Source organism: Paenibacillus sophorae (assembly GCF_018966525.1).
GTDB classification, from domain to species: domain Bacteria; phylum Bacillota; class Bacilli; order Paenibacillales; family Paenibacillaceae; genus Paenibacillus_AQ; species Paenibacillus_AQ sophorae.
In genome coordinates this window covers 2,700,623-2,815,965 of sequence record NZ_CP076607.1, presented here as the reverse complement: position 1 = coordinate 2,815,965, position 115,343 = coordinate 2,700,623, and the positions used below count along the sequence as shown (strand labels likewise).

Annotated in this window: 98 protein-coding genes and 1 riboswitch (2 of these 99 running past the window's edge); of the genes, 24 read left to right on the top strand and 74 right to left on the bottom strand. The window is 51.1% G+C overall.

Going from position 1 to position 115,343, the window contains the following annotated elements; genetic code table 11:
* The 7 genes from KP014_RS13185 to KP014_RS13155 form a co-directional block, all read right to left on the bottom strand.
* Window positions 1–283 carry the beginning of a glycoside hydrolase family 32 protein gene (locus KP014_RS13185; protein WP_036602988.1) on the bottom strand. The gene continues 1,586 nt to the left of window position 1, outside the view, so the window shows 283 of its 1,869 coding nt (coding positions 1–283); the start codon lies at window positions 281–283; its stop codon lies off the left edge, out of view.
* 11 nt (window positions 284–294) lie between these two features.
* Window positions 295–474: a hypothetical protein gene (locus KP014_RS13180; protein WP_036602990.1), complete on the bottom strand. Its 180-nt coding sequence runs from the start codon at window positions 472–474 to the stop codon at window positions 295–297.
* 64 nt (window positions 475–538) lie between these two features.
* Window positions 539–2,155 (bottom strand): response regulator transcription factor, encoded by a 1,617-nt coding sequence (locus KP014_RS13175; protein WP_036602991.1) that lies wholly within the window; start codon window positions 2,153–2,155, stop codon window positions 539–541.
* A 5-nt stretch (window positions 2,156–2,160) separates the two neighbouring features.
* A complete protein-coding gene (locus KP014_RS13170) occupies window positions 2,161–3,942 on the bottom strand; it encodes a sensor histidine kinase (RefSeq protein ID WP_036602994.1) in 1,782 nt (593 codons plus the stop codon).
* 180 nt (window positions 3,943–4,122) lie between these two features.
* A complete protein-coding gene (locus KP014_RS13165) occupies window positions 4,123–5,451 on the bottom strand; it encodes an ABC transporter substrate-binding protein (RefSeq protein ID WP_036602996.1) in 1,329 nt (442 codons plus the stop codon).
* Window positions 5,452–5,826: 375 nt separating this feature from the next.
* Complete coding sequence (locus tag KP014_RS13160; RefSeq protein ID WP_036602999.1) at window positions 5,827–6,831, bottom strand: bile acid:sodium symporter family protein; 1,005 nt, start codon at window positions 6,829–6,831, stop codon at window positions 5,827–5,829.
* A 232-nt stretch (window positions 6,832–7,063) separates the two neighbouring features.
* Entirely contained in the window at window positions 7,064–8,011 is a 948-nt protein-coding gene (locus KP014_RS13155) for a radical SAM protein (RefSeq protein WP_036603002.1), read from the bottom strand.
* Window positions 8,012–8,301: 290 nt separating this feature from the next.
* On the opposite strand from KP014_RS13155, the gene KP014_RS13150 reads away from it, so the two are divergent.
* From KP014_RS13150 to KP014_RS13125, 6 genes are all read left to right on the top strand, one after another.
* Window positions 8,302–9,537: an FprA family A-type flavoprotein gene (locus KP014_RS13150; protein ID WP_036603005.1), complete on the top strand. Its 1,236-nt coding sequence runs from the start codon at window positions 8,302–8,304 to the stop codon at window positions 9,535–9,537.
* Between the two features lie 15 nt (window positions 9,538–9,552).
* On the top strand, window positions 9,553–10,788 hold the full coding sequence (locus tag KP014_RS13145) for an NAD(P)/FAD-dependent oxidoreductase (RefSeq protein WP_090834582.1): 1,236 nt from the start codon (window positions 9,553–9,555) through the stop codon (window positions 10,786–10,788).
* A gap of 79 nt (window positions 10,789–10,867) precedes the next feature.
* A complete protein-coding gene (rd, locus tag KP014_RS13140) occupies window positions 10,868–11,035 on the top strand; it encodes a rubredoxin (RefSeq protein ID WP_025695543.1) in 168 nt (55 codons plus the stop codon).
* 69 nt (window positions 11,036–11,104) lie between these two features.
* Window positions 11,105–11,812: a Crp/Fnr family transcriptional regulator gene (locus KP014_RS13135; RefSeq protein WP_036597481.1), complete on the top strand. Its 708-nt coding sequence runs from the start codon at window positions 11,105–11,107 to the stop codon at window positions 11,810–11,812.
* Window positions 11,813–11,984: 172 nt separating this feature from the next.
* Entirely contained in the window at window positions 11,985–13,502 is a 1,518-nt protein-coding gene (locus KP014_RS13130) for a DHA2 family efflux MFS transporter permease subunit (RefSeq protein WP_036597483.1), read from the top strand.
* A gap of 103 nt (window positions 13,503–13,605) precedes the next feature.
* Entirely contained in the window at window positions 13,606–14,196 is a 591-nt protein-coding gene (locus tag KP014_RS13125; protein WP_343223121.1) for an acyl-CoA-like ligand-binding transcription factor, read from the top strand.
* 163 nt (window positions 14,197–14,359) lie between these two features.
* Here KP014_RS13125 and KP014_RS13120 read toward each other — a convergent pair whose 3' ends face one another.
* Window positions 14,360–15,607 carry a stalk domain-containing protein gene (locus KP014_RS13120; RefSeq protein ID WP_036597485.1) on the bottom strand — a complete coding sequence of 416 codons (1,248 nt, stop codon included), beginning with the start codon at window positions 15,605–15,607 and terminating at the stop codon, window positions 14,360–14,362.
* A 277-nt stretch (window positions 15,608–15,884) separates the two neighbouring features.
* Entirely contained in the window at window positions 15,885–16,544 is a 660-nt protein-coding gene (locus KP014_RS13115) for a deoxynucleoside kinase (protein ID WP_036597487.1), read from the bottom strand.
* A gap of 169 nt (window positions 16,545–16,713) precedes the next feature.
* Between KP014_RS13115 and KP014_RS13110 the strand changes: the two genes are divergently transcribed.
* Window positions 16,714–18,213: a stalk domain-containing protein gene (locus tag KP014_RS13110; protein ID WP_036597489.1), complete on the top strand. Its 1,500-nt coding sequence runs from the start codon at window positions 16,714–16,716 to the stop codon at window positions 18,211–18,213.
* Between the two features lie 73 nt (window positions 18,214–18,286).
* On the opposite strand, the gene KP014_RS13105 is transcribed toward KP014_RS13110, so the two are convergent.
* From KP014_RS13105 to clpP, 5 genes are all read right to left on the bottom strand, one after another.
* Window positions 18,287–18,646: a RidA family protein gene (locus tag KP014_RS13105; RefSeq protein WP_036597491.1), complete on the bottom strand. Its 360-nt coding sequence runs from the start codon at window positions 18,644–18,646 to the stop codon at window positions 18,287–18,289.
* A 146-nt stretch (window positions 18,647–18,792) separates the two neighbouring features.
* A complete protein-coding gene (gene nspC, locus KP014_RS13100; protein WP_036597492.1) occupies window positions 18,793–19,932 on the bottom strand; it encodes a carboxynorspermidine decarboxylase in 1,140 nt (379 codons plus the stop codon).
* A gap of 9 nt (window positions 19,933–19,941) precedes the next feature.
* Complete coding sequence (locus KP014_RS13095; RefSeq protein ID WP_036597493.1) at window positions 19,942–21,141, bottom strand: saccharopine dehydrogenase family protein; 1,200 nt, start codon at window positions 21,139–21,141, stop codon at window positions 19,942–19,944.
* Between the two features lie 870 nt (window positions 21,142–22,011).
* Window positions 22,012–22,218: a hypothetical protein gene (locus KP014_RS13090; RefSeq protein ID WP_036597494.1), complete on the bottom strand. Its 207-nt coding sequence runs from the start codon at window positions 22,216–22,218 to the stop codon at window positions 22,012–22,014.
* Window positions 22,219–22,238: 20 nt separating this feature from the next.
* Window positions 22,239–22,820 (bottom strand): ATP-dependent Clp endopeptidase proteolytic subunit ClpP, encoded by a 582-nt coding sequence (gene clpP / locus KP014_RS13085; protein ID WP_036597495.1) that lies wholly within the window; start codon window positions 22,818–22,820, stop codon window positions 22,239–22,241.
* A 211-nt stretch (window positions 22,821–23,031) separates the two neighbouring features.
* On the opposite strand from clpP, the gene KP014_RS13080 reads away from it, so the two are divergent.
* The gene (locus KP014_RS13080; protein ID WP_051500249.1) at window positions 23,032–23,754 is read left to right on the top strand and encodes an RNA polymerase sigma factor; all 723 of its coding nucleotides are present in this window, start codon (window positions 23,032–23,034) and stop codon (window positions 23,752–23,754) included.
* 158 nt (window positions 23,755–23,912) lie between these two features.
* Here the strand turns inward: KP014_RS13080 and KP014_RS13075 are convergent, their stop codons facing one another.
* The 6 genes from KP014_RS13075 to KP014_RS13050 form a co-directional block, all read right to left on the bottom strand.
* The gene (locus KP014_RS13075) at window positions 23,913–25,454 is read right to left on the bottom strand and encodes a lipopolysaccharide biosynthesis protein (protein ID WP_036597497.1); all 1,542 of its coding nucleotides are present in this window, start codon (window positions 25,452–25,454) and stop codon (window positions 23,913–23,915) included.
* A 91-nt stretch (window positions 25,455–25,545) separates the two neighbouring features.
* A complete protein-coding gene (locus KP014_RS13070; protein WP_051500250.1) occupies window positions 25,546–26,601 on the bottom strand; it encodes a glycosyltransferase family 2 protein in 1,056 nt (351 codons plus the stop codon).
* A gap of 37 nt (window positions 26,602–26,638) precedes the next feature.
* Window positions 26,639–27,910 carry a glycosyltransferase family 4 protein gene (locus KP014_RS13065; protein WP_036597498.1) on the bottom strand — a complete coding sequence of 424 codons (1,272 nt, stop codon included), beginning with the start codon at window positions 27,908–27,910 and terminating at the stop codon, window positions 26,639–26,641.
* A gap of 55 nt (window positions 27,911–27,965) precedes the next feature.
* Window positions 27,966–28,982 carry a glycosyltransferase family 2 protein gene (locus KP014_RS13060; RefSeq protein ID WP_036597499.1) on the bottom strand — a complete coding sequence of 339 codons (1,017 nt, stop codon included), beginning with the start codon at window positions 28,980–28,982 and terminating at the stop codon, window positions 27,966–27,968.
* Window positions 28,983–29,295: 313 nt separating this feature from the next.
* Window positions 29,296–30,198, bottom strand: coding sequence for a LysR family transcriptional regulator (locus KP014_RS13055; protein WP_036597501.1), 903 nt, complete (start codon window positions 30,196–30,198; stop codon window positions 29,296–29,298).
* Window positions 30,199–30,229: 31 nt separating this feature from the next.
* Window positions 30,230–30,970: an NADPH-dependent oxidoreductase gene (locus KP014_RS13050; RefSeq protein ID WP_246590754.1), complete on the bottom strand. Its 741-nt coding sequence runs from the start codon at window positions 30,968–30,970 to the stop codon at window positions 30,230–30,232.
* A 196-nt stretch (window positions 30,971–31,166) separates the two neighbouring features.
* Here KP014_RS13050 and KP014_RS13045 point away from each other — a divergent pair, with 196 nt between their 5' ends.
* Window positions 31,167–31,628 carry a hypothetical protein gene (locus KP014_RS13045; RefSeq protein WP_246590716.1) on the top strand — a complete coding sequence of 154 codons (462 nt, stop codon included), beginning with the start codon at window positions 31,167–31,169 and terminating at the stop codon, window positions 31,626–31,628.
* A gap of 161 nt (window positions 31,629–31,789) precedes the next feature.
* On the opposite strand, the gene KP014_RS13040 is transcribed toward KP014_RS13045, so the two are convergent.
* The 6 genes from KP014_RS13040 to KP014_RS13015 all read right to left on the bottom strand — a co-directional run bounded on the left by KP014_RS13040 (window position 31,790) and on the right by KP014_RS13015 (window position 41,363).
* The gene (locus KP014_RS13040) at window positions 31,790–32,890 is read right to left on the bottom strand and encodes a response regulator (protein ID WP_036597503.1); all 1,101 of its coding nucleotides are present in this window, start codon (window positions 32,888–32,890) and stop codon (window positions 31,790–31,792) included.
* Complete coding sequence (locus tag KP014_RS13035; RefSeq protein WP_175491944.1) at window positions 32,877–36,416, bottom strand: response regulator; 3,540 nt, start codon at window positions 36,414–36,416, stop codon at window positions 32,877–32,879. Before KP014_RS13035 ends, KP014_RS13040 begins: the two co-directional genes overlap by 14 nt.
* A 215-nt stretch (window positions 36,417–36,631) precedes the next feature.
* The gene (locus tag KP014_RS13030; protein ID WP_036597506.1) at window positions 36,632–38,047 is read right to left on the bottom strand and encodes an ABC transporter substrate-binding protein; all 1,416 of its coding nucleotides are present in this window, start codon (window positions 38,045–38,047) and stop codon (window positions 36,632–36,634) included.
* Window positions 38,048–38,140: 93 nt separating this feature from the next.
* Window positions 38,141–38,965: a carbohydrate ABC transporter permease gene (locus KP014_RS13025; protein WP_036597508.1), complete on the bottom strand. Its 825-nt coding sequence runs from the start codon at window positions 38,963–38,965 to the stop codon at window positions 38,141–38,143.
* Window positions 38,962–39,816, bottom strand: coding sequence for a carbohydrate ABC transporter permease (locus KP014_RS13020; RefSeq protein ID WP_425517283.1), 855 nt, complete (start codon window positions 39,814–39,816; stop codon window positions 38,962–38,964). The genes KP014_RS13025 and KP014_RS13020 overlap by 4 nt, the downstream gene beginning before the upstream one ends.
* A 620-nt stretch (window positions 39,817–40,436) precedes the next feature.
* Complete coding sequence (locus KP014_RS13015; RefSeq protein WP_090834581.1) at window positions 40,437–41,363, bottom strand: 1-phosphofructokinase family hexose kinase; 927 nt, start codon at window positions 41,361–41,363, stop codon at window positions 40,437–40,439.
* A gap of 212 nt (window positions 41,364–41,575) precedes the next feature.
* Here KP014_RS13015 and KP014_RS13010 point away from each other — a divergent pair, with 212 nt between their 5' ends.
* Together KP014_RS13010 and KP014_RS13005 are read left to right on the top strand one after the other, a co-directional pair.
* Window positions 41,576–42,460: a daunorubicin resistance protein DrrA family ABC transporter ATP-binding protein gene (locus KP014_RS13010; protein WP_036596161.1), complete on the top strand. Its 885-nt coding sequence runs from the start codon at window positions 41,576–41,578 to the stop codon at window positions 42,458–42,460.
* A complete protein-coding gene (locus tag KP014_RS13005; protein WP_090834580.1) occupies window positions 42,457–43,245 on the top strand; it encodes an ABC transporter permease in 789 nt (262 codons plus the stop codon). The genes KP014_RS13010 and KP014_RS13005 overlap by 4 nt, the downstream gene beginning before the upstream one ends.
* 115 nt (window positions 43,246–43,360) lie before the next feature.
* Here the strand turns inward: KP014_RS13005 and KP014_RS13000 are convergent, their stop codons facing one another.
* The 8 genes from KP014_RS13000 to KP014_RS28755 form a co-directional block, all read right to left on the bottom strand.
* Complete coding sequence (locus KP014_RS13000) at window positions 43,361–44,140, bottom strand: TetR/AcrR family transcriptional regulator (protein WP_051500645.1); 780 nt, start codon at window positions 44,138–44,140, stop codon at window positions 43,361–43,363.
* Between the two features lie 239 nt (window positions 44,141–44,379).
* Window positions 44,380–45,015, bottom strand: a complete 636-nt coding sequence (locus KP014_RS12995) for a serine/threonine-protein kinase (protein ID WP_036604219.1) — start codon at window positions 45,013–45,015, stop codon at window positions 44,380–44,382.
* Window positions 45,016–45,252: 237 nt separating this feature from the next.
* Window positions 45,253–46,077 (bottom strand): PTS mannose transporter subunit IID, encoded by an 825-nt coding sequence (gene manZ / locus KP014_RS12990; protein ID WP_036604220.1) that lies wholly within the window; start codon window positions 46,075–46,077, stop codon window positions 45,253–45,255.
* Between the two features lie 30 nt (window positions 46,078–46,107).
* Window positions 46,108–46,878: a PTS mannose/fructose/sorbose transporter subunit IIC gene (locus tag KP014_RS12985; protein WP_036604221.1), complete on the bottom strand. Its 771-nt coding sequence runs from the start codon at window positions 46,876–46,878 to the stop codon at window positions 46,108–46,110.
* 27 nt (window positions 46,879–46,905) lie between these two features.
* Window positions 46,906–47,388, bottom strand: coding sequence for a mannose/fructose/sorbose PTS transporter subunit IIB (locus KP014_RS12980; protein ID WP_025692747.1), 483 nt, complete (start codon window positions 47,386–47,388; stop codon window positions 46,906–46,908).
* Window positions 47,389–47,808 (bottom strand): PTS sugar transporter subunit IIA, encoded by a 420-nt coding sequence (locus KP014_RS12975; RefSeq protein ID WP_036604222.1) that lies wholly within the window; start codon window positions 47,806–47,808, stop codon window positions 47,389–47,391. It abuts the gene before it with no gap.
* 194 nt (window positions 47,809–48,002) lie between these two features.
* Window positions 48,003–49,592, bottom strand: a complete 1,590-nt coding sequence (locus KP014_RS28760) for a PRD domain-containing protein (RefSeq protein ID WP_246590753.1) — start codon at window positions 49,590–49,592, stop codon at window positions 48,003–48,005.
* The gene (locus KP014_RS28755; RefSeq protein WP_246590715.1) at window positions 49,547–50,791 is read right to left on the bottom strand and encodes a sigma-54-dependent transcriptional regulator; all 1,245 of its coding nucleotides are present in this window, start codon (window positions 50,789–50,791) and stop codon (window positions 49,547–49,549) included. Before KP014_RS28755 ends, KP014_RS28760 begins: the two co-directional genes overlap by 46 nt.
* A gap of 261 nt (window positions 50,792–51,052) precedes the next feature.
* On the opposite strand from KP014_RS28755, the gene rpoN reads away from it, so the two are divergent.
* The 3 genes from rpoN (at window position 51,053) to KP014_RS12955 (ending at window position 55,159) form a co-directional block, all read left to right on the top strand.
* Window positions 51,053–52,423 (top strand): RNA polymerase factor sigma-54, encoded by a 1,371-nt coding sequence (gene rpoN / locus KP014_RS12965; RefSeq protein WP_090834579.1) that lies wholly within the window; start codon window positions 51,053–51,055, stop codon window positions 52,421–52,423.
* Window positions 52,424–52,815: 392 nt separating this feature from the next.
* On the top strand, window positions 52,816–54,066 hold the full coding sequence (locus KP014_RS12960) for an FprA family A-type flavoprotein (RefSeq protein WP_051500662.1): 1,251 nt from the start codon (window positions 52,816–52,818) through the stop codon (window positions 54,064–54,066).
* A 268-nt stretch (window positions 54,067–54,334) separates the two neighbouring features.
* Complete coding sequence (locus KP014_RS12955; protein WP_036604449.1) at window positions 54,335–55,159, top strand: carbonic anhydrase; 825 nt, start codon at window positions 54,335–54,337, stop codon at window positions 55,157–55,159.
* A 120-nt stretch (window positions 55,160–55,279) separates the two neighbouring features.
* Here the strand turns inward: KP014_RS12955 and KP014_RS12950 are convergent, their stop codons facing one another.
* The 6 genes from KP014_RS12950 to KP014_RS12925 all read right to left on the bottom strand — a co-directional run bounded on the left by KP014_RS12950 (window position 55,280) and on the right by KP014_RS12925 (window position 63,009).
* Window positions 55,280–55,675, bottom strand: a complete 396-nt coding sequence (locus KP014_RS12950; RefSeq protein ID WP_246590714.1) for a GIY-YIG nuclease family protein — start codon at window positions 55,673–55,675, stop codon at window positions 55,280–55,282.
* 38 nt (window positions 55,676–55,713) lie between these two features.
* Window positions 55,714–56,193, bottom strand: coding sequence for a DUF6530 family protein (locus KP014_RS12945; RefSeq protein WP_036604453.1), 480 nt, complete (start codon window positions 56,191–56,193; stop codon window positions 55,714–55,716).
* A 154-nt stretch (window positions 56,194–56,347) separates the two neighbouring features.
* Window positions 56,348–59,581 carry an SMC family protein gene (locus KP014_RS12940; RefSeq protein WP_090834578.1) on the bottom strand — a complete coding sequence of 1,078 codons (3,234 nt, stop codon included), beginning with the start codon at window positions 59,579–59,581 and terminating at the stop codon, window positions 56,348–56,350.
* Entirely contained in the window at window positions 59,578–60,258 is a 681-nt protein-coding gene (locus KP014_RS12935; protein WP_036593380.1) for a hypothetical protein, read from the bottom strand. Before KP014_RS12935 ends, KP014_RS12940 begins: the two co-directional genes overlap by 4 nt.
* Window positions 60,173–61,624, bottom strand: coding sequence for a hypothetical protein (locus tag KP014_RS12930; RefSeq protein ID WP_063619466.1), 1,452 nt, complete (start codon window positions 61,622–61,624; stop codon window positions 60,173–60,175). The genes KP014_RS12935 and KP014_RS12930 overlap by 86 nt, the downstream gene beginning before the upstream one ends.
* Window positions 61,609–63,009, bottom strand: coding sequence for a hypothetical protein (locus KP014_RS12925; protein WP_090834577.1), 1,401 nt, complete (start codon window positions 63,007–63,009; stop codon window positions 61,609–61,611). Before KP014_RS12925 ends, KP014_RS12930 begins: the two co-directional genes overlap by 16 nt.
* Window positions 63,010–63,146: 137 nt before the next feature.
* Here KP014_RS12925 and KP014_RS12920 point away from each other — a divergent pair, with 137 nt between their 5' ends.
* Window positions 63,147–64,568 (top strand): alpha/beta hydrolase family protein, encoded by a 1,422-nt coding sequence (locus tag KP014_RS12920; RefSeq protein WP_036591888.1) that lies wholly within the window; start codon window positions 63,147–63,149, stop codon window positions 64,566–64,568.
* A gap of 116 nt (window positions 64,569–64,684) precedes the next feature.
* Complete coding sequence (locus KP014_RS12915; RefSeq protein ID WP_036591891.1) at window positions 64,685–65,479, top strand: GNAT family N-acetyltransferase; 795 nt, start codon at window positions 64,685–64,687, stop codon at window positions 65,477–65,479.
* A 29-nt stretch (window positions 65,480–65,508) separates the two neighbouring features.
* Here the strand turns inward: KP014_RS12915 and KP014_RS12910 are convergent, their stop codons facing one another.
* From KP014_RS12910 to KP014_RS12875, 8 genes are all read right to left on the bottom strand, one after another.
* Window positions 65,509–65,988 carry a VOC family protein gene (locus KP014_RS12910; RefSeq protein ID WP_036591895.1) on the bottom strand — a complete coding sequence of 160 codons (480 nt, stop codon included), beginning with the start codon at window positions 65,986–65,988 and terminating at the stop codon, window positions 65,509–65,511.
* 195 nt (window positions 65,989–66,183) lie between these two features.
* Window positions 66,184–67,875 (bottom strand): methyl-accepting chemotaxis protein, encoded by a 1,692-nt coding sequence (locus KP014_RS12905; protein WP_175491942.1) that lies wholly within the window; start codon window positions 67,873–67,875, stop codon window positions 66,184–66,186.
* 17 nt (window positions 67,876–67,892) lie between these two features.
* The gene (locus tag KP014_RS12900; RefSeq protein WP_051500346.1) at window positions 67,893–68,984 is read right to left on the bottom strand and encodes a sugar ABC transporter substrate-binding protein; all 1,092 of its coding nucleotides are present in this window, start codon (window positions 68,982–68,984) and stop codon (window positions 67,893–67,895) included.
* Between the two features lie 229 nt (window positions 68,985–69,213).
* On the bottom strand, window positions 69,214–70,011 hold the full coding sequence (locus KP014_RS12895) for a TIGR00266 family protein (RefSeq protein WP_036598814.1): 798 nt from the start codon (window positions 70,009–70,011) through the stop codon (window positions 69,214–69,216).
* A 105-nt stretch (window positions 70,012–70,116) separates the two neighbouring features.
* Window positions 70,117–70,956: a DUF2785 domain-containing protein gene (locus tag KP014_RS12890; protein WP_036598828.1), complete on the bottom strand. Its 840-nt coding sequence runs from the start codon at window positions 70,954–70,956 to the stop codon at window positions 70,117–70,119.
* Window positions 70,957–71,103: 147 nt separating this feature from the next.
* Window positions 71,104–71,295, bottom strand: coding sequence for a hypothetical protein (locus KP014_RS28750; protein WP_036598817.1), 192 nt, complete (start codon window positions 71,293–71,295; stop codon window positions 71,104–71,106).
* 153 nt (window positions 71,296–71,448) lie between these two features.
* On the bottom strand, window positions 71,449–72,894 hold the full coding sequence (locus KP014_RS12880) for an FAD/NAD(P)-binding protein (protein WP_036598820.1): 1,446 nt from the start codon (window positions 72,892–72,894) through the stop codon (window positions 71,449–71,451).
* 608 nt (window positions 72,895–73,502) lie between these two features.
* Window positions 73,503–74,237 carry an SDR family NAD(P)-dependent oxidoreductase gene (locus KP014_RS12875; RefSeq protein WP_036598824.1) on the bottom strand — a complete coding sequence of 245 codons (735 nt, stop codon included), beginning with the start codon at window positions 74,235–74,237 and terminating at the stop codon, window positions 73,503–73,505.
* A 121-nt stretch (window positions 74,238–74,358) separates the two neighbouring features.
* Here KP014_RS12875 and KP014_RS12870 point away from each other — a divergent pair, with 121 nt between their 5' ends.
* Window positions 74,359–75,513 carry a glycosyltransferase family 4 protein gene (locus tag KP014_RS12870; protein WP_036598825.1) on the top strand — a complete coding sequence of 385 codons (1,155 nt, stop codon included), beginning with the start codon at window positions 74,359–74,361 and terminating at the stop codon, window positions 75,511–75,513.
* A 324-nt stretch (window positions 75,514–75,837) separates the two neighbouring features.
* Here the strand turns inward: KP014_RS12870 and KP014_RS28745 are convergent, their stop codons facing one another.
* Complete coding sequence (locus KP014_RS28745) at window positions 75,838–76,488, bottom strand: transposase (protein ID WP_246590713.1); 651 nt, start codon at window positions 76,486–76,488, stop codon at window positions 75,838–75,840.
* Entirely contained in the window at window positions 76,478–77,185 is a 708-nt protein-coding gene (locus KP014_RS28740; RefSeq protein WP_246590712.1) for a hypothetical protein, read from the bottom strand. Before KP014_RS28740 ends, KP014_RS28745 begins: the two co-directional genes overlap by 11 nt.
* Before the next feature lie 51 nt (window positions 77,186–77,236).
* Here KP014_RS28740 and KP014_RS12860 point away from each other — a divergent pair, with 51 nt between their 5' ends.
* From KP014_RS12860 to KP014_RS29355, 3 genes are all read left to right on the top strand, one after another.
* Window positions 77,237–78,229 carry a S8 family peptidase gene (locus KP014_RS12860; RefSeq protein WP_051500547.1) on the top strand — a complete coding sequence of 331 codons (993 nt, stop codon included), beginning with the start codon at window positions 77,237–77,239 and terminating at the stop codon, window positions 78,227–78,229.
* Window positions 78,230–78,345: 116 nt separating this feature from the next.
* Window positions 78,346–78,446, top strand: a riboswitch (purine riboswitch).
* A 118-nt stretch (window positions 78,447–78,564) separates the two neighbouring features.
* Window positions 78,565–79,197 (top strand): Rieske 2Fe-2S domain-containing protein, encoded by a 633-nt coding sequence (locus KP014_RS29360; RefSeq protein ID WP_281426465.1) that lies wholly within the window; start codon window positions 78,565–78,567, stop codon window positions 79,195–79,197.
* Window positions 79,178–79,621 (top strand): hypothetical protein, encoded by a 444-nt coding sequence (locus KP014_RS29355; RefSeq protein ID WP_281426464.1) that lies wholly within the window; start codon window positions 79,178–79,180, stop codon window positions 79,619–79,621. The genes KP014_RS29360 and KP014_RS29355 overlap by 20 nt, the downstream gene beginning before the upstream one ends.
* 49 nt (window positions 79,622–79,670) lie before the next feature.
* Here the strand turns inward: KP014_RS29355 and KP014_RS12850 are convergent, their stop codons facing one another.
* The 7 genes from KP014_RS12850 to KP014_RS12820 all read right to left on the bottom strand — a co-directional run bounded on the left by KP014_RS12850 (window position 79,671) and on the right by KP014_RS12820 (window position 88,122).
* Complete coding sequence (locus tag KP014_RS12850; RefSeq protein WP_036602497.1) at window positions 79,671–81,341, bottom strand: alpha-glucosidase; 1,671 nt, start codon at window positions 81,339–81,341, stop codon at window positions 79,671–79,673.
* Window positions 81,342–81,385: 44 nt separating this feature from the next.
* Entirely contained in the window at window positions 81,386–82,222 is an 837-nt protein-coding gene (locus KP014_RS12845; RefSeq protein ID WP_036602495.1) for a carbohydrate ABC transporter permease, read from the bottom strand.
* On the bottom strand, window positions 82,222–83,106 hold the full coding sequence (locus KP014_RS12840; protein WP_090834573.1) for a carbohydrate ABC transporter permease: 885 nt from the start codon (window positions 83,104–83,106) through the stop codon (window positions 82,222–82,224). The genes KP014_RS12845 and KP014_RS12840 overlap by 1 nt, the downstream gene beginning before the upstream one ends.
* An 84-nt stretch (window positions 83,107–83,190) precedes the next feature.
* Complete coding sequence (locus tag KP014_RS12835; RefSeq protein WP_051499731.1) at window positions 83,191–84,483, bottom strand: ABC transporter substrate-binding protein; 1,293 nt, start codon at window positions 84,481–84,483, stop codon at window positions 83,191–83,193.
* A gap of 301 nt (window positions 84,484–84,784) precedes the next feature.
* A complete protein-coding gene (locus KP014_RS12830) occupies window positions 84,785–85,789 on the bottom strand; it encodes a LacI family DNA-binding transcriptional regulator (protein WP_281426463.1) in 1,005 nt (334 codons plus the stop codon).
* 119 nt (window positions 85,790–85,908) lie between these two features.
* Window positions 85,909–86,877, bottom strand: coding sequence for an aldo/keto reductase (locus KP014_RS12825; RefSeq protein ID WP_036592705.1), 969 nt, complete (start codon window positions 86,875–86,877; stop codon window positions 85,909–85,911).
* Window positions 86,878–86,997: 120 nt separating this feature from the next.
* On the bottom strand, window positions 86,998–88,122 hold the full coding sequence (locus KP014_RS12820; RefSeq protein WP_036592723.1) for a glycosyltransferase family 4 protein: 1,125 nt from the start codon (window positions 88,120–88,122) through the stop codon (window positions 86,998–87,000).
* Window positions 88,123–88,388: 266 nt separating this feature from the next.
* On the opposite strand from KP014_RS12820, the gene KP014_RS12815 reads away from it, so the two are divergent.
* Genes KP014_RS12815 through KP014_RS12805 form a run of 3 tightly spaced genes read left to right on the top strand, consistent with a single transcriptional unit; the run spans window position 88,389 to window position 90,992 of the window.
* Window positions 88,389–89,186, top strand: a complete 798-nt coding sequence (locus tag KP014_RS12815) for an ABC transporter permease (RefSeq protein WP_036592703.1) — start codon at window positions 88,389–88,391, stop codon at window positions 89,184–89,186.
* 23 nt (window positions 89,187–89,209) lie between these two features.
* Entirely contained in the window at window positions 89,210–90,013 is an 804-nt protein-coding gene (locus tag KP014_RS12810; protein WP_036592700.1) for an ABC transporter permease, read from the top strand.
* Window position 90,014: 1 nt separating this feature from the next.
* On the top strand, window positions 90,015–90,992 hold the full coding sequence (locus KP014_RS12805; RefSeq protein WP_036592698.1) for an ABC transporter ATP-binding protein: 978 nt from the start codon (window positions 90,015–90,017) through the stop codon (window positions 90,990–90,992).
* A gap of 77 nt (window positions 90,993–91,069) precedes the next feature.
* Here KP014_RS12805 and KP014_RS12800 read toward each other — a convergent pair whose 3' ends face one another.
* The 12 genes from KP014_RS12800 to KP014_RS12745 all read right to left on the bottom strand — a co-directional run bounded on the left by KP014_RS12800 (window position 91,070) and on the right by KP014_RS12745 (window position 109,473).
* Window positions 91,070–92,107, bottom strand: coding sequence for an aldo/keto reductase (locus KP014_RS12800; protein WP_036592696.1), 1,038 nt, complete (start codon window positions 92,105–92,107; stop codon window positions 91,070–91,072).
* Between the two features lies 1 nt (window position 92,108).
* Window positions 92,109–92,735, bottom strand: coding sequence for a cysteine hydrolase family protein (locus KP014_RS12795; RefSeq protein WP_036592694.1), 627 nt, complete (start codon window positions 92,733–92,735; stop codon window positions 92,109–92,111).
* 22 nt (window positions 92,736–92,757) lie between these two features.
* Window positions 92,758–94,128: an MFS transporter gene (locus KP014_RS12790; protein WP_063619454.1), complete on the bottom strand. Its 1,371-nt coding sequence runs from the start codon at window positions 94,126–94,128 to the stop codon at window positions 92,758–92,760.
* An 85-nt stretch (window positions 94,129–94,213) separates the two neighbouring features.
* Window positions 94,214–94,789, bottom strand: a complete 576-nt coding sequence (locus KP014_RS12785) for a TetR/AcrR family transcriptional regulator (protein ID WP_036592692.1) — start codon at window positions 94,787–94,789, stop codon at window positions 94,214–94,216.
* Between the two features lie 185 nt (window positions 94,790–94,974).
* The gene (locus KP014_RS12780) at window positions 94,975–95,130 is read right to left on the bottom strand and encodes a hypothetical protein (protein WP_175491941.1); all 156 of its coding nucleotides are present in this window, start codon (window positions 95,128–95,130) and stop codon (window positions 94,975–94,977) included.
* Between the two features lie 29 nt (window positions 95,131–95,159).
* The gene (locus tag KP014_RS12775; RefSeq protein WP_051499730.1) at window positions 95,160–95,618 is read right to left on the bottom strand and encodes a pyridoxamine 5'-phosphate oxidase family protein; all 459 of its coding nucleotides are present in this window, start codon (window positions 95,616–95,618) and stop codon (window positions 95,160–95,162) included.
* A gap of 87 nt (window positions 95,619–95,705) precedes the next feature.
* Window positions 95,706–96,539, bottom strand: coding sequence for a class I SAM-dependent methyltransferase (locus KP014_RS12770; protein ID WP_036592687.1), 834 nt, complete (start codon window positions 96,537–96,539; stop codon window positions 95,706–95,708).
* Window positions 96,540–96,737: 198 nt separating this feature from the next.
* Window positions 96,738–97,421 carry a YdeI/OmpD-associated family protein gene (locus KP014_RS12765; protein WP_343223102.1) on the bottom strand — a complete coding sequence of 228 codons (684 nt, stop codon included), beginning with the start codon at window positions 97,419–97,421 and terminating at the stop codon, window positions 96,738–96,740.
* Between the two features lie 206 nt (window positions 97,422–97,627).
* Window positions 97,628–103,387: a X2-like carbohydrate binding domain-containing protein gene (locus KP014_RS12760; RefSeq protein WP_216700499.1), complete on the bottom strand. Its 5,760-nt coding sequence runs from the start codon at window positions 103,385–103,387 to the stop codon at window positions 97,628–97,630.
* A gap of 204 nt (window positions 103,388–103,591) precedes the next feature.
* On the bottom strand, window positions 103,592–104,686 hold the full coding sequence (locus KP014_RS12755; RefSeq protein ID WP_281426471.1) for a response regulator: 1,095 nt from the start codon (window positions 104,684–104,686) through the stop codon (window positions 103,592–103,594).
* 11 nt (window positions 104,687–104,697) lie between these two features.
* Window positions 104,698–107,700, bottom strand: coding sequence for a hybrid sensor histidine kinase/response regulator (locus KP014_RS12750; protein ID WP_246590752.1), 3,003 nt, complete (start codon window positions 107,698–107,700; stop codon window positions 104,698–104,700).
* 378 nt (window positions 107,701–108,078) lie between these two features.
* The gene (locus tag KP014_RS12745) at window positions 108,079–109,473 is read right to left on the bottom strand and encodes a DEAD/DEAH box helicase (RefSeq protein WP_051499705.1); all 1,395 of its coding nucleotides are present in this window, start codon (window positions 109,471–109,473) and stop codon (window positions 108,079–108,081) included.
* Between the two features lie 259 nt (window positions 109,474–109,732).
* Between KP014_RS12745 and KP014_RS12740 the strand changes: the two genes are divergently transcribed.
* Window positions 109,733–110,851, top strand: a complete 1,119-nt coding sequence (locus KP014_RS12740) for a glycosyltransferase family 8 protein (RefSeq protein WP_036592337.1) — start codon at window positions 109,733–109,735, stop codon at window positions 110,849–110,851.
* A gap of 131 nt (window positions 110,852–110,982) precedes the next feature.
* On the opposite strand, the gene KP014_RS12735 is transcribed toward KP014_RS12740, so the two are convergent.
* The 5 genes from KP014_RS12735 to cobD all read right to left on the bottom strand — a co-directional run.
* Window positions 110,983–111,855, bottom strand: coding sequence for an arylamine N-acetyltransferase family protein (locus KP014_RS12735; RefSeq protein ID WP_036592339.1), 873 nt, complete (start codon window positions 111,853–111,855; stop codon window positions 110,983–110,985).
* Between the two features lie 35 nt (window positions 111,856–111,890).
* A complete protein-coding gene (locus KP014_RS12730) occupies window positions 111,891–112,622 on the bottom strand; it encodes an alpha/beta fold hydrolase (RefSeq protein WP_036592341.1) in 732 nt (243 codons plus the stop codon).
* A gap of 179 nt (window positions 112,623–112,801) precedes the next feature.
* Entirely contained in the window at window positions 112,802–114,292 is a 1,491-nt protein-coding gene (locus KP014_RS12725; protein WP_090834119.1) for a cobyric acid synthase, read from the bottom strand.
* Between the two features lie 13 nt (window positions 114,293–114,305).
* A complete protein-coding gene (locus KP014_RS12720; RefSeq protein WP_051500618.1) occupies window positions 114,306–114,902 on the bottom strand; it encodes a histidine phosphatase family protein in 597 nt (198 codons plus the stop codon).
* Window positions 114,887–115,343, bottom strand: the 3' portion of a protein-coding gene (gene cobD / locus KP014_RS12715) for a threonine-phosphate decarboxylase CobD (protein ID WP_090834117.1). It continues 665 nt past the right edge of the window; only the last 457 of its 1,122 coding nucleotides appear in the window; its start codon lies beyond the right edge, outside the window; its stop codon occupies window positions 114,887–114,889. Before cobD ends, KP014_RS12720 begins: the two co-directional genes overlap by 16 nt.

Sequence of the window (115,343 nt, the reverse complement as noted above, 5' to 3'; positions counted from 1 at the left end):
CGCTGTTCTGATAGAACTGGTGATACTCCCCCTCGAAAAAGACCATCCCGTTCGGGTCGCTCAAATTGCCCGTTTCCGGAGACAAATGATACTGCGGCCGATACAGCTCGGTGTAATAATTCGGGTCCTTGCTGAAGGTAAAGGCCGGCGGCTTCTCTTGACTTTGCTCGCTTTTGCCGTCCGCCTCCCCGCTCTTGACCGATTCTCCCTTTTCGCAGCCCGACACCGCCATAACCAGAGCCAGAGCCATCAGGCATAACAGCTTTTTTGTTTTTCCGCTCATGCCGTCTTCTCCTATCTTGGTTTCAAAATATAAGCTTCTCCTTGTACGATTTCATTGTAGACGACCGGCAGACTTAAAAATTTCAATATCATCGGATATTGACTTGCAATTTTTTGACCCGCTGTCCGGACGGTTGTCCAGCTTGCCGCCAAGCCGGAACAGACGGCAAAAAGCCGCACCCCGCGGTTCATCCGCTTAGGGTACGGCTCTATTGATTATAGACAAGCAGCGGTCTTATAGCAGCGCCAAAATGCCTCACCGACTTTTCAATAAATAGTCTTCCCTGTATTCCTTCGGGCTTTTGCCGCATGCCTTCTTGAAGACAGTGCTGAAATAACTGGAGCTGGAATAGCCGACAAGCATCGCGATATCGGTCAGCTTCAGTTCGTTCTCCCTCAGCAACTGCTCGGCCTTAGCGATGCGCAGACCCGTGACATAGTCGCTGAAGGTAACTCCCACATGCTGCTTGAACAGGCCCGACAGATACGTTTCGTTCAAGTGGAACATATCCGCCAGGGAGGACAGATTCAGCTCGTAACAGAAGTTCTCCTCCACATATTGGCGGACGGCCTCCACGATATGCTGGCCGCTGGAGAAGCGCGTCTTCTTGACCTCTTCCATTACAAGGCCAGCGAGTTCGTCGATCTGTCCCATAATGCCTTCTCTGGATTGGTAATCCGATATGGTCATTTGGCAGTTCCATAAATATTTTTGGAGCGAGGAGTCGCCGAGCTCGAACTTCTTCGCCACCGAACTGAACAGGAGCAGCATCCGAAGGGCCAGGAATGTAAAAGCAAATACCGGCGTATCCCGTTCCGTGGAAAAAACGGTTTGCAGCTGACGGCGGAATGCCGGCATATCGAGATTCTCAATGGCCTGGACCAGCCTGCGCTCCATTTCGGGCGTAAAAGCATTCGTCAGCTCCAGCAGCCCGGTCTGTCCGCTCTCTTTGTGTTCATGAACGGTGCTGCGGCTCCAGGCCAGCATACAGGAGGCATAGCCGTTCTTCAAGGCGTCCCATCCTTCCGCCTTCTCCCCGATTCCCGCCACACTATCCACATTCAGATATTCAGCGATATTCCGTTTCAGCTCGGCGACGAATTTCTCCGCGCTGTTCTCCGGCCTGCCGTCCTCCATTACAATCAGGAAATACATCATGGAGGAGTGCGCAATTTCCGGAAACGGATAGATGCCTTCCCGGCGCGAAGCTGTCTCCCTGCATAACATCTGGAAGGCGAGGTTCATCAGGTCCCTGCGTTCCCGGGTCACACCGAGTCTGTCCGGAGGAATCCGCATCTCCACCGCAGCGAAACGGGCTTTAAAGCCGTCCGCAGCCAGAGGAGCAAGCTGAAGCTGCTGCAGCCGTTCCTTGACGGCGGAAAGACTGTACCATTCGTCTTTAACCAACTGCAGTAAATAGTGCTCCTGAAGCATAAGCAGCTGTTCATTCTTCTGATGCCGCTCCCGTTCCGAAGCGCGGAGCCGATCCTGCTCAGAGCGAATGTCCTCGGCGAGTCTGCGGAGCATCTCGGTCAGTTCTCCCCGGGCGACGGGCTTCAGCAGGTAGTCTTTGACGCCAAGCTGGATAGCCGCTTTCAAATATTCGAAATCCGAATAGCCTGACAGCACGGCCGTCCGCAGCCCCGGATAGCGTTCCTTGCAAATCGAGATAAGCTCTATGCCGTTCATCTTCGGCATACGAATATCGGAGAGAAGAACTTCTGGGAGCGGCCCCTTTTCCAGCAGTTCAAGCGCTTCGCCGCCGCTGGATGCTTCATATGCAATTTGAAAACCGGCTTCTTCCCAGTTAATTTTGGCTTTGATGCTGTCACGGATACCCTTCTCGTCATCGACCAGCATAATGGTATACATTGCTTTCAACTCCTCACCGGCGGCAGCTTGAGTGTAATGGCCGTGCCCCCGCCTTCCTCCGATTCAATAGTAATCTCGAACAAGTCTCCGTAATAGAGACGGCAGCGTGATAGCGTGTTCCTTAAGCCGATGCTATTTCCTTTATCGTTTAATATTCCAACTCCGCTCCTGAGTTCCGTATCCGCAAGTATGCCTGAGATCATTTCCTGCGGCATGCCGATTCCGTTATCCTTGACCGTCAGCCACAGGCGGTTATCACGCAGTTCCGAGGATACGGCCACTTCGGCGGCTTCACCTTTCTCAAGGCTGTATTTCACCGCATTCTCAACAATCGGCTGAAGAATAAATTTGGCGATATGAAGGGATTCCGCCTCAGGATCGCTGTGGATGGAGAATATCAATTTATCCTGGTGCCGAAGCTTCTGAATGAGCAAATAGTCGCGGATATAGCCTATTTCTTCGCTCACCTTCACCAAATCGCTGTCCAGATCAAGCGAATATCTCATCATTTTGGCCAGAGCTTCCGTCGCATCCATGACCAGGTCTTCCCGTTTCATCGCTGCCAGACCGCCGATAATTTCCAGCGTGTTGTTAAAAAAATGCGGATTGATCTGCAGCAGCAGCGCTTTGTATTCGGCATTCTTTCGCCTCAAATCCGTCTCGAATTCCGTCTCGATCAAATATTTCAGCCGATGGGTCATCTGCTCAAAGACGCTGGCCACATAATGCACTTCACTCCGCCGTGTGCGGACTTGGGGCATATGCTGCAAGGCAAGGTCGAACCGCCCGTGCTTGACGTGCCTCATCGCCCGCGTCATGGCGCTCAGCGGCTTCGTAATCCCGATCGACAGCCATAGGGCGACGGCGATGACAAGCACCAGCAGGCCAAGGCTTCCGAGCAGAAGCGTCTGCTTGATTTGAGTGATCTTCGCATACAGCTCGGCTTCGGGCACTTCGCCGATAATAATCCAATTCTGTGCAGGAAGCTTGCGGTAGAACAGCAGATAATCCATATCCTTCTGCCGCAGTGGAATGATTCCGCTGATTCGTCCGGCGGAATGCGCCTTCACATAAGCCAATCCCTCGCTGAGCACCTGCTTGCTGTCCCCGAGATTCTGGTCAAGCACGCTGGCTCCCTCCCCGGTCAGCAAAAAGGCTCTTCCGCTGCTGCCGAACCGGATCTTGTCAATATCTCCCCGCAGCAGGCTGGTCGGGTAGTTGACCTTGAGAACACCGATATTGTTCAGTGACTGAAGCTGAACGAGAGGAACGATAAGGCTGTTCACTTCACTCTCGCGCATGCTTTCATCGCTCTGATCGGGATCTCTGTGGGCCCCAGTCCAGCGGGTGTTGTAATGTTTATACTGATTGTACCAATCACTGTCTAGATAGCTTCTATCCTGCGTCCAGATTCCACCTCCGGCTTCCCTGAAGGCGGAAACGGAGATGATATTGGAATTGTTGACGGTATAGGAAGAGAAGAAATTCCGCAGCTGCTGCATCGCCAAATACCTCTCTCCGGCGGAATTCCCGCCGTTTAATGCGGTCGTAATCCACTGCTGGGTAAACGGACTGCTGAGCACCTGTTTCCCGGTATCCTCGATCTGCATAAGCAGCGTATCGGCATGAGAGGCAAACTGGCCGATCGTCTGCATCGTAGAGGTCTCGATGGAAGATTGGATCAAATTGGCGGACTCCCTGCTAAAAATGAACACTACCGCAGTAAAGGGAATAATCAGCAATATGGAAAAGGACAGCATTAATCGGCTGCGCAGCGAGTACAACATACCATTCCAACTCCTCCCGAAGACCCCCATCTTCGCTTTCGTTCCACTAAACTTTAATCAGTATAGTCTTTTATTGATGAAAAAGGAATGCGGACCTTACATCGTCAATTCCGCCAAAGAGACGACCGAAAACTCGGCCGCCTCTTTTCGTGATTATGATTTCTTAACGATGGCAAATGCTTATTTTTGCGGCAGATCGGCATAAGCCTTGTCGATTTTAGTGATGGCATCGGCGACGGCTGCATCGACATTCCGTCCGCTGATTGTCACTTCCTCAATCATCTTGTTAACCGCTTCGGACATTTGCGGGAAGATCGGCGTAATCGGACGCGGTCTGCCGTATTTTTGGTTCTGTACGACAAAGATGTTCTTCGGATATTCATTGAGTTCCGGGAATTGCTTCGCTACCGAATAGCGGGCAGGAATATCTTTGGTGATCGAGCAGTAAGTCTTCGAGCCTTCCGCTCCCGTAACGTAGTTGACGAACTGCCAAGCGGCCTCAGGGTTCTTGCTCTTCGCGGAGACGGCCAGCGACCAGCTTCCGTTCGCAACAGCCTGCTGTGTTTCTTTAGGCAGCGGAGCGATGTCGTAATCAACGCCCAGCTTGAAGTTCGGGAACTTCTCAGCATAGTTGCCCAGCGACCACGAGCCGTCGATTGTCATAGCCAGCTGATTGTTAGGGAACGGGTCCGGCGGGTATTCCAGAGAGGATACCTTGGACTTGTTATACAGATCCGAGAAGAATTGCAGCGCCTTCTTCGTTTCCGGTTTATCCAGATAGCCTTTGGAGGTCGTTCCGTCCGGGCTCATGATATCACCGCCGAATTGCCAGATGATCGGATATTTGAAGTAAGCCGTTCCGCCCGCGTTGCCGAAGCCTTGAGCAGGGTCGATGCCGTACACCCCGCCAGCTGGATCATTCAGCTTCTGAGCCGCTTCAAGAACTTGATCCCAGGTGATCGGCTCATCCGGATTTTTGGAAGGAAGCGGAATACCTTTTGCCTCGAACATCTTCTTGTTGTAGAACAAGGCGATCGATGATTCAGTCAGCGGCGCCATGTAAATCTCGTTCTTGTAAGTATACGTCTTGATGGTGGACTCCGGAATATCTTCCAGATTGCCGTCCTTTTTAAAGTATTCCGTCAGCGGTTGCAGAGCGCCAGCCTGCGCGTAGGAAGCCATGTTCGGCGCGTCGATCGCCATAATATCCGGCGGGTTGCCCGAAGCGATGGACGTTCTGAGCTTCGTATCGTAATCCGCGTACGGGATCGGGCTCATCTCCACCTTAATGTCGGGATGGCTCTCATTGAAGGAAGCCACCAATTTATCGTACGCCGAGTTCTCGGCATCGTTACCAGAGTTTCTCCAGAAGGTAAGCGTTACCTTCTCGCTTTTTGTCCCGGAAGAATCCCCCTCCGCTGAGCTGTTGCCCCCTCCGTTATTTCCGCATCCGGCCAACAGGCCGGCGATAAGCAGTGTGCTTATAGCCCATTTTGTTTTCTTTTTCAATACTGTCCTCCCCTTTCTGTTATTGAATGCCCTTACATTGCAATCATAGCAGACCCTTTTCGCCATAAAATTCATTATTTTCTGTTACGCGTTTCTAAAATATTCAGGAATGAGCCGTGAACCCGAATGTCCCGTTATTGTCTTGTTGCTATAATGGCAGCGAGGATTCATATAACAAGGAGGGAACCGGATTGAGAGTGATTGCGATCGACATGGACGAGGTGATAGCGGACTTTAATATCAAGCACCTGAGCGTATAGATTCTTATATTTTGAAAAAGGGATGATGCCCGGACCGTTGTACGGCCCAATGGGCAACATCCCTTTTATTCACCCTCTCAGTCCCCTGCGGGACACTTCGGCTGCTGCCCCCGCACTATAAGGAGCGGGGAGCTTCGGGGACTGGCAGTGCCGTCCTTGACTCAGCGGAACGCTTTGCGCCAATACGAAGGACTAGACCTGACAGCGCCGCCAGAATCTGCTGAAACAGCATGCCGGAGATAACCGGCAATGCGACGGCTGGAGGGAAATACTTCACCGCGAGTACGGCGCCCGCGCTTAGGTTGCGCATCCCCGCATTGAACTGGACGGCGACCGAGTCCTCATAGTTCCAGCGGAAACGCCGGGCCGCAAGCGCTCCGATAATGTAGCCGAGCACAACCGTCACGAAGGTGACGGCAATGATGACGAGCAATTTGCTGTCCGGATGCTTCAGATAACGGGCAATGCTTGCCCCGTTGATCGACACCACGGCGAACAGCCCTACCTTGACAAAAGGAGCAAGCGGCGGCCCGTAAACCGTGTTCACCTTGCCTTTGGTCCACTGGTTCAGCAGCATGCCCAGCAAGGAGGGCGCCACCACCATGTACAGCAGCCCTTTCATCAAATCCCACAGCCGGATTTCGACGCTCGTGCCCATCAGCAGATGCAGCGTGCCCGGCACGATCACTGGCGAAAGCAGTGTGTCGATCAGAATCAGCGCCAGTGTCAGCGCAATGTTGCCGCCATAGATGGACACCCAAACGACGCTGACCACTCCAGTCGGAATGGCAAAGAGCAGAACATAGCCCGTTACTGTATATGGATCATCCGGAAAGACCGCTAGAGCCGCAAGCCAGCCAACGACCGGCATGACAACGTGGAGAATAATCATCAGCACGATCAGCCTGCTTGGCTTCGCCAGCACGGCGAACAGATCGCCGATATTGGATTTCAGGCTGCCGACCAGGGTCATCATGGCAAAAATCCAGGGAACCAGCCATGTATACGGCAGCAGCCGGCTCTCGTTAAGCACACCGAATACGATGGCGCTTGGCGTGAGCAGCGGCATGATTTTTTCAAGAAAAGAATTGGACTTCACCAGTCCATTGCGTATCGACATCTGGATCGCACCCTTCGCACCTCTGCATGGTTCTCCATACAGTCCTTGCCCTGCTATGATTCGCCGGGTTTCTTTAATTAAAGGATACCAGATTTTTTGCATTATGAAATGTCGAAAACATGGCAGTCCGTTGGTAGCGGCTCTCTCCTCCTAGCGGCTCCGACCGATGAGAGACCTGCGGTGCGTTCATCCCACCGGATTGCCGTTAAGCCGTGAGTGCTCGTCTTATTCGCTAAACTCCTTCTGGAAACAGCGCATCCCGGGCGGGACAAGGCTGGCGATCCAGAAACTGCTCCAGCTGAGCGGGCATCGGATTATAAATATCCTTCAGCGAAGTCCCATCGTAAATATTTCCGATAATGACCGGATGGCACAGCTCCGAGATTAGAATATCGCCGTTGCCGTGCAGGTGCAGCTGCTTCTTGCCCTCAATGCAGTGGGGAAAATAAACGCCGGGCTGCTCCCGGAAACCCAGTTCCTCCATGAAGCGGTCCATGCAGGTGAAGTACAGAACGGTGTCGTCTTTTTTATAGGTAATCAGATCGTTTACCGCCTGTTTAAGCGCCTCCCGGGCCGCAATCGCTTTCCAGCCGCTGTGATCCATAATGATGCTATTCTGAATTTCATGCGTGCGGACGCCTAGGGAATAGACGTGCTCGCTAATTTCCCGCATATGGTGCTCAGTCTCGCTGAACAGCAGCGTTTCCAGCACCGTATCCACTTCCGTCTTGGCGAACAGGGCGATATTCTCGCGAATTTTCTTGTACACATCAGGATGGATGTTGTAATACCGTGAGAACTCGTCCGCCGAAGTAAAATTAAACGAGATATGTATCGTCGTCAGTCCCGCGAGGGCCAGCTTGTCGATCCGCGTTCCGCTCAGCAGGCTGGCGTTGGAATTAAGCTGCGTCTGGATTCCTCTCGATGCGCAGTAGGCGACAACCTCCAGACAATCGTCAAATTTCAGCGTAACTTCACCGCCGGACAGGCGGACTCTTTTCAGAGAGGGAAGTTCCTCAAGAATGCGGATAATCTCTTTGCCCTCAAGGCTCTGCCCGTCATTCCGGTTGTATGCGCAGCAGTAGTCGCAGCCAAAATTGCAGTTCGAGGTAACGCCAACTTCCAGCCCCTCCAGATCCCAGGTTTGCGGTTTGGTAAGTTCCAGTGATTTGTAAGTCATGCTTCTTAAGGTCCTCCCGAGAAATAATTGCGGGCTGTGCCCGATACTTTAAACCTTAGTGATTATAGCGGTTTACGCTCACGGAATATGTGATTTTTATAGCTTCCGCGTTTTTTGAGCGATTCGTGATCAGGCGCACAATCTTCCGATGCGTGTCATGTATAGTAAAAACTATGAAAAGCCGCCGCGTATCCTGAAACTTTTCAAAATTTGATCCTAATCCTCTTTTTTGAACGGCTGCCCGTATACAATGAAGCTGCTGGTCAACCAATCAACAGGAGGTCAAACATATGATTGCAAATTTCAAGATCAAAGGCAACATCTACTGCGTCGGGAAAATAGACGACCGTGAAGTTCCGTTCCACCGTCTTGTGCTGACAAAGGGCACTACCTACAATTCCTATTTATTAAAAACCGGCAAGCCGACCGTCATCGACACCGTCGATATGGAGTTCGGACGCGAATACGCGGAACATCTTGCCGAAATAATCGATCCGCTCGACATTCATTATATTGTGATTAACCATACCGAACCCGACCACTCCGGCGGACTGGCTGCGCTGGCGGGAAAAGCCGTGAATGCCGTCATTGTCTGCACAGAAATCGCCGTGCCGGAGCTGCAGGAAATGTACAAGCTTCATAACCGGAACTTCCTTGTTGTCAAGGACGGGGACACGCTGGACATCGGCGGCAAGACGCTGCTGTTCAAAGAAACACCGTACCTGCATACAGCCGAAACAATGATCACCTACTGCTCCGAGGATAAAATATTGTTCCCATGCGATATTTTCAGCACACATGTCGCGGCGAAGCGGCTGTTCGCCGACGAAGCCGGCTTTGACATTACCGAAGATTTCAAAGGGTATTACAACGCCATTATTCATCCGCATCGCAGATATGTAAGAACACTAATCGAAGCGGTCAAAGACCTTGAGATTGAAATGATCGCCCCTTCCCACGGATTCGTCATCCGTCAGGATGTGCGCAAATATATCGGACTGTACGCCGAACTGAGCCGGGAAACGACTCAAGGGAAAAAGGCCGCCATCGTCTACACGACGATCAAGAACAATACCCGGAAAATGGCTAAAATCATTCAGGATTCCCTCTTGGAAAATGGAATCGAGACAACGGTCTGGGATGCGGACAAGACGGATGCGGCGGATATTCTGGACAGTATTTCGGCTGCTGATGCCGTCTTCATCGGAAGTTCCACCCGGTATGCGGATATGATCGGAAATCTGGAGCCGATTTTGCAGCAGTTGCAAACGATGAACCTTGAAGGCAAGCTGGCGGCCGCCTTTGGCTCATACGGATGGAGCGGAGAAGCGATCGAGGTCATCCAGGACTATCTGGACGGGACGAACATGAGCGTGCAGAGCACCTCGAAGGTAATCAAGACGACCGGTATGACGCATGTCGAATTCCCTGTAAGAGTCCGCTTTTCTCCCAAAGAGCCCGAGAAAGAGCAGAAAATCAGACATGCGGCGGATTTCGTTTCGGACCTGCTGCTGAGCGCAATATAGAGAGGAGGAGCACACATGGCGAAGCCATATCTCATCATCGGCGGCGGGGCGGCTGCCGTCCAAGCGGCAAAAGCGATCCGCGACCGCGATGATGAAGCGGAAATCATCATTCTCGGCGAAGAGAACCATCTCCCTTACAACCGGATCAAGCTGACCAAAGGCCTGTTCACCGATCTGCACAGTGAAAAAGTGCTTATCAAAAAGGAAAAATGGTATCTCGCAAACCGGATCACCGTAATTACTTCCGCGTGCGCCGTGTCTCTCCGTCCGGAGCTCCGTCAAATCGAGACCGAGGACGGCAGAACATGGGAATACCGCAAGCTGCTCCTGTGCATGGGCGCGCGGAACCGCGCGCTTCCGGTTCCGGGAGCCGAACTCCGCGGAGTTCATACAATTCGTGACATGAAGGATGCCGATGCGCTCAAGTCCAGCCTCGCAAGCGGCAGCCGCGTCGCCGTGGTCGGCGGAGGCGTTCAAGGCCTGGAAACGGCATGGGCGCTGTATGAAGCCGGTTATACCGTAACCGTCGTCGAAGCCGCTCCCCGTCTGATGGGCCGCCAACTGGACCGTCATTCCTCGGAACTCCTCCGGTCGCATCTGGAGCGCTCCGGCGTGGCGGTCCGCCTGCAAGCTGGTGTTACCTCTATTGAGGGAATCGGGTCGGCCCAGGGAATTACTCTGGACGACGGCTCCCGGATTTCCTGCGATCATGTCGTCTATTCGATCGGAATCCAGCCAAATACGACCCTCGTCAAAGATACGGCCATTCAGGTCCGGACCGGCATCGTTGTTAACGATCGCTTGGAAACCAGCATACCCGGCATATATGCCGCCGGAGACGTAGCGGAGCTGGACGGTCATGTGGAAGGGCTATGGGGCGGAGCACTCGAACATGGCCGCACGGCGGGAAACAATATGGCAGCCGAAGACTCCGAAGTCTATAGCAAAGCGGTGCCCGTCACTCTGTTTAACGCCTTCGGCGTCTCGCTGTTCTCCATCGGCACGGTTGATGAAGGCCAGTGCGACCTCACGCTATCCGGCGAAGTTAACGGGGTTTACACGGCAATCTATGTGAAAGGAAACACAATAGTCGGTGCCGTGTCCTGGGATAGCGCAGCCGCTTCACTCATTTACAAAGAAGCCATCGAGCGAAAAATCGGACTTGAAGGCATCAGCCCTGACGGTACGGACATCGTCACTGTCATGAACGAAGTGAAGTCACGGCTGCGCGGAACGGCACCCGGCGCCTGACCGGATATGCGAGGGCGGCACGGGAAGTCTGACCGGTAAATCCGGTATACATCAATTGAACCTTGAGGAGTTGAGCATGATGAAAAAATATATCTGCGAGCCCTGCGGCTATGTCTACGATCCGGCAATTGGAGATCCTGACGAGGATGTTGCTCCGGGAACCGCTTTTGAAGATTTGCCGGACGACTGGGTCTGCCCCGTCTGCGGCGAGGATAAAGACCACTTCGCCCCGGTCGACGGAGTGTAGGAAATGTAGGAAGGTTTCAATAGGAAGCGGAGACCGGCCGCCAAATCGTATTACAGGGAGAGATGACCGATGACCGAGTATTCATGCCAATACGCCGCTGAGCCCTGCACCCGAAAGGTACCGATCTTTGCTTCGCTGACCGATGAAGATTTGTCCCGAATCAGCGCCATGATCAAGCACCGTAAATATGCCAAAGGACAGGCGCTGGTTCTGGAGGAGGAAGCTTCGGATACGCTCTTTATTATTCGCCGGGGACATGTAAAATTGTCCAAGATGACTCCCCAGGGCAAGGAGCAGATTCTGCGCATTCTGATGGCAGGCGAATTTTTTGGCGAGCTAAGCATTTTTGGCGGTGGAGAGCTCAGCAACTTCAGCGCTTACGCGCTGCAGGACACCGACATCTGCAGGCTGACCCGGGCCGATATGGAGACGATCATTACCGCGAATCCGGATATATCGCTCCGGCTGCTGAAGGCCGTTACCCAACGTCTCGCCCATACGGAAAATTTGGCGCAGAGCCTCGCAACCAAAGATCCGGAAATTCGGATCGCCCATATGATTCTGGAGCTTGGCGTCAAATACGGCAAGCCCCGTGAGGGGAGCCTGGACATTCAGCTTCCCCTATCCCGGGAAGAAATGGCCAATTATGTCGGCGTAACCAGGGAGACGATCAGCAGGAAATTCGCCCGGTTCGAGGATCTGAAGCTGATTAAGCTGATCGGCAACAAGCGGATGGTCCTGAAAGATCCGGCAGGCCTTGAGAAGTATTTGGATTGAACAACAGTATAGAACCTGGACATGGGTGCCATTCCGCCGCTTGGCGGGGGGGCACCTTTTTACATGTTTCCAGAGAAAAAATGACATAATATTTATTTTGACAGTTTCTATCATTTTATATAGAATGCCATTATGAAGTTCATTTTGTTTTGTTGAAAGGTGGTCCTAATTAATGGCGCATTCTGAAAAATCCAAATGGTGGGTACTCTTCTCCCTTACCTTCGGATTGCTTGCGGTCGGACTGGATATGACTGTGCTCAATGTGGCTCTTCCTACGTTGGCAACGGATATGCAGGCATCGACAAGCCAGCTGCAATGGATTCTGGATTCCTACAACCTGGTGCTGGCCGCCATGCTGCTTCCCGCAGGAATGCTGGGTGACCGTTACGGCCGCAAAAAGCTGCTTCTGCTGTCGCTAGTCGTGTTCGGTGGAGCCTCTGCGGCTTGCGCTTTCTCCTCCACTCCCGCAATGCTGATCGGGATGCGCGCTTTGCTTGGTCTGGGCGCGGCATTTCTGATCCCTCTGTCCATGTCCGTTCTTCCCGTCCTATTTACGGAAGCCGAACGAACCAAAGCCATGATGATCTGGGCCATGGCGAATATGCTGGGCATCCCTCTCGGCCCTATTCTCGGGGGGTGGCTGCTTAATCACTACAGCTGGGGTTCCGTATTTCTGATCAATCTCCCTCTCATCGCCATCGCGCTGGTAGCGGTCGGACTGCTAATGCCGGAGTCACGGAGCGAGAAGCGCCTTCGTCTGGACATCCCGGGCATTCTCAGCTCCAGCTTGGGTCTTACCTGCGTCACTTACGGGGTTATTCGCGCCGGGGAACACGGTTGGGGGGATAAAGGGGCGCTGGGCGCTCTGCTCGCGGGTCTTTTGATTGTGGCAGGCTTTCTGATCTGGCAGCGCCGGACCCAGCATCCTCTGATCGATTTGTCCCTATTCCGCTCCTCCAGCTTTACCTGGGGCACCATTCTTGCCACCAGCGTATCTTTCGCTATGTTCGGCCTGCTCTTCGTCATGCCCCAATACTTTCAGGCGGTCAACGGGGCCGATGCTCTGGGTACGGGTCTACGGCTTCTTCCGATGATTGGCGGACTGCTTATAGGCGCCAAAATTGCTGACGCGATAATTAACAGGCTTGGAGCCAAGTATATTGCCTCGCTTGGTTTCGCCATAATGGCTGGCAGCTTGATCTTGGGTACAGCTACCAGTCTGGACAGTAGCTATGCTTTCGCGGCTCTCTGGATCAGCATTGCAGGGCTGGGTTTGGGATTCGCTCTACCTACTGCCATGGATTTAGCAATCAGCAAGCTGTCCGCCGAGCGAAGCGGTGTCGGCTCCGCTCTCGTCATGGCGATGCGTCAGGTCGGCGGAGCCATCGGTGTGGCTCTTCTGGGTGCAGCCCTTAATTCCGTCTACCGCGGCAAGCTGGTGCTTGGCAATCTCTCCGGAGAGGTCGCAAACACTGTGAAGCAAAGCGTATCCGCAGGGGTTGCCGTTGCGGACCGATTAGGATCTCCGGAGATGCTTGCAATGATACGGTCCGCTTTTGTACAGGGGATGGATCAGATGCTTTGGATTTGCGGCGGCATTGCGTTGGTCAGTTCCCTGCTGGCTCTACTCTTCCTGCCCAGCCGGACGGCTGTAAAGGAAATGACAGAGCTTAACAGCACCCGGTCCTGATCTATTGGGTTGTCCCTTCCACCGAAAAAAAGGTAAACTGGAGGAAACATGCATCAACGGAGTTTCCTTGAAGCGGTATATTGGAGGGATTGAATTGCCTGATGTGAAGAGGCAGAAGGTCGGACTGCGTGAACGAAAGAAAATCAAGACAAGAGCCGCCATTCAGCAGAACGCGATTCGGCTGTTCCGCGAACAGGGCTACCAGGCGACCACTGTGGAACAGATTGCCGAGGCTGCGGAAATATCTCCAAGCACCTTTTTTCGGTATTTTGCGACCAAAGAAGCTGTGGTTCTGGAAGATGATTACGATCCATTCCTGATTGAAACCTACCGTAAACAGCCTCCCGAACTTAGCCCAATTCAGGCCTTGCGGAACGCCGTCCGCGAAGGGTACTCTTTAATACCGGCAGAGGAACGGAGTGGCATCTGGGAACGGGTTTCGATGGCTATGTCCATCCCCGAGCTCCGCGCCGCCGTAATCCAGCAAATTACCAGGACTGGAGAGATGGTCGCCGATATTATCGCGGAACGTTTGGGCTGCTCCCCCGGCGAGCTCAAGATTCGCGTTCTAGCGGGAGCCTTCCTCGGAGTGGTGATCTCAACGCAAATGTATTATATAGAACATCCGGAAAGGGAGTTCATCGATATCCTGGATGAAGCCTTAGCACTCCTGGAGGCCGGATTTCAGCAATAACCACACTTTAGCATCGGCAGCACCGCTGTCATACGAATAGGGCTGACCAATCCTTGGTCAGCCCTTGTTATTTACAGATTTGCGAGCAAGCGCTTCTTGTCCTCAGCAGTACGTAAATCCACGCCTAAAGGCTTGAACTCGCTAAAAATTACAGCGACTAAGCCTACCCGCCCAATTCCACCGACTTGTTCATTTCGTTCCACGCCGCCTGGCCGATCAGTCCGAGCCGCCAAATGGCGATGCCCTTCAGGTCGTAGCGCTTGGCAAGGCCAATCTTCGTGTTAACGGAGCTTTCATTCTCGCTTGCAAGCGAGATGCCAAGCACCAGCTTGTCCTTCGTCGTCTGCTTCAAGGCCAGCCGGATGGCTTCATCCACTTTATCCGTCGGCTCTGGATGCTTCTGATCCTCGTATGCGTAAGCCATAATAACAAGTTCATCCGCCAAAGATGCCAGCGTCTTGTAGTCATAGCCCGCATATGAACTGTTAATTGGATGCAGGGCAATGCCTACTTTAAGTCCCTGGGCGCGGGCTTTGCCCGATACATTTTTGACGAATGCGTTGTAATCCGAGCGCGCCTTCGCTTTGTCGCCGGTCAGTCCGAGACCTTCCAGATCCAGCATAATGCCTTTGAAGCCTTTTTGAACGGCGGTATCGACAATCTTCCCTATCGTCTGATCTTGAAGACTCTTATCCTCTAAGTTTTTGGTCAGCTCCAGCTTATCATCGCCCGAGTAGACCATAAGGTATGGCGTCTTCCCGCCAGCGGCGGCATTCTGCACGATGGATTCAGGCGTTACGTCCCCGGCAGCCTTCGGCCAATCAAAGTCCGCGCCCGCAGTGGTAAACTGCCCATCCTTGTCAATCCGGCTCCAGCCAAAAGCGACATCATCAAATCCCGGCAGCAGCGAATATTCGTCGTATGAAGAAAACGCATAGAAGCCAAGCGTATACATATCCTTCTTCGGTGAAGTGATCGCTACCGTCTTCGTAGACTGGGTCCACGATACCGCCGCACCGAACTGCTGGCTGAAGAAGCTCAGCGGAATCATCGTCGTTCCGCGCACCGTCTGCGGCGCCACCGTCAGGTTCACCGCCGATCCGTTCACCAGCGCGGTCTTGCTGCCAAGCGTCAGAATCACCTGTTTGCTTCCTGATTCATCCTTGCCCACGGCAGTAATCTTCTTCGCGCTCTGATTCCACTGAACCGTAATGCCAAGCGCTTCCGAAATGGCCCGGAACGGCACCATCGTCGTACCGTTCATTACCGCCGGCTCCACCGGAAAAGGCAGCGGATAACCGTCCAGCATAATACTTACGCCTCCTGCGGCCGATACGGTCTGAGGCGCAGCGGCAGGCACGCTTCCCAGCAGCAGCGCCCCGCAGAGCACAAGTTTTCCCCAATGCTTCATTTACCATGTCTCCTGTCTCTTAAAAAATATGATTCACGTCTATGAATGCTCAACTCTTTTAACGTTGCCGGTAGGCAATTGGTTGCTCTAATCAGCGCCGACTCTATTGATTTTACCAATAATTGATAGATTGTTCCAGTAATCATAGATTCTACCGATACAACACAAAAAACCAAACGGCAGTTGGGTACCGCTTGGCTTGACTCCTGTTGTGCAGACTTGTGCTCCTTAAACTACTGTTTTTAAATGAGCTGCTGCAGACGATCATTGCTCTTTGTCACCTTCCCGCGGCAGGCTCCAAGCCTCGGACTATTTCACCCACCTGACTCAAAATGCCCTCCATGGATGCATGATCATTCACGTCATAATCATCTATATTGAGCCGCAGCACCGGACAAGCGTCAAATTCGTCGATCCAAGCCGAATACCGGTCGTACATTTTCACCCAATAGGAGCGGTCGGTCTGAACTTCCATTTCGCGTCCCCGCTCCTTAATTCGAGCCAGAATAGACGGAAGATTGCCCTCGAGATAAATCAGCACATTCGGATGGGGGAAGTACGGCGTCATGACCATCGCTTCATAAAGACCGGTGTATGTGGCATAATCCGTGGCCGACATCGTCCCCTGATCCGCATGCATTTTGGCAAAAATACCGGTATCCTCGTAAATGGAACGATCCTGAATAAAGCCTCCGCCCAGCTCGAACATCCTCTTCTGCTCCTTGAAGCGCTCGCCGAGAAAGTAAATTTGCAGATGAAAGCTCCACCGTTCGAAATCATTGTAAAATTTCTCAAGATACGGATTATGCTCGACCTGCTCCAGCGACGTTCGAAAGCCGAGACGCTCGGCCAGGGCGGCCGTCAGAGTGGATTTGCCGACACCAACTGTGCCCGCCACCGTAATCAGCGCGTTTTCCGGGATATGATATGGGTTCATTGTGTAAGCTCCTTTACTTGGGTGGAAAAACAACCAGACCATTGTATCACGCCCGCCGGATCGGCGCATAAAAAATTTAATTGGTTCGAAACCTTTTGCCGTTACCCACGTCTAACCATTGACTATTTTCAACTATTTTCCATTTTCACGTATAGGGAGGAGATTATTTATGAAAAAATGGTTGGCCGGTCTCGGACTGGTTCTTGGCATCACACTATCCGTACAAGGAGCCGCCCTTGCAGAAGAAACGGGGACAAGCATCGCCGAATTTGGGCCAAGCTCGCTGATCAAAAGCGATGGCAGCTACTGGATATGGGGGGTTAACCAATCGGTTCCCACCCCGCTAGTCGGACTGGGCAAGATAAAAGCCGATCTCGGGAACGGAGTTGTGCAGAAACAGGACGGCTCAGTATGGCTCGTCAGCAGAAATGACCGAACTTATGCGATCGAAATCCGGAAGGTTGAGGGCTTGAACCACCCCGTTAAAGTCTTACACAGCACCCCTTACGAGGCTGTCGCTGTGGATGCGGACGGATCGATATACCGCTCGGCCAAGGACGGTAACGGCTATGCCGATCTGACAAGCTTCTCTCCCGTCTCCGGCATCAGCCAGGTAACGGATGCAGACGGATACTACGAGCAGGCAAGAAGAGAAAGCAAATGGCATTATACTTTCTTGAAGAGTGACGGAACGGTATGGAGGGCCAATAAAGATCTTTCCTCCTTTGAACAAATACCGAACCTTAGCGGCGTAACCAACATTGAAGGATTCACAGCGCTGAAGCAGGACGGAACGGTGTGGACATGGCCGACCGAGTTTGACAGCGATCAGCTGCCTGTAAATCCTCCCATTGCCGAAGCGATCCCGGGACTTGCCGATATCCGGTCGGTTGAGTTAAGCCGGCGGGCTAACTTAGCCATCGACGGCAGTTCCCGTCTATGGTTCTGGGGATCAACCATAACCGGAGTTTCCGATGGAACGACGCTGCACGAGCATGATAAGCCCATATTGCTGACCGGGATCAGCGATGTTAAGGAAGCCTTCTCAGTGGAAACCTCACTAATGGTGCTTACGGCTTCAGGCAAGGTGTGCGCGGCATCCATTTATCGGGAGTCAATGCCCGCGAACGCAGAGTTTGCCTTGATCACATCCGATGTCAAGACGATGAGAAACGGCGGCCGCCATCTCATCATGCAGAAGACGGACGGCAGTCTGTGGGGCTGGGGCGTAAATAAGAACGCCCAGCAGGGAACCGGCGATTACGAGTTCATGCATCGTGAGCCGGTTGAAATGCAAAAGCCGATTAGCGTTACGCTGAACGGTGAAGCAGTCTCCATGAACAGCGGCGGCGTCATTACCAAAGACGGCCAGAACTTCGTCCCGCTTCGCTCAGTATTTGAGAAGCTGGGCGCCGTTGTCGCCTATGAAGAAACCTCGGGGCAAAAGATGGTTACCATCACCCGCCAGGATGGCGATAAAAAGACGGTCATCCAGGTAAACGCCAAGACCGGGGCGACATACGTTAACGGTACTCAGATAAAGCTGGCGAACAATCCCTTCAATGTCAGCGGCACAGTCTATCTTCCCCTCCGCTTCATCAGCGAGAAGCTGGGCGCGGCAGTGGAGTGGCTGCCCGGGGAAGAGCGGATAGCGATTACGATGAAATAAACTCCATCGACATCTTTCTTATCTGCGGCATTCGAAACTGATCATGGTTTTGAATGCCTTTTTCTATGTAAAATCAACTGCTTCTATAAGCAACGGCATCGAGCATACATAGGCAGGTCGGATTCACGAAATCCGTAGTCGTCGTCATTCGCGCAGGAAAATGATCCTTCTTGAAATATTTATAAAACACATCCTTCGCCGCGCTGAAATCCTTAATATTCTTGAGATACAGATTGATCTGGACAATATCGTCAAATGTCGCTCCGGCCGATTCCAAGGTAGCCGCCAGGCTATCAAAGCTGGCTTGCATTTGGTGTACGATATCATTGGATTCATGCCCACCTGCGTGATGCGAAAGATAAATAAAATCCCCTGCCGATACGTAAGATGAGCAGGTATCATCTCCATAATGCGATGACGTTCTGATAATCATCCCAAACATCCCTTTCCAGTGGAAAATAGTTACTTACAGCCATTTTACCAAACATACGTTCGTAATTCAATCTTTATTTCACATGAAAAAAGGCAGCCGCGCTGGCTGCCTTCTTCCGTACTAACGATATTTAATTCACCTATGATTTACGACAACCGGCCGCTGTAATCCTCGTAGCCGAAGGTCCGAATCACCTTAATACCTTCTTCTTCATTGTAGGACACGATGGAAGGCAGGTTAACGCCATTGAACATATGGTTCTTGACCATCGTGTAATGCGCCATATCGAGGAATACGAGACGGTCTCCCGCCTTCAGCGGCTGCTTGAACGAGTAGTCGCCGATAATGTCGCCTGCGAGGCAGGTCAGTCCGCCTAGGCGGTACGTATGCTCATACTCGTTCGGCTGCGCCGCACCAATAATGTTCGGCCGGTAAGGCATGGCCAGCACATCGGGCATATGGCATTCCGCCGAGGTATCGAGAATGGCGATTTCCATGCCGTTCTTGACCACGTCCAGCACCGTCGCCACCAGATAGCCGGTATTGAGGGCGATGGCTTCGCCCGGCTCCAGGTAGATCTGGACGTTATATTTGTCCTTCATATACAGAATGCAGCGGATAAGCATCTCCACATCGTAATCCGGGCGTGTAATATGATGCCCGCCGCCGAAGTTGAGCCACTTCATATTTTTCAGGTAAGGTCCGAATTTCTCATCCACGACCTTGATTGTACGCTCCAGCGTATCCGAGTTCTGCTCGCACATTGTATGAAAATGCAGGCCCTCGATGCCGTCCAGCCCGTCAGCACGGAAGTTGTCCAGCGTTACGCCCAGTCTGGAGTTGTTGTAACAAGGATCATACAGCGGAATCTCGATTTCGGAATACTCGGGATTCACGCGGATGCCGCAGCTGATGTGCTTCGGAGCGCTTTGCACCTTATCCTTGTACCGTCTCCACTGGTCGAAGGAATTAAAAACAAGATGATCGCTGTACTTCATCAGTTCGTCAAATTCCGAGTCCACATATGCCGGAGCGTAGGCATGGACCTCTTTGCCCATTTTCTCATAGCCCAGACGGGCTTCGAACAAGGAGCTGGAAGTGACGCCTTTCAAATATTTCCCTACAAGCGGGTAGAGAGCGTGCATGGAGAAGCCTTTTTGGGCCAGCAGAATATGCGCACCCGTGCGCTCCTGAACGGAGTTCAGCAGCTCAAGATTTTTGACAAGAAGCCTTTCGTCTACAACATAACTTGGTGAGGGAACCGCGCTGTAATCGATCTCTTTCATCGGTTCTCCCTAATCCAGCAGCGTCGGCGAGAAATCTTCCTGCCACGGCAGTCCTTTAGTGTTCAGCAGTTCCATGAACGGGTCTGGGTCCAGTTCTTCCACATTGTAAACGCCCGGTTTCATCCAGGTTCCCTTGATCATCAGCATAGCGCCGATCATGGCCGGTACGCCTGTCGTGTAGGAAATGGCCTGGGAGCCGACTTCACGGTAACATTCCTGATGGTCGCACACATTGTACACATAGTAATTCTTCGGCTGGCCGTCTTTGGTGCCTTGAGCGATGATACCGATGTTCGTCTTGCCTTTTGTTCTCGGTCCGAGCGAAGCCGGGTCCGGCAGAACCGCCTTCAGGAACTGGAGCGGAATGATCTCTTTGCCTTCGAACATGATTGGCTCGATGGATGTCATGCCGACATTTTCCAGCACTTTCAGGTGCGTCAGGTAGTTTTGGGAGAAGGTCATCCAGAAGCGGATTTTCTTGATTCCCGTAATATTTTTGGCCAGGGATTCCAGCTCTTCATGATACAGCAGGTAAATATCCTTCGGTCCGATTTCCGGCAGGTCGTATACCTTCTTCTCGGAAAGAGGCGGTGTTTCGATCCATTCGCCGTTTTCGTAGTAGCGTCCATTGGCGGTGATTTCGCGGATATTGATCTCCGGGTTGAAGTTGGTGGCAAAAGGATAGCCGTGATCGCCCGCGTTGGCGTCGACAATATCGATCGTATGAATTTCGTCAAAATAGTGCTTAAGCGCATAGGCCGAGAATACGCCGGTTACGCCCGGGTCAAAGCCGCAGCCCAGCACAGCCATGATGCCGGCTTCTTCGAACTTCTTCTTGTACGCCCACTGCCAGCTGTATTCGAATTTCGCCGTTTCCGGTGGCTCGTAGTTCGCGGTATCCAGATAATGCACGCCCGTTGCAAGGCAGGCATCCATAATGGTCAGATCCTGATAAGGAAGCGCGACGTTAATAACGACGTCCGGACCAAAGCTTTTGATGAGCTGGATAACCTCGTCGGTATTGTCTGCGTCAACCTGGGCCGTCTGAATTTTCGTGCGGCCTCCGTCCAATTTATTTTTCAAAGCTTCACATTTCTCGACTGTTCTGCTCGCAATACAGATCTCTTCAAAAACATCCGGGTTCTGGCAGCATTTATGAACAACAACGCTTGCGACGCCGCCAGCGCCGATAATTAACGCTTTTCCCAAAATGAATGACCTCCTTAAAGTTTTGTGATGAAATAGCTCCCTTGATAAACTCCAGCAAAACTCGCTTCGGAAGCGTATGCGTATCCTTATGAAAAATCAACAACGCTGATTATACATAACCTACCACAAATAATCAATAAAAATCGACGAATACCGTGAAGAATTTACACAAACAATCATAATGCTTGAAAATCCTCAAAAATGCATAAAAATCCTCCGTTTTTCACCGCTTTAAAACGATAAAATCGGAAGATGCTTACAGTTTAGCTATACCCTTTTTACACAGAAATAAACGGCCCATTGACCGGACCGCCATGCAAACGAGGCAATTTAACTATTGTATCACAGTGGAATTCAAGATCACAGCGCGTGCATATGCAGCCAGGGGAAACGCTTACGGATTGTCCATACGAAATTCTGCACGGGAAATACATTTCCATGTTCAGCCTTACGCATTTGGCCATGTGCGCCGGGATGGGGACCGTTCGCCCTTGCCAGTAAACGCTAAAATGCAGTTTTTTTCCATCGAGAGCGTCGGTTAGAAGGAAAATCCTGCGATTGCACAGGAATTTCAGGTTATGCGGACTGAATTCGCAGTGGGACAGGCCCAAAAAAAGCACGATTGCAGGCGTGTTCCCCCGTGACTTCCTCAAGTGGACAAAAAGATGTACCATTTCAGGTTTTTGCCCCTCATTCTGCCCGCCCGCGCCTCATTGAAGTTCGGATCGTACGCGAGGTTCGCGCGTCGTTCCGGCTGCAGCCGTTACTTGCAGAGGATTTACCGCCTTCGTTGATCGGAGATGGCCCCTTCCCTTGGCTGGCCAAGAGGCAGGGGCCTTTTTGACATGATTTATGGAACGAAGCCTAGCCTTACTGCCCGAATCCCATCCGCGGACGCTGGCGCTCCTTCGTATCCAAGGCCACCGACCGAACGGATGATACCGGAACATAATGTATCTGATATTCGGTTTTATACTTGATGAATTTTTCATCAGCCTTCTCCAATACGCCGTCGCTCAGACAAGAACCGTCCAGAAAATAGATCGTTACTTTTTCGCCCTGCAACGCAGATAACATGTTGTACTCCTCCCTTGCCCTCACAAATGGGTAATGATTGTGTCGATAATGCCGTACTCCAGCGCTTCTTCTGCGGACATGAAGTAATCCCGGTCCATATCCTTCTCCACCTTGGCTTCCGGCTGTCCGGTGCGCTCCGAGGTGATGCGGACGAGCTTCTCCCTTGTCTGCAAAATCCGCTTAGCCGTAATGGCAATGTCGCTGGCCTGCCCCTGAGCGCCGCCGTGCGGCTGGTGGATCATGATTTCACCGTTTGGCAGCGAGCAGCGCTTCCCCTTGGTTCCCGACAGCAGCAGAAAAGCGGCGAACGAAGCCGCGAAGCCCGTACAGATCGTATTCACCTGCGGCTTGATCAATTGCATCGTATCATAAATCCCAAAGCCTGCGGAAGTGGAGCCTCCCGGACTGTTGATATACATATAGATATCCTTCTCAGGGTCCTCCGCCGCCAGGAACAGCAATTGGGCGATGACACTATTGGCCAACTGGTCGTCGATTGCCGCACCTACGAATACAATCCGGTCTTTCAGCAGTCTAGAATAAATATCGTACGTCCGTTCCCCCCGGCTCGTCTGCTCCAGCACATAAGGAATATAGCTCATTTTCCGTTACCTCCACCGTTTATTTTTGTCTTATCTAACCCGCAAACGGTTGGAGGCTCCGAAAAGATACGCTGGCAGCCGGAAAACATCCCGTACACACGCTCATTGCTTCGGGCAAAAAAATATTTTTCCGCCGCGTATCGTTTAAGCTCTGTTATTCGTTTACACTTAGAAGAAAGAGTGACTGACTTAACTTTAAGGAGGCGGTCCTATGGCTGCGTCAAAAAACACAAATACCGGAACCCTTCCGGATCAGGATAGTATTGTTCACCTGCAGGCTGCCCTGAAGCGGTATTGCCTGTCATTAACCGGATCAAGCTGGGATGCCGAAGATCTGGCGCAGGATACATGGCTGAAAGCATTGGAACCTTTGCGAGCCGGGCACAGTAATCCGGAAGCGTTCCTGCTGCGAGTCGCCAAAAATGCATGGATCGACGCCGGGCGGAGAAAAGCCGTACTTCAGCGGATATTGCAGCAATCTAACGAAGCGAAATATATAGAGCAGGAGAATGGGGAGTTTGAGGCCGAAATGGCCTTTCAGGCGATGATAAAGCATCTGTCTCCCCTGCAGAGGGCGGTATTCCTTATGAGAGATGTGCTGGACTACAGCGCGGCGGAAACGGCGGAGCTGCTGGACACCACCGAAGGCGCCGTCAAAGCGGCGCTGTACCGGGCGCGGCTGGCCATTCCCGCCGTTAGAAAGGAATTGTCGGCGGACGGTCCGACGCTTCCAGAGGAACAGAGCTTCCGCGCCTTCTTGGAGCGGATGGCGGATGCATATAAGCAGGGTCAAATCGAGGAGCTTATTGAAATTACACAGCAAGGCGATGCGAAGCCAGACACGGTTATCGCAATCAGCCTCCGGATGCAGAGCGTCCAACCTTACAGCGTGAATGCAGCTCCGCGAAATCTCGACATGCGTATGGCGGCATAGCGACCTGTACTGCTGAACCAACAAGAAGAAGCGCCACAGCCGCAAGGCCTGGCGCTTTTTCCTGTTCTACTAATAGCGTCTGAATTCGCCACCTGCAATTCCCCCGGCCCGAACGCCTGCTGCTTCCCCGTCAGCTTGATCCGTTCATTTCCCACGCCTTACTGTGAACCTCCCTGCGCAGCCGGCTTCTTCCCCAGCTTAAACCGTGAAGTAAATTTCCTGGCAAGTCCGGGCAGAACCGCAAACCCGTCTCTTACAAACAGGGAGTTGACCGTAAAGTATAGGGGGAAGATCAGTGCTGACAGCACAAGTCCCCATATTATCAGGGAAAAGAAAGAGTGTATAGGAAGATTGACTCTCTCGATAATCAGACCAATAAAGAAGAACAGCGCAATATTCGCCCCCCACTTTCGCAGCGTGATCCAGGGACTGCGCTCCAGAAGCCTCCGGTTCGCATATATAATCATATCCAGCGACCGGTAGAGAAGCGCCACAATCGTGCCCATCAATACACCGTAGATGCCGAACATCAAGACAAAGCCGATGGAACAGACGAGATTGATCACCGACTCCAGAATCGATCTTCCCTGGGTGCTGCGGAAATGACCGGCAATTTCGATTACATTATCCACCGGCGCCCGGGCATTGATCAGCAGTTTAGCCGCGACGAACAGCACAGGAAGCAGGTAGTCGATATAATTCGTATCCTTAACCCCGGCCGTGTATAGCCCCATAAAAGGCAGTATCAGAATATATACCATATTGATGACTGCGAAAATAAAACCCATATAATACGTTTCGTACATATTGTACAGCTTCATGAACTTCTCCCGGTTGTCGAAATAGTTTTGGCCGAGCGCGAATTTGAGGCTGCCGCTGACCATAAGCACCAGATTGTCCACGATGTTGAATACCATATTGTACATGACGTAGATACTGACGACTTTTAAATTGGTGAAGACCGTCAGCACCAGAATGTCCGTATTTTTGAAAATCAGGTAGGACAGCTCATGAATGAGTGCCGAGTTCTTCTGGCTGATCGACGCATAATCGGGCTTCCGGTTCAGATCGATCCAACTGTAATGCTTGCGCACATAGACCCGGTATACGATAATTTGCAGCAGTATGACGATAAAATAAACCGCTTGCACCGCGATGATATCAAAGCCTTGCAGCAGCAGCAGGATACGCACCAGACTGTTGACGATATTGGCAATCATGCCAACCGAGGATTCGATATAACTCTTCCCTTCGGCAATCAGCAGCACTCTGAACTTTCCTTGAAAATAATAGTTGACCGCACCGCCCAGTCCACTGAGCGCCACCACAGCCATTACCGTAAGCGCGTCAAACCCGGATTCAATCACAAATGGATAAACAAATGCAATCAATACAACGGCGGCAAAATAATAAAGACCTGTCTTCTTGTAATAAATGGAGGTTGCAGCCAAAATGTCATTGATCTTGGAACGGTCGTTTTGGCCGATCGGACGGTACAGGGCTTGGATCGAGGCAGCGCCTACTCCGGCTTCCAGCAGAGACAGATAGGCGATGATCTGTGTAATGGAGGCGACGAGTCCATTGGCTTCCGAACCGTAATTCAGCATAATCAGCCTGGGAATAAAAAAACTGAGCGCGATTGTAACCAATTGGCTGAGTAAACCGATGGAAACATTAAGAATGCTGCGTTTGGCTATCATACCATTCCTCCTTTTGACCGATTATTAAACTGCCGCGTTAACCGGATCATACCATCACGCTTATGAATAAATGGCTGCCCGCAGCTTTGCGTTATGCCGCCGCATGGCGGAATTTGGAGCGAAGGCCCGCCTTTAGCCGTATAGCCGCCTGACGGCATCCGAGCAGCAGCAGATACAGCTCCGGGGCGATCAGAAACGAACGGATTTGCACATTCACTCTGCCGTGCTCTTTCATTTGGCGCTTCATGACAAGACGCATCTCTTCGTTCAAATGGGGATAATGCTTGTCGATATCCCGCAGCAGCGCACGGATCGAGACATTGCCGGAGCTTCCAAGACAGGTCTTCAGATTATAAAAATAGTTCTCTAGCATATGGCGGGAGAGCAAAGTATCATGAACATCCTTCAGCTCCGGACGCCCTCTCATATACTCCCCCGCCCGCTTGAAGGCATCCGCATAATCAAATTTTTTGACATTATAGACGCTTGAGATCGACGTGCTCCGCTGGAGATAGAAAGAGAGCACTTCGTCAATAAAGACTACGTCGCCCGCCAGCGCCAAAGCTTTGAACGTATATTCCTGGTCCTCCCCGTTAATACAACCCGTTGCGTAAGTAACGCCGCCATCTTCCAGCATCACTCTGCTGTAAGCGGCGCTTGCCGTCCAAATCCGCATATTCTTCTCTACCAATATCCGCCGCAGCGCATCCGCGCCCGTCATTTTCTCCGGAAGACCTTGAATATCCCGGTAAAAATCAAAGATCTGCTTCCCGTTCTCGTCGACCAGCAGCCATTTCCAGCATATAACGTCCGGAGCTCCGTCTTCCGCGGCCTTGACAAAAGACTCTACCAGTGCCGGGGCCACATGATCGTCGCCGTCCAGGAACATAATGTAATCTCCAAACGCTTCCTCTACGCCCCGGTTTCGGGCGGCGCTGACACCGCCATTCTTCGTGCGGATCAGCCGGCAGTTGGCCAGCTTTCCCTGGTCGATAAAGTCCTGGACCACCTGTCCCGTTCCGTCAGTGGAGCCGTCATCAACGACAATCGTCTCAAATTCCTTGTTCGTCTGTCCTGCCAGCGACTCAAGCGTATAGCCGATATACGCCTCGACATTGTACGCCGGAATGATTACGCTCAGCTTCATTAAGCTCTCCTCCTCTTGACGGTTATCCGATATCCGCTTATTTATTTCCGGCCAGAACGGTCGGTTTGAACTTTACGCCGCTATCGCCGCCCACACTGTCCATGAACAACGCATTCAGCTTGGCGCCGATAATCTCCTCGGAGTATTGGCTCTTGACAATGTCCAGAGCCCGGTCACCCATTTCCGAGCGGATTTCCGGATCCGACAGCAGCTTGCGCAGCGCGCCGGCCAGCTGGAGCGGGTCGAGATTCTCCGCAAGAAGCCCGTTCTCCCCGTCCCGGATCAGTCCTCTAACGCCCATAACATTGAAGGCCACGGCAGGCAAACCGCAAGCTCCCGCTTCCAGAAGGACGAGGGGCAACCCTTCGTAGCGCGAAGGAAGCACAAACAGCTCGCAGGCGTTATAATAGTGCCTTAATTCGTTTTTGTCGCGCACCGACCCAAGCAGGATGATTTTATCCTCAAGACCGGCACTCGATATCCGTTTCCGCAATTCCTGCTCATCCGGTCCGCTTCCGGCGATCAGCACCTTCAGTTCCGGAAAATCCCCCAGCGTCTTGACAGCCTCGACGAGCAAAGAATGCGCTTTTTGGTGCTCGTCCAGCCGTCCGACCGTAATGATGTACCGCGAGTTACCGTCAAGGCCCAAAGCCCGGCGCGCTTCCTCCCGGTCCTCCCGGTGGAAGATAGAGCGGTTTACGAAATTCGGAATGATGCGGATACGGTCTTTCATCCCGGGCAAAGACGACAGCATGCTGCGATGCTCATCCTCGTTAAGCGTCGTCAGATAGGCGGCCTGCTGCAAGGTCCGTTTCTTAATCGGCATCAGGAACCCCGGTATGCTTCCGCCGTGATATGCGGCAATAATGGGGATGCCCACGGATTTGGCGATGCTGGCCAGCCGTTCAAACCGTCCAGACGCATATTCCTGCGCGTAGATGACATCAATGCCGTCGTCTTGCAGCATTTGGGCAAGGCCGGGCTGAATCGTGGAGACGTACTGGGAGACAAATTTGAGGACTGGAGTCCGCTGCGAGAACGGAATCCGGTCATACAGACGGTACGGAGTGCTGACCGGTATGAATTTCACCGTACAATCGACTACTTTATGACGGTAGGTGCGGGCTTTGCTGCCGATTTTCGTGAAATTGTAGATGGTGGTTTCAATACCGTGTTCACGCAGCAGACGGGCATAATCAAACGAAAAATCATTATGATAGGATTCGACATACTCCCGTTCGCTAATGCCGAGTCCCTTCACGAAAAAATCCTCGAAGCAGTTGGTATGCATGAAAATTCCGATATGCATCACAGGTTCCTCCCCGGAGATAAGAATACGTAACCGAACCGCGGTATGGGTAAAGCTACATCAGGCTCTGATTCTTTTCTTTACGGAATGGAAAGATCAGGGTGCTGTACAGCAGGCTGTAAAACGCTTCGCTGGTCGACAAGATCAGGGCGGCCATCTTCAGTTTGGGTCCGACCGGCTTTGCGCCCATGATTACGGAGAGATTCTCCCGCAGGAACTTTTTTACCTTATCGACATCTTGGCTATTATCTAGTCCGTTTTTCTCTCTAAGCAGATAATTGTAGAGCTCCATCGCTTCATTAATTACGACATTTGCGGCCCAGCCCCAGGTATGCTTGTCGATTTTGTCATGGTACTGGCTTCTGACCTTTTCATATTTCTCATATGCGCCGGAGAATTTATCCTGGAGCTTTTTTAGATCTTTGCTTCCCGTGATGCTCTCTTTTCTTTTGAAGTAATAATATTTGGGAATGTTGACGATAGCGACCTTTGAAGCCTGCATGAACAATTTATAGGTGGTCGGAGTATCCTCATAATAAACCCCAACGGGATAGTTGACGCTGCGGAACAGTTCTCTTTTGTAAAGCTTGTCCCAGGCCAGATTCTTGATCCGGACATCCATCAGCAGTTCGCTTAGTCCTTCCACGTTCCCCAGCACTCGGGGGGAGCCGTCAAAGTTGTTAATTTGGAACAGTTCGCCGTCAACCACCTCGTAATGGCAGCATACGGCGATATCCGCTTCATGTTCGATCAAGGCGTTGTACAGCGATTCGTACATGTCTTTGGCAATCCAGTCATCCGAATCGACAAAACCGATATATTTGCCCTCTGCGGCGTTGATCCCCCAGTTTCTGGCGTCGGACAATCCGCCGTTCGGTTTGTGAATGACCTTGACCCTTGTATCCATGGCCGCATAGCCGTCGCAAATGGCGGGACAGTTGTCGGGAGAGCCGTCATCGACTAGAATCAGTTCAAAGTTCTCGAAGCTCTGTGCCAGAATCGAATCCACACATTTATGGATATAGTTCTCCACCTTATACACAGGCACTATGATGCTGATTTCCGGTTTCATCGAAGCAGGCACCCCTTTTCATTAAAAATAATAAATCTAGCGCAAAGCTCACGTTCGGCGGATTGCGATTCACTTAAACCAAATATATTTATCGCTTGGAAAAAGGTCAATGCACTTTCAGAAAACACCGAAAAAATGGCTCTAACGTAGTAGACGGGTGTACGCTTCAAGAGGGGGACCCCGAACCGAATGATGCCTTGGCTATCCTACCAGCGGACGGGCTTTTGGAATAAGATAAGAAATTGCCCAAAATTTTCATTTCTATTATAAAAAGGAGGAACCCGGCCTATTCGGCGGAATTCCTCCTTAATTATTACTCCGTTGTTGCCCTTTTCAGCTCCTCCACATAAGCAAGAGCCAGCTTGGAGAGTACGGCGTCCTTATGGCAGATCCAGCCGACGTTGATGCTCTCGCCGCAGTCCAGCGGAACCGGAATAATTTCATTGCCGTTCAGGTCCGCGCTCAGCACGCCGGTAGAAATCGTATATCCGTTCAGCCCGATGAGGAGATTGAACAGCGTCGCCCTGTCGTTGACCCGTATGCTTTTGGGATGCGAGAGAGTGCTTAATATTTCCTCAGAGAAGTGAAAGGAGTTATACTCCCCCTGTTCAAAGGACAGATAGGGATATTCATGCAGCTGGTCTATGGTTACGATTGACTGCTTGGCGAGCGGGTTGTGGATGCTGATAAAAATATGCGGTTTCGCCGTGAACAGACTGTTAAACGCTAGTCCCGCGTCTTTCAGCAGCCTGCCCATCACTTTGGCGTTGAATTCGTTCAGATACAGAATGCCGATCTCGCTGCGAAGGCTTTTGACATCCTGGATAATTTCGTAGGTCTTTGTCTCGCGGAGCGCGAGCTCGTATTCGTCCTGCCCGTGCTCGCGCACCAGGTTCACAAAGGCATTCACCGCGAATGCGTAATGCTGGGTCGACACGGAAAAATGCTGCGGCGACGGCTTTGCGCCAAGATACCGGTTCTCCAGCAGCTCGGCCTGCTCGACCACCTGACGGGCATAGCTTAAAAATTCCGCGCCTTCTTTCGAGAGGGAGATGCCTTTGTTGGTCCGCTCAAAGATCGTGATTCCGATCTCATCTTCCAGATCCCTGATCGTATTGGACAGGCTGGGCTGGGAAATGAACAGCCGCTTCGCCGCCTCGTTCATCGAACCGCGGCCCGCTACCTCGATCACATATTTCAGTTGTTGTAAAGTCAATGGGCGCGTTCCTTTCTTGTTGGCTTAGGCTTTACTCATCTTTGAGGTTGTCGCAGGTAAAGCCCTGCTCTTTCAGCGTTCGCTTCGCATCGCTGTATTCCGGATTGGCGGCGAAGAAGGCCGCAACCCGTCCGGTCCAGTCTTTTTCCTCCAAGCCTTGGGCTTTCAGCGTTTGGCGCTGGGCTTCGTTAATCTCCCTCAGATAACCGGCCAGATCCGAGTTATAGCTCTCTTCATGCCATACCGCATGGAGAGGAAGCCGAGGCTGCTTCGGCACCTCCGCTTCGGGATAGCCTACACAGAGCCCGACTATGGGGAATACATATTTCGGCAGCTTAAGAAGATCGATAACACCCTGCGTATTCCGCCGGACTCCGCCGATCGGAATGATGCCAAGGCCGAGAGATTCCGCCGCGACAATCGCGGCTTCCATTGCAATTCCCACATCGGTCGCACCGGTCAGCAGAACATCCACATCGCGTTCCGCTTCAAATGAAATATTCTCGATCTCACCGGCCAGCTTGGCGCGGTAAAAGTCCATGCAGAACACAAGAAACACCGGAGCCCCGGCCACATGCTTCTGGTTCCCGCTGAGAACGGACAGCTGCCGTCTTCGCTCCTCGTCCCGTACGGAAATGATCGTCACATGCTGCCCGTTGATCCATGAGGGAGCCGCCTGCGCTGCCCCGATTATCTTCTCCAATACTTCCTGCTCCACATCCCGCTGCGAATACTCCCGGTAGGAGCGGTGGTTGGCCAACGTTGAAAGCACTTCGTTCAAATGAATTTCCTCCTTATGGTTACTGGCTAAGCCATATTATAACGGATATCCGCATAAAATAGCCCCACAAAGTTAGCGAACCAAATGTTACGTTTTTCTTCACTTTCATAATGTTTCAGAAAATGGTATTTTAATTTTAAATAATTATCGAAGCGCAGATGCGTTGTCATCCTCTAAAGAAAGCGGGGTGGACGAATTGGAAGACGAACTGTTCAACCGTGCAGCCGAAGAACTGCTGATTCGTTCGGGCGGCAGCACCGAAATCATCATCGAAGCCCGCTTTCCGGGATCACGGCTTGTCGGCGGCAGATACCATATGGCCACGGCTAAAGTATACTTATATAAAGAGCAATTGAAAGAGCAGTGCCTCGAGCTCTTTGGTTCGCTAAATAGACTAAGGGAGTACGTCGCCGTCGTATGCGCCCATGAACTTGGCCACGCGGAAGACCGGGAGCTCGTAAGTCTCTCGAACCGGCTGGATGAAGAAATCAGCCATAGAGAGCATGCGGAAATCGCTTTGCAGATTGAAGAGAACGCCTGGCGGTATGCCGAGTCCCTGCTTCCAGATATCGATCCGGAATTTATGCGGACTATTATCGACGAGTCGCTTTACGCTTATCGCCGCAAGCTTCGCACCGCTATCGCCTGAGCATTCGTTGACCGGTATGGCGATATTCTCCAATAACCGGAGAATTGCTGCTTTGCTGTCTTTTTACGGCTCTAAAAATGAGAAGGGCTATTTCATTCGTAGAAGAATCTACTTATGAAACAGCCCCACCGGAACTTCCGTACGTCACTCTCCTCTTTGCTTCAATGCACTTCCTGGTTTTGGTACAGGCCGGAAATCTCCCTGAATTTACGCTGGCAGCTAAGAAATATCCGAACGATATCCGGATCGAAATGCTTGCCCGCATTCCCCGCGATAATTTCCACCGCCTGTTCATGGGACATGGCCTCCTTGTACACCCTTTTGCTCGTAAGCGCGTCATATACGTCGGCGACAGCCATCAGCCTTGCCGAGAGCGGAATCCGCTCCCCCGCAAGTCCTTCGGGATAGCCTGTACCATCCCATTTTTCATGATGAGAATACACGATTTCCTTCGCGTACCGGAAAAAAGTCTCTTTCTTGTTCATCAGCTGCTCCGCCCGCAGAATCGCTTCTTTACCCAAAGTTGTGTGAGTCTTCATGATTTCGAACTCTTCCCGGGTCAGACTCCCCGGCTTCAGCAGAATGTGATCCGGTATTCCCACCTTCCCGATGTCATGAAGCGGAGCCGAGGTAACGATCAGGTCAACCGTCTCCCGGTTTAAAATCCCGCTGTATTTGGGCGTCCGGGCGAGGTGTGTGGCCAGTTCTTCAATATACAGCTTCGTCCGCTGGATATGGTTTCCAGTGTCGACATCCCTCATCTCGGCAAGGGCGGCCATCGACATGATGGTCACCTCCTGAACGAGAGAAATTTCCTTGATCCGCCTCGATATCTCCTTTTCAAGAAAATGGTTCTTGTCTTTGAGGAAATGGTTGGACTGCTTGAGAATCAAATGCGTCTTCACCCGCGACAGCAGAACTGGCGCGCTAATCGGTTTGGTAATATAGTCAACCGCCCCCAGCTCGAACCCTTTGTTCTCATCCTCCGCTTCTTCTTTGGCAGTCAGAAAGATGACCGGAATATCCTCGAGTTCCTTATCCATTTTCAGCCGCCGGCACGTTTCATATCCGTCCATGACCGGCATCATGATATCCAGCAGAATTAAATCGGGCGGTGCGGACTTGGCTACCGCGAGCGCCTTTTCGCCGTTCGTGGCGATTTTTACTCTATAACTTTCTTTCAGGAGGCCGCTAAGTAAAGCAATGTTATCAGGTGTATCATCCACTACTAATACAACGGGTCTCAGGTCAAGCATTCTCATCACCCTCTATGTACTGATTGCTGTTCCTTGCCACCCTTTCAATCCGGTCAATCGCGTCTTCAAAATCGAATATCACGATCGATTGTTCCGTTTCGCGCCAATCTTCCGGCTCCATCCATGCCTTTAATTGATTCTTCACCGCATTGAAATAGTCTACCGCTTCACTGTCGCTATCCTTCAGCAGACCCAGCAGCCGGCCAATCTCCTGCTTCATCGGCCGGCGAGGAGGCATATTTCCTTCTGCTTCGGCACTTGAGCTTGGAATTCCTCCTAATGCGGAACGGATTTCTTCCGATATGCCGAGGACGGCAGTCTCAAGTCTTTCAATAAGCGGCATAATCTCCTCCCCGGCCGGCCCTGCAGACAGTAATGCGCTGATTTCGCCCGACAAGGTCTGTACCTCCAACGCGCCGATATTGCCGGATACGCCTTTTAAGTTATGGACAAGTCTATGCGCTTCGGCGAAATCCCGACGATCTGCGGCCTCCTGTATCTGCCTTACGGTATTGTCATGGTTGTCCGCATATTTCCGCAGCAGACGTATATATAAAATCTCGTTGTTTCCGGTACGCTTGAAACTGTTAATCGTATCGATTCCATTAATCTGCGGAAAAGACGGCGCCGCGATGTTTTTCTCATGCCAGGCATCCCCGTGAATCGTCTGCGAGAGCTTGCCTTTCACATCGTCCGGAATCCATTTGTCTATGATGCTGAACAGAATATCGGGGTCGATCGGCTTTGATACATGATCGTTCATGCCGGCCGCCAGGCACTTCTCCCTTTCTTCCGGCATCGTGCGGGCTGTCATGGCGATGATCGGCAGCTCCGAACCCTTCTCCCGAATTCTTCGCGCAGCCTCAAATCCGTCCATTACCGGCATTTGCATATCCATCAGCACCAGTTGGAAATATGGCTTCGGCAGCTCCCCGATCATCCGGACAGCCTCCGCTCCGTTTGAAGCGATCTCCGTCTCAACTCCCTGGCTTTTCAGCAGTTCAACGGCGATTTGCTGATTGATTTCATTGTCCTCGACCAGCAGAACCCTTAGACCCGCAAGCTTATAATCCTTCTCATTCACACTTGAAGGCAAAGGCAGCTCCCCGTTATGCGGAACGAACAGGTTGATGATCGTGTCGTAAAGCAGGGATTGATTAACGGGCTTGACCAGTACATCGTCCAAATCCGCGGCATCGGCCTGTTTTAAATAAACGTCCTTCCCAAAAGCCGTAACGAGAATAACCGCTGGAATAGCTTTAAGCGTTGCGTGTTTCTTAATCCTCCTGGCGGTTTCAAGACCGTATTCGCCCTCAATTTCCCAATCCAAAAATACAAGATCATAAGGTTCATTCTCATCCGCTGCTTCCAGAGCAAGAATCGCTTCTTCTCCGGACGATACGGCGGATGCGCTGCAATTGAAATCCTGCAGATTTTTGACCAGAAGCTCCCTTGCAGCCTGATTGTCGTCAACGACAAGCATCCGAAGCGATCTCATCTCCTTGGGTATCTCTCGGGCTGGGGAGCTGTTTGTCTTACTAACGCCGAACCATGCCGTAAACGAAAAGGTACTCCCCTCGCCCGCCTTGCTCTCCGCCCACAGGTTTCCTCCCATCATCTCGACCAGCTTGCGGCTGATAGCCAGTCCGAGACCGGTTCCGCCGAATTTGCGTGTGGTGGAGCTGTCCGCCTGCGTGAACGCCTGAAAGAGTCTTGCTTCCGCTTCTTTACTGAGCCCGATCCCCGTATCCCGCACGCTGAATTTCAGCTTAACCCTGTTATGTACACGGTGGACCTGCTCGACCCGGACAACAACCTCGCCCTTTTCTGTAAATTTCACAGCATTGCTTACCAGATTGGTCAATACCTGCTGAAGGCGAAGCGGATCGCCGATCAAATTCACCGGAACATCCGCCGGTGTGTAATACATCAGCTCCAGGCCTTTGTCATATGCGGACTGGCTCGACAGGGAAACGGCATCCGTGATGACTTCCGGGAGTTCGAACTCCGTAACCTCCAGTTCAAGCTTGCCGGATTCTACCTTGGAAAAATCAAGAATCTCGTTAACAATGCCAAGCAAAGATGTTCCGGCATTGTGTATTTTGGACAGATAGTCTCTCTGCTTCGGACTGAGTTCGGTCTTGAGCGCCAGATGGGCCAGTCCGATAATGGCGTTCATCGGGGTTCTAATTTCATGGCTCATATTGGCCAGAAACTCGGATTTGGCGGCTGTCGCCTCCTCAGCCATGTACAGAGCTTGAGTAAGCTCACTTTCTTTTTGCTTGAGCTCGGTAATGTCCTCGGAAACGCCCAGAAGGAAGAGGACGTTGCCATCGGCATCCATAATCGGCAGCTTCGAAGCATGGACATAACGGAGTGTGCCCTGCTCGCTGTCACCCGGCAAAATTTCGATCTCGCTTACGGTCTGTCCATGCTCCAAAACTTTTCGGTCCGTAGCGTTCAGCTTCCTGGCTACCTCCGGCGGGAACAGATCATAATCGGTCATTCCCGTCATATCCTCGGGGGAACGTTCCAGGAAATCCGCACAAGCCTTATTCGCTTTGTAGATCTTCAAGTCTGCCGCATCTTTAACATAGACCATCACAGGGATATGATTAATGATGACATCCAGAAAATTCCGGCTCTCCAGAAGCTCCTTTTCCTTGATCTTCAGATCGGTGATATCCATCATGATGCCTAAATACCCACCCTCGGTCCCATCGGACAAATGATAAGCAGACAGAGAATAAAGAATGTCATGCTCTTTGCCGTCGGCAAAAGGCCTTCTAAGCTGTCTTTGAGCGGGTTGGCCGTTTCGGGTCACTTCTTTTCTCATATCGTCCAGCTCTTCGTAGCTTTCCCGGGGCAAATGCGCCAAGTCCCTCGCATGCAGACCGGTTAATTCCAGCCGCTTCACGTTGAACGCCTGCTCGTAGGCCGCATTGCAGCCAAGGAAATAACCCTCTACATCCAAATAAAATAACGGATGGGGCAAAGTGTCGATAAGCTGCGACGTAAAGTAAAGCTGGTCCAAAAGCTCTTTTTTTATGCGTTTATACTCGGAGACATTCTCTTTGATGCCTACATAGTGAGTGATCTTCTGGTTATCGTCCTTGATTGAAGAGATGATAACGGCTTCCGTGTACTTCTCTCCGTTCTTTTTCTTGTTGATAAATTCCCCCTGCCACTTGTCGCCCTTGCTGATTGTCCTCCACATCTCCAGATAGGTTTCCGGCGTCGTTTCTTCCGACTTAAGAATACCCGGCGTTTGGCCGACCGCCTCTTCCATGCTGTACCCGGTTACCTCCGTGAAATAAGGATTGATGTATTCTATCTGGCTGTGCGTATCGGTAATAACGATGGAAAGCGGCGATTGCTCGATGACATTCAGATACAGGCGCAATTTTTCATTGTACTTCTTTTCGGTCTCCAGCAGCTTTTTGGCGTCTCTGATCTGTTTTACGTACAGGCGCACAATAAAATAAGCCATAATGACAATCGCTACGTAAACAATGCTATGTATGGAAGCCAAGAACGGCATACCTCCCCTCGGAGTCTTCGTGGTTTGAGGCAAACTCTCTCTATTCTTTCTTCGACATTATTCAACAAAAAAATTAGATCAACCGCTTGGTGGATGCGCTTACATAGAAATATTGATACAAGTCTCCGATTTCCGTATAAAAAATAACAAATGGCCACCCAGCGCCTTATCAGGCAGCCTGGCGGCCAAATCTTACGAACCCAATATTATTTCACCGTGGCATTATACTGCTTCAGCTTGTCGGTTATCTGCGCGGCAGCATCCTCAAGCGCCTTCTTAGGCTCCTTCTTTCCGTTCAGCGCCTCCTCGATTGCACCTTCCACGATCTGGCGTGCTTCCGGGAAGACACCCATAACCGCTCCCGATGTAGCGTTCGAGGCGCTTGAAGCATGAAGCTGATCAACAGCTGTCTGGAACTGCGGATATTTAGCCATGTTGTCTTTCAAGACCTGCTGATCATAGGCGGCCTTCGTGATCGGGAAGTAGCCGGTGCTCACGCTCCATTCCGCCTGCACTTCCGGGGAAGCCACATACTTGATGAATTCCCAAGCGGCTTTCTGCTCTGCTTCCGGCTTGTTGTTCATAATGTACAGGCTGGCTCCGCCGACAACAACGCCTCCTTCTTTGGCATCAGCCGGTTTCGGCAGAAAGCCGGTTCCCACCTCGAACTTGCCTCCTACAGCATCCACTATCTTCCGCAAGGAGGCCGTCGAATCCAGGGTCATCGCTACTTGTCCGGCGGCAAATGCGCTGTCCGTGTCGTCCGTATCACGTCCAAGGTTGGCAACGGCTTTTTCATCCACCATTTTTTTCCACCACTCCAGCGTCTTCACACCAGCTTCCGAAGCAAGCAGCGATTCCGTTGCAGCCTGGTCGCGGCCATTGCCTCCGTTCACATACTCGGCATTCTGATTGGCGAACAGCTGCTCCATGAACCATCCGTAAATCGCGATCGCGGCCCCCGGCTTGCCGTTCTTGCTGAGCGCTTTGGCAGCCGTCTCATATTCCTCAAAGGTCTTGGGCGGATTCTCGGGATCGAGTCCGGCCGCTTTAAAGGCATCTTTGTTATAGTACAGGATTGGATTGGACGTGTTGAACGGCATCGCGTTCAGTTGGCCGCCAATCGTATAGTACCGGGTGATATTCGGTTCCAGAGAAGACAAGTCAAAGCTATCCTCATCGATAAACTTCTGTACCGGAGTAATCATCTTGGAGTCGATCATAAATTTGCTGCCGATCTCATACACCTGTATCAGATCCGGGCCGCTGTCAGATCCGAGCGAAGCCTTCAGCTTGTTCAAGCTCTCGTCATATTTGCCCTGATAGACCGCTTCAACCTGAATGTCAGGATGGCTTGCGTTAAAGTCGGTAACAATCTTGTTGATTGCTTTCTCGCCAGTGCCGGACATGGAGTGCCACCAGGTGATTTTCACCGGTTCCGCTGCGGTGCTAGCCGCACCCTGATCGCTGCTTGTTACGTTGTTAGACGACGTATTGGTTGCTTGAGTATTCGCGTCAGCGCCTGAGTTCCCTCCGCAGCCTGCCAAAACCGCCATAAACATGGCGAGCACCAGAATCATGCCGCGTCTGAAACGAAATCTTCCAAAGCCAAACCTTTTCATTGTCTTAACCTCTCCTTTTTTCGGTTATCCCTCTTTGTGAATCTATTGATCATCTGCATCAAGCAGCTGATTTCTTCCATTGGCCCGTGACTTCTAGCCCTTCAGCGCTCCCGCCGCCATGCCCCGCACCAGCTGCTTCAGCCCGAATACAAGTAGCAGCAGTGAAGGCAAAATAACGAGCGTAATTCCGGCAAACACCAGATTCCACGACGTCGATTCTTGAAATTCCAGCATGGAAATGCCGATCTGCACCGTCCGCATCATTTCACTGTTCGTAATCAGCAGCGGCCACAGATAGGAGTTATACGTATTTAAAAAGGAATAGACGGCCAAGGTCCCGATTGCAGGCCGGGACAGCGGCAGCACATGCAGCAGAAAATAGCGGATATGCCCGCAGCCATCCATCCTCGCCGCTTCGAACAGCTCCTTCGGCAGTTGGAGGAAGAACTGGCGCAGCAGGAAGGTGCCGAACGCCGTCGCCAGAAAAGGAACCGTCAGGCCCTGATAGGTATCGAGCCAGTTCAGGCTGCGGACCGTCAAATAATTCGGGATCATTGTCACTTCCCAGGGAACCATCATCGAAGCGACAAACAGGCTGAAAATGAAGCCCTTGCCTTTGAAGTCCATTTTGGCAAATGCGTAAGCCGCAAGGCTTGCTGTAATGAGCTGGCCGACCATAACGATGCCCGATACGAGAAACGTATTTCCGATGAAGGCCGCTATCGGCACGATTCCGAATACGTCGATGAAATTTGCCGGATTGAACGAATGCGGAATGATTGACGGCGGAAAAGCACTCGCTTCCTCCGGCTTCATCACGGACAGAAAGAAGCTGTACACAACCGGATACAGCGCGAATATGGCAGCCACGATAAGGATGAGATAGACCGCGGCTTGTCCAGCAATATGCTTTTTCATTGATAGTGCACCTTCCTTTCCACCCATTTGAATTGAATCAAGGTAAGGAGCATGATGACAAGAAACAGTAACAGCGCCTGCGCGCTGCCGGTTCCGAACCGGAAATTAACGAAGGCCTCCCGGTAGATGGAATAGACAAAGACGTTGGTACTGTCCATCGGACCGCCCTGAGTCAAAATATTAATCTGTCCGAATGATTGAAAGGCGCTTATGATTGATACGACCAGAACGAAGAACAGAGTCGGAGACAGAAGCGGAATCGTAATCTTGCGGAACATCGCCACCGGACCCGCACCATCGATCTTGGCGCTCTCATACATGTCATCCGGAATGCCCTGCATTCCGCTTGAGATAACAATGTAATTGAAGCCAAGATTCATCCAGACGGTCATGAGCGAGACGGAGAGCAGCGCCCACTTCGGGCTGGTCAGCCAAGGAACCGGTGCAAAACCGGCCAGCTCCAGACCGTAGTTCAGCATGCCAAGCGACGGATGAAACAGAAACTTCCAGATGACGGCCGCGGAACCGACGGAAAGCACCATCGGAAGCGAAAATGCGAATTGAAACAGCCGTTGGCCCCTCAGAAGATTATGAGTAAGAGCCGCAAGCACGAGAGCGATCAGCATCCCTGCCGGAACCGTAAGGAGTGCGAACAGCGCAGTGACTCGAATGCCATCCAAGAACAGCCCGGAGGTAAACAATCCCGTAAAATTCTCGGGTCCCACAAATGAGGCCACTCTTCCAGCCGGGTCCGTGCTGTACAGACTGAGGTAAACCGACCGCAGCAGAGGATAGAACATGAATACTCCGAACAGCAGCAGAGAAGGTGCGAGAAAAGCATACGCAAGCATATTTTCCCGTACTTTCAGCTTCTTTAACGAAACTGTACGCAGGCCTCTTCGCGCTGAAGCTCTGCTTGCTCCGGCAGGAAGACTCCAACGATTATCAAGCTCGCTCATGGCGAATGCCTCCTTGAATGTTAAAAGTCATCTCTTATACAACCCTCTGCCAGTGTAAGGCGTAGATGTAAAACGAAAACCCTAGAAAACACAGGATTAGGTAAAACTTTCAAAAAAGAGTTAACGGAATGAAAACATGAAGAAGCTGTCCCGTAAGTGGCTTCTCAATACTGGGGGAAAGCTACGTTTTTATTTTTTCTCATATTAAAAAGGTCGTGCAGCGGGTACACGACTCACCCGGCTCGACCTTCAATGAAACGGAATTCCTCCATCTTATTTTATCAAAAAGGGCCTATGCCAAGCTTAGAAGGGAATTCCTCCTCTTAAATCAGGCATTTTTGCCGAAAACTAAAAAATCGCAGACATAAGCCGGAGCTTTTCCCGCTTATTGTCTGCGATGCCCTTTTTTCCAAAAATAAAAGGGAAGTTTTCCCGTTCATGCGCGCTCCTGCTTGGGATGATGGTGCAGCCCATTCATCACTCTCGGCTCCCATTCGCCTGAAAGGGAGCTGCTAATCCTGCGTCATACTCTTAAACAGCCTTTCGGTATCCTCCCGTTTGCACAGCTCCCTCTCGGGATTCATGACGGCAGCCGCTCCGGCGGCGATTCCGAAGCGGACGGCTTCCGCCAAAGATCCTCCCTGCTCCAACCGGTAGACGACTCCGGCTACAAGACTGTCGCCCGCGCCCACAACGCTGGCAACGGGAACCTTGGGAGCGGAAATATGCTCGGTTCCTTCTTTGGAAATCATAAAAGCCCCTTTTGCTCCCAGCGAGACGATGACCGCTTCGGTCCGGCCTTCCGCGATGAGCCTCGTCGCCGCCGCCTTCAATTCCTCGTCACTTGTTAACGTCATTCCGGTCAATTCTTCAAGCTCGCGCGCATTGGGCTTTAGTAGATACACGCCCGCATCGGCTGCCAGTTGAAGAGCTTCTCCAGATGTATCTACGATTACCCGGCAATTCCAATCCTTAACGGACTTGATGATCCGGGCATAGAAATCTGCCGGACATCCGGGGGGCAGACTGCCGCTCAGGACAAGATAATCCGGTTTGGCCGCTAACTTATTTAATTGATCGAGACACCGCTGCCGGTCTTCCTCATTGAATGTCGGACCCGGCATATCGAACCGAAACTGCTGCCCGGTCGACTCTTCCAGAACAATTAAATTCTCCCTCGTTTGTCCTTGAATCGGAATCGACTGATGGCCGACGCCTTCTTGTTCTAGCATTTGATGAATAAGCTGTCCGTGCAGTCCTCCCGACGTATACAGAGCCAGAGCCTCTCCGCCCAATCTGTGGATTGCTCTGGAGACGTTAACTCCGCCGCCTCCGGGTTTATACGTCGCTTCACGGCAGCGGAGTTTATGGTCGGGAACGACCTGATGGATTCCGGTGCTGGCGTCTACGCTCGGGTTAACCGTCAAAGTAACAATCATTTCAGCATCTCCTTTTTTGGAACCTCGTCATATTCATTCTAACGGTATACTTCACATTTACCCTTTTTATACATGGATAAGCTGCGCCGGCCCCTCTTCATATAAATCGTCCAGACATAAATCGTCCACACAGTATTGCCAATTAACTGTGTATATAATATACTGTTTATTATAAAATCAGTTTATAGTATAAACAGTAAGGAGATGCGTCCATGAAACCTTTGGCTATTGAGATTCAGAATCTGCGCAAAACATTCGGGGACCACACAGTGCTTCACGGTATCAACCTCTCGGTGCATGCAGGCACCGTATTTGCGCTGCTCGGTCCGAACGGCGCCGGTAAAACAACGCTCATCCATATCCTGTCCACGCTTGTCGCCCCCGATGAGGGAACAGCGCGGGTTGCAGGATTCGACGTCGCCGCCGAAAGAAATGAAGTAAAGCGTTCCATCACCCTTACCGGGCAGTTCGCAGCCGTAGATGATGTGTTGACCGGAGAAGAAAATCTGCGGATGATTTGCAGACTTTCCGGACTATCGGCTGCGGATTCCCGTATCCGTACCGCCGAACTGCTGAAGCATTTCGAGCTTATGGAAGCTGCCCGCAAACGTGTAAAAACCTATTCGGGAGGCATGCGCCGGCGCCTGGATTTGGCCATCAGTCTGGCCGTCAGCCGGCCGGTGATGTTCCTGGATGAGCCGACCACAGGTCTGGATACACGCAGCCGGCGCGCCTTATGGGATATCATTCTTCAGTTGAAGGAGCAGGGCATCACTATTTTCCTCACCACTCAGTATCTGGAAGAAGCGGATCAGCTCGCCGATACGATCGCCGTCATTTCGGGCGGACGCATCGTTGCGACGGGTAGCGCTGGGGAATTAAAGTCGCGCGTCGGCGGCGAGGTAATCGAACTGCGAAATGCCGACAATGAAATCATTCGCAAGGTTCCGACCGACGGCAGCATTCTGGATATCAGCCGAACGCTCCATGAATTGTCTTCAACCTTGCCGGGCGAGACGAGGGTCAGCATCAACAGACCGAACATGGATGATGTGTTTCTGGCAATGACCGGAGGAACGGAGGTGGCACCGGCATGACGACTCCTCAATCCCCAGTCAAGACCGCTTCCCTCGGCGTAACCAATGCCGTCTTTATCGGTCGCAGCATCCGCCACAGTCTGCGCAATATCGAAGCGTTAACCATGGCAGTTGTGCTCCCGATTATGCTGATGCTGCTGTTTACCTACGTCTTTGGCGGCGCTATCGATCCGGGCGGGAATTATGTTAATTATGTCGTTCCGGGCATTATACTCCTTTGCGCCGGCTTCGGATCATCCAGCACCGCCGTAGACGTTGCGGAAGATATGACGAACGGGATTATCGACCGGTTCCGAACGATGCCGATCAAGAGTCTTGGCGTCATCACCGGACATGTCGCTGCAAGCCTCGTCCGCAATCTGATTGCGACCGGTGTTGTAATCGGGGTAGCGCTGCTTGTCGGATTCCGTCCTACGGCTGCAGGCCTGGAGTGGATCGCGGCGGCAAGTCTGATCGCCTTGTTCATCCTTGCCTTCACCTGGCTCTACGCGGCCATCGGCCTGGTTGCCGGGAGTCCGGCGGCCGCCAGCGGATACGGATTCGCGCTGCTCTTTCTCCCCTATCTCTCCAGCGCCTTCGTGCCGACCGACACGATGCCCACATGGCTGCAGGGAGTCGCGGAGAATCAGCCGATCACTCCGGTTATCGAAGCGATTCGCGGACTTCTGACCGGAGCTCCGGCTCACGATCAGATATGGAAAGCTGCCCTATGGTGTATGCTTATCCTTCTTGTCTCGATGCTGTGGAGCATGTGGACGTTTCGGCGTAAAGCCGGCCGCCGCTGATGATATAGCCGGAAATATCGCCGTAACCGGAAATACGGCCATTAAATCAATAAAAGCACAGCATCTCGAAATCCTTCGAGCCGCTGTGCTTTTTGTATATTAAAGTATTTGCCGCTTACTTCCGCCTTAAATCAAGATAATAAGCGATGCCGTCAAGGATTCGCTCCAGTCCGAAATCAAAATCGTTGCCCACGGTATTCTCCTCTTCATTCTCTCCGGTGTAAGCGCCGGACATGACTACAGGATACAGATTCGGATACTGTTCTGGCTTAATCAGACCTTTTAGCGTTGCGGTGTAATCCAGCCCGCTGAATTCATCGGGACGGGCGCCAGCCTGAATGGCCTGGTCCATATCCCGCTGGATAAGCCCGCAGGACCGCGCATAGCTGCTGAGCAGGAGAACGATGGACATCTTTTCATAATCGTTCAGCGGAAATTCCCGCATCGGCCGCAGTGCCCAATCGACTACCCGCAGATTATTCGGCGTAACAGGAATCCCGCTGATTGGGACGTCGCCAAACCACGGATGGTCCCGGAATACTTGTATAGTGGCACTCACAAATTCCCGCATGCTTCCACGCCAATCTTCCTCTTTTTTCTCAGGAGGAATAGGGATGTCGCAGACCGCTTCCTGCATGAGCAGCAGAAGATCTCCTTTGCTGGGAATATATCGGTATAAAGACATTGCGGTAAACCCCAGCGCTGAAGCTACCCTATTCATGGAAACGGCGGACAGCCCCTCTTTATCCGCAATGGAGACCGCGGTTTCGACAATCAGGGGAATGCTGAGCTCCCGCTTCGGTCCGCGTTTGGGCGGTTCAACCAGGCCCCAGCTCAACGCCGCTCCAACCGACAGATTACCCGCTTGTTCACTGATCTTATCGTTTTTACTCATGCTAATTAAGCCTCCTACGCCATAAACAGTTTACCACATAAACAGTATATCACAGGACAGCCTTGGTTATAAAATGAACCGGAAGCTGCCCGATCATCGGCTATGATTGAGGGCTCCGGAAACGGAACGGCTAGCACCTTCGATTACAGAGGCGGGCATGTCAGATATTTGCCTTTGCCGATGGCACTTCCCCCCAAACAGCTTGTCCAGTCCTGTCTCAGAAATGATCATAACCGGCCTCAGCTCTTTCTGCGCCTCCACAGCCGGTAACCTTTCCTTACCGCTTCCAGAACAGAGCGGGGCACCGGAAACAGCCAAAGGGAAGATATCGGCCTGTACAGGCGGGTATAAGCTTTCTTAAAGTCGTCCCACATCGTGCAGTCTTCCTGCTTAAGAAAATCCGAGACGTCCACAATGAGGCCGCGTCCATCCTCTACCATTACATTTTTAGCGTGAACGTCGTGGGGATGGAGTCCCCGTGAAATCGCATATTTCAAGGCCTCGTCAATATCGCGAATGGCCTGATCGGTGATGGGAATGCCCCGCTTCATGCAGTCGTAGAACGTAACTCCTCTAAGCCGCTTGATTACCAAAAAATCAGGACCGGCATGATAAAGCTCCGAATAGGCGGGATGAGCGCCAAGACGGCGGTAAACCTCCACTTCTTCCGTGAGCCCCGGTCTTCCGGGCGCATAAATCTTCACCGCATATTTATCGTATTGGGGATGACAGAGCACCGCCGCGTAATTTCCCGATCCCAGCAGCATCCATGGCTTGGGGACATTCCGAACCTCGATCGGGTCCTCCGAATTGACGCTCTCCAAGACCAAATGCGTCAGCAGCTCCTCCGTGATCATTTCCAGCAGCTTCTCCATACTTCCTCCCTGCGGCTTCCTCCGGCAGCTTACATTCCGGTAATTACTCTGACAAGTATTGTATTTATGACTCCAGTTTAAGGCATTTCATGAAAAAACACATCCTAATGCGGTTAAATTACGCCATAGCGGAGTTCTGCCGCTTTAAAAAAATTAAGCAGGCCGTCCAAGGTTATATCCTTGGAAGGCCTGCTTATGGACGGTTCCAAATGGAATCCGGCGGCTAGAATACTCGCGTTATGCCAATACGCCAAGCCAGTATCCGATGATGCCTACCGCAAATAAAGCAAAGATAAGAGCAATGGCGTTCACTTTCTTTTTCAGCAGCTTCATGCACAGGAAAGTCAGAAGAAGAGGAAGCAGTCCCGGCATCAACTGGTCCAGAATCATTTGAACCGTAGTGATGACTTCTTTGCCATCCGTACCTGTATATTTGGAAACAACCAGCGGCACGTTGATACTGGTCCACTTGGAAACCAGCGCCCCCATGACAAAGAGTCCCAATATGGAAGCCGATTCCGTAAGCTTGCGCAGCCGATTGCCCGACATATCGGACACAATCTCCGTTCCTTTTTCATAACCGTATTTCAAGCCGTACCACTTGGTCGCCAGCCGGCAAACGTTAAAAAGAAGGAAGAACAGAAGCGGTCCGACGATGCTGCCGGTCAAGGCAATGGATGCGCCGAGCGCCGCCAGAACCGGCCGCAAGGTTCCCCAGTAAATCGGGTCGCCCACACCGGCAAGCGGACCCATCAAGCCGACTTTTACACCGCTGATCGTAGCGTCATCAATGGGCTGGCCGTTGGCCTTCTGCTCTTCCATCGCGGCCGTTACTCCCATAATTGGGGCCGAGATAAACGGCTGCGTATTGAAGAACTCCAGATGTCTCTTCAAAGCTTCTTTTTGATCCTCTTTCTTGCTGTAAAGCCGTTTGATTGCCGGAATCAGCGTGACGCAGAAGCCGATGGACTGCATCCGTTCAAAGTTGAACGATCCAAGCAGAAACCAAGAGCGAACAAACATGTTGTTCAAATCTTTTTTCGTCAATTTCTTATCTTCCATTGTATAATCCCCTCTTTCCTCAGAAGCTTGCTACAGCTCATCAATTTCTTCTACCGCCGTGCTCTGCGCGCTATATTTCGGATTCAATTGGATGTACAGAATGGCCAGAACCGCGCCGACCATACCGAAGCCAACCAGGTTGATGCCCGTAAAGGCGGCGACGACAAAGCCAAGGAAGAAGAAAGGCATCAGGTATTTAGCAGACATCATGTTGATAACCATCGCATAACCGACGACGACGATAAATCCGCCTGCAATTTGCAGGCCTCTCGTCACGACTTCCGGAATTGAATCCAGCAGGCTCGTAACCAGCCCCGTCTCGGCTGCAACCGCTACCAGAACTGCAGGCAGTGCGACGCGCAAACCCTGCAGCAGCAGAGCTATGAAGTGACACAGCTCAATTCCCTTGAAATTCGAGGTCTCCGCATACTTATCCGCCAAATGCTGGAAGAATACGGTGATCGTCCGGACAAAAATTGTAAGCACCTGACCGGCGGCGGCAATCGGTATGGCAACAGCAATCCCGGCGCCTATCGACTGATGCCCTACGATAACAAGGATCGTCGATACCACACTTGCGAGCGCGGCGTCGGGAGCCATGGATGCGCCGACATTCATCCAGCCCAGCGCCATCAGCTCCAATGTGCCGCCAAGAATAATCCCGGTCTTGATATCGCCCAGGACCAGACCGATCAGCGTACAGGCAATCAGCGGCCGATGCGTCTGTCCTTCGTCGAGTACGCTGCCCATGCCGCATATGGCCGCAACTAGCGCTACCATTACGATTTCAAAAGTACTCATGTTATAACCCCTCTCTTATTTCCTCGACTATAAATCCTGAATCTTTGATATCAGATTCACCTTCGGATCACTGGCGACTTTTCTGATCTCCAATTCGATTCCCTTTTCATGAAGCTTGCGGAAAGCATCGACATCCTGTTTGTCGACGGATACCGCGCCCGTAATCTGTGTCTTGCCTTCCTTGTAGCACATTCCGCCGACATTCACCGATTTGAACGGCACTCCGCCTTCCACTACACGAAGCACATCTGTCGGATTCGTAAACAGAAATAAGGTCTTGAAATCCGCATATTTCGGATTGTTATAAGCCTCGATCGCTTTGTCGATGGTCACTACATAGGCTTTTATTCCCGGAGGAGACACTTGAAGGAGCAGTGTCTTCCGCAATGTATCCGCTGCCACTTCATCGCTGACCGCGATAATCTTGTTGCACTTTGTTTCTTTCACCCATACAGTCGCCACCTGGCCGTGAATCAAACGGTCATCGATGCGAACAAATGAAATTTCCATTTATAATTCCTCCTCTATTTGGCTGTCTCTTATGCTGCGGAACGATTTCATTGAGTCCTGCCCGGCGCGGATCGCCAGATCGGCCAAATCTCCTAATTGTTCCGTCGATCTGTTCACCATAACGTCAACGATCATGGGCAGGTTAACTCCGGATACGATGTCCATATTCTCATAGCCTGCGGCAATCCGGCTGGCCGCGTTATAGGGACTGCCGCCGAACAGATCCACTAGAAAAATAACGCCGTCGCTCCACTCAAGCGTATCCAGTGCCGCTTTGAACTTATCGACAAGTCCGCTAACACTTTCACCAGGTTCAAACGTCACGCCGGCTACATTCTCCAGCTCACCGAAGACCATAGATGTCGACCTCAGCAGTTCCTCGGAAAATTTTCCATGCGTGCCTACAATAACAGCAATCATTTGTCTCACCCCCTAAATTCCTTTCGCCTATATTAGATATGCAAGACCCGTGCCAAACTTCTGTATGAAGAGAATATCCCTGGGCAAAATATAAAAATCCCCGGCTGCGCCAGGGATTTCTGTCCGAAAAAAAACGTGAAATTATTTCGGATTTGCTGTCTTCATACACAAATGTAAACGCTTCATACACTATATCATTTTAAAGCCGCCGTTTTATATACATCGCTCAGCATTTCGCAAATATAATATTTTTCATCATCGGAAAGAACCAGGTTAATACCTGAAGAAAATATTGAGGAGGCCTGATTCACCGCATCCATAATTTGAGGATCGAGCATCTCCGTCTCCCCCCGGTATACCAGCCCGTCGCGAATCACCATCCGCTCCAGCGCGTGAGCCGTATGGATCGCTATCTGGACCTTCATCGCATATTCGAAATCCGTATTCAGTCCGCGTTCAAGCGCCTGAACAAAGCTCATCAGGGTGCCCAGTATTTTGTGGGGATTCAGATAGGTCAGGAATTCCTTCAGGCTGTCTTCGCACAGATCCTTGATAACCACACTCTGATTCTCCTGTACAACGGGCAGCTCATGGTTCAGCAGCAGTTCTCTCAGCAGTTCCTCGCCGCTTGCGTCGATCAGCTTCTCCAGAGGAATGAACGGAACATTGCGGTCGCCCGGCCGCTTTACTCCGATCACGGCCAGAACGCTCTGCTTGGCCTGCTGTTCTTTGACCACTTTATCCAACTCCCTGATCTTTGCCGGGATAACCGCTATTTTTTTCTGCGTAAGGTCGTAAACGATCTTCTCGACAAACTCCTTGACCTTAACCGCGGCGCCTTTGCCGGACGAGCAGACCGTAATGATGACCTTATTGTCCAATATTGCGTTGGCCGATGCTTCCAGGTTGTTGTAGCCTCTGAAATCTTTAAGCGAACGGTAAATGTCCTCAAGCTCCATATCAAGAAGATTGGCCTTCCGAACGGCCTCAAGTGCAAGCGGCGTGGACACCATATCAATGGTCTTCACCTTGATCCCGAGCCGTTCCATAATCGTCCCTTCGAAATTGAGCAGGGAGCCCATGTCCACCAGCAGCAGCACGCCTCTGCCGTTGTCAATACTCTTTACTTTGTCAACAATAATCTCCAGAATCTCTCTTGGGCTGACATCGAGCGGCATGTCCACCGCGCAAATGTTGGAGCTTCCAAGCAGGCTGTCGACAACGCCGACAATACTGGTTGCCGTACTGTTGCCGTGCGCTGCTACGATAATTCCCACATTGCCCTTCCGCTCTTCCTCCACCGATTTGAGCAGAATCGCTACATACGTAATTTCAGCCTCCGGCACGCTTATCCCGAAACCGGATTCAACCATGTCCTTGATGGTCAGCGCCATTTTGTATTCTTCATCATTCGGGTCAATCGGATCATAGACGGGTTTGCCTCCGTACTTCTTCTCCCGGATCCGCTTAAGAAAAGCGCTTAGATGGAGACTGAAGGCATAGACGAACCGGTCGCTGTACCTGCGGTTCAGCTCCTGCTCAACCAGCAATTTGACCTGGTCGGCAAATTGGAGAATTTCCTTGTCGACAATTTTGAGAATCCGTTCCCTGCTGCCTTTCTGATTATAGAAACGGTTATAAAAGCTTTTAATATGGATGTTAACGTCTGTAGTGATAAATTTATTGATATAGCTGTCGTCGAGGCCCTCATCCTTCAGCAGGCTTATTTTGTCCTCTATCAGCTTGTAGAGGTTGAACGGCGGCTCAAGCACATCTTCTTCCATGGCATGGCTTCCTTCGGGAGTGATGTACAGCTGGGACGAAATGGATCCCAATTCTTCGCTTTCCCTGCGGCTCTTGCCAATGTTGAACAACCCTTCCCTGATGTTGCCCGGCAGCACTTTGAAGTCCAATCCGATATCTTCCTTATTCTCGCGGATGCTGTCCAGAAATCCCTTGGCGCAAACGAGCTGGATATTCGATTAAGCTGCCCGATATTGCCGTACGTGACGCTTCCGATCAGCGCTTTGGCCACTTCCGGATCGACCCGGATCGGCTTATTGACGCGAAGGGCCTCGCTCTCCAGCAGATGCTTCAGGATATGCAGCTGTTCCGAGGGCATCCGTTCCTGAAAAGGAGGGATGTTGATGGTAATCGGGATGCGTCTGATAAAGGTCTTCAGCATGGACGATCCCGGGTCTTCCGTCGTTGCCGCGACAAGCAGCACATTCGCGCTCCGCTTGCGCTCGGATTCGCCCAATTTATTGTACGTATGGGTATCCATGAAATAGAAAATCATTTCCTGGCCTTCCGGCGGCAGACGGTGAATCTCATCCAGGAACAGAATTCCGCCGTCGGCTTTTTCCACAAGCCCCTGCTTCTCCTGATCCGCTCCGGTAAACGCTCCTTTCACATGACCGAAAATATGGGACAGCAGCAGCTGCGGATTATTATAATAATCGGCGCAGTTGAATACGATAAAAGGCGCCTGCTCGGTAAACCGCTTCATGTGCTTGCCGTAGTTGTACATCAATTTGGCAAACATCGTTTTCCCAACGCCCGTCTGGCCTACAATGAGCGTATGCAGTCCCCTTGGCGGGTACAGAATGGCAGCTTTGCCCTGCTCCACCTGGTTGCGCATGCTGCCTTTAAAGCCGATCAGGGAATAAAAAGGGTCTTCCCGCTCCCCGGTCTGCAGTATTTCCCCAAGGCTGTTCACTTCGATTTGCTTCTCTTTCAGGTGAACGCGAAACATCTCCTCGATGGTCTGCTTATGAAGAAACTTGACCGGTCTTCCCTTGATTTTAATAATCCGGTCGGCGCGGAGGAGCTCATTCAATTCCTTGCTCACATTGTTTCTGAGCATGTTCTGGTTAGCCGCAATTTCCGCAGCCGTAATTCCTTCGCATTGAAGCAAAGCCTCCTCCGGAAATCCCTTCGTTTTTTCGGCAATATACTCCAAAATCTTATCGATTCTTCTCACCTTACGCACCTCCGGACTGAGCCGTTCCTAAATAAAGCGCTTGCTAATGTTTCAAGTATATAGGAGCCAAGGAGGAATCTCTATTACAAATCTGTTCTGCAGACCACAAAATTCTCTGGCGAAACTGTGATAAATGTTATGTGCTCACGGTTCTAAATTCACAAAAATGGAGATATAAAGTTATGGATAGTCGGCAGGAGATGGCCGACCTTCCTCCCAAATTGCCGCCGTTTCGTTCCAGAAGGAGTTGAAAGCATTTACATGATACAATTCGGACTCAAGCAGGAGCAGACCCTAAAACTGGCCATGACCCCTGAACTGCGGCAGGCGATTCAGATGCTGCAGTACTCGTCGGTCGAACTGCTCTCCTATCTGCGCGAACAGGCCAACGACAATCCGGTGATCGATCTGCAAGAAACCGATTTGACCATCGGCATCGGCTCGGAGCCGTCCGCTGCTCAGAAAGACTGGAAGGATTATGATGATAACCGCTCCGGAGATGGATACGCGCATTCCTCAACCACACAGGCTTTCGATCTGCTGGCCGCTATGGCCAATCCGGCCGATACACTCTATGAGCATTTGAAAAGGCAGCTGGGGCTGGTCCGCGGACTCACCGAAAGTGAATACAGAAGGGCGTTGTATCTGATCGGCAATCTTGACGAAAAAGGTTATTTAGAGCTGGATATGAAATCGGATGCCCGCTTATCGGGAGCTTCCCCGGATGAGGCGGAAAAGATGCTGGCGCTGATTCAGCGCTTCGATCCGGCGGGAGTTGCAGCCCGCAGTCTGGAGGAATGTCTTCTTCTCCAGCTTCGGAGAGACGGTAGCGGGGAGGGCCCTATCTTCCGAGTGGTGGAGCGGCACCTGGGAGACCTGGCGGCGAACCGGCTGCAAAAAATCGCGGACGCGCTCGGAACCGGCATACAGGAGGTGCAGCGGATAGCCGATTCCATCCGCAGGCTGAATCCGCGTCCGGGCGCATCGTTTGCCGGCCAAGAGCGACAGTCCGTTATTGCCGATATTACGGTGGAAAAAATCGGCGGCGAGTACACGGTATTCGTCAATGAGACTGGCGCGCCGCGCGTCTCCATCAATGCATATTATAACCGGCTGCTTAGAGAACAGCCGAACCGGGACGAAGCCTGTCAGTATATTCACGACCGGATGGCGGCGGCTTCCTGGCTGATCAAAAGCCTGGAGCAGCGCCGCACAACGCTGCTGCGCGTGTCGCGGGCCGTGGTGGAAATGCAGCGGGATTTCTTCGAGCATGGCATTCATGGACTGAAGCCGCTGACTCAGAAAGAGATTGCGGAGACAACGGGCCTCCATGAATCCACAATCAGCCGGGCCGTCGGCAATAAATACATGCAGACCCCCCGGGGATTGTTCGAGCTGAAATACTTTTTCACCTCTTCCCTCGCGTCGGCGGACGGCGACGCCGCATCCTCGGAAAGCGTGAAACTGCGAATTAAGGTAATGATCGATGGCGAAGACAAACGGAAGCCTCTCTCTGATCAGGCGATTACGGAGCTGCTGACGCAGGAAGGGCTTGAGCTGTCCCGCCGGACCGTGGCCAAGTACCGGGAGGAAATGCGCATCCTGTCATCCGCTAAGAGAAAACGCTTTTAGTTCGTCGTTTCGTAATTTTCAGATAGATAATAAGTACCCTGCCGGGGCGAGCTGTAATTTTAAGCACAGCCCTGGTAAGGGTTCTTTTTGCTGTTTCATTCATATTTTGCTGTCCCGAGCCCGAAGTTTTCCATATTGTAATATTTGATTCAAATTTGTGCGGTTTCCAGTCTCCAACCCGCTTTTCCCGCAGCCGACCGCCTGATTTCTGTTCCTTCCTCTCATTTTTACGCGCTATTTCGCTCCATTCTTCTGTCACATGTAACCTTATCTGACACAGCTATTCGCTAATAAATCCTGATTTTTCCCTCAACATGATATATGTCAATTATTTTGTCAGTATTTGTTGTTATAGTAATAGAAAAATTTTTAAGCATGTGGAGGGAATACCGATGTACAATGTTCAAGAAATCGCGCCCGCGATCTACTGGGTGGGTGGCACCGACAAAAGACTGGAACGTTTCGAGAATATGTTCCCGCTGCCTCAAGGAGTTGCCTATAATTCCTATTTAATAATGGACGAAAAGACCGCTCTTATGGACACAGTGGATTCCGCGATCAGCGCACAATTTCTGGAGAATATCGAGCATGTGCTGGATGGCCGTGCGCTGGATTATCTGGTTGTGGGCCATATGGAGCCCGACCATTGCGCCAATATCGAGGAGCTGCTGCGCCGTTATCCGGAAATGAAAATTGTCGGCAACAAAAAGACGTTCCAGTTCATGGAGCAGTTCTATACTTTCAGCAAGCCTGATAATTACCTCATCGTCAAAGAAGGCGAGGAGCTGTCGCTCGGAGAGCATACGCTGCGCTTTATCATGGCTCCATTTGTCCATTGGCCTGAGGTCATGTTCAGCTATGAAGTCTCGAAGAAAATCCTGTTCTCCGCCGACGCATTCGGCTGCTTCGGTTCGCTTTCGGGGAATATTTTCTCCGATCAGACGGATTTTGATGGGGTGTACCTAGAAGAGTCCCGCCGCTATTACTCCAATATTGTAGGCAAATACGGACCTCAAGTGCAGACGGTGCTGAAAAAAATAGCCAAGCAGGAAGTCGGAATGATCTGTCCGCTGCACGGTCCGGTGTGGCGCGAGAACCTGTCGTATATTCTGGACAGATATCAGAAGTGGAGCACCTACCAGCCGGAGAAGCGCGGCGTGGTGCTGGTCTATGCGTCCATGTACGGCAATACGGAGAACGTCATGAACCTGATCGCATCCAAGCTTGCGGCCAAGGGGGTTCAGGACATCCGCATGTACGATGTATCCAAGACCCACCCTTCCTATATCATCTCGGACGCCTGGAAATTCAGCCATCTGGTCTTCGGCTCCCCTACCTATAATCTGGGGCTGTATCACGGCATGCAGGCTCTGCTCCATGAAATGGCGTCCCTGAACCTGCAGAACCGCAAAGTTTCCCTTGTAGGCAACTACACGTGGGCCAACGCCGCCGTAAGGGAAATGACCGAAATCTTAGAGAGCATGAAAAAAATCGAGTTCGTCGGCGAACCTTTTGAAATCAACTCCGCCTTAAAGCCGGAGCAACTGCCGGAACTGGATCTGCTGGTAGAAGCCATCTATGATTCCCTGAATACCGATACGGCAGAAGCGGTCGCGGAAGGCGCGGGAACAGCCGGAAACTAACAGAAAGCAAGTTATCATGCTTGTCTATCCCATCATAATGGAGCTGCCTCTAAAGTCAGTAAAATGACTTGAGGCAGCTTTTTTATGCATAAATATGAAAGGCTTTTCTATCTTATGGGACTTAAAATAAACCGCAATCTATGGCTCCATCCGCTGCCGGAATAGACGATTGCTCGAAATGGGACCTCATGCCCTTGTTCCTGTTTTTCCCATAACATAGAATGATATGGATTTTGAATAAATACATAATTTGGGGGGAGAAAGGAAAATGAAATTAATGAAACCGTATTCCCGATTTCTGCTTTGCGGACTCTTGATGGGTGTACTGGCAGGCTGCGCGGAGAAGGAACAAGTCTTACAGAACACAGAAAGCAATCCGCCAACGCAAGCGGCCCAGGCCGCTAAGGTTCACTGGTCGTATGAGGGAGAGACATCACCTGAACATTGGGGCGAACTTGAAGAAGATTTCGGGACCTGTAAGGTGGGAAAGGAACAATCGCCTATCGATATTGAGGCTGCCGATGTGAAGAAGGATACCAGCCTCTCCCCAGTGGAAGTCGATTATTCGCCTTCGGAAGTGTCTCTCGTCAACAATGGTCATACTATTCAGGTAAATGTGTCGGGTGAGAACAACCACATTGTTCTGGAGGGAAAGACCTATGCGCTGATGCAGTTCCACTTTCATTTGCCAAGCGAGCATGAAGTGGGCGGCAAGCATGACGAGATGGAACTTCACTTCGTTCACAAGACCGCGGACGGAGATACTGCCGTGCTCGGCGTCTTGATTAACGGCGGCGCGGAGAACGCAGAACTGAACAAGCTGTGGTCCCGGCTTCCCCAGAAAGAGAGTGAAGAGGCAGTAGCGATTGACGGAAAATTCGATCTTAAGGCCCTGCTGCCGGGAGATCTTCACTCTTACCGCTATCACGGATCGCTAACGACGCCGCCATGCACCGAAGGAGTCCAGTGGATTGTGCTTCAACAGCCCGTGGAATGGTCCGAGGCGCAGATTGGCGCGTTCCGTACCCTGTTCCCGCATGATAACCGCCCGGTTCAGCCGCTTGACGGCCGGACACTTGAGACAGAAGAGTAACAGAGTAAAAAAAAGCAATAGACCGTCGTCCCGGCAGGGAAACGGTCTATTGGCGCCGCTTTTGTAATTCCGGCATCCACCATAACGCGGCAGGCAAGATCTTTGGTCTTAAGGGCGGTTCTACTTTTTCCGCTTCGGCTTATTGTATCCCTTGTCCCCAAAGGGCTGCAGCTTCTCAATCCACAGCTCAAGCAGCGCATCCACTTCTTCCTGATACTCTTTTAGTTCGGATCTATCATTCAAAGTTTCTTCACGCGGTTTAATTTGATCCAGCTCCTCAAATACGAAGCTGCCGCCGCCGTGTTCATTCCAGTCCTGCTTCAGTTCATTGATGTTGTTAATATTCGTCTGCTGTATAAACGCAAGCCGGTTTCTGGCCCCGGTCAGATCCATGCTGCCCAGCACCAGAATTTTACCGTTCTTCACATTTCGTATCTGGTAAACGCCCATCGGCCGAAATGACTGTACATATGACGAGGCAAGCTCTTTCTTCTTTTGCTTATCCAGAGACATCATTCTTCCTCCTTGGTCTTCAATCGGGTATCTTGAACCTTTTAATAGCCCATTTCCTTCAAAATCCGGGACAGCGTGCTTAGTCGCTCGCCGATCAGTTCGCTGTCATCGCTCAGCGCCTGGCTGAACAGCTTGATGTCTTCGTTGATTTTGTCGTTGTCCGTGCATACGGATACGGTCATCGCCTCCCCTTGCAGACCCACACGGTCAATCACCGGATTCTCGGGATCATACAGATTCTGATACTGGTAAGCCTCCCGGAAATGGACCATGCTTCTGGTCACCAGAATGGCAAGGTCAAGCACCCGATGAAGCGGCAGCTCCTCCGATTGTCTGGACCACTTCTCTCCCGTATGCCGCCACACCTTGGCGGAAATATCGACCTTCCCCCGGTCGTTCCACTGAGCCAATCCGAGCGATAATCCCTTCGTGTCCGAATGATTCGCATATCTGCCATCCACATTCTCGTAATTTTCGGATACAATAACCGGTTTATGCTTTAGCGTTGTTGGAATTTTCATTTCTTTGTTCACCTGTCCTTTTTCAGATGTTTCACATTTACTAATTTACTAAATTACTAATTCAGTGACAAGGGTTATGGTAGCCCAATTTGCAGCTGAAGTCAATAAAAAAACGCCTGGGTTTCCGCATCCCAAGCGTTAAATTCAAGTCTTTTTAAACCTTACTATCTGCTTTTTTCCTAATTCTAATCACTGCGCTTTTCGGGGTTCTCGCATCATGATATACGACAAACGCTTCGTTAAAATGCCGCAAATAATCCGATTCATGGGATTTCGGAGACAGGATAATCATTTTTCTGGACAGCTCCTGCTCGTACAGCGTGAATACTTTGGATTTTCTCCCTTCGTCCAAAGCGCTGTCGAACTCGTCCAGCACGATGTATCCCGGCTCCGCCTGAATTGTCTTCAGCAGCGCTAGAGCGAACAGAAGCGAGCTGAGCGATTCCTCGCCGCCCGACACCCCTTTGCCGACTCGTCCTCCCCGGCCCTTCATGCCGACTTCCTCCAGCGGGCCGCGATGCCCCTGCTTTCTGGCTTTGATATTCAGGTAATACTTGATATTCCCCTGCTTCATCTCCTGCATGTCCCAGCTCACTTCGCCGTCGAACGAGAACTGGTCCATATAGCGCACAAACCGGCTGCCCACCCGTTTGATTTCATAATTTGTCGTACTGACCAGCTTCTCCTCGAGCTCGGCCAGACTTTCCTCAAGCTGGCGAAGCAGCATGCGGGCGTCCTGCACCTCCTGCTCGCCCCGTTCAAACTCCGCTTTTACCTTCTCGTAATTTTCGACTGCGTTCTCGTCGACGGTTTCGCCAAGCGCCAGGTTTAGCTGAACCAGAGCGTCTTCCTTATGCGACTTTGCCTGCGCCGGATTCCAGTCCGGAACAACGGGAAAATCCGGAGACTCCTCAAGAAGCCCGGCGTATACCACTCTCAGGCGATCGGTCCAATCGCTGTAAAACTGCCGCTCCGCGGCGTGGTTCTCCTGGAAAACCTCCAGGCGCTCAAGCAGCTCCCGCTTCTCCCGGTCCAGCCCCTCCAGCGTTTTTTTCGACTCTTCGATATACTGGTGCTTCTCCCTGATCCTTCTCTTCGTCGATTCCAAAGAACGATCCAGCCGGTCGCTTTCCGTAAGCAGGTCCTGAAGCTCCCTCTCCAGTCCTTGCAGCCGTTCTCCGGAGGCTTCCAGCTCTTGGCCAAGCTGCCCGAATCGCTCGATCTTCGAGCTTTCCTGATCGGCGCGGTCGTAGATTTGCCGGTAGCCTTCGAGAGCTTCAAGCCGGACCGCAAGCTCGGCCGACGCCAGATTCAATCTCTGCCGCTCATCGGCAGAACGGTTCCGGATGTCCATCCATTTCCTCTGCTCGGCGGTCTTCCGGTCCAGCTCGCGCCCGCGCAAATCCCGCTCGGCGACGGCGCCAACGACCGTTTCCGCCTCTTTAATAAGCTGCAGCACCGAACGGATAAGATTTAGCCGTTCCTCGCATTCCGCTAGATCACGGCGGGCGGCTTCAAGCTGAAGCTCCTGCTTCTCTTGCTCTTCGCCGGCGCGCTTCACCCGCAGCTTGATTCCACGCGGGTTAAGAATCCACCGCTTGTCCTCCTGCGGGCCTCTCCGGCCAAGGGAATCGACAAGCTGGCCATTCTTTAACCTGGGCCTGGAAGAATCGGAGCCGGATACCAGTTCCCCGACCCACCACAACGCTTTCTGGGCTGCGGCGTAGGTCTGGTCGTCGAGATTCTTTTTCACCCGAAGTCCGAATAAAGCCAGCTCGTCCGCCGTTCGTTCCGGCACCACCGCCGGCAGCTCCACGTGATAGACATCCGTCGAAGCCGCGAAGCCTCTGGCATCGACGAACAGCGTATATTTGATAGCCTCGAGCTGGTCCTCCCGCTCCAGCGGAATATGCTCATCCATCTCCAGCAGATCGCGCAGCGTATAGACGGTCACACCTTTCCCGCGCAGACGGCGGATGGACGCTTCCTGCCTCAAGCTGTACATCCCGATTCCCTTGGTCAATGCCTCCAGCTCGTCCTCAAGCGACCGGATGCTCCGCTCCAGTTCCCGCCCGCTGTCGCGCAGGGAAGAACGCTTGCTTTCCAGACTCTCCGCTTCCCGTTCGAGAGCAGCGCTTCCCCCGTATTGGGCCAGCATTTTCTTGGCATCGCCGAGCCTCCGGAAGTCTTCCTCCAGGGCATACTCCAGTTTGCCGATTTCAGTGGCCAGCCAGTCCAGATGCGTCTGTGCCTCCTTGTATGCCTCCTCCGCCTCCCGGCTTTTTGCTTCGGTCTCCCGCATCTTTCCCCGGTCCTGCGCGAGCCGTTCTTCCACCTCGGCTCTGGAGTAGGGAATCGCCCGGATCTGTTTGTCCAGCTCCCTGAGAATATCTTCAAGCTGACGGTGCTCGTCATTCAATTGCTCGCGCAAGGCGCGCTCTTTCGCCGCTTCGCCTTCCACTTCCTCAAGCTGCCGGTTCAGTTCTTCCATGCGCTGTGTTCTTTCCTCATGATCCTTCCGATGCACTTGATGCTCCTCTTCCAGCTTCATCCAGCGGTCCAGTTCGCCCGCATGACGCTCTTCAAGCTCATCCATCTGCTCCCTCAAAAGTTCCTGCTCCCTGCCGTACAGCCGCTCAAGGGCAGCCGAAGCGGTTAGTACACTCTCAAGACCGAGCCTGCGCCGTTCGTTCCGGCTGATCAGCCGGTCCCGCTCCTGCTGCCAGTTGCCCAGGTTCAGCCTATGCGAATGTTGGTTGCTTTCCGCTGTCTGGAGCGCCGACTGCGCGTCTTTGCGTTCCTCCTTCACCTTTTCCCAGTTGTGCTGCATCCGCTCTATGCCGGTCATCTCGCTGAAAATTCGGAAGCGCTCCTCCGGCCGCATCACAGCGAACTGGTTCACATCCTGCTGATACCAGATCAGGTAAAAGGCATCCGGGTCCACTTTATATTTATGCTGGAGCTGATGCCGGTACTCATGAAGATGGTTCGTGCTGTCTCCCGGCGTATAGCGGGTCTCTTTATTCCATTTCCACGGCTCATTGCCCTCGCAAATAAAGTATTCCTTCCGCAAGGGATCGCCGGGTTTCTGCTCCAGATTCAGCCGGAAGCCGATGTACGCGGCCGCGTCGACGGGACTTGTTCCGATGTTGGCAAAAACAAGCTGAATCGTCGCCCGCCACACACGGTCCGGCGGCAGATTGCGGGAACGCAGCCCCTCCAAATCCACTTTGGCGGAAGCCAGCACCGCTCCGAGGCAGAACGTAATCGTTGATTTGCCCGAGCCGTTTGGCCCGCCGATCAGCACATGGTCTTCCGGTCCGCCCCATTCCAGCCTCGTATCCGAGAAATCGCGGATGCCGCTAAATTCCAGCGCCCAGGGGTTCAATATCCCTCACCTGCCTCCAGATTGTAGCGTTTATAGAATTTCAGAACATCGTCCATATTCAATTGCTGGGAATGGCTGAATTCAGCGAACCGTTTTAAATAGGAATCCGAGAACAGCCGCGCCCCGATCGCGGTCAGCGCATAGGCTTCCTCATTGGATGGATTCTCATAGCGGGACACGGCGCCCAGCTTGATGAGCGTATCGAGGTTCGCCAGGATTTTCCGCCTTACATCCAGCGATTCATGCCCGAATGCCTCCAGCAATTGGGTAAACAGGGTATAGTCATTCTGCAGCACTTCCTGGTGATAAAAAATAAACATCAGCAAAGCCAGACTCTCGGACGACATCAGCTCTCGCGCCTGTCTGGCGGGCACATGAATCAGCACGACCGCCCGGTCTCTGCGCTCATCATAGATAAGCCTGTAGTAGCGGGCAACCGACTGATTCACCCTTTTCACAAAAGAAGCAAATCCCTGCTCATCCCCCTGCTCCAGCTTCAGAATCTTCATCACCTCGCGCCGGGACAGGCCGAAGCTACCGCTGCGGACTGCGGCCGACGACGAGAACATAATCTGCACAAACGCATATTCCTCATCGGGACTGAGCACCGCGGACAGCCGTTCCATCGCCCCCAGCGGCAGGTTGCTGTGCAAGCTCTCCGGTTCTTCTAACGACATGCTGATCTCCTCCTTCGTTCACAAGCTGCCATTCGGTCTGTGCGCCGCCTGCCCGCAAATCTGGGGCGGGATCTTCTCCCCGTTCAATCACCGCCCGCTGCCCGCCCACCAGAGCGGAGACCGCCAGCAGCGCGTTCAAGGCGTCGCTCCAGCGCTCCGAGCCCGCCTCCAGCACAAGCTGCTCAAGACCGACGCTTTCCCTTTCACGCAGAATCCGCTCCGCTTCATCCGTCCGAATCCTCGCTTTGGTCAACTGCCATTCGATCTGCGCCAAATGAGTGCCGAGCTCCTCCTCGGTCCATTCTTCCGTCTCCGCATATTCCGGCTCCAGACGTTCCCGAATCGGCTCGGTGGAAGGCACATAGCTTTCCAGATAGCTTACTGTATCCGCCAGTTGGAGATTGGACACGGGAGAAGCGAACTGAACGGGCACCCACATGCCGTCCAGACGCTCTCCGGGAGAGCGGTCCTGCTCCAGAAAGCTCAATATCTCATGAGCGTTTGGCAGTTCGGAATCGGCGGTTTTGTAGAAGGAACGGATAATAAACTGGCGGATGGCCTGCGGGGAAATCTCGGACCGGACCTCGGTCTGCTGCAAGTGGGCGAAGCCCAGAAACTTATTCAGTGTGCCTAAAGACACCTGCGTTCCTTCAAACATGATTTCCGTGCCTTTTTTGAGCAAGGGCGCAAAGGAAGCCCCTTCTTCAAAGGTGGTGAATTTGTCCAGCCGCTCATTCATCCGCGCGTTCAGCTCCTGCATCAGATCCACAATAATCCGGATTTGCGGCAGGGCATTCCGGTCGGCGAGCAGTTCAAGCTGCCGCTCTTTCAGTTTGTCCACGGCATCAAGACAATTGCGGATCATACTGGCCAGCCGGTTTCCGCCCGAAATCCCCTTGTCGTCGTAAGCCTCGCTGAGATCCGCATCCCTTCTCGCCTGAAACAGCGAGCGGGCTACGTCATCCTGCATATAGTAAGCCAGCGAATCATTCGCCAGACGAATCAGCATATCCATCATCCGTTTGCCGACATCCATCATCGTAAGTCTCCGCTTGCTGCGGATGATCCAGTTATATTTCTGCAGCACATTCAGCAGACGCTCCATCGGAATTCCGGGCTCGTATCCATAGCGGTTCCTGAACCGGTAAAAGAGCGCGTCCGCATCCTCCAGCGGCTCGTCCAGCCCAAGCGCCTCCTGCTGGATCAGGTTCAGCATTTTTAGAATCTCCAGCACTTTCAGCGGTTCTTCGAAGTATTCCCGCAGTTCGGTCAGCACCCCCGCGAGCTTGACGAGATCCCGCAGCGATTCCTTGCGAAGATGTTCGGGCACCCCGCCGCCAAAGATAGAAATCAAAGCTCCATCCACATGTTCCAAATGTCCGTATCCCCCATTTCCGCTTCCTGCTCATCTGCTTGGTTCCGGTTCAGTCCGGCAAGTGCCGCTGCCTCATAAGCCTCCCATGTACGGAAAAGACAGGAGCGCGGATCGTCACCCTTATGGTCCCCTGCAACCGGAAAAATCCATTTCACCGCCGCCGGAGACGCCGGCTGCAGCAGGGCTTGCACGTTTCTTGCGATGTCCAGCCCGGACTTGTCGCCGTCGCACCATACAATGACCTGCCCAATCGACTTCGAGCCGGTTAATACATCCTTGATCAGCTTACGGTGTCCGCTTCTAAGCTGTCCGTCCAGCCCGATAATCAAACTGCCCGAGTTCAGCAGAAAGTCAGGTTCAGCGCTCATCCGTGTGAGCACGGCTCGATTCTCGGTCAGCCATAATGTATGGCAGCCGGTTCGGAATTCGGTCTTCCAAACGGTCACATCAGTAACCGCGTGCAAAAAGCCTTGCGGATAAGTAAATCCGCCGCTTCCGCTCAGTTCTCCGGCAAAGAAAATCGGGGTAACCGTTCCTGCGCTGCACAGCCCAAGCAGCGGGAGAGGACAGCCGATCTGTTCCTCCGCCGCCTCCAGAAAATCCGCCTTATAGGGATCAAAGCGCTTCGAGCCGCCGATTTCCCGGTAGTAACGCGCCCCTATCTCCTTCCAGTCATAATGAGCGCGGGCGGCAGCGATTTCGGCCAGTGCGATAATAAAATCGACATAGAATTCCAGCTTTCTGCCCTGCCATGGCTGCTCTTTGTTCCAGATGACCTCGAAGACCTCTTTATAAATGCAACAGTGTTCGAGCTTTGCTGCCATATCCTCTATAAAATTCCACAATAATTGCCGGTTTTCCTTCCCGGCCAGGCCATCCGGGTCTTTATTCCGCTCTTCCAGTATTGTTCCAAGCCGTGCATGCCAGTTCGCAATGGTCTGCTTCTCCCGTTCCTGCGCACGTGTTCTTTTCCGCTCAAGGTGAATATAAAGCGCATAACCCATAACATACTCCGTGCGCGCTACGGTTTTCCCATCGGACTCGTACCGGTCTTTCCGCATAATCCATCCCTCGGCCAATCCTTCGGAACACAGCGACGCATCCCGGATTTCACGCAGCAGCTCACGCTCGCTCTTCCGGACCCTTGGACTATGAAACAGCCGTTCCAGCACTTCAGGGACACTATTTTCATGAGAGAGACCGGTATCCGCATGCCCGCCGGTGATTTTTCCTATGCGCCTGCGTGTTCTTGAGCCTGCCCTGAAAATATCAATTTCGAAGCCCCTGCCAGATTCGCTGAAAGTCGCGGGCTCAAGCTCCAAGCCTTTGGATAAATAATGAGAACATATGAAATCGACAATCTCCGTATTTAACAAGCTTTTACATCCCCTTATCGATCCGCATAATTATGATCTAGTATAATACAAGAGTTGAGTTATGCAGTTCAGGATTATGCAAAATGCTCAGTTAAAAAAGACGGCGAAGCCGTTTCCACTTCTAAAGGAGCGATACCATGCGATTGTTCGAAATATTGTTGATAGCGCTGAATCTGTTTCTTCTGGTCCTGCTGACATTTGGAAGATTGCGGAGCAAACGCAGCGCAGCCTTGTCGGCCGCCGTCTCCCTGGCCGTTGTCAGTCTGCATCTGGCGCTCGAAGGCTATCGGTTTCAAATGTGGCCGGCATATATGATCTCAGCCGCCCTAACCCTGCACGCCGCCTTCCGCTTCAGCCGGGGGAACTTCTCCGGGCAGTCCCCTGTCAAGCGAAGCAAGCTGCGGCGAACGGGGCTTGCTGCTTTTCTCTTGTTGTACAGCTTACTAACGGCGCTGCCGCCTATCGCCCTGCCCGTCCCTTCCTTCGAACAGCCTACCGGCTCCTATAATGTTGGTACTGTCCAGTACCACTGGATCGATCATGGGCGAAAGGAAACCTATGAGAACGTGCCCGGGAACAATAGAGCCTTGAACATTCAAATTTGGTATCCCGCCGATCACACCGAAGGCTATCCGGCAGCGCCTTATGTGGCGGATTTGCCAGTCATTGCCGAAGCGCTGGGCAGGCAATACGGCATACCAAAGCAGCTGTTCAGCTACTTCAATCTGGTCAAGACCTACGCCTACCAGGAGCCGCCCGTATCGAAGAGGGAGGCGGCCTATCCGGTTGTCGTGTTCTCCCACGGTTTTCCCGGAGGGCGTTATACCAGCACTTTCCAAACCGTTGAATTGGCCAGCCACGGCTTTATCGTCGTTGCCGTAGAACATACCTTAAGCTCGTTTACAACCGTATTTCCGGGAGGACATTATATCGGCCTATCCCCCAACCAGCCGAAACCGGCGGACATTTCCGCTTGGGACGATATAATCAACAATGTCTGGCTGAAGGACATTCGATTCGTACTAAATCGGCTGGACGATCTGAACCGCCAGGATGACAAGAAACTCTTGACGGGCGCTCTCGACTTAAGCCGCATCGGTATGCTGGGACATTCCTTCGGGGGCGCTACCGCCGCCCAGGCGCTCCTGCTAGACCAGCGGGTCAAAGCGGCGATCAATATGGACGGCACCTTTTTCGGAAAAGGGGACTTGAGCCGGGGATTGCCGCGGCCCTTCCTGTTAATGAGCTCCGACCTGGCACCCCAGCCTGCGGATGCTTCGTCCGAACCGACGGACAGCCAACTGGCAGCCGCCGGTCTGACCCGCGAGATCTTTGACAAACAGCTGCGGCAAATCCCTTTGCGCAAACAAAAAGCGCTGCGAAACGGAGGAAGAGAATTGGTCATTCCTCATGCGACCCATTTGAGCTTTTGCGATTTTTATCTCTGGTTCCCCATAATGGTCTGGACAAACGGTCAAACGGAGGATCCCCACCGTACCCATAGAGCGATCAACAAAGCGACGGTCGCCTTTTTTGAGGAACACCTCGGCCAGAAATAAGAGGCAAGCCAGGTCTGCACCTTGGGACTGCTATTTCTCATCGCTTCTACCAACAAACTCTTGTATAATACATAAATTAGTTTTAATCCCATATCAAAGAAGGGACGTGGAGGCTCATGATCAGATTAGACGCACAGGAATACGCCAAGGCGGAGGAACCGCTGAGAGAGGTAACAATCAATACGCTGTTTGCCCAGGCGGTAATACACGGACATATTTCCGGGGAGGTTTATACGGATGACCTACATAACCCGGCAGCTTTTTACATCGTCCATCCTTACGGAATGTCGCTGCTGTTTGGAGAAACAGACCGTGAGTCTTTTAGACATAAGCTGGTTGAGCATGTCGAGAACACCAATAAGACAAGACAAAAATCCGAGTGGCTGCAGGTGCATCCCCGTTCCTGGGACTCTCTGATCCGTTCAGTGATGGGCCCGGATTCTGCGGTGCAGGAGGAGAATACAAGAGTTAATTTCGCGTTTGACCGCAGCCGTTATGAGCAGGCCGTCAAGAAGTACGGGAAGAGCGATTACGAAATTGTGCCGACGACGCGGGAGATATTCCGGGAGCTGGAGGGCGGCGTTGCTCCGAAGCACTTCTGGAGAGATTCGGAGCAGTTCGCGGAGCGGGGGATTGGATATACGCTGATGGATGGCAGCGAAGCGGCTTCAACCTCATTTGCAGCATTTCTTGAAGATAATCAGCTAGAGATTGGAATCGAAACTTCCGAGAAATTCCGGGGTAAAGGCTATGCCTTCCACGTGTGCTCGGCCTTGATCGATTATTGCCTGGAAGCCAATCTAGAGCCGGTCTGGTCCTGCCGCCAAGAAAACGAAGGCTCTTATTATCTGGCGCAAAAGCTCGGATTCATCCCGACGGTTCGCGTTCCCTATTACCGGTTAGAGGTATAGAAAAACCCGGAGAGTCCGGGTATAGTTGTTCAAGAGCGGACGCCCTCATAGGCCCGCCGCAAAATATCGATATCCAGCTTGTCCATTTGAAGCATCGCGTTCATGACTCTTGCCGATTTCTCGGCATCCTCATCCTGCAGCAGCTCTCCTAAGACGGAAGGCACGATTTGCCAAGAAAGTCCGAATTTATCCTTAAGCCAGCCGCATCTCTGCTTCTCCCCGCCTTCGGAGAGCTTCTCCCACAGCTCGTCTACCTCCTGCTGCATTTCACAGTTAACGAAGAACGATACGGCCGGGGAAAAAGTGAACTGCGGTCCGCCGTTAAGCGCCATAAACTCTTGACCGTCAAGCTCGAACGTTCCGGACATTACCGCCCCTTTGGGCCAAGGCCCTCCGCCTCCGCTGCGTCTGATGTCCTTGATCCTGGAATTCTTAAAAATTGAGGTATAGAAATTTATCGCTTCTTCAGCCTGATTGTCAAACCATAGAAAAGGGGCAATCTTCTGCATAGGATTCAGCTCCTTTTCCTCTAATTATACCGGTCAAATGATGTGCCGTACATCCTGAAGCATTAAATCCGCACGATTTTCAAGCACAAAAAAAGCCGGTCCAAACGCGATAGCTTGGCCGGCTCCTATAACGGGGCATTCCTATTCAATTGAAGCGGTCAAGGTTCCGCTATGGAATGCGTCTTTTAAGAAGTTTTAGAGTTTAAAGTGCAGCACCGTCTGACGGAGCTTGGCCGACATCTCATGCAGCATGGATGTATGCGCCGAATTCTGCTCCATGCAGGCCAGCTGCTGCTCGGTGGCGGCCCCCACGCTTTCCGTGCCTTCCGCCACCGTCTTCGTCATCTCCGATATTCGGTCCATGGTGTCGACAATTTTCTCGGAGTGTCCGGATAGATTACGCAGCGCTTCGGTCACCTCCTGAATTTCGCTTGTGGTGCTGCCTGTAAGTCTCTTGATCTGATCGAACAATTCGCTTACGGAGCTTGTGGTCTTCACGCCTTGAGCCACCTCGTCATTCATTTCCCTGACCGATAGTCCAACCTGCCGCGTATCGCTCTGGATCGCCTGAACCAGTGCTTTAACCTTGTCCGCCGAAGCGTTGGTCTCATTGGCAAGCTTGCGGATTTCCGTTGTTACGACTGCGAATCCCCTTCCATGCTCGCCGGCCCGGGCGGCTTCAATTGCCGCATTTAACGACAGAAGATTGGTCTGCACTCCGATTGAGGAAATGACGTTATTCATCTCTTCAATTTCGCCAGAGCGCTTCTCCAGGGATGACATCATCCGCTCAATCGCATCCATCCGCTGCCGGATCGTATTCATCTGACGAACCGCGTCGGCCAGCCCTTTTTCTCCGGATACGGCCATTTCCTGCGCTTGCCTGGCAACATCCATCGCTGTCCGGCTGTTCCGGTCGATATTGCGGATGTCGGCATCGACGGCCATTACCGCCTCCTGCCCATTCTTCGTCGCCTCCACCCGGCTGCTGCTGGTCGAAGCCAACTCGCCCATTACGGCAGCCATATGTTCCGCCGCCCGGCTCGTTTCTTCCGTACCTGCCGCGACCTCCCCGGATATGTTGATGAGATGCTCGGTACTCTCGTTGATTTCCGTCACAATAAGCCTCAGGTTGTCCTGCATTCGGTTGAATGCTTCCGCCAGCATCGCCAATTCATCCTTCTGCTTCAAGACAAGGGGACCGCTGCCCAAATTCCCTTCGGAAATGGATCGTGCCGCAGAAGACAGCGACCGGATCGGCCGGGATATCATCCGGGCCATGTACAAACCAATTCCGACCGCAAGAACAAAGACGGCAATGCCGATCGCCATGGTAAAACGGATGGCATCCGCGTTTGTCTTCTCCATTTCCGTCTTGACCGCCAACATTTCCCGAGTTTGCTCATCGGAGAGCTGCTGGGCATAATGGACAATGGCGTCACCCATCAGCATAAGGTCAGTCTTGGCCTCCAAAAAGGCGCCTTCCAAAGACTCCTGCGGCAGCCCGAACAGGCCTTCGGCCTTCTCGCTGTAATAGCGGTTCATATTCTTCATCAGATCAACCATTTTCCGGCTCTCCGGCTGATCCGCCAGCATGGGAGACATTTCGTCCAGGAGCTTATCCGTCTGGCTGTTGTCCGTCTGCAGATTCGTATGATAGAACGTATCCTGATTGAGCAAATACGATTGCAGGCTGCTGTTCTGCGATATGGCGTAGAACTTCAGATTATCCGCCATGCCTTTCAGCATTACATGACGCTCAAGAACCCTATCTATGGTACTCTGCACCTTCCGCATCGATAGAATGTAGCTCACACCCGCACACCCGGAAATGATGGCAACCGTCAAAAATCCGGCCAATAATTTTTGTGCAATTGATAGACGCACCGGTTTTCCTCCTAATCTCATTGATTCCATTTTGCTATGTACCGATCCGCTTGATTCGCGGTGACCAGCTCGTATGGGACATATGTATTTTTGGTAAAGCTTAAGCCTTGTGCAGCTTTAACCGCGACTTTTATCGCCTGCTTTCCCTGTTCAGCCGCATCCTGAAAGACGGTGACATCAATATTACCCATCTTCATCATCTCCAAAGCCTGCATCGTACCGTCGACTCCAGCAAATCGCATTCCCTTCTCTTTGCCCTGCAACCGCGCGGCCAGAATGGCTCCGATCGCCATTTCATCATTAGTGGCTACAACGGCGTCGATTGATTTGCCGGTCGTCAGCCAATCCGACATTAGCAAGAGCGCTTTATACCGGTCATGTGCGGCGCTTCCTTCGAACACCAAATTTAATCCTGGATGCTGAGCGATGACATGTTTGATATCTTCGGCCCGCTTCTCATCTTTGCCGCCGTCAATTAGCGCAATATTCCCCTTTCCCCCCAGCAATTTGGCGATTTCGTCCATTTCCAGAATACCGGCGGCGTCCGGCGGCGATTCGGCGGAAGGCGGCCGCTCGGAGCCGACATATGCCGTCGCCCCTTCCACACCTTCATAAGCGCGGGACAGGATAATTGCCGGTATCCCGGCGTCTTGGATTCTTTTCGTCAGCTTTACCGATTGCTCCGCATTGACTGGAATAAACACGATAGCGCTTACTCCCGCCGCGAGCAGTTCCTCAACTTGTTCGGATTGGCGCTCCGCATCATCGCCGGAATATTTGATTTCCAGCGACGTTCCCGGTTCGGCTTGGGCCTCCCGCTTCATGTTCTGCGCCAGATAGGTGAGAAACCGGTCTCTCTGATCGAGCAAAATGACGCCGATAGCCACTTCGCCTTTCTTACCCGGGTTCCCGGCCACCTCCTTTGTCCTCTGCGCGGTTGTTCCGCTTTCACTGCTTTGCGTCCCGGGCGAACCGGCATTGGCGGCTTTTCGCGCTCCCCCCGCTTCCGGCGAGACACTGCCGGATGAGCATGACGTTGTCCACGCCAATACTCCCGCTACGCATAGCATCACACACAGGGAACGGATAAGCTTTCTCTTTGTTTTCATAAGCATAACCCCCTAATTTTTATGCCCCCCGACAAAAAAAGTCAGAGTAAGTATGTTTCGGTGATTATCGACAAAATAACGGTAAATTGTTATACAGTTCCCGAAATTATTTATGTGAGACAAAATAATGTCTCGCTTCCGGATTTTAGTTATAATTTCAGCACAAAAAAGCCGTCAAACACACGACAAATCCATGTGTTTAACGGCCCCAAAAATTAAAGTTTAAATCTTATCTGCCGTCCAGCAGATTGCCCAGCCCGCCGAGAATGCTGCCCTCTTCCTTGCGTCCCGTGCCCCGGGCAGCAGACAGAATGCGGTCAGCCATCCGGTTGAACGGCAGCGACTGAACCCAGATCTTGCCCGGTCCACGCAGCGTGGCGAAGAACAGGCCTTCCCCTCCGAACAGGGCGGTTTTGATGCCTTTGACCATCTCGATATCATAGTCCACCGAAGAAGTCATGGCGACAAGACAGCCGGTATCCAGGCGGATGACTTCTCCGGGCTGCAGCGTCTTCTCCATGACGTACCCGCCGGAATGGACAAAGGCCAAACCGTCGCCTTCCAGCTTCTGCATAATAAATCCTTCGCCGCCGAAGAATCCGGCGCCAAGCCTGCGCTGAAATTCTATCCCTACGGATACGCCTTTTGCCGCACAGAGAAAAGCGTCCTTTTGACAGACAATTTTTCCGTTATACTGAAGCAGGTCAAGGGGAATGATCTTTCCCGGATACGGAGCGGCAAACGTTACGGACTTCCGGCCGTAGCCTCCGCCATGCGTGAATACGGTCATGAACAGGCTTTCGCCGGTCAGCACTCTTTTTCCCGCGCCCATCAGCTTGCCCATCAGACCGCCGCCGCCCTGACCCGAGCTGCTGCCGTCGCCGAAGATGGTCTCCATGCGGATTTCCGGGTCCATCATCATAAAGCTGCCCGCTTCCGCGATCACGCTCTCGCCGGGATCAAGCTGAACCTCCACACACTGCATTTCTTCGCCCATAATCACATAATCAATTTCATGCGCTCCCATAATTTTCGAATCCTCCTCAATTATTGTTCAAGGTTTCTTCCAGCCGTTTGAGCGTTTATACGTCCGTCAAGCCGGAGCGGTTTCACCGGAACTTAAAATTTTATGCTATGCAAATCTGTTTAATTCTGATTCCGTTTTAAGTATGACGGGGAGTAGATCCTGTCCGCGACTATTGTGCAGCAGTCTAAAATAGAGAGAGCGGAGGCAATCTTTCGCGTTGACCCGGGATATCGTTTGACTTCGGCTTTTGGGCCGGCTGCCGCATTCTCCGAGGCCAATGAGCCACTCCGCAATGGATGGATACGGCAGCAATTTCCGGCTGATTATTACATCAACGATGCTGGCAATCCGTTCATCCTCTTCATCTTGAAAACTATAATACCCGTTGTACAGCATTCCCTTGACGGCTGTAAGGACCTCGTTCCGCCCCGCTTCATCGCTCTCTTCACACTGCACCAATTCCCGCAGCGCATCCGCTCCATGAGCGGCACAGTGGGCCCAGCCGCCTTCGGCCAAATATCCACGCAAATCTTTTTCACCCTCGTAGTATCGGACCAGGGAATCTTGCAGCCGCTTAAAACACGATAGATCCATAAAAGACTGCTCCCGATGCCTCTGCAGCAGTAAAGCGATAACCAGCACGGAAAACGACCGGGTAAACACCGATTCATCCTCCTTACCGCCAATACCGTAAAACAAATGTTGATCACCAATAAGAACGGAAAGCATATTCAGAAGCTCAGCTTTGTTAAACCACCGCTTGACGACAATCCATTCATGAAAAGTAGGATAAATAAGCTCGTCCCGCAATTCCGGCTCAGGGTCGCCTATGTATTGAAGCATCAGTGTGATATAGTCCCATAATTTTTCGCCTTCTCTAAGCCGGTATTGTTCATCCTCAATTCTTTGCAGGTTGATATACAACTGCTTCCGCTCGCCGTCCATGTTCACTTTCCCTTCTTCTCCTTCCACACCGCTGCGTACTTCTTCCGGTATTTCAGATCCTCCTCCGTTTCAATCCATTCCAGGGCTTTAAGCTAGACCGCTTCATCCCCGTCCTGCTCGTACAATTTCCGCAGGCCTTGAATAATGTCAAAGCTGCGCCGCAATGGAACGCGAATGGTTATCGGGATGAGATAAATCCGCTTTCAGATCATCCCAAACCACATAGGCCCAATCCACTTTCCCGTTAGTCATGGACAGGAGTTCCATGTAAGCGTCGTACCGCGCGTTCCGGTCCTGCGATCCGACATCTTTAACCAAAGCTGCAACGCTTTTATCCATTAAGTAACCTCCCGCTAGATATGTTGAAGAGGAGCTCGAACAATTCTATTGTAGCATGAGAAAAAGCGGCTGCGCCGTCCTTTTATAAGCGGCGCCCGTTTCTCGAAAACCCAAAAACGCCCGGTTTCCCGGGCGCTTCTTGATTCGAGCAGATTATATTTTTCGTTCAAGCTCATCGCTCGGCGTTGATTTCGACCACTCGCCGACAAATTCGGCCTCATCATAATCAATGAAGGATTTCAGAATCTCGTCCCGGTCGTCAAGGAACAATTGGTCCGCCACTCCGGAGACGAGCTTCGGTACCGCGTTCTTCGTGCCTGAAATGGCGGAAGCCGAAAGTCCGCAGCTCGCAAGTGCCGAGTAGTTAAAGACGAACAGTCCATGCAGGAATTGCTCTCCCTCCGCGTCTCGGCCGGTGAGCGCAAAGCCGGGACTGAGGTAAGGATGCGCATCAAGCTGCGGATTGGCCACCTCTGCCGGAGCCTCGTAGACATCACCCCACCGGGCAATATGGCTCTCGATCAACCGGAGTTCCGGACGTAAGCCGGGATCGCTGAGAAGACCGGTGCTGACGATCAGGAAATCAAAGGTGAACCTGCCTTGAGGCGTGGTCACCGTTGCTCCTTCGCCATCGCTCTCCACATCAAGCCATGGAGCGCCAAGATGCAGCTCAAATCCGGGCCATGCAGCCGCCCGTTCAAAGGTATCGTTGGTCGGCGGCTGATTGTACTTGAAGAAATGAGAAATCGCCGCATATTTCTCGGCATCCGTCAGTACGTGGAAACGCTCAATCATCCCCGATGATTCCATTTGGCGGATCGGATTGACGCTCGGCAGCTTCTCCCGACGTACAAAGACATGAGCTTCGGCCACGCCTTGGGATAAGGCGAAATTGGCATTGTCAAAGGCCGATGCTCCGCCGCCCAGAATCCCGATTTTTTTGCCTTTCAGCGCTTCAAAATCAATCATCTCCGAAGTGTGGGCATACAGGTGGCTCGGCAAATTATCGGCAATTAATGGAGGCACATGCCATTCGCCGCCCCCCTGAATGCCTGTGGCCAGGACAACTTTTCGTGCCAATAATTGTTCCGAAGGCGCTCCCGCTCCATCAATATGCAAGCGATGAATCCCGTCCGCGGCAGGCTCGATCAGCTTCAGCTTGACTTCATTAATGACCGGAAGATCCAGAACCTGCCGGTACCAGCGTAAATAATTCATCCAGTCGCCCCGTGGAATCTTAACGACCTCATCCCAGCCCTGCGGTCCGAACTGCGCTTCCCACCAGGAGCGGAAGGTCAGAGAAGGTATCCCAAGGTCGACGGAAGTCAGATGCTTGGGCGTGCGCAGCGTAACCATCCGCGCATAGGTCTCCCACGGCCCCTCCAGACCCTCACGGTTCTCATCAATAACAAGAATATTCGATATCCGTTCACGCAGCAGGCCGAAAGCCGCAGCCAAGCCGCTTTGACCTCCCCCGATAATCACGACGTCATAGACATGCCCTTCGGAATGATTCTTCGGCTGTACCCAAGCCGCGCCTCCAAAGGCAAGGTAGGAAAGATCGGTTTTCACTCGTTCATTCAAAGCTTCCAGGCTCATGACTCCTCATACCTTTCAGTGGCTTAAGCCAGCATATGTGCTAATAGTCATATTATATCTTGAGTCATTAACCGTTTAAATGTTGATGGCATGTATATTGTCATAATATCTAAAATTCTCATTATTAATTGTGCATACCGACTAAGATTCAGCGTTTGGATGAGAGAGAATGTGACATGGGATCAGGCGCGACCTCACGATTTGCCAATCGACGCTGGGCGGAGATGCGAACTTAATGGCCACCGCCTCGATTATTCTGGAGGAGGTCTTCCATTTCTCGCTTGCCAATTGATTCTTGGGCGTCAGTGCAGTTTTTTTCATTAATTCTATTGATCAATTTGGAAAAAGCTGCGATCGCGAGGAATTTCAAGCTGTTTCTGCCCCAACGAGAGGTTAAGCAGGAAAAACATGTATTTTCGCATGAATGTCCTTCTAGAATTAACAGTTTCGAAAAAAAGAGGTATGGTTACAGGTTTTTCAAACCGCGTTTGTTTAACCTTTTATTATGACCAAGGCCTTAGGTTTTCCTGCTGTCCGGGTTCAACAAGAGCCGTTCTCCGCAAAAGAACCCGGCATCCTCCAGCCTCATTTCCGTGCAGCCCGGCACATTATCTTAAATACCCGCCATTGTTAATATCAAAGGTTGCGCCCGTGTAATGTTTGGATTTATCGGACAGTAAAAAAACGACCGTTTCAGCCACATCCTCCGGTAATACCGGCACAGGGATCAGTTGATGACTCAGATACTCCTGTTTTCTCCATTCGGGAATAGTCTCCATCATTGAAGTGTCGACCATCGTGGGCGCGACAGCGTTAACGCGTATGTACGGCGAAAAATTCATGGCGCAGCTCTTGGTTAATCCGAGTAAGGCCGCCTTGGTCATTCCATAAATCGCATCCGAGCTTCCCTCCATACCCGACACAGAGGACAAATTGACGATTGTTCCCCGGCGCTGATTGCGAAGCATCCGCCTTCCGAACAGCTGCGAGAAATAGACGGCTCCCTTAATGTTAATATCCATGACCCTGGCGATTTCGTCCTCTTGATAATCCAGAATGCTTCTCGCCAAGTAAATCCCCGCGTTATTCACCAAGCTGTCCGCATCCGGGTGCTCCTGTTCAATGTAGGCAAAAAAATCGCGAACCTGATCATAGTCGCTTACATCCACTTGATAGGTGTGCAGATTCTGGCAAGCATCCGTAGACTGCTTCAGCTCTTCAAGCAACCGGCCGTTAATATCGCATGCGATCACCGAAGCGCCCTCGCGCAAACCGAGCTTCACGATTTCTTTTCCGATCCCGGAAGCCGCGCCGGTTATGATCAATTTTTTATTAGTCAGCATGATAATCAACCACCCTAAAACTAAATTTAATAGCCATTTTACCTTTCGGCAGTTTGGGATTTGCATATGAATAATATAGTTAAATACAGTGGTCCATTCAACGGTAAAGGATTTGATTATTTTGAGGATAGCCTTCTTCACAGATACGTTTTACCCGCAAATCAATGGTGTGTCCAATACGTTGATGTATTTGAGCCAATATTTGACCCGAAGCGGTATTGAGCATATGTTCTTCGCCCCTGATTATGAGACCGATGAACCTGAAGCAGACGGGATCCCTGTCGTACGGTTCAAAGGATTTACACCCCATATCTATCCGGATTGCCGCCTCGCGTTCCCTCCTTATCCCAAAGTTCTTGAGCAGCTCTCGGACTTTGGACCCGATGTTGTCCATATTGTCACGGAACTCGGCATCGGCTGGAGCGGCTTGCGGGCCGCAAGAGCGCTGAATATACCAATCATCATGTCCTACCATACGAGCTTCGACAAGTACCTTCAATTTTACCATATGCAGTATTTTAGCAAAGCTTTATGGGCATACATGCGCTGGTTTCACAGCTTCGCGCACGTCAATCTCGCCCCTTCCCGAAGTACGCTACAAGATTTAACACGGCATGGCATACAAAATTTAGCCCTTTGGCCACGGGGAATCGATCTTGAGCGGTTTAATCCCGGGAATTACTCCTCCGAAATTAGGGAAAAGCTCGCCGGGACGGAGGAAACTGTATTTCTCTACGTTGGCCGCATCGCGGCGGAGAAGGGTCTGCAGACGCTGGCCGACAGCATCATGCAGGTTAATCAGCGATACGGGAAGCAGGTAAAATGGGTCTTCACCGGGGAGGGGCCTTATTTGCCGGAGCTGATTGCCAAAAGGATGCCGAACACCATTTTTACGGGGAGCCGCCGCGGCGCCGAACTGGCCGCAATCTATGCGAGCGCAGATGCGTTTATATTTCCTTCCGGTACCGAGACGTTCGGCAATGTGCTGCTTGAGGCGATGGCGAGCGGGCTGCCTGTCATCTGCACCGATTCCGGCGGCGTGACCGATTTTACGGAGAACCACAAAAATGCGCTTGTATGCAAGTACGGCAGCGTGCCGGAGCTAACCAAGGCAATCATCAAAATGCTCAATCCGTATAATCGGCAGATTCTAAGCGAAAAAGCGCTGGAAACGGCAAAATCCCGAAGCTGGGACGCCGTGTTTGAGGGTCTCATGCTGCAATATCATTACGCCGCACACCCGGAAATCTACACCGGACGAAAGGTCATCGGCTGATGCGATTAACCCGCTCCTCCCGCTCTGTGTTTCAACGGAAATGAGCTGCCTCCTGGGATTCATAGTTTATCACCCACGGATTTGATGGTGCATACACTGCACTGGTGAGGTGAGCCTAAACTATGGACAGACAGATTTGGCCGCAGCAATATGCCGCGAAGCTCCATCGTTCTTTAAGACAAAAGATTAGGCAATCTTATGCGCCCGGCGCTAAACCGGCAGCCATTCGGGTCATTAGTGAACTCTCCCCCATTTAGCTTACGCATGAAGTGGGGGCTTCTGTTGGCATCGATACAGGGTTGCACACGCTATGAGCTTTATGACCTAAAGACTCAACGCCTGTTGCACCCGAATGAGGGAAGCCAACGTCCAATACGTTCGTTTTGTCAATGAAGGGTCTTTTGCCTTCAAGGACAACCACATCTTTTCAGGTGTGGCTTTTTGTAGGTTGCGCAGCACGTATCGTGCGCCGATGTTATACGAGGCATTAAGGTCTGCGTGATACGTTTTTCCTGTTGCGAATACAGCAACATCACGCTTCGTGTTTCGTTGTACCCATCCACTGCCATCAAAAGCAAGCGCACTTGTATTCGCAGGGTTGACCATGGAAACCCGCATCCCCAAGAAATGCGCCATTTCGGTAACTTTCGTTTGGATGCGCCGTTTGGCCCAAAACTGGAGTTTGGCACGAAGCCGCTTAGCTCCCCATGTTCCTTTAGGCAGACGCATCTTGCCTAAAAACTCCATGACAATGACATCTGCGCTGTGCTTTTGAGCAAAGGCGAGAATTTGATGCGCGGTATCGTGGACGATATGCGTCTGTAAGCCGTTCATCCGCCGCCAGAAATTCGGTTTTGCCCCTATACCGGATTGACGCTGGGCTTGTTTCAGTTTGCCTGTGATTTGGCGCATCCGGTCTTTTTCTTTAGCTTGGTTGATAAATGTCCTCGCCAAGACAGTGCCGTTAGCGTCCATCACGGAACAGACTGCGGAATTCGTTAACCCTAAATCGGGCCGCACACACCCGCTGCTTGGAACGTTCCGCCTGAGTCAACTTCACATCCCCTTCGTAGGCGATATGTAGGGCATAGCGTTTTCCTTTCCGAACCAATGTGGGGTTGCATTCTTTCATGCTCCACACGTTACGTTTAAATAGGTCTTGTTCCTTAAAGGTAATGGGGAGCCAGACCCAATCACCTTGATGAAATATCTTGATGTTGGCTGCCCTATCAGAGGTTCGAATGAACATATTGCCTTTGTACAAGCAAGGGAACGCCTGATGCTGAGCTTGGAGTGTCGGCGGTTTCTTCGAAAAGCGTTTCCCTTCTTGCTGAGCGTGTTGTCGCTCGGCTTGCCAAAGCTGAAAACGGGAATGATGGCTTTTCATAATGCCAAACGCTTCTGCAATGGCACTTCTGCGGAAGTACGAAGGAAACTTATAAAAGCGTTGATCAAATTCGGCGTAGAGCGGATTCGGATTGTTCTTGGTACGGTGAATCAGCCGTTCTACCGCCGTCACTACCGCTTGGGTGGATAACGATGCCAAGGCTATAAACTGCTCTTGAATGACCATAATCAAGAACGTGAGCGCCTCTTGATACACATGGAGAGTCGCATCTAGCATGCGGTGGTGAGACGTAATCGGATGTTTGAGTGTTTTGACCACCTTCATGAGATGCGCCTCCATCGTAAGTTTGATGGATCTAGCATAACACAAGAACATATGTTTGTTAAGCAGAAGTGTCTAACCCCCACCTTCGCTGTTGGCTTAGAGGTGGGGGACTGCGACACTGAATCTGTTCAACGAGAAAAAGGTCTTACCGGAAAAGGGATCAATATTGCTGTTCTCGACACCGGGGTCTTTCCGCACCCGGACCTGATCCGGCCCGCCAACCGGATTATCGCCTTTAAGGACTTCATTAACCACAGACAACGGCCTTACGACGATAATGGTCACGGGACTCATGTCGCCGGAGATGCGGCGGGAAACGGATGGTCGAGCAAAGGGAAATACAAGGGTTCTGCGCCGGAAGCGGGCATCGTGGGCGTCAAAGTATTGGACCGCAATGGCAGCGGATACGACTCCACGATTATTAAGGGAATCGAATGGTGTGTTGCTCACAAAAAGCGGCTGAAGCTGCGCATTCTATCCCTGTCGTTAGGCGGTCCGATAAATTCTTCTTATAAGGACGATCCTCTCTGCCAAGCCGTGGAGCAGGCGGTCAAGGCCGGACTGACCGTGGTGATTGCGGCTGGAAACGGCGGGCCCGGGTACGGTACGATTGAATCCCCGGGTAACAGTCCTTCGGCCATTACGGTCGGAGCGGTGGACGACCGCCGCACTCTCCCGCAAGCCGACGACCGCATAGCCTGGTTCTCCAGCCGAGGACCCGCACGCTTCGGAGAGAATAAGCCGGACCTGATCGCACCGGGCGAGACGATTATTTCGCTGCGGTCTCCCCGCTCCAAGCTGGACCGCGAGCTTCCTTACCAGAGAATCAGTAAACACTATTTCGTAATGTCCGGCACCAGCATGTCTACGCCCATCGTCTCCGGCGCGGCCGCCCAACTCTTACAGAGCAATCCCTCTCTCTCTCCATCACAGGTTAAAACGCTACTGAAAAAGAATACCTTCCGCCTCAAATTGAACACCAATACTGCCGGAAGCGGTGAGATTAATGTAAGGTTTCTGAACCACCAGCGGCGTTCTCACTAATTAATTGTGCGGAGTGCCTTAAATTTCGTTACCGAAACCATTAAAATTTAAAATGATATTGACAACCCACTAGAGCGCGTTTATGATAAAGCCAATAATTGCGTCACATAACCTGACACTATTATATTGCTGCTTCTTGTATAAGCTCACAATGTGGGTGAGCGTCTCTACAGGCAACCGTGAATTGCCCCAGGCTACAAGAGGTGTATCAGTTATTTCCTTTTCTGTCCGGTACTTTGAGATGCCGGAACGAATGAGGAGATTTAACTGTGCGCCTCTTGGCGCCCGGGGTTTTCTGTGCCAACGGAAAATCCCAATAATTCGTGAGGTGAAAGATGATGAATGTTAAAGCTAATTCCCCTGCCGAAGCCGCCCAAACGCAGCTTCCGCGCGACTGTACATTTACGGAAAATGACTGGCATGTCCTCTCCAAATACTGGTATCCGGTAGCCATCGCAAGCGAGATTGCGGACAAGCCGCTGGCTGTGAAGCTGCTGGACGTAAAGCTCGTCTGCTACCGCAGCAAGGGCAAAGTCGTTATTGCCCGCGACCTTTGCTTCCACCGGGGCGCCCCTCTCAGCATGGGATGGGTTGAAAACGACGAGATCGTATGCCCTTATCATGGCTTTCGGTATAACTGCGAAGGAACATGTACCGCGGTTCCCGCACACCCAAGCAGCAAAATTTCACCCAAGCTGAAGCTGATTATGTATCCCGCTGTTGAGCGGTACGGTCTGATCTGGACTTGTCTCTCGGGTGCCGAGGAACAAATTCCCGACCTCCCGGGCTGGGATGATCCGGATTTCATCAATATTTTGCCTCCGAGCTTTGACATCGCGGGTTCCGCCGGACGCCAAATGGAGGGCTTTCTGGACGTCTCCCATTTCGCTTACGTGCATACGGACAGCTTCGGCGACCGCAATAATCCGGAGGTCCCGGCAGTACAAGGTGAGACGCGAAGGCACTGAGCTATTTGCCGACTATTGGAGCACGGTCAGCAATTACGGAAAAGGCCAGAACGTACCCGTTCCGGAAGGCTTTATGTGGCTGCGCGCGTTCCGCGTATTCCCGCCGTTCGCCGCGTCGCTTACCGTGCATTTTCCAGACGACGGGAAGCTGATGATCCTGAACTGCGCTTCCCCGGTCTCGGCCCGCTACACCCGTCTGTTCTGCCCGATTTCACGCAATTTCGATAAAGATGCTCCACTTCAGCCTACCATTGATTTTAACCTTCAGGTGTTCCAGGAAGACCGCGACATGGTCGAGGCTCAGACTCCGGAAGACCTCCCGCTTGATCTGACGGCAGAGGCTCACATTCCGGCGGACCGCACTTCCATCGCCTACCGGCAGCTGCTTACGGAGCTTGGACTCGGAAGACATTATACATCATAAGCAAAAAAAGTCGCCCTCCCTTTTGAAAAAGGATCTGGGCGATTCTTTTTTAACCCGCTTCGTATTCCGCTCTACATATTACCGTCTCATACGGTTTCATGACGCCAGCATCATGATCATTCAGATTGGACAGCATGACAGAGCCCGCAAGCGGCGCAGGAATCGCAACATTCCGGTCCGTAAAATTGCATAATATCGTCCACTGCTCGCTGCCCAAAGTCCGGACATAGCCGCCAAGCTCCTCGGAATTCTTATAAATCTCCCGGTAATCGCCGTAAATCAGCGCTTTATTCTCGCGGCGCAGCCTGATCAGCTTCCGGTAGAAATGCAGGATCGAATTCCCGTCATGCAGCGACTGCTCCACATTGATCGACGTATAATTCGGATTCACCCGCAGCCACGGCTCCCCGGACGTAAATCCGGCCATCGGCTCCGGACTCCACTGCATCGGCGTACGCCCCTGATCCCGGCTCCTTTTCGCCAGATGTTTCAGGATGTCACCCTCGGGCCTACCCAAGGCCGTTTCGTAAGCGTGAAAATTGATGCTTTCAATATCCCGGTACTCCTCTATTGAAGCAAAATAATGATTAGTCATGCCGATCTCCTGCCCCTGATAGATAAAAGGAGTGCCCCGCATCAGAAAATAGTAGGCGGCCAGCATTTTAGCCGATTCCTCGCGGTAACGCCCGTCGCTGCCGAATTTGGAAACCGACCGGACATGGTCGTGATTCTCCAGGAAGAGCGCCATCCATCCTCTATCAGCCGTCTCCGTCTGCCATTTGGACAGCGCATGCTTGAAGTCGGTCAGATTCCAGGAATGATAGATTCCTTTAGCCATCGGCTTGACATCCAAATCGACATGATCAAATTGAAAAATCATATTAAAAACACCGCTCTGCTCATCCACATAATCATGAATCTGCTCAATCGGAACGCCGGGCGCCTCCGCAACGGTCATCACATTGCGCGGCTCCAGCACCTCCCGTTTCATTTCGTGCAGAAAATCCAGAATGCCGGGTTGATTCAGGCATGCTTCAGCAAGCGGAGCATAACGGCGGCCCTCTTCTGTATTAAGCTGTGGGAACCGCTGATCCTTTTTAATAAAGGTGATCGCGTCGATGCGGAATCCGGCAATCCCCTTGTCGATCCACCATTCCATCATGGAGAAAATATTCCGGCGAACCTCGGGATTCTCCCAGTTCAGATCCGGCTGCTTTCTGGAAAAACAGTGCAGATAATATTCCTGCGTATTCTCGTCATACTCCCAGGCCGAACCCCCGAAATTCGATTCCCAGTTGGTCGGTTCTTCCCCGCCCGATCCCGGCTTCCATATATACCAGTCCCTTTTCGGATTGTCTTTGGAGCTGCGGGATTCCACGAACCAGGCATGTTCATCCGAGGTGTGGTTCGCTACCAGGTCCATGATAATGCGGATGCCGCGGGCTTCCGCTTTGGCGATCAGCTCCAGCATATCTTCCATTGTTCCATATTCAGCCTGCATTTTATAGAAATCCCGAATATCGTAACCATTATCATCATTTGGCGAATCATATACCGGACACACCCAAATCACGTCGATGCCCAGATCGCTCAAGTAGCCGAGCCGGTTAATGATTCCGCGCAGATCCCCGATTCCGTCTCCACCCGAATCCTGAAAGCTCCGGGGATAAATCTGATAAACGACACTTTCCTTCCACCAATTGCGGTCTCTAGTCTCCATATCTCCACTCTTCCTCCAGCTCCCGAAGAATTTTCTAATGTCTCTTATTTAATGGCACCCTGGCTGACGCCCCGGATAATATAACGCTGCCCGAACAGGTAAGCGACGAGGATAGGCAGGATGGTGAGCAGCAGCGCGGGAATCAGCAGTTCCCAGTTGTTCATATACGTTCCGTTAAAGACTTTCATTTTGATCGGCATGGTGAAGTCCTGGTCTTTCGTAAGCACAAGGGACGGCAGCAAGTAGTCGTTCCAGATCCAGAGCACGTTCAGAATGGCGATCGTCACCGAGGTTGGAGCGAGCATGGGCAGCACAATTTTGAAAAAAGTCTGCGCCCGCGTGCAGCCATCCAGCAGCGAAGCTTCTTCGAGCTCATAAGGTATCGACTTCACAAATCCGTGATACATGAATATCGAGAGTGCGCTGCCGAACCCGATATAGAGGATAATCAGCAGCGGAATCGGCGCCGCGTCGATCCAGTGAAGCTTGGCTCCGTAAATATAAATCAGCGGGATCATGATGGATTGAAAAGGAATAATCATCGAAGCAACCATCAGAGCAAAGAGCCCGTTATTGAATTTGGTCGGACGTCTTACCATGTAATAAGCGGTCATTGCCGCGAGTATGCCGATGAACAGAACGCTAAGAAAGGTAATCACAACCGTGTTTCTGAACGATACAAAGAAATTCATCTTATCGACGACTTCGGCAAAATGCCCGAAATTCAGGCTGGTTGGCAGGGAAAAGGGACTTTCGAGTATCTCTCCATTATTCTTGAACGAGTTGACGACCATGAGGAAGAACGGAAAGACAAAGACGGCAAAAGATACGACCAATAAAATATAAGTAAGGACTGAGGCGGCTCTTTTTCTGGCTTCCATTATGCAGCAACCTCCATTCTCTTACTGAAATAAACTTGCAGCCCTGTAACGACCGCCACAATGATGAACAGCACAATCGCCTCGGCCTGGCCTACGCCATAGATGTTTTCAGTAAATGCCTTTTGGACGACATGCATGGATACCATAGTCGTACTGCCGTATGGCCCGCCCGCGGTCAGGGAGTAGTTCACATCATAAACCATAAAGGCATTTTTCAAGGTCAAAAAAACCGTAACGACAAAGGATGGAACCATCAGCGGGAGGATAACATTTCTTAAGCGCTGCCATGCGTTCGCCCCGTCGATTGTGGCCGCCTCCATGACGTCTTTGGGGACATTGACCAGTCCTGCGACAAAGATAATCATCATATAGCCCGCCGATTGCCAGATCGTTACAATCACGATGGCCCAGAAAGCCAGATGCTCATCCCCCAGCCAGCCCAGCCGCAGCCATTCGATGCCGAGCTTGTCTCCGATGGAAGGAAGCGTCTGCACGAAGATGAACTGCCAGATGTAGCCGAGGATCAATCCGCCGATCAGATTTGGAGTGAACAGCGCGGTCCGAAAGAAATTTTGCATTTTTACCCCGGAAGTGACCAGGAATGCCAGAATAAAGCCAAGTATATTAATGATGATGACCGTCGCGATAACGAACTCGACCGTCAGCCACATGGATTCCCAGAATGCGGTATCCGTAAATGCGGTTTTATAGTTGCCGAAGCCTGAGAACTTGATCGGATTAACCGGAGAGGTCATATCTGTCAGCGTAAGATACAGGCCATAGGCAAATGGAATAAGTACCGCTATGGCGAAGAAAATAATCGTGGGACCGGTAAAAAACAACTGGTTGCCGAGCGACTTCAGCCGGCTTTTTTCCGTTATCATAGCTTTGGTTCACCCCTATGTGCTTGAAGTAGAGGAAAAGAACGGGACTGCCCCGCCCTTTTCTGTTTCATAGTGATTAATCGATTATTGCTGGTTTTTGTAGTAGGTTTCGATTGCTTTGGCCAGATCGGCGCGGGATTCTTTCTGTGCAATATATTTTTGAATATCCGGCGCAAGGATGTTGCCCCAATCTTCAACTTTTACATAGTTGGAGCTGAACGGCAGCGTTTTGCCCGCCTGAACCGCTTCCGCAATCGCTACGCCGAGCGGATTCGTCACTTTGTTCGGGTTGTTCTTGAAAGCGGAAATGACTTGGGCTTGATTGACGAGAAAATCTTGGCCTTTTTGATCATAGACAAGCCAGTCCAGAAATTTCTTGGCCGCTTCCTGCTGAGCCGTTGTAGCCGCCTTGTTGATCACCAGAATATTGGTTGGGCCTGCAGCAATTTTGTTGTTGAGCGGATTGTCCGGATTGTTGTCGACCGGAACGGGAATGAATCCGAAGGATTCGCCGGAGACGGCCTTCAGTGAATCAAACGCCCAGTTTCCATTGAACAGAATGGCGGATTCGCCTTTGCCCACACTCAGGTGCGCGTCGTCATAGTACTTGCCCAGCGGGCGTTCGCCGTATTTGTTGTATGTCTTAGAGACAAGCAGATCCATTGTATCGTAGTAGCCGTTCCATACGGCGTTGCTTGCCAAATCAAATGTGCCGGCTTTCAATTGTTCCACAATCGTATTCGGGTCCTCCGCCTGGTTCAGAAACTGCGTGCTGTAATGGTTCGCAACCGACCAGTTCTCCGTTTGATAAGCGACCGGATATTTCACGCCGGAGGCCTGGATTTTGTCCAGAAGCGCTTTCAATTTGTCACGGGTATTGATGGAATAAGGATCGAAGGTGCCGCCTACCGCTTTTTCCACGACACTCTTGTTGTATACCAGCCCGAAGCCTTCAATGGAGAACGGGAAACCGGCGACTTTGCCATTGGCATCTTTAACGCCATAAACCGTATCCTGATTCCACTTCTCCCCGGAAAGATCGATGCCGAAGTCTTTGTATTTGTTAACAATGGAATCGGGAGACATCATTGCCAGCGTAACCGTTTTGCCGGAAGCCGTCAGTTTATCCAGCAGATTGACCGTTTCCCCAACCGCTCCGGAGACCGCTTCAACCGTAATGTCCGGGTTTGCCGCCATGAAATCTTTTGCCGCCTGCTCCCATTGGGAAGCGATTTCACCTTTGCCGTTCACAATAACAATGTTGACTTTGCCGCCATTTGATTCCGCCGCCGTGTTGTCTGAATTCCCCGACCCGCCGCAAGCGGTCAAAGATGCCACCAGTAAAAGAACGAGAAACAAGGCCAATGTCTTTTTCAAAAGAAACCCCTCCATTAATTAATTAACTTCAACCTGGTGCACAATCACCGCAGAATGTTTGGGAACGATACCAACATTTTAGATAATATCTCGCATCTCAGTCATCTGAAGTGATTATGGATATAATGTATCACTCTTTGGTAACGGTTACAATACCTTTTTTTTAAGTTGCTGCTAGAATTATATTCAATATAGCGAATACATGGCAATTTCAGGGCGTTAGATCGACAATAATCGATTGCTTTTTTTGGTAACGTTCCCAAAAATGCACAAGAGCCGCCGGAAGTTTCGTTCCCACATGCTAGGTGGATTCCCGGACAATCAGCTCAACCGGAAGCTCATAAACCGCCGGGTTCGGGCAAGACTCATTCAGCATCGCCAGCAGAATCTCTCCGGCCTTCTTCCCCATTTGTGCAATGGGCTGCCGAATGGTTGTAAGTCCCGGGTCCAGCACCTCCGCGATCGGTTGATCGTCAAAGCCGATGATTGCCAAATCATCCGGAATGCGCAAGCCGGCTTTTTTCGCGGCCATCATCAGCCCTCCGGCAATTTCATCGCTCCCGGCAAACACGGCGGTCGGACGGTCCTTCATTTCCATAAGGAGCTGCATCACTTGTTTACCGTCCTCAATCGTATGCTTATCAACCAGAATCCAGCTTGGATTCACCTGGATGCCGGCTTCTTCCAGCGCTTTTTGATAGCCTTGGTTCCGGTCCTTGTCCTTTCCGAAATCCGTGAATAATCCGCCCGTGCAATAAGCAATCTTACGGTGCCCTCTTTCGATCAAATGCTTGACGGCGATGTAGGTGCCTTGATATTGATCCACCCGAATCATCGGAACATCCGTCTTGTTGATATATTCGTTGCACAGCACAATGGGGCCAAACTCGGTATAAGGTTCAATCTCCGCCCAATCATTCTCGATGGATGTCATAATAATTCCGTCTGCTTGTTTGGTCTTCAGCAGATTTAAATAAGATAGCTCTTTCTCTTTATCCTCATTCGTCTGGCAAATCAGGGTCTGATAGCCGTTCCGGTAACCGACCTGCTCAATGGCATCCACCAAGTAGGAAAAGAACGGATTCACAATTTTCGGAACGACCACCGCGATAGTTGTCGCAAGCTGGCCTCTCAATCTTCTGGCTGAAGGGTTCGGCGTAAACCCAAGCTGCTCCATTGCCTTGAGCACCTGATTTTTTTTATCCGGTGAAATATGGGGATAGTTGTTGATCACCCGGGATACAGTCGTCTTCGAGACTCCCGCCAGGCGCGCCACATCAATGATGGTTGTCATCCGTTTGTCCACCTCTCGCAGCAAATATTGAAACCAGTTTCAATCAGTTTAACTTAAATCCGGATAATGCGAAAGAAATTTAAAAAAGCCGCTGGGCACCCAAAAGTGTTCAGCGGCTTCTTCGTACCGAGTCAGTTATAAAAATTGCGAACCCAGCGGTGCACCTTCAACTTGGCAAGCTGGTCCTCAGGAAGCCCCAATCCATCTCCCACCTTCATATTGCGTTCCACATTGGCAACGGAGCGCATCCCCGGAATAACCGTCGAAACTGCAGGGCTGCTAAGCACATAGCGCAGTGCCGTTTCCGCCATGCCGTCCACAGAGATATTCAAGTCGGCAGCAATTTGCTGCACCCGCTCGAAGACCTCCCGCTTACGGTCATTCTTGAAATAATGATTGCGGAAATCGCCTTTATCGAAGATCGTTTCCGGCGTGATTTTTCCTGTTAATCCGCCTTCATCCAGCGCAACCCGGACGATCACCCCGATATCATGCTTCTCACAAGCAGGCAGCAGCACATCCTCCGGACTCTGTTCAAAAATATTGTAGATGACCTGCACGGTGTCAACGAGACCGCTTTCAATAAGCTTAATCGCATTGCTTGGCTGATAGTCATTGATAGAAACGCCAAAAAACCGGATTTTCCCCTGTTCCTTCAGCTTCTGTACACCTTCCAGCCAGTCCCCTTTACCGATCCACTCATCCGACCAGACATGGAACTGCTGAACATCAATCGCCTCAAGACCCAAATTCCGCAAGCTCTGCTCCGTACAGGAAATCACATGCTCCTTAGTGAACGTCTCTTCTACCGGTATACCGCTGCGGGCGGGCCACTGTCTGTTAATGGGCGGGATCTTGGTCGCTACATAAATGTTCCCGGCATGCTCCCGGACAACTTGTCCAACCAGCTTCTCACTGTGCCCGTCTCCATATCCTTGCGCGGTATCAATAATATTCAATCCCAGCTCAATGGACCGGTTCAGCGCTTTGAGCGATTCTTGATCATCCGCGCCAATCCATGAGGTTTTACCGATCCCCCAGGCTCCAAAACCGATTTCCGATACTTTCAGTCCCGTTCTTCCAAGCGTTCTGTAGTTCATGGGTTCCCTCGCTTTCTTTGATCTTAAATTTGCTATTGCAAACTCCAGTATACCATAGGGAACGGTCAAAACTTAAAGCCGCCGGGCACCCGAAAGTGTTCAGACGGCTTCGTCGTACCCCTATTTCTTCACTCTGATTACCTGTTCGATCGCCTGCTTCATCAATCTGCCCCCCCGATCCCAGGAAATCTTGAGCGTATCCTGACGCCCCTGCCGGCCTTTCATTTTGCAAAGACCAGGATTCTCGTATGCGGTCCTCATCTGCTTTCTGAGGCTTTGGAGCTCCGGCTCCGCCCAGCGCTGTCCCTGCTGCGCGAAAAGGTGGTGAAATTTGCGGGATATCGCATGTCTGCTTCGCATGCTGACTGCCGGGTTCCGCAGCTTATATTTCACCAGGAAAGAATTTCGGCTGTTCAAAAAATCCATATGGCCTCCCCAGCCCGTTGCAATAACCGGAATGCCGCTGGCCATTGCTTCAAGAAACGGCATACCCACGCCTTCCCCTCTCGTTGGCAGAACAAAAGCATCCCCGAGCGTATATATCCCTCTAAGTTGTCCGGGTGTGAGCTGCCTGCCGATGATCTTGACGGGAGCGGTGCTTTTGTTAAGACCCAGCTTTTTCTTGTACTGGCTGATTCTGTTCTTAATCCACGCCTCAGTCTCATGAGAGTCATAGCCGTTCGTCTTAATCACAAGCAGCACGGAATCACTGGCGGAGAACTCCTCCCAGTACGCCCGGAGTAGCCCTTCCGGATTCTTGCGGTGCTGGAAGCCAAAGACGGATACAAAGACGAATCTCCTTTTATGCTCCGGCAGGTTCAGCTTGGGATTGCCCGGACGGTATTCCTTCGTATTCACGCCATGGGGCACGATGAAGATGGGAACCTTAACGCCGCTCTTTCGGAGAGCTTCTTTGTTCTGGAGCGTGGGCACAAAGACCGCATCAAATTTATTCATGTGCGGCTTCCAGCGGTTCGGGATCTGTGTCGTCTCCCAGATGGTGTTCAGGATCACATGATCGTAATACTTCCTCTCCTCTTTCACATGTACCTCGTGCGGAGGATGGTGGCAAATCAGAACTTTTTTAACCGCTGACCGCCGGGTTCCCAGGTTCTTTAACGCTTTGAATCCAACCCGCACATTTACACCCTGCCTCCGCAGCGCCCCCACATACGCCCGGCTGGCGATACCGAGCCCGCTCTTTTTCTTAACGGGGCCCCGCCATTCACACCAATATCTGTTCATAAGCTCCCTCATTTCACTTCCGCTCTCCTATTCGCCTTATGCCTTGTTATCTCACAGCATCGTCGTTTGGATTAGAGTATGCCAGTTCCACTGAAAAGGGGATTAACCGGTCTAGAGGGACACAATAATTCGCTCAGAAAGTGCCGGGTCCGAAAATCTTATACATTTTTATCCGAAAAAATCAAATGCCGCACCCGGCGGTTTATAGTAAAATGATGTAAGCGCGCCCAATTGGTACAATAATCCATTTTAAGGAGAGTGGTGCTATGGGGAAGTACGCCGCCTATACGATAACCACACTGAAAAATACACAGGTATACAAGTTCGATGTGCTGCTGCGGGTAATCAATTCCTTTATTCTGGTCATCGCTTTCCGCGAAGTGTGGAAGGCCATTTATGCTAACGGGCAAGGGCTTGCCCTATCCACGGGAGTCACTTCACAGGGAATGCAGACCTATGCGATGCTGTCCGTCATCCTGTTCGCCATCATGCCCCCCTCTATCTCCTATGAAATCAGCGATAAAGTCAGGGACGGCTCCATCGTATTCGATATGCAGAAACCTTGGGACTTTGAGTGGATGCATTTCTCCAAAGCGGCGGGCGTCCTCCTATACAGTATCGTCTATGCCGTCATTCCGCAGCTGATTGCGGTGTTCCTGTTCTTCCCCATCGATTACCCGACCGATCTGCAGGCTGCCGCTTTTGCTGCAAGCGTCCTGCTTGCTTTTCTGCTGTCCTTTCTGATTAATTTTATCGTCGGCATGACGGCTGTCCTGTTTACTGAAACGTGGGGGATCGACATGTTCAAAACCGTTATAACCGACATTTGCTCCGGCGCAATGGTTCCGCTCTGGTTCTTCCCGGACGCGGTCAGCCGGGTTCTTCTTTGGCTTCCGTTTCAGGGTATTTTCAATATTCCTTTGTCCTTGTTCATTGGAAAAATAACAGGAACCGCCATCTGGGAACAGCTCGCCTTTCAAGCCGCCTGGTGTCTCATCCTTCTGCTGCTGAGCCGGGTGATCCTCGCCTGGATCGAGCGGAAGCTGGTTATAACGGGAGGATAATATAGAGGAAGGAGTGTGTCCAATTGATCGGCAGACATATCAAGCTGTATCTAGCCATGCAGTCAGCAAATTTGCGGTCACACATGGCCTATCCGTTAAATTTCGCCATCGGGGTGCTGAGCATTACGTTTCTTGGTTTGTCTTTTATCCTGGTCTCCTGGGTGATCACGCAGAAGGTTCCCATCATTAACGGTTGGAGTACGTATGAACTCATCTTCATGACTTCTCTCTGGCGGATGACGCACGGCATCTTCATCGCATTCTTCGTCCAAAGCTGGTTTCTCGACTCGCTGATCCGCAGCGGCGAATTTGACCGCTTCCTCGTCAGGCCGCTTAACCCGATGTTCTCATTCGCCGCGCACAATATACAAATCTACGGATTCGGAGATATGCTGGCAGGCATCATCGGGCTCGTCGTCTCTATGGCGCATATTCCGGATTGGACTTTGGGAAAAATCGCGTATCTGCTGGTGATCGTTATTAGCGGGGCGGCGATTGAATGGTCGCTGCAGATGCTGATCGGCTGTATGGTGTTCTGGACACTTCAGGGAGGGGCAATGCGCAATATTCTGGACCAGCTGCTCGCGCAGTTTACCCGCTATCCGCTGTCCATCTATAACGGCGCTTTGCAGGTTCTGCTGACTTTCGTTCTGCCTGTCGCGTTTATCAGCTATTATCCGTCTGCCTTTTTATTGGGAAACCGGTCGGACGGCACATTCTCCCCTCTATTGATGTACCTTACGCCGCTTGTGGCGCTGCTCTTGGTCTCAGTCACTTACTTCGTATGGACAAAAGGATTAAACGCCTACAAAGGAGCGGGTACATAACGTGGACATTATCGTAGCGGACCATTTGGTAAGACAGTTTGATTCCAAAAAAAAGCCAACTGGCTCATTCAAGCTGCTGAAAGCCGTCTTCTCCTTGAAAAAAGAGAGTAAAAATGTAGTGGACAACGTGTCATTCACTGTACGGAAGGGGGAAATCGTAGGCTATATCGGACCGAACGGGGCGGGAAAGTCAACCACTATCAAGATGCTCTCCGGTGTGCTCGTGCCCACTTCGGGAACCGTTCTCGTTAAAGGGTTGGAGCCGTATAAGAACCGTAAGCAGCACGCAGGGCATATCGGCGTCGTGTTCGGACAGCGCACCCAGCTGTGGTGGGATTTGCCGCTGATTGAGTCATTCAAGCTGCTTGGCAAAATATACGATGTTCCGAAAGAGCGATTTCAGCGCAATCTGGAGATGTTCACCGATATTCTTGACATGTCATCCTTCCTTTCAACCCCGGTCCGCCAATTGAGCCTGGGGCAAAGAATGCGCGGAGATATTGCCGCAGCTCTGCTGCATGAGCCGGAAATTCTATTCCTCGACGAACCGACAATCGGCCTGGACATCATGGCCAAGGAAAAAATCCAATCCTTTCTGCAAAAGATCAACAAAGAGAAAGAAATCACCATCATCTTAACGACTCACAACATGGACGATATCGAAAAATTATGCCATAGAGTTATCTTCATCGACAAAGGGCAAATCCTGTTCGATGGCAGTGCGGAGGTCATGACCGCTGAGTTTGGAGGCTTTCGCTATCTTGTCGTGGATGCGCCGAATTGGGACGAAGCCGCTTGGAACGGGCCGCCCGTCGAACGAAGGGAAGACAACCAGCTGTTCTTCCGGATTGAAGACGACAAGCAGGTAGCCTCCATGATCAAGCAGCTCACCGACCTGCTCGATATCCATAATCTGACCGTCCAAGAGCCCAAAATCGACGACGTGATCAAACAGTTATACCAAAGGATCGATCACTAGATTCGCATGAATTTGATGCAAAAAGCCGCCGAATACCCGAAAGGGTTCGGCGGCTTTGCTTTAGTTATAGATAAACCTTAAGCCCGCCGTCTGCTGGAAACATCCATCCAATCGGGAATCCAGCCCCGCTCCAAATCATCGAGCGTCTTCCCTGGAGCAACAATCGTATCAATGGCATCAAGCAGATCAGAGCTTAACTTAATATCAACGCCTGCCAATGATCCTTGAAGCTGTTCGAGAGTACGCGGTCCAATAATGGTAGAAGTAATAGATGGATGCGCTTGAGTGAAAGCGACAGCCATGTGGGGAAGAGTGATCCCGGCCTCGGCTGCAAGTCCTTGCAATTGGTTAATGATTTCGAACTTCACGCGATTTTCCTCACGAGTCGGGTCAACAATACTTCCCAGGAAAGTACCTTGAAAACGGGCGGCGCGAGAATCAGACGAAGCGGCCTGACCTTTAGAGTATTTTCCTGTGAGCAAGCCTCCTGACAGCGGACTCCATACAAGCACGCCCATGCCGTATTTTCTCGCCACTTCAAGAACGTCAAGCTCAATGCTGCGGTTCAGGATCGAATAAGGAGGCTGCTCGCTTGAGAAGCGCGCCAGATTGCGGCGTTCACTTACCCCCTGCGCTTCGGCAATCTGCCAAGCCTGAAAAGTGGAGGAGCCGATATAGCGGATTTTCCCTTCCTGAACAAGATCGGTTAATACGCCAAGCGTCTCTTCAATATCGGTTTGCGGGTCCGGACGATGGAGCTGATAAAGGTCAATATGGTCGGTTTGAAGCCGGCGCAAGCTGTTTTCGACTTCTTGTCTGATCCACAATCGTGAACTTCCGCTTTGATTCAGCCCTTTTCCCATTGGCATTCCGACTTTTGTTGCAAGCACAACCTCGTTACGCCGGCCCTTTAATGCTTTCCCGACAATTTCTTCTGAACCGCCGGCCGCATAGACGTCAGCTGTGTCTATGAAGTTGATGCCATTACCGATAGCAGTATCCACGATTTGAATACATTCTTCTTCGTTCGTGTTTCCCCATGATCCAAATGCGCCTGTACCCAAGCAAAAATTGCTTACTTTTAGGCCCGTTCGTCCCAAATTCCGGTATTCCATATCAATTACCTTCCAAGGCTTTAATCAGTTCTTCTGTGGTAAAAATTTCATGGACGATAGTCGGACCGTTGATCTCATGCGCCGCATGCATCGCCTCCCGGCTAAAGGCCGCTGTCGCATCCTTAACAAGAGTGACATGGTAGCCGAGTTCCATTCCAAATCTTGCGGTTGATTCAATGCATGTATTCGCCAGCATACCAATGATGATAATTTTGCTAACGCCATGCATTTTAAGCTGATGATCCAGGTCCGTGTTCGCAAAGCCGCTTTGAGACCAATGCTCTTTGATGATAATGTCGCCTTCCTGCGGCTGGAAATCGGGGTGAAACTCGCCTCCCCAGGTGCCTTTGGCAAAAGGCTGTGCTTTGGCTGAAGCGAGCTGATAAGGCGTCGGATATTTCCATGTTGAAAAATCTCCCGGTTCAAAGCGGTGATGCGGTACGAAAAACACCTGAATGCCCGACTTGCGGACTGCGTCTACGATTTCTTTCAGATGCTCCAGCATGTTCACGGATTCCGCCACTTCTTTGGCATAGGGGTAGAGCTTGCCTTCGGAAGCCAGGAAGTCATTATACGGGTCCACCAGAAGAAGTCCTGTATTCGTGCTATCATATTTTTTGTCCGTCATTTTAAACACTCCTAATTTATGTTTATGATTTCATTAACCCTCGATCTCGTTGCGCATATTTATGGAGCAAGTACAGGGAAATAAGGGGCAGCACGCAAAGTCCGAGATAAATGTTTTGAAACACGTTTGCCATCTCCATGCCCTTTTGCAGCACAATCAGCATCCCCGTAATGCCTACCCCGAACGCGCCTCCGAAGAAGCCGCCCAGTTGATTCATCCCCATACCCGCCCCCATGTGTTCTATCGAAAGATACTGCGATATTTCATTGGAATTACTGGCGGTAAGACTGGAAAATCCGAGACTCATAAAAAAATAACTGATGAGAACACCGTAGATGGAAAGACTTGCTACAGTTGCAAACAGGACGACGGAAAGCAATAGAAAACCTGCCCCCCATCTGGAGACGATGCCGTTTCCGAACCGATCGATGATTTTTCCTATTTTTCTTGAAGCGAACGCAGTAACAATCGCACCCGGGAAAATAATCAATCCTATTTCCATCGGACTCCGGTGAAAGACTTGAGCCAGCAGAATCGGCATACCGAACAGCGTGGCGAAATTGATGAAATACGCGGTGAAACTGACCGATAGCAGCTGTGTGAAACCTTTCTGGCGAAGTAAATCCGGATGGATAAACGGCGAACGGATTCGATTGATATGCCACCACAACAGCCCCATCGTAATTAGACTAATAAGAAGCGGCCAAGGAGCGAAAGTCGTAACAAACAGTAAAAAACCCGTAATCGAGGCCGCCACCAGCAGGCTTCCGACGATATCAAATTGGACGGACTTTTTCTCTTCCATAGGCACATGTCTGTTAAAAACTGGAACGATAAACAAAACTGCGGCTGTCATGACAAAAAGGAAGTTCCATCCGAGATACTGTGTCAGGGCTCCCCCGACCACCGGTCCCAATCCGAATCCAAGTGATGTGCCTGAAGCAATGAAGGACATGGCGCTGCCTCTTCGTTCTTGCGGGATATACCTGGAGAACAGCACATAACCTAGCCCAGGAAAAGCCGCAGCCCCTATCGCCTGAAAAATCCGGGCAACCATCAATAGAATAAAGGTATGGGCGAAGTATCCGAGCAATGAGGAAAGCACCAGTAAAAAGGCGCCGAACAGAACCATTTTACGGATCGGTAAAAAATCGGTCAGCCGGCTGTAAGTAATGGTTGCTATCCCAAAAATAATGGAATATGCGGTTACAATCCATGAAGCAACCGTTGGCGTCAACGAAAATTCATGAGCTACTCTGGGGAGAGCCACATTAAACATCGTCGTATTCATGACCACGAGCATCGCGGCCAAACTCCAAAAGGGGACGATTAATTTCTCATTAAACGATTTTTCTCTTGTATTGAGTATCTCTATATCAGATATGGCTTCCATAAAAATACCTCCTGTATGGTTAATATGACGATCAACAGTGCCCCATCTTTTGAGAACGATCATTCTTATAAGCTTAAAAAAAATTTTAGTCCAATATGGCCAGCGTCATGTCAATTATGCTTTCCAGCTTCTGTTTGTCATTCGTTGTTTTCACTAATACCCGCAAGCCTGTCAACGAGTTGAATAGATATTGGGAAAGTTTCACGGCGTCGTACTGTCCGGAAATTTCTCCTGTGTCTTGACCGTGCGTTATTAGCTCGCAAAGAAGGCTCTCCGTTTTGGCAAAATGCTCATTGACTTTAGCCGCTGCTTCCGGGTCCAGCAAGGCAAGCTCACACGCTGTATTGACAACCAAGCACCCTGGAGGCCGAACATCCCCCACGCTAATTGCCATTTCGAAAATAGAACGGATCGCCTGTTTCACGGATGTTTGATCCTGAATACGGGCGTCGAGCGAAGCTCCCACCGACTCATTGTAATGCTCCATTGCTTTCATAAATAAAGCATGCTTGTCTCCGAACGTATCATACATGCTTCGTTTATGGACACCCATCGTTTCCACTAGATCTTTCATAGAGGTTTTCTCATACCCTTGACTCCAAAACAAGTGCATCGCTTTTCGTAATACGGTATCAATATCAAACTCTTTGCTTCTAGCCATATTTCTTCACCCCTGCCTCCTTGCAAAAACATCATAACATATTGAGAACGATCGGTAAAGAATTTAAAGGAAAAAATTTCAGTCCCCCTATGCCTGCCCCTCTTCATACGAAAAAACCCATCCGCGATATCTGCGGACAGGCACTTCTCCCGGGTGAATCTTAAGTTATATGAGGCGGCAGTTCATCACGGATGAAACGACTGCGGGCTGCCGTGCAGGACTCCGGCGTCGTGATGAACGACAGATAAAGCCAGCACCACATCGTATATCGCAAGCTCCAGATCATGGGCGCTGAGCACTCCAATTCTTAACGAGCTTCCTTCTGTCTTATGTTTCGCCATATACTGGCCTCCGTTTCATATAGTATCGATTATACCGCGATGACTTCGACGGCGGCCGCTCCGCTTCCCTTGGAGAAATCCAGCACCTTCAGTTCCCGGGCGTCCACCTTATAGAGCGCTGTATCCTGCAGCTCACCTTTCTCCACTCTCTCTTTAAAGCGGGGATTGCGGCTGCTCAGCCGCTGAATCGCCCGGTCGATCTCGGCCGGTTCGGTAATCGCCTCGGCTGTCCCGTGTACAGAAACATTTACAAAACTTGATAATTCCTGATTCTCATGCTGGAAGAAAAGGACGATCTTCGGATTCTCCTGAATCTGCTCGACCTTCTTGCTGTTCTTCTGTGTTGAAAAATAAATCGTGTACCCGTCGGCGACAAATGAACCCAAACTTCTCAAAACGGGCGATTGATCGTTGTTAACCGTCGCCAATACAACAAAGCGGGTATCATTTAAATATTTCACAATTTGGTTTCTTACTTCTTCACTCATTATCATTCACTCCTTGTGATATTGTGATATTCAGATATGCTGTACCGTACGCAAACGGCCCAACTGACTTCTGCCGGAATGATAGCATCAGGCCGCTGATGACAGACTTTTTTGGGCAATGGCAAAAATCGTATAGTTGCTGAATTTGAGCGATCCGTCTCCGCTGCGATGCTTATCCAGTTCTGCTTCAATATCAACCTTGGCCTGGGGACGAAGCGAGTCTGGAACATGGTTTAAATAGTTGCCGAAGGAACTGGCCTCGATAAAGCGGGTGATCTCCTGAGCGGAGCGGTATTTGCGCTCGACCTCCTTAATTTGCACGTCCCTGACTTTTAACCCGTTGTTCGCGAGCAATTGAACGAGGCTGGTAGTCGTCAGTCCATGAAGATTCTGTGTGCTGTTCGCAAAATTCACCGCCTGCTTGTACAAGCCCCCAGACAGGACACTGTTGGTAATACGGTTAAGTCCGGTTATGCTGTTCAATTCTCTGGCTCCGGTGGCAAAACCGACCTTTCCACCGGGTTTAAGCACCCGGTAAATTTCCTGCAGCGCTTTTTCTTTGTCAATTACCCAGTGAAAAACGGCGTTCAGATAAATGATGTCGATACTGCTGTCTGGAATGAAACCAAGATCCTCGGCCACACCGATCTTGTATGCGGCATTGGCCTGCTGCTTCTTGTCATTGGCGATTTTTACGCGTTCTTCCAGAGGGTCGATGCCCAGAAAACTTCCGGTATCCCCGATAATTTCGCAGATGTGACGGCCCAAACGGCCGGTGCCGCTTCCGATGTCAAGAATCGATTGCCCGGGCTTAACACCCAGCCTCTCAACCAGCAGCGTTCCATTGTTAAATTGTGAATTGCTGATTTCGTCATAAGCTTTTGCAAGATCCTCGCTATCAAACGTAAAATGCACAGTCATGATTTCATCGTTTCCTTTCGGATCAAGATAATTAGCCTACTTTCCCGGAACGCAAAAAGAGGCCTGATTTGAAATCAAACCTCCAGTAGTCTGGTCAGCGAAACAATATCAACTATTCCACTCGGTATTTATGTTATTTCACATATTAGTTGTGCGCCAGCCGATTGTCAATATTTAAATTTTTTAATGAATTCAATCCTACTGTACTCTTCTTCTATACAAATCGATTGACTTATAGCCTTGGGTCAAAATATCCTTCATTTCGGATAATCGTTTCTCCTGAGTCTCACTTCTTTTTGCGCTGTAAACATAACGAGCCCAATCCTTCTGGTAACCAAAGGTTAATTGATTGTATAGATCCAAAATATCCTTATCGTTTTCCAAATAATTCTGAATGTCCGAAATGGATTCGATATAATCGTCAACGCATTGACTGCTCTTGGTGCTGACAGTTTTCTTCATTTTTGGAGCTTGCGACTTCAGGCCGACGACTGTGAACACCTCATCCAGACTGACCATCCTTGAAAATTTCAAACGGCTGTTCTTTACATACCCTTCCTCGTCTACGGGGATATGAACCATAAAGCTATCACGGTCTATGTATTCTTTGTACTTCGGATTATTTTTCTTGGGATAAGCGAAGTACAAATATCCGTCATCATTTAAGGCTTGGTTTTCAATGACGTACTGCAAGTGGCTGCTAAATTGCTCAAGATTAAAAATAAAGATAAAAATCAAATCATATTTCTCTTTTTTGAAGGCAGAATCAAAGTCCAATTCATTAAAATCGGAAACATCTTCAGGTTTATTAAAAATCAGTTTCGAAGGATATTTATTAATATTTAATTTTGTAATTACGCTGTTCTTCGAATTCATGTTCATGAATGAGCCTCCATACCCTCTTATTGTAGTAACTAAGAAATATTATAGCCGAATCCGTATGAAAACTGATAGCTAGGTAATTAATTGGGCTCCTATAGTTGCCTGTCCAACGCTCTTATCAAGGGCAGTCGGCAAATACAAAAAGAAAGAGTTATCCTCCAAGCATCTTCTATTACTTGGAGAATAACTCTTTTATATAACATATGTTAGTTAATCAATTCAGACTTCTGTAGAAGTCTCTGAATAATGGCGGCAACCTCCGCTCTGGTGATGTTATCTTTGGGAGAAAGTTGGCTGCTGTTTCTTCCAGAAATGATTCCTGCTTGCAAGCAGTCGGCAGCACTATTCTTCGCCCACTCGGAAGTCTTATTTGCATCTGCGAATGGACTCAGAACTTCTCCTGCTTCTTTGGACGGGAGCTTTGCTTTTAGGTCTGTAATCGTCATCGCTTTCGCGATGATTGCCATCGCCTGTTCCCTCGTAATCTTGTCGTCCGGACGGAAGGTGCCGTCTTCAAACCCAGTAATCAGATTATAGGCATAGGATGTTTGAATAACATCGTTGTACCAATCCGATTGCTGTACATCCGAAAATGGAGCAGCATTACCCTCCGGCTTCAGTCCCAATCCCCGAATGATGATTGCCGCAAACTCCGCACGAGTAATGTCTTGATCAGGATTGAACATGTCGTTGCCGCTGCCGTTGACGATCATTCGTGAACCCATGTCGTTCACCGCATCTTTTGCCCAATGCTTGGCAACATCCTTGAACTCAAGGGGATGCCAGACAACGGAGTACGTACTGTTCGTCAAACTATTCACTTGTGCGAAGTATTTGCCGTCAACGTTAACGATCTTCGTTGGGACATGGCGGACGGTTCCATCCGGTTCAATCACAACTCCAGTGGTGATTTTTTGGGGATCTATACCATCCGGGATGGCAAGCGTCCGTTCCACATAGGCATTGAATTTGGACACTTCAATTTTAGCATCCCCGTAGATTCCTCTGACCGAGAAGTTAAGCGGCGGGACGACAATCGTGAACTGGCCTTTGGACGCCGAGTTCTCTACGGTCTTTACCGTGTCTGCCGTCGGCGCAGCGATTTCGATCTGTACCTTGATATCCTGAAGCGCTACCGTCTTACCAAGCTGATCCGATAAATTATTAATATTTATCTGCTGGGCAGGTAATGTGTAGGTGGCGTTCTCGGTTTTGATTTCCAGGACCGCCTGTTTTTGCTCCATGTTTTTAACCATCTGGCCGTTCAGTTCGCCAACCACGACATCCGCTTTCGTATTCACCGGTATCGTAATTACCGTATGCTGATCAACTGCTGCAAGGATGTCGTCAAGCTTTTTCGGATCAATCACAACAGTCGTGACCGTTTGGTCATTCACTTTGGTTGTTGTTTCCGTGCCGACAGTCTGCTCCTTGCCATTAACAAGCGCATTGACCCCTGTATTCGTTGGCTCCGGTGTGCTTGGAGCAGTCGGCTCAATAGGTGTACTGCCGCCACCGTCACTGGACGGTGCCAGCGGTGTAACGGCATTGGAGACAGCAGATGCAACACTGCCGCCAGCGTTATTAATTGCTTTTACCGTAAACGTGTAAGTCGTTCCATTCTGCAGTCCTGTTATTGTAATGGGACTGGCTGTTCCTGTCGCTATGATATTGCCTGGCGAAGAAGTGACCTCGTAACCAGTAATTGCACTTCCGCCGTTATCTACAGGAGCCGTAAAAGTAATGGTCGCTTGACCATCGCCTGCTGTGGCAATGATGTCTGTCGGCGAAGCTGGGACTGTCTTCGGTGTTGCGCTTACTTGGTTGGAAGCGGCGCTGTCTCCTCCCGGATTTGTCGCTTTGACCACAAAATAATACGTCTTTCCATTAGTCAGTCCCGTTACGTTATAGGTATATACAGAACTCTGAACAGTAGCCACTTCTGCTCCATAGGTACCAGAAGTTACACTTTGATAAATTTTATAACCCGTTGAATCATTTACTGGACTCCAGTTGAGAGTTACCTCTGCATTACCAGCTATAGCTGATTTCAACACAGGGACTCCTGGTGAGACAGGCGTCGTGTCGCTCACAGTAATCGCGAGCGTCTGCGGCGCTCCCGCACTGAAAGCAAACGTCAGATTGGTCGTGCCTTCCGGTTGCGTCGCCAAGTACTCTTTCTTGATCTTCACCGTGCTGCCGCTTACCGTGTAGTCCGTGTTCGCGATCAGCGCGGTGCTGCCGTTCTGGATGCCGCTCAGAGTATTGCCCTTCAATGTCAGTGTTGTTGTCACATCCGCATACCCTGCCGATGCCGCGTATTTGTCAAAGCTCGCGCTCGTCGGCGATATCACGCTGTTCTGCGGCGTCGTGTCGCTCACTGTAATCGCAAGCGTCTGCGGCGCTCCTGCGCTGAAGACAAATTTCAGGCTGGTGGTGCCTTCCGATTGCGTCGCCAAATACTCTTTCTTAATCGTCACTGTGCTGCCGCTTACCGTGTAGTCCGTGTTCGCGACCAGCGGTGTGCTGCCATTATCAATACTACTCAGCGTATTGCCGTTCAGCGTCAGTGTGGTTGTCACATCCGCATGGCTACCCGATGCCGCGTACTTGTCGAAGCTCGCACTCGTCGGTGAAATCACGCTGTTCTGCGGCGTCGTGTCGCTCACTGTAATCGCAAGCGTCTGCGGTGCTCCGGCGCTGAAGGCGAACGTCAGGCTCGTTGTACCTTCCGGTTGCGCCGCCAAGTATTCTTTCTTGATCTTCACCGTGCTGCCGCTTACCGTGTAGTCCGTGTTCGCGATCAGCGCGGTGCTGCCGTTCTGGATGCCGCTCAGAGTATTGCCCTTCAATGTCAGTGTTGTTGTCACATCCGCATACCCTGCCGATGCCGCGTATTTGTCAAAGCTCGCGCTCGTCGGCGATATCACGCTGTTCTGCGGCGTCGTGTCGCTCACTGTAATCGCAAGCGTCTGCGGCGCTCCCGCACTGAAGGCGAACGTCAAGCTCGTTGTGCCTTCCGGTTGCGTCGCCAAGTACTCTTTCTTAATCGTCACTGTGCTGCCGCTTACCGTGTAGTCCGTGTTCGCGACCGGCGGTGTGCTGCCATTATCAATACTACTCAGCGTATTGCCGTTCAGCGACAGCGTGGTCGTCACATCCGCATAGCCTGCCGATGCCGCGTACTTATCGAAGCTCGCGCTCGTCGGCGATATCACGCTGTTCTGCGGCGTCGTGTCGTTCACTGTAATCGCCAGCGTCTGCGGCGCTCCCGCGCTGAAGGCGAACGTCAGGCTCGTTGTGCCTTCCGATTGCGTCGCCAAATACTCTTTCTTAATCGTCACTGTGCTGCCGCTTACCGTGTAGTCCGTGTTCGCGACCAGCGCGGTGCTGCCGTTCTGGATGCCGCTCAGTGTATTGCCCTTCAGTGTCAGTGTGGTTGTCACATCTGCATAACCTGCCGATGCCGCGTACTTGTCGAAACTCGCACTCGTCGGCGTGATCAGGCTGTTCTGCGGCGTTGTGTCGCTTACCGCAATCGCAAGCGTCTGCGGCGCTCCTGCGCTGAAGACAAATTTCAGGCTGGTGGTGCCTTCCGATTGCGTCGCCAAATACTCTTTCTTAATCGTCACTGTGCTGCCGCTTACCGTGTAGTCCGTGTTCGCGACCAGCGGTGTGCTGCCATTATCAATACTACTCAGCGTATTGCCGTTCAGCGACAGCGTGGTCGTCACATCCGCATAGCCTGCCGATGCCGCGTACTTATCGAAGCTCGCGCTCGTCGGCGATATCACGCTGTTCTGCGGCGTCGTGTCGCTCACTGTAATCGCAAGCGTCTGCGGCGCTCCCGCACTGAAGGCGAACGTCAAGCTCGTTGTGCCTTCCGGTTGCGTCGCCAAGTACTCTTTCTTGATCTTCACCGTGCTGCCGCTTACCGTGTAGTCCGTGTTCGCGATCAGCGCGGTGCTGCCGTTCTGGATGCCGCTCAGAGTATTGCCCTTCAATGTCAGTGTTGTTGTCACATCCGCATACCCTGCCGATGCCGCGTATTTGTCAAAGCTCGCGCTCGTCGGCGATATCACGCTGTTCTGCGGCGTCGTGTCGCTCACTGTAATCGCAAGCGTCTGCGGCGCTCCCGCACTGAAGGCGAACGTCAAGCTCGTTGTGCCTTCCGGTTGCGTCGCCAAGTACTCTTTCTTAATCGTCACTGTGCTGCCGCTTACCGTGTAGTCCGTGTTCGCGACCGGCGGTGTGCTGCCATTATCAATACTGCTCAGTGTATTGCCCTTCAGTGTCAGCGTAGTCGTCACATCTGCATAACCTGCCGATGCCGCGTACTTGTCGAAGCTCGCGCTCGTCGGCGTGATCAGGCTGTTCTGCGGCGTCGTGTCGCTCACTGTAATCGCAAGCGTCTGCGGCGCTCCCGCGCTGAAGGCGAACGTCAGGCTCGTCGTACCTTCCGGCTGCGCCGCCAAGTATTCCTTCTTGATCGTCACCGTGCTGCCGCTTACCGTGTAGTCCGTGTTCGCGACCAGCGCCGTGCTGCCGTTCTGGATGCCGCTCAGCGTATTGCCGTTCAGCGTCAGCGTGGTTTCCACATCCGCATACCCGGCTGATGTCTCGTACTTATCGAAGCTCGCGCTCGTCGGCGTGATCAGGCTGTTCTGCGGCGTCGTGTCGCTCACCGCAATCGCCAGCGTCTGCGGCGCTCCCGCACTGAACGTGAACGTCAAGCTCGTCGTACCTTCCGGCTGCGCCGCCAAGTATTCCTTCTTGATCGTCACCGTGCTGCCGCTTACCGTGTAGTCCGTGTTCGCGACCAGCGCCGTGCTGCCGTTCTGGATGCCGCTCAGCGTATTGCCGTTCAGCGTCAGTGTTGTTGTCACATCCGCATACCCCGCCGATGCCGCGTACTTATCAAAGCTTGCACTCGTCGGCGAAATCACGCTGTTCTGCGGTGTAATCGTATAACTTTCGCTCATCACAGCACTATCACTCAGCCCTGCTTTCACCGCAATCGCCTTGATCGTCATCGCAGTGCTTACAGGAATCGGCGCACTATACAACTGACTGCTGCTTGTGGGGCTGCTGCCGTCCGTTGTGTAGTAAATCGCCGCTCCGCCAGTGCTTGTGGACAGCGCTACTGTTGTGCCTGCTGCGACCTCCCCACCAGGAGGGTTCGCAATTGGTGCCAAAGCTTCAGTAGTAACCCCTCCTGTGGTTGAATTGCCCGAGGAAATATTCGAAATAAAAATACCCGATGGGACACTATCATCGTCCGTATTGGCAACAGCGATCCGAAGAGTATGTACCGCACGATTGGGATCAAGCAGACCTACCAGTGTTTGGGGAGGCGACCATGAATTCCAACCCGATAAAATGGGAGAACTATAGTTATTGAGATTTGCCCCTTGATTGACACGCAAGATCGAACCGTTTGGCATAAACGCATAGTTAACATCATCAACGAAGACAGCCGCGACATCATAATCAGAAGTGTAACCTTCCTGACTCGCAAAAATAAAATCTACCGCAATCGATGTCTTCCCCTCAGGTACGGTGAATTGAAACTGAAGTGCCGTTGCGTTGGTAACTTGACTAAAATTATTTGCTCCTGTCAGCACATCCTGGAGCTGTTGATCGTCATAAGCGGCTCCTGATCCGCCAGTAGAATTAATAAAGATACCTTGATTAAGCGTCAGACGAGTGCTGTCCGGTAAAGTTCCCGCATCCAGCTTGGAATACGTTGAAGTGTCTTTTAACAATCCCTTTAGCGTTTCCGAGTCCGGCACCACACTGATTGGAGATCCTTGAATGAGATGGTTAACCAATTGCTGGGCACTTGTCCCTGGCGTGAAATCATTAACCGGATCTGCGGCATAAACTTTGCTGTTCAGCGGGAGCCAAGAACTAACAAGCAATAATAATGCCCCGAATAAAGAAAAGCTTTTTCTGAATCTGTTCATTTTCATCCCAAACCACCTGTCATATTTGGTATTGAATCTTCGCACATATTCCCGCCTTCTATTTTGTCAATCTCCTTTCGTCCTATTTATATTTCTACTTGTTTCTACATTTTTCACAAAACCGATTATAGCAAAGGCCTCTAAACCGATTCTAAAACGAATAAAGCCCCAGGACCTCATAAAGAAGGGCCAAAGGGCTTATCATTAAACGTACTGATTATAGATACTTGTCGTTTCCTGACTGGGCTCAATTCCAAGGTCTGTATGCAGGAGCTGCACAAAGGCTTCGTAGTAACGGCTCAGTGAAGCAAAATCTCTCTGGAGAGCATAATTGGCAAGCACGAGACGGCATATCTCTTCCGAGTAGGGGGCTTTTTGCTGAGCAAAATGGAGCCGCTCAAGCGCTTTTCGTTCAAAACCATGTCCCATATCATAAGCTGCGATCCTCATCACGGTATTCAAATAACGTTCCAGCAAGTTGCTCCTAAGGGTCTCCGCCCAAGGATAATCATATCCTTCCAGGTAATCGCCGCGGTAGAGTACAATGATATTTTCATAAAAGAGCCGGTTCTGTTCGGTAATGGCAGGCTCCCGATCAGTTGCCCGCTCAAACTCCGATACATCGAACAGGATTCCATCTATAACAAGACGGTAGCTATCCAGAGCGTACTCTACGGATATTTGGCCCTGCCACTCTTTGACCAGCTTTCGAATCTGGGATACGGTGGTATGTAAATAGGTCATTGCCTTATCCTTGGGATAATCGGGCCAAAGTGTTTCGAGCAGGATTTCCTTGGAAATCCACCGCTCCCGATGATGAAGCAAATAAGCAAACAACTCTTGAGCTTTCGCCGTTTTCCATTTTAACTGCCTGTCATTACCCGCACCGTCATCAAAAGACAAATGGCCAAAGCAGCGCACCCTCCAATTGCCGAAGGTTTTCATTGTGCTGACCGGGATACTCCGTTCGATATAATTCAGCGTCTTAGCAATACGATCCGGGTCAATCGGCTTTAATACATAGTCAAGCGCATGAATTTCGAAGGCTTCAATGGCATACTCCGAATATGCTGTTACATAGACGATGCGAATGTCACTGTTCAATTGCTGAATGTGTTCCCCCGCTTCCAGCCCGTTCATCTCAGGCATGTCCATATCGAGAAAAACAACATCCACTTTGGATCTGGCCAGATGCTCGAGCCCTGCTCGGGCAGATGTATATTTTCCTTCGACTTGGAATCGTCCATCGGTGAGCAGCATCATTTCCAGATACATCAGGGCAGGCTTTTCATCGTCAATCAGTATGCATGTTAGGATAAAGCTCCCTCCTCTCCTTGGTGGTAACCGCCGGAAGTTTCTTTAGGTATCTCAAAGTAAACCTCAGTTCCCTGAAGCGGCCGGCTCTCCACTTGCAAGCCCCTCCCATACAGCGACAGAAGTCTCCGGTCAATATTCATTAGCCCTACACCCGAGCCTGATTGCCCCAACAAAATCATATCCAGCTGCTCCCTCGGCATCCCTATCCCATCATCCTTTACCGTCACCTTGATCGTCTGATCGGTTTCCTGAATGGTCAGTTGAATGGTGCCGCCTGCCGCTTTTTTCATAATTCCATGCCTGACCGCATTCTCTACGATCGGTTGAATGGTAAGAGGTGGAAGGAGGGTGTTCATCGATGCGTGAATGTCATAGGATACCTTCAGGCGTTCCTCGAAACGCGCGCTTTCCAAAGATAAGAAGGCCTTGACCAGCTCTAATTCTTTATGAAGCGGAATAAGCTTGTCGCGGTTCTGAAAGTCGAAGCTTCCCCGTAAATATTTGCTTAAATCCAGAAGCAGCTCGGTTGTCTTGGATGATTCAACTTTGGACATATAGATGATCGTGTTTAGAGCATTATACAAAAAATGCGGTTTAATCTGCGCCTGTAAAAATGCCATCTCTGTGCGCACTGCGTTCTGGACGGATCGGCGAAGCGTAATTAAGGTGCGTACTCGCGCCCTTAGCTCTATTGCTTCAACGGGTTTGCTCAGATAATCATTAATTCCCGATTGAAAGGCAAGCTCAATATCATCCGCGCGGCTTCGCGCCGTCAGCATCAGAACCGGAAGCCTGGAAAGCGGAAATTTCAATCGAATCTCCCTGCACAGTTCCAGGCCCGACATCCCCGGCATCATCCAATCGGTAATGACCAGATCGATATTTCGGTTTAAAGACAATTGCTTGAGTGCAGCAGTCCCTTCATGGGCAGCAATAACATGGTAGTTGTCTACGGAAAGGATATCCGTTAATACTTGCAGATTTACAGGGTCATCGTCCACAATCAACAAAGTACCCTCCACAGGCTTGTTATCCGATGCAGCAGCCACTTCTGTCAAGGCAGTTGGCCCCCGGCCAATGAAGGTGACTTGTGTTATTCCGGTCTTAGAATCGGGAGAACGGGTGATGTCCGCCACAGGAACCGTAAAGTAAAATACCGATCCTTTATCCGGCTCGGATTCCACCCAAATCCGGCCGCCTCCAAGTTCTACGAGTTTCTTGGTAATGCTTAATCCAAGCCCCATCCCAAGGAAGGCAGGGTCTACCGGCTTTCCAATCTCCCCGAATGGCAGGAATATCGTATCATGTCGTTCAGCAGCAATTCCTATTCCGGTGTCCGCTACTGCAATCTTCACTTCCCGGCCACAATCTTCGGCAGAAACCGTAATAGTTCCTTCAGCCGTAAATTTAATGGCGTTTCCCAATAAATTATACAAAATTTGCTGGAAGCGATTTTCATCGGCATTCAGAAGCGGCAGTTTTTCAGGCCACTCCTGCACAAACTGCAATCTTTTGCCGCTGCCGGTTGTAAAGGTAAGGATATCGAGAACCGCCGAAACGACGGGCCGAAGATCTACCGGACGCTGCGCAAGGATAATGTCGCCATTCTTCAGCCTGGCCCAGTCCAGAATATCATTAACGAGTAAGGATAGCCGTTTTCCTGTCGCTGCAATCATGGAAAGATGGCGCTGCTGCTTCGGATTCAGTTCACCCGCCACCCCTTCCAGCAGAGAAGACGACATATTTACAATTCCGTGGAGCGGTGTACGCAGCTCATGAGACGTACTGGCCATGAATTCGTCCTTCAGCCCGTCAAGCGTCAGAAGCTTTTGCGACAGCTGCTCTACTTCATGGAAAGAATTCGCGGATCTAAAGGCGGACTGCAGCGCTTGTGCGATAAGAAAGAGCAGTATACCGTAAGAGCTCAGCAGCTGACTCTCCAGCTTGCCATATACATTCAGCAGACTGACAATAATGACGATAAGCAGGCTTAAAATATTTACAAGCATGAAGTACCTGTCAGCGGTGCGCAAACGCAAGTTTTTTATCATCATATAGATGATATATCCCAAAATGAACATAGACCATACGAGCCAGACCCCATCCCACTTGGAGAACAGGAGAGTAGGAACACATAACGCCACAATCATGTCGATCCCGGTTATCCACCTGCACAGCAGCATCACAGGTCTGTGAACGGCTGTCGGGGAGTATACCGCAACATAATGAACGACGCAAAAGTACACTCCCACAGAAGCTATCATCTGTAGTCTTAATACCGCATCATAAGGAAGAGCGGGAAATAGGTCTCCTATGACCTTCTCGCCATGAGTCAGCACATAAATACAGGCGAATAATGAAATCCCTCCCAAATACAAAAGGGAAGTCTCCTGTCTTCGCAATCGATACAGCAGCAGAAAGTAAATGGTTGAGGCCAGGAAGCCGAATGCGATCAGCGAGTCGCCAAAAAATTCGGTTTTTTCAATATTCATTATCGTTTTGTAGTCACCAAGCGAGATAGGGTATACCATCCCTCCCGATGAATAGCTGTAGTTGGCAATTTGCACAAGGATTTCAATTTCGCCTCCATTTATAGAAGCAAACCCGGCATAGGGTATATTGCGCTGCACACCTTCCTTGCTCGATATAGCAGGGTCACCGCTCGCTCCGACCTCGGTCCCGTTAATAAATATCCGGTTCGCAGACCGAATATTATCCGTTTTGATGCCGTAAATCTTATTTTCGTGCTCCGGCACAAGAACTCGCAGGCGATACGTCGCGTAACCAGTAGCCTTCGGGCTGCCGGCGCTGCCCATATAGCTATTCCAGATGCCTGGTACATGAACGAGACCCGTAAGCTCCGGTGTCTTGCCAGGAGACGAATGAGCCGTTTGAAAGCTTTCCGGGGTCAGCAGTTGATCGCGGTAAAATTCCCATTCACCTTTAAGCGGAACAGCCCCATTCGCCTGAAAATCCCATTTCCGCAAATCCAGCACCCCTCCTTGCGACGAAGAATGCTGAGAGGCTGTGTGCATATAGTTAAATATCCAGAATACGGGAATAACAAGAAGAAGTATTACGGTTAATAACACAGTCGGCCACTGTTTACGCATCAATTCTCTCCAAAATAATAGATTTTACTTTCTGGGGAAACGAAGTGCAGTCGCATTATACCTTATAATCGGTTGCCTTTGAAGTATCTTTAAGCAATAAGCAAAGTCCTAATCTTGTAGAAACTCCCGGCAGTTCCGCTCGGAGCTCGACCACAGCAAAAAGACATCACCACGAAGTATGATGACGCCTTTGCCGAGGGAGCCTAAGTTCTCCGATATTTAATTTAGAATGGAGCTTGGAGAACCTCAACCCTGGCCTCATTATCTGCCCGCTTTATTACTCGCTGTACTTCTCGCCGTTCTACCGCTTCCTCTGGCCGCTTCCCTTGCCTTGCCGTTTGCCTTCCCATGAGCCGGATTGCCTTGCTTAAACCCTTCGGATTTGGGCTTGCGGTCGCGGTTCGCCTTGGGCTTGACAAGCGTTGACGAGTTCGCAGTTTTAGACGATTTGGACGGTTTAGCAGGTTTAGCGACTGCCGGTTTCGACTGCCTGTCCCTCTTGAGGGACTCCGGAGTCCGCTCCATCCTAAAGGCATGATCCTTTACTTCGGGAATCTTTTTGCCAATTAATTTCTCAATATCCTTAAGAAAGGGGAGTTCTTCGGTTTCGCAAAAAGAAATCGCCGTTCCGCTCAGTCCCGCTCTGCCGGTACGGCCAATCCGGTGAACATAGGTCTCCGGTATCTGGGGCAGATTGTAGTTGATCACATGCGCGAGCTCGTCAATATCAATCCCCCGGGCGGCGATGTCCGTCGCTACCAGCACGCGGGTCGTCCCGTTTTTAAAGTTTCGCAGGGAATTCTGACGGTCCGTTTGCGATTTGTTGCCGTGAATGGCCTGTGCGGTAATGCCCGCTTTGGTCAATTCTCGGGTGACACGGTCCGCGCCGCGTTTGGTCCGTGTAAACACCAAAGCGGAAACAATCGTTTGATCCTGCAGCAGCCGGTTCAACAGTTTCTGCTTGGTGCCCTTTTCCACCAGATAGAGCAACTGCTTGATACGGTCAACCGTAGACGATACTGGAGTGATTTCAACCTTCACCGGATTCACCAGAAGCGACTTGACCATGTTGGCGATTTCCGGGGGCATCGTTGCCGAGAAGAAAAGCGTTTGTCTTTTGGCGGGCATCTTGGCAATAATCCGCTTCACATCGTTGATAAAGCCCATATCCAGCATTCTATCAGCTTCATCCAGCACCAGAATTTGCACCTTTTGCAGATCCACCCGCTTCTGATTGATCAGGTCGATCAGTCTGCCCGGTGTGGCAATCAGGATATCCGTTCCGAGACCCAGCGCCCTTTCTTGGACTCTTTGGGATACACCGCCAACGACCGCTGTGCAGCGTAAGGAGGTGAACTTACTGTACGCCCCAATATTGTCCGCGATTTGCAGCGCCAGCTCTCTGGTCGGGGTCAGAATCAAGGCGCGGATAGGTCTCGCTGAACCCGATCGGCTTGGCTGCTCATGGAGCAGCTGGATAATCGGCAAAGAAAAAGCGGCGGTTTTCCCCGTTCCGGTCTGCGCACAGCCAAACAAATCTCTGCCGGCCAAAACGGACGGAATAGACTTCTCCTGTATCGGTGTTGGCGTTGTATAATTTTCTTTGTCCAAAGCTTTCAAAAGGGGAGGAATCAGATTCAAATCTTTAAAATTCATGTTATCTCCTTATAGTCGATTTCTTACAGCGTGTCCACAGCACTACTATTAGTCTTGACTAATAATAATATCACACAAAATGAAAAAAGAAGCGTTTTGGCGTCGTCATTGAAAATATTCCTTTAGCCGGTTGCTCCTGCAGCTTTAACGAGCCTAACAAATTGGGTCAATTACGCAGGGAAAATGCCCTTACACTCGTTCGTGACAAACGTATAATGTGGTACATTCGTACACAAAACGTTATGAGAGGATAAATCAGATGATTGAACTAGTCTTAGCTTTTCAGGATAAGGATGGGCAATATGCTGAGCATGCTGGGGTCGTTCTTGCATCAGTTTTCCATAATACGAGTTCCCCCGTTAATGTTCATATTTTGCATGATGAGACTTTAAACGATGATAACAAGCAAAAACTCGTTGAATTAACAACCAGATTTAACCATACGATTAATTTCTATCACATCACTATACCTCAGGATATGCTTCAGGTAATGGCAGGTGTTGGCTCCATTAACGCGTGGACGCAGGCCTGCATGTATCGGCTGCTTCTTCCCGGATTAATTCCGGTGGACAAAATTATTTATTTGGACTGCGACGTTTTGGTAAACATGGACATTACCCAGCTGTGGCAAATTGATTTGGGCAATTATTATTTGGGCGCAATTAAGGATCAGGGCATTATGGAAGTAGCGCAAATTATTAACTCCAAAGGGCTTAATCCAGATCTTTATTTTAATTCCGGGGTTGTTTTATTTTCCTTGAACAATATCCGCAGCAATGCTGGCTGGTACGGTGAAACGCTAAACTTTTTCCGGAACTTCCCCGATACCACCATGCCTGATCAAGATGCATTAAACGTAGTTTACGGAGGAAATTACCTCCCATTGGATTTGCGTTATAACTCGTTCAGCCTAGCCTCAGTTGATCATGACTTTACGAATAAAATTGTCCATTTCGCCGGAATTGAAAAATGCTGGGATGCTAATTCTATAGGCGCAGAACTGTACCGGAATTACCTTAACCTAACGCCGTGGAGTGAACAGCAACCACAAAAAGCAGTGGAAGTACATCCTACTGAGTTCCATCCTGCTGAACCACATCCTACTGTTGTTCAGAAAAATAGGAAACGCAAGAGCGCGAAGAGATATCGGAAACGCATATATAACACAGCCTCCTATAACAGCTTGAAACGAAGAGCACGGAAAGCTTCCCAGGGAAAGCCATTTAAAAGAAGCATAAAGATGAGAGATAGACGAACGAAGATTAGCCTGATTGATCTGCCTAGTTTGAGATTGATCAGACCGATCAGAACCAATAAAGGTAATCCGAACAAGGAGACGGGTTCGACACTGTATTTACCGTTGAGAAAATATTTATAATCCCGCTGGTATCCATTGGATTAACGTTTGTTTTTGCCGAGCCCGCCAAGGGAGTGAAATCTCACGGGTTCCCCCTTTCCGGATCAGATCAATCAAGCCCAAAAAGCCGCGTTCCTGGTGAGACGCGGCTTTTAAATGAGGTCTATAGAACCCTTTGATTTTTTCCACTGTTCATGGTTTCTCAGTACCTTCTTCCACAGATCATCCCGCTCTTGGCTGGAATAGTTAACGAGGTGTTCACCAAAAATATCCCCCAACACTTCAAACCATTGTGATTTTGCGAGTATCTCCATTTTCTCAACACCCGTTTTCTCCCGTTTGCTCCAGATACAACCTCTCAGTTCATTGCTTCCTGTAGCATGCCTATGCTGAATAAGGAACAGATTCATCCAAGGTGAATTCGCTGACCGGCTGTAATAATCATGTTTTGGCTCGAATTCCTCCATATTAAGCACAGCCTCGGGAGCAAAATCCACCCCAATAAATGGAGCCGGAAGATCATGTTCCAATCTCCAACCATTTTTGACTACACCAGACTCCTTGACCCCATAAGTAAAAGGACCCTGCTCATAGGCTCCCGCCTGCAGCGGCAGCGGCTCATAGGGCATATCCCCCAGGCCAACATCAACGATCCATCTCTCTTCCTCTTGCTCTTTGTCCAAGCTTACGGTTAATCCAAGGTGAAAAGAGTCAATCCGAGGATCTTCTCCCACGGGCTGAACGCCGCCCCTATGCCATGAAACCTTATAATCCAAGGAACGAAGCAGTGCGCTAAACGCACCATTGAGGTGAAAACAATAACCGCTTCTACCGTTTATCATAAGCTGCACAGATTCACCAACATGAATTGAAGTCGGTCTTCCGGCAAAAATATCGATGGTTTCCCATGGAATATTTTTCACATGAGCTCTATGAAGTTCAAATAAATAAGATTGGGTAGGCGGCTGCATTTCGTTAATCCCTATTCTTTTTAAATAAGCCTTTATTTCTTCTTTCGATAACATTGATTCTTGTTGCCCCTTTTATAGTCAGGTTACAGTTATTTTGAGATTTTCTTAATAAATAAGTTCACTTCAGCAATATACTTATCTTCTTCCTCATCAGGAATCATGTGTCCAGACTGCAGAAAGTCAACAACTTGGCAAGAAGGAAAGGATTGAGTATACAAATGCAAGGTTTCATCAGAAATATTCGATGGAATAACGGATTCCTTATTTTTACCGACAAAAAGACTTACGGGTAACTGTATTTGCGATAATTGCGGAGAAAAGTCTACTTCCTTCGCATCATTTCCCAGCGCCTCAAGCGCTTCCGAGCGCATGAAGTTTAAAATAGGAACCTGTAAGTAAACAAGTTCACGCCACATTTGTACAGTTTCTGCTGTAAGGCTTCTATGTATAGGTGGTTGGTCCACAAGTATAAGACCCTGCATATTATGTTGATTCTGTATACTCCACCCTAGGGCGTAAGATGCTCCTCTAGAAAATCCTAGCACGCAGTATTTCTGAAGTTCACAATGTTTAACAATCGCTTCAATATCAGTAAGGTGATCCGTAAGATCATAGCCTGATTGGGGCGTCGAGCTTAAACCTCGACCACGAAAGCTAAACGCGACAACATGACTCGAAATCCCAGACAGAAGGGGGATCGCTCTCTCCGCAGGTTCCCATAATCCGCCAATAATCAGAAGTGATGGCACATCAGAAGAAGCAACTCCATTCTCCAGTACATGCAAAGCTACTGATCCATTATTAACAAAATAGCTTCTCATCCGTTATACCTCCATAGATAAATAAAGCTAATAATAGCTTCTCCTAGAAAAATATTGAAGCATAATAATCACATCAGTTCGTCGCTGGCGCAATATCCATTGTCTGGAAGGTTTTGTTTTTGACCAAAAGGAAAAGAACCCGAACCATTTCCGCTCTCACGATGGCTCGGGTTCCTTCCTTATTTTAATCCGGCAATCCGGTAAATCTTGTCGATATCGAGATGCGCTCTGGCATGGTCTGCCAATCGATCGAACGCTGCCGTTTTGCGTCTCTGGAAATGGATGTCCGTTTGAAGAGGGGCAAGCCCTTTTTCCTGCCGGATCAGATTAAGCCATTTACGCCGGAATTCATCGTTTTCGAATATCCCGTGGAAATAAGTACCCCATATCCTCCCGTCGGCCGACAGCAAGCCGTCTTCATGACTGCCGATTTGAAACAGACCTTCCACGGGTTCCAGCTTCTCCGTTTTGCCCATATGAATTTCGTAACCCTCCACGGAAATGCCTTGCAGCTCCAGCCATTCCGGATGATTGCAAGCTACAGTTCCCCGGACTCTCTCCGTTCGTTTATCGGGATAAAAGACCGTTTCCGCCGGCAAAAATCCCAGTCCGGCCGCTTCGCCTTCCTCCGACTCCACTTGATGGGGATCGCTCAGCCTCACCCCCAGCATCTGGTATCCACCGCAAATGCCCACAAGACGGGTTCCGGACTCGACCTTTTTCCTTACAGCTTCCGCCAGTCCCGATTCCCGCAAAAAGCCCAGGTCAGCCAGTGTGTTCTTCGTTCCGGGCAGCAGAATGACATCGGGATTGCCCAGTTCCTCAGGACTCTGTACATAACGCACCTGTACATCCGGTTCAGCCCCGAGCGGGTCGGTATCCGTAAAGTTGGAAATCCGGGGTAACCGGATAACAGCGACATCGATGTCGGCATCCGGATTCAGGTTATCCTCCTGATGATCCAGGGCCACCGAATCCTCGGCCTCGATATCGATCCCGTTCAGGTGGGGGACCACGCCAAGGACAGGTATCCCCGTACGCTGCTCCAGCCAGTCGAGCCCAGGCTGCAGGATCGTAGCATCCCCCCGGAATTTATTGATAATGAAGCCTTTTACCCGGCTCCGTTCATGCTCTTCAAGCAGTTCCAGCGTTCCGACGATAGAAGCAAACACACCGCCTCGGTCAATATCCGCGACCAGAACAACTGGAGCATCCGCCCACGCAGCCAGACGCATATTGACAATATCCCGGTCCTTCAAATTGATTTCCGCCGGGCTTCCCGCCCCTTCGATCACAATCACATCATACTCAGACTTCAAACGGTCAAGAGCGTCCCGTACAATTGTACCCGCTATGGGCAAGTACTCCTCGCGGTAGCGCCGGGCGCTCATTTCCGCATGCGGCCTGCCGTGAACGACAACCTGGGCGGTCATATCCCTTGTCGGTTTGATAAGAATGGGGTTCATGTCCGTTGTAGCCGTAATCCCGCAGGCTTCCGCCTGAACGCCCTGCGCCCGGCCGATCTCTTTGCCGCACAAGGTAACATAGGAGTTCAATGCCATATTTTGAGATTTGTAGGGCGCCGTCTTAAATCCGTCCTGATAAAAAATTCGGCAGACCGCCGTGGTGATGATGCTTTTGCCTACGTCGGACGCCGTTCCCTGGAACATGATCGTTTTCGCTTTACTCAGTTTCCCTCACCTCTTGACCATCGCATTCAGTCCACTCCCCATGCTTAAGGGGATTCTCCCAGAATGGCTTCTTCCCGATATGCGCGAGCCATGAATTAATGACTCCGCCATGGGTAACAATTACTATCTTGCTGTAATCCTGCCCGCTCACTTCCTTCATAAAATGGCACACCCGGCTGCGGACTTCGGACAGTGATTCTTTCCCGCCGGGCGGGGTCTGCATCTCCATCTGCTCGTACCACCGGGTCATTTCTTCGGGAAAGCGGGCCATCGCTTCTTCATAAGTCAATCCTTCAATCCAGCCGAAATCCGTTTCTCTTAGTCTTGCATCCGAAATGATCGGAGGACGGCTTCGCCCCGCTTCAAATACCGCCCGCTGCACTTCAGCGGCTGTCTCGCGGGCTCTCCGCAGATCGCTGCAATAAATGGCATCCAAACGGAAGCGCGCCAATGCGCTGCCGAGTTCCTTCGCCTGATTCCTGCCCAGCTCATTTAACGGCAGATCGGTATGTCCTATGTAGCGCCGCTGCGTATTCCAATCCGTAGCTCCATGCCTGGCAAATATAATCTTGGTCAGCGGGACGTCCAATCTGTCCCCTCCGCTCCCTGCCGATTGCAGAGAGTGTTCCGAAGCGCGGCAATCAAGCGTTCATTCTCCATACATGTTCTAACCGCAATACGAAAGTATCGCGTATCCAGACCGGTAAAGCCTGTGCACCCGCGAATCAGAATGCCCTGCCGCCCCAGTGTGAGCTGGAGCTCCGAAGCATCCGGTCCGGACGCAGCGGTGCGGACCAGCATGAAATTAGCTTTTCCTGGATACGGCAGACAACCGATTCGCTTTAATTCCTCTTCAAGCCAAGCCCGCTCCACGGCGACGAGCCGCTTCGTGCGCGTTTCGTATTCGGTCTGGTTTAATGCGAACACTCCAGCCTTTTGCGCCAAATGATTAACGCTCCAAGGCACCTGAAGCTTCCGAATGAACGAGATATTGTCCGGATGGGAGGCGGCGTAGCCAAGGCGCAATCCG

Bases quoted from the DNA above. Each gene is read 5' to 3' on its own strand.
- KP014_RS12945 (WP_036604453.1), bottom strand. From the start codon at position 56,193: ATGAAAATTCCAACAACGCTAAAGCATAAACCGGTTATTGTATCCGAA.
- KP014_RS12985 (WP_036604221.1), bottom strand. From the start codon at position 46,878: ATGAGTACTTTTGAAATCGTAATGGTAGCGCTAGTTGCGGCCATATGC.
- KP014_RS13105 (WP_036597491.1), bottom strand. From the start codon at position 18,646: ATGATTATCAGAACGTCATCGCATTATGGAGATGATACCTGCTCATCT.
- KP014_RS12825 (WP_036592705.1), bottom strand. From the start codon at position 86,877: ATGAACTACAGAACGCTTGGAAGAACGGGACTGAAAGTATCGGAAATC.
- KP014_RS13015 (WP_090834581.1), bottom strand. From the start codon at position 41,363: ATGATTGTTACTTTGACGGTTAACCCGAGCGTAGACGCCAGCACCGGA.
- KP014_RS12960 (WP_051500662.1), top strand. From the start codon at position 52,816: ATGTACAATGTTCAAGAAATCGCGCCCGCGATCTACTGGGTGGGTGGC.
- KP014_RS13025 (WP_036597508.1), bottom strand. From the start codon at position 38,965: ATGAAAAAGCATATTGCTGGACAAGCCGCGGTCTATCTCATCCTTATC.
- KP014_RS13040 (WP_036597503.1), bottom strand. From the start codon at position 32,890: ATGAGAATGCTTGACCTGAGACCCGTTGTATTAGTAGTGGATGATACA.
- manZ (WP_036604220.1), bottom strand. From the start codon at position 46,077: ATGGAAGATAAGAAATTGACGAAAAAAGATTTGAACAACATGTTTGTT.
- KP014_RS28760 (WP_246590753.1), bottom strand. From the start codon at position 49,592: ATGGAAGAAGATGTGCTTGAGCCGCCGTTCAACCTCTACAAGCTGATA.
- KP014_RS29360 (WP_281426465.1), top strand. From the start codon at position 78,565: ATGATGAATGTTAAAGCTAATTCCCCTGCCGAAGCCGCCCAAACGCAG.
- KP014_RS13175 (WP_036602991.1), bottom strand. From the start codon at position 2,155: ATGTATACCATTATGCTGGTCGATGACGAGAAGGGTATCCGTGACAGC.
- KP014_RS28745 (WP_246590713.1), bottom strand. From the start codon at position 76,488: ATGGACGCTAACGGCACTGTCTTGGCGAGGACATTTATCAACCAAGCT.
- KP014_RS12730 (WP_036592341.1), bottom strand. From the start codon at position 112,622: ATGAGAAGCTATTTTGTTAATAATGGATCAGTAGCTTTGCATGTACTG.
- KP014_RS12920 (WP_036591888.1), top strand. From the start codon at position 63,147: ATGCGATTGTTCGAAATATTGTTGATAGCGCTGAATCTGTTTCTTCTG.
- KP014_RS12785 (WP_036592692.1), bottom strand. From the start codon at position 94,789: ATGGCTAGAAGCAAAGAGTTTGATATTGATACCGTATTACGAAAAGCG.
- KP014_RS12765 (WP_343223102.1), bottom strand. From the start codon at position 97,421: ATGAACATGAATTCGAAGAACAGCGTAATTACAAAATTAAATATTAAT.
- KP014_RS13000 (WP_051500645.1), bottom strand. From the start codon at position 44,140: ATGAGTAAAAACGATAAGATCAGTGAACAAGCGGGTAATCTGTCGGTT.
- KP014_RS13070 (WP_051500250.1), bottom strand. From the start codon at position 26,601: ATGAAGCTGAGCGTAATCATTCCGGCGTACAATGTCGAGGCGTATATC.
- KP014_RS12780 (WP_175491941.1), bottom strand. From the start codon at position 95,130: ATGGCGAAACATAAGACAGAAGGAAGCTCGTTAAGAATTGGAGTGCTC.
- KP014_RS12820 (WP_036592723.1), bottom strand. From the start codon at position 88,122: ATGAACAGATATTGGTGTGAATGGCGGGGCCCCGTTAAGAAAAAGAGC.
- KP014_RS12740 (WP_036592337.1), top strand. From the start codon at position 109,733: ATGATTGAACTAGTCTTAGCTTTTCAGGATAAGGATGGGCAATATGCT.
- KP014_RS12790 (WP_063619454.1), bottom strand. From the start codon at position 94,128: ATGGAAGCCATATCTGATATAGAGATACTCAATACAAGAGAAAAATCG.
- KP014_RS12915 (WP_036591891.1), top strand. From the start codon at position 64,685: ATGATCAGATTAGACGCACAGGAATACGCCAAGGCGGAGGAACCGCTG.
- KP014_RS12760 (WP_216700499.1), bottom strand. From the start codon at position 103,387: ATGAACAGATTCAGAAAAAGCTTTTCTTTATTCGGGGCATTATTATTG.
- KP014_RS13155 (WP_036603002.1), bottom strand. From the start codon at position 8,011: ATGACTTACAAATCACTGGAACTTACCAAACCGCAAACCTGGGATCTG.
- KP014_RS12815 (WP_036592703.1), top strand. From the start codon at position 88,389: ATGGGGAAGTACGCCGCCTATACGATAACCACACTGAAAAATACACAG.
- rpoN (WP_090834579.1), top strand. From the start codon at position 51,053: ATGATACAATTCGGACTCAAGCAGGAGCAGACCCTAAAACTGGCCATG.
- KP014_RS12735 (WP_036592339.1), bottom strand. From the start codon at position 111,855: ATGTTATCGAAAGAAGAAATAAAGGCTTATTTAAAAAGAATAGGGATT.
- KP014_RS12895 (WP_036598814.1), bottom strand. From the start codon at position 70,011: ATGGGAGCGCATGAAATTGATTATGTGATTATGGGCGAAGAAATGCAG.
- KP014_RS12955 (WP_036604449.1), top strand. From the start codon at position 54,335: ATGAAATTAATGAAACCGTATTCCCGATTTCTGCTTTGCGGACTCTTG.
- KP014_RS13005 (WP_090834580.1), top strand. From the start codon at position 42,457: ATGACGACTCCTCAATCCCCAGTCAAGACCGCTTCCCTCGGCGTAACC.
- KP014_RS12770 (WP_036592687.1), bottom strand. From the start codon at position 96,539: ATGACTGTGCATTTTACGTTTGATAGCGAGGATCTTGCAAAAGCTTAT.
- KP014_RS13020 (WP_425517283.1), bottom strand. From the start codon at position 39,816: ATGCTTGCGTATGCTTTTCTCGCACCTTCTCTGCTGCTGTTCGGAGTA.
- KP014_RS12910 (WP_036591895.1), bottom strand. From the start codon at position 65,988: ATGCAGAAGATTGCCCCTTTTCTATGGTTTGACAATCAGGCTGAAGAA.
- KP014_RS13090 (WP_036597494.1), bottom strand. From the start codon at position 22,218: ATGTTATCTGCGTTGCAGGGCGAAAAAGTAACGATCTATTTTCTGGAC.
- KP014_RS13115 (WP_036597487.1), bottom strand. From the start codon at position 16,544: ATGAACCCATATCATATCCCGGAAAACGCGCTGATTACGGTGGCGGGC.
- KP014_RS13145 (WP_090834582.1), top strand. From the start codon at position 9,553: ATGGCGAAGCCATATCTCATCATCGGCGGCGGGGCGGCTGCCGTCCAA.
- KP014_RS13150 (WP_036603005.1), top strand. From the start codon at position 8,302: ATGATTGCAAATTTCAAGATCAAAGGCAACATCTACTGCGTCGGGAAA.
- KP014_RS13080 (WP_051500249.1), top strand. From the start codon at position 23,032: ATGGCTGCGTCAAAAAACACAAATACCGGAACCCTTCCGGATCAGGAT.
- rd (WP_025695543.1), top strand. From the start codon at position 10,868: ATGAAAAAATATATCTGCGAGCCCTGCGGCTATGTCTACGATCCGGCA.
- KP014_RS12890 (WP_036598828.1), bottom strand. From the start codon at position 70,956: ATGGACGGCGAGCGGAAGCAGTTGTATATCAACCTGCAAAGAATTGAG.
- nspC (WP_036597492.1), bottom strand. From the start codon at position 19,932: ATGAAAGAGATCGATTACAGCGCGGTTCCCTCACCAAGTTATGTTGTA.
- KP014_RS12850 (WP_036602497.1), bottom strand. From the start codon at position 81,341: ATGGAGACTAGAGACCGCAATTGGTGGAAGGAAAGTGTCGTTTATCAG.
- KP014_RS13010 (WP_036596161.1), top strand. From the start codon at position 41,576: ATGAAACCTTTGGCTATTGAGATTCAGAATCTGCGCAAAACATTCGGG.
- KP014_RS13030 (WP_036597506.1), bottom strand. From the start codon at position 38,047: ATGAAAAGGTTTGGCTTTGGAAGATTTCGTTTCAGACGCGGCATGATT.
- KP014_RS12935 (WP_036593380.1), bottom strand. From the start codon at position 60,258: ATGTCGTTAGAAGAACCGGAGAGCTTGCACAGCAACCTGCCGCTGGGG.
- KP014_RS12900 (WP_051500346.1), bottom strand. From the start codon at position 68,984: ATGAAAACAAAGAGAAAGCTTATCCGTTCCCTGTGTGTGATGCTATGC.
- KP014_RS13065 (WP_036597498.1), bottom strand. From the start codon at position 27,910: ATGCATATCGGAATTTTCATGCATACCAACTGCTTCGAGGATTTTTTC.
- KP014_RS12800 (WP_036592696.1), bottom strand. From the start codon at position 92,107: ATGGAATACCGGAATTTGGGACGAACGGGCCTAAAAGTAAGCAATTTT.
- clpP (WP_036597495.1), bottom strand. From the start codon at position 22,820: ATGAGCTATATTCCTTATGTGCTGGAGCAGACGAGCCGGGGGGAACGG.
- KP014_RS13120 (WP_036597485.1), bottom strand. From the start codon at position 15,607: ATGAAGCATTGGGGAAAACTTGTGCTCTGCGGGGCGCTGCTGCTGGGA.
- KP014_RS13135 (WP_036597481.1), top strand. From the start codon at position 11,105: ATGACCGAGTATTCATGCCAATACGCCGCTGAGCCCTGCACCCGAAAG.
- KP014_RS13075 (WP_036597497.1), bottom strand. From the start codon at position 25,454: ATGATAGCCAAACGCAGCATTCTTAATGTTTCCATCGGTTTACTCAGC.
- KP014_RS12975 (WP_036604222.1), bottom strand. From the start codon at position 47,808: ATGATTGCTGTTATTGTAGGCACGCATGGAAAATTTTCCGAGGAACTG.
- KP014_RS12995 (WP_036604219.1), bottom strand. From the start codon at position 45,015: ATGGAGAAGCTGCTGGAAATGATCACGGAGGAGCTGCTGACGCATTTG.
- KP014_RS12880 (WP_036598820.1), bottom strand. From the start codon at position 72,894: ATGAGCCTGGAAGCTTTGAATGAACGAGTGAAAACCGATCTTTCCTAC.
- KP014_RS13130 (WP_036597483.1), top strand. From the start codon at position 11,985: ATGGCGCATTCTGAAAAATCCAAATGGTGGGTACTCTTCTCCCTTACC.
- KP014_RS12980 (WP_025692747.1), bottom strand. From the start codon at position 47,388: ATGGAAATTTCATTTGTTCGCATCGATGACCGTTTGATTCACGGCCAG.
- KP014_RS13180 (WP_036602990.1), bottom strand. From the start codon at position 474: ATGAACCGCGGGGTGCGGCTTTTTGCCGTCTGTTCCGGCTTGGCGGCA.
- KP014_RS13160 (WP_036602999.1), bottom strand. From the start codon at position 6,831: ATGTCGATACGCAATGGACTGGTGAAGTCCAATTCTTTTCTTGAAAAA.
- KP014_RS12840 (WP_090834573.1), bottom strand. From the start codon at position 83,106: ATGATAACGGAAAAAAGCCGGCTGAAGTCGCTCGGCAACCAGTTGTTT.
- KP014_RS12795 (WP_036592694.1), bottom strand. From the start codon at position 92,735: ATGACGGACAAAAAATATGATAGCACGAATACAGGACTTCTTCTGGTG.
- KP014_RS12860 (WP_051500547.1), top strand. From the start codon at position 77,237: ATGTTTGTTAAGCAGAAGTGTCTAACCCCCACCTTCGCTGTTGGCTTA.
- KP014_RS12950 (WP_246590714.1), bottom strand. From the start codon at position 55,675: ATGATGTCTCTGGATAAGCAAAAGAAGAAAGAGCTTGCCTCGTCATAT.
- KP014_RS13170 (WP_036602994.1), bottom strand. From the start codon at position 3,942: ATGTTGTACTCGCTGCGCAGCCGATTAATGCTGTCCTTTTCCATATTG.
- KP014_RS13110 (WP_036597489.1), top strand. From the start codon at position 16,714: ATGAAAAAATGGTTGGCCGGTCTCGGACTGGTTCTTGGCATCACACTA.
- KP014_RS12775 (WP_051499730.1), bottom strand. From the start codon at position 95,618: ATGAGTGAAGAAGTAAGAAACCAAATTGTGAAATATTTAAATGATACC.
- KP014_RS28750 (WP_036598817.1), bottom strand. From the start codon at position 71,295: ATGGATAAAAGCGTTGCAGCTTTGGTTAAAGATGTCGGATCGCAGGAC.
- KP014_RS12745 (WP_051499705.1), bottom strand. From the start codon at position 109,473: ATGAATTTTAAAGATTTGAATCTGATTCCTCCCCTTTTGAAAGCTTTG.
- KP014_RS12725 (WP_090834119.1), bottom strand. From the start codon at position 114,292: ATGTTCCAGGGAACGGCGTCCGACGTAGGCAAAAGCATCATCACCACG.
- KP014_RS12845 (WP_036602495.1), bottom strand. From the start codon at position 82,222: ATGGAAGCCAGAAAAAGAGCCGCCTCAGTCCTTACTTATATTTTATTG.
- KP014_RS12875 (WP_036598824.1), bottom strand. From the start codon at position 74,237: ATGCTGACTAATAAAAAATTGATCATAACCGGCGCGGCTTCCGGGATC.
- KP014_RS13060 (WP_036597499.1), bottom strand. From the start codon at position 28,982: ATGAAACCGGAAATCAGCATCATAGTGCCTGTGTATAAGGTGGAGAAC.
- KP014_RS28740 (WP_246590712.1), bottom strand. From the start codon at position 77,185: ATGAAGGTGGTCAAAACACTCAAACATCCGATTACGTCTCACCACCGC.